Here is a 115,343-nt window from a genome sequence, read left to right as displayed (position 1 = left end):
GAAGGCTGACAATCGTCGTACTTCGCACGAGAGCATCGAGCGCACTATTGAATGAGTTCCACGAGTTAACAATATCGTCAGTCTCTGGCAGCGATGAAGTGAGAGGCATATCGGCGTCTACAAACGTAAGACCAAGCTGACCATTCTGAAAGCCATCTACTTCGATTGAAAAGTCACCGTAAGACGACGTCACAGAAATTGATAGATGGGACTCCAATCGATACCAGTCATACTCAACTTCAACGAATCCGAGATCCGGACGGATAGCATCCAGCACGGTGGATCGAAGCGTCGAAAAATCACCTTGACTCACGATCTCGTCTGGACGCACCAAAATTGATGAGTATTTTGCAACCAGCAGATCTGGATCATTATAATTGGGCGAGACGGCATGAACGCCTCCATTGAGCACAATGCCCGCCGTCAAATTCCCTAACCCAACAGGAGAACGCGCGTCGCTTAGCCGAAGAACAAGACGATCATCATCTCCGGCGTTCGATATTGAATAACTACCCCACAGCCGGTAAGCGGCGGCGATACCATTGCCAATAACAAATGTATCGGCTCCAGCACCTCCCGTGTACTGATTTTGGCCCGCCGAACCGTCAAGAACATCCCCATATTGCCCGGCAACAAAATTATCGTCAGCAGCACTTCCGATCAAGGTAATCGATCCATTGTCGTCAGTTGTCTTGATCAACAACACATTGCCGTCCGAATCCGATTGCGTAAACTTCTTCGACCAGGAATATTTTTCAAAGCTATCCAACACTGACGTCAGCACGTCGCCTGTGTCAGAGACGATCGACGCACTAACGAGGCCAGTCTCCAAATCGAAGCTGACAGTGAGCGATCCCGTGTCGCTCGAGGAGACCTTTTCACAAGCCTCATTGTCGTTTGCCCACCCCTGAATTGCGTTCGCGGCATTTAAGATTGAGGCAGCATTAGCGTCGATAAAGTCCTGTGAGTACCCGGCGTCTTTGAATGTCTGCTGCAACAACTGGTTTGTCCAAACCAACATTGCCTCTCTCACCTGGTCCGCAGGTCCGCCTTGAGACGTATCGTTCAATATGCCGCATGGCTGTATGCTTATTCCTGGATTTCCAATGATTGTCCCACCCGTGTTATCTTGGTTCCGCGCATCCGGATCGGAGTATGCCGTATAGGTCGCCTCCATCGTTTGAGCATTTCCGTTCTTATCTACGTAAGAGAATGCTCGAGTATCCGTTGTAATCTTTTTCGACATCTCTACTCTCCTTCTTGAGTTGATACTTGCGACTTTGCCGTACTTGTTGCCTCCACAATCTGGCTAGTCCGGCCATTGACCTACTGACAAATTTCGCACCGGCGCATCGACTTGGCACGTCATAGACGGAATGACCCGCGCTACTTTATCGATTGGACACCATCTACCCTGCTCTTTCACCCACGCTACGCCACGACTAAATGGCATAGCTGCATCATATTTTGCGTCTATCACAATGCTCCCGATCGCATCCGCGAAACCCCATCGGCCCGAAACGCTGACAGGAACGAGCCCGGCATCACGATTCGCATCAATAGTCTTAAAGATAGTCTCCGCAATCCATCCACCATCAGGACCGATTAATCCTCGTATACCTCCTCGAACTACAACTGCGGCGCCAGCGTAGAACGAAGACGCCTCTTCAAACTGAAACCCCGTTACAAGGCGTCCATCAGATCGCAAGTAGCCATATTTCCCGCCCTTTTTTACAACAGCAAACCCGTTGCGAAACTGCTGAGCCTCCTCAAACTGAGGCTCCACAACCCAGCTACCCTTGTCGTCTATGTAGCCGAAACTATCCCCCACTCTCACCGCCGCACGATGCTCTGAGAACAGCAGAGCTGCGTCAAATTCATCAGAAAGCCACTCCAATCTCCGGCTTAAGAAGGCGACTTTCGGTCCCCGCTTCGTCATAAACGGGTCTTCGCAATTAGTGGCAGCTAACTCGATGTCTCCGGATCTATCCAAGGGCTTACGCTCATCCCTGACAATTCGTTGTCTTCTTTCTGAAAACCCCATAACCCAACCATCGTCGCAAATCGTTGGCGCCTGGTCGAACTGCGGGAGTACAATCCACTCTCGTTTTGAAAGCTCAAACGCGCCAGTTTTTCGTCCCTGATCTTCAACCAACACAGTACTATTTCTGCTGCGAAGAATTCGCGCCCAGGAAGGCTCTAGGACCCATTGCCCGCCCCGATCAATGATCCCCCACTTATTGGCAAAGGAGACTATTGCGAATCCGTCGTCGCCAAACCGTTCAGCACCATCATAGTAGCGATCAAGAATTTTAGTTCCCGAGCCATCGATGTAGGTCCATCCTGCCGTTGACCTTACTGCCGCTATCCCGCTCGTTGAAAAGGATCGTGCTTCTAGAAATTGTGGACGTATTACGGGATCGCCGTCCCTATCGACATAGCCCCACCGTTCGCCATCGTTTACCACTGCGAAGCCGTTATTGATCTCTTCGACGCTTCGATATCGCGCAGCGGTCTGCCAGTGACCATCTGACCTCAGCAACCCCCAACCACCCTCAACTAGCGCCCACATCACACTCGTATTATTCTTATCAAAATATTTGATCGATACGATGCCTTCAGGTCCGTTGATTTCCCCACTCTTCCTTATGAGATTCCAGCCTCCATCGATGAACACATCAGTAAAAAGAAAGCTTCCGCGGTTTATCACGAGCGCGTCATCGCCGTAAGCGTTGCTTTTCTTCTGGCTTCCTACCTTTACCCACGAGACCTCGTGATCAAAGGGCATGCTCCGAGCAAATGGCACCTCCAACGCTAGTTGGCCTTCGCGATCTATTAGTGCCGAGTTTCCACCCACACTAACCTCAGCGTATCCCTTCCAAAAATCTCCAGCTCGGCTGAATTGCGCCCCACTAACTATTTTTCCCTGAGCGTCGACGTAGCCATAACGGCCATTGAGCCGAAAGGCCGCAACTCCCTCATGGAAGTTTCCAATCCAATCAAACGCAGGCTTGATGATCTGGTCGCCCTCTTTTGTCACAGCACCGCACAAACCTCCGCTAAAATAGCAAGATGGGAAGGCAGGGGAGTTCATTTGGACCGAATCTTGATTTGCTAATCGTTGCAAGGCAGATTGCCTCAATCTCGCCATGAGTTCCGCCGAGCCATTGGGCATGGTAGTGCTGGAGCGAGCACCCGCATTTGACGGCGATTGCAACTGAGATACGAAGTTAGTTCGCTCCTGAGCCCGACCGGAGCTCGCCCATATCGCAGACGCAACTAAAAGGAGGACATTCACAAATTTTGCGCCCGAAGGTCGAGCTGTAGCGGCGCTTTTCATACGTACTCCCGTCCGACACCAATGGAGATAAAATACCGGATCACATACCAGCAGATCGGGCTATCTCTCCCTTAGACTTTCTTGCCTGTACCGCAACAACGGCGACATCACGTATTCGATGATTCGTCGCGTCCCTGTCTTGATCTCCACAGTCACAGCCATGCCCGGTGCCAGCGCGACCATCTTGTCCTCGACCTGCATCTGCTTCTCGTCGAGCGACACCCGCGCCGAATAGATGAACTCCTGCCCCGCCGGCTCGCTGGTCTCGGCGAGCGCACCTGCCCCCTTGCCACCGTTCTGCTTGTCGGCCGGCTTCTCTCGCACGATCGAGTCCCGCGAGACGCTCAGCACTTTGCCGTGGCCGAGGCCGTAGCGGGTGAAGTTGAAGGTGTCGATCTTGATCTCGGCGGGTTGGCCGACATTGACGAATCCGATGTCACGGTTGGAGATCATGGCTTCGGCCTCGAGCTGGCTGTCGGCGGGCACGATGAGCATCAGTTGTTGCGCCGGTGTGACGACGCCGCCGACGGTGTGAAGTGCGAGCTGCTGCACCGTGCCGTCAATCGGGGCGCGCAGCACCTGCTCGGCGATCTTGCGCTCGGCCTTGACGAGGTCCTGCGTCAGCTCCTCCGCCTTCTTCTCGGCATCGGCGAGATCCGACAGCACCTGGCGCTCGAAACCGGAGCGGGTCTGCGCCAGTTGCTGCTCCAGTGCCAGCCGCGCGGCCTCGATCTCGACCAGGCGACGGGTCTGCACGATGCGCTCGTTCTGCTGGTCGATCAGCCGCGACTGCGCATCGATAAAGGCAATCTGGTTGCCATACTGGATCTCCTTGGCATTGCGGCGGATCTCGGCGGTCTCCTGCAGGAACGGCAGGGTGGCGTCGATCTTCGCAATCGCAGCCTCGATGGACTGCGCCTCAGCACGCTTCTGCGCGATCTGCTGCAGGTTGAAGGCGAGCTTCGACTGCTGCTCGGCGGCCTGGGCCTGCAATGCGGCGCGGGTACGTGCGACGTCGGTGGGCGCGGCGCCTTGCGGCACCTCCAGCGGCCGCAGCGCGGCGAGATCGGCAAAGCTGTCCCTGAGCACGCTCAGCCTGGCGACATCGAGCCGCGCCTGCATCAGACCCTGCGCAACGCGGCGGCGCTCGGCCTCGGTAACGGTGCGGTCGAGCTCGACCAGCACGTCGCCGGTATGGACCTTGTCGCCGTCCTGAATATGGATTGCGGCGACGACGCCGGCCTCCAGCGGCTGGATCGTCTTGGTGCGCCCGGTCGGCACGATCTTGCCCTGCGCCGAGGCGATGATGTCGACGTGGCCCATGATCGACCAGGCGATCGCGATTGCGAAGAACAGCATGATGCTGCCGGCAATCGCGCGGCCCGCAGGCGAGGCCGGCGTCTCGACGATCTCCAACGCGGCGGGAAGAAATTCCCGAGCATCATTGCGGCGCTTGCGGTGCGCATCCAGCGAGATCGGCGCGTTGTCCTGCTTGTGCGCCTCAGCCGACGACATGGAGGCCCGCCTGGATCTGGTGCAGGGTCGCGTAGCGGCCGGCGCGCTTGATCAGCTCGTCATGGGTGCCGTCCTCGACCAGGCGGCCACTCTCGATGGTGATGATGCGGTCGGCGTTGCGCACCGCCGACAGCCGGTGCGCGATAATGAAGACAGTGCGCCCGGCGCAGATCTTGCGCATGTTGCGCTGGATGATGTTCTCGCTCTCATAGTCGAGCGCCGAGGTCGCCTCGTCGAAGATCAGAATGCGCGGATTGGTGACCAGCGCACGTGCGATCGCGATCCGCTGGCGCTGGCCGCCGGACAGGCTGGCGCCGCGCTCGCCGACCACAGTGTCATAGCCGTCGGGCAGGCCGAGGATGAACTCATGGGCGCCAGCGAGTTCGGCAGCCTGGATCACCCGCTCCATCGCCATGCCGGGATCGGCCAGCGCGATGTTGTCGCGGATCGTGCGGTTGAACAGCACGTTCTCCTGCAGCACCGCGCCGATCTGCCGCCGCAGCCAGGTGACGTCGGCAACCGTGAGGTCGACGCCGTCGATCAGGATGCGGCCGCTCTCCGGCACGTAGAGCCGCTGGATCAGCTTGGTCAGCGTCGACTTGCCGGAGCCGGAGGGACCGACGATGCCGACCACCTGCCCGACCGGCACCTTCAGGCTGACGTCGTGCAGCGCCTGCGGACCATCGACGCGGTAGCGGAAATGGACGTGATCGAACACCACCTCGCCACGAACTGGCGGCAGCGCCGCGCGGCCGGGATTGAAAGCCGGCTCCGGCGTGGTGTTGAGGATGTCGCCGAGCCGCGCCACCGACAGCCGCGCCTGATGGAAATCCTGCCACAGCTGCGCCAGACGCAGCACCGGCTGTGCAACGCGGCCAGCCAGCATGTTGAAGGCAATGAGCTCGCCGACGCTCAAGCTCCCCTCGATCACCAGATGCGCGCCGAAATACAAGGTCAGCGCGGTGACGATCTTGCTGATGAACTGCACCGACTGGCTGGCCCAATTGCCGAGCGACAGCACGTCGAAGCTGGCGCCGACATAGCCTGCGAGCTGCTCCTCCCAGCGTCGCTGCATCTGCGGCTCGATCGCCATCGCCTTCAGCGTCTGGATCGCGGTGACGGTCTCGACCAGGAACGCCTGATTCTCGGCGCCGCGATTGAACTTGACATCGAGACGCTTGCGGAACAGCGGCGTCACACCGGCCGACAGCGCGATGTAGAACGGGAACGAGCCGACCACGATCCAGGAGAGGAACGGCGAGTAGTAGAACATCACCCCTAAGAAGACGAAGGTGAAGGCGAGATCGATCACCAGCGTGAGCGCCGAGCTGGTGATGAAGTTCCTGATATTCTCGAGCTCGCGTACCCGCGCCACCGAATCGCCGGCGCGCCGCGCTTCGAAATAGGCGATCGGGAGCGCCACCAGATGCCGGAACAGCCGCGCGCCGAGCTCGACGTCGATGCGATTGGTGGTGTGGGAGAACACGTAGGTGCGCAAGCCGCCGAGCACGGTCTCGAAGATCGTCACCGTGATGAGCCCGAACACCAGCACGTCGAGCGTGGTGTAGCCGCGATGGGTCAGCACCTTGTCGGTGACGACCTGGAAGAACAGCGGCATGACGAGCCCGAACAGCTGCAGGAAAAACGAGGCCAGCAGCACCTCGCCGAGCAGCCGGCGATATTTGTGCATCGCCTGCAGGAACCAGGTGATGTCGAAGCGCCGCGCGAGATCGGTGAGCGAAGCGCGGCGCGCCATCAGCACCACCGTGCCGGTCCAGTTGGCTTCGAACTCGGCGCGTTTGAGGCTCTGCGGGCGATTGACAAGGGGATCCTGGATCAGAGCCGCGTCGGCCGTGACTTGGCCGAGGATGACAAACGAGCCGTCCGGCCGCGACGCGATCGCCGGCAGCGGCAGCTTGGCCAAGCCGCCCCAATTCTCCCTGACCGCCCGTGCTTTCAGCTTCAGCTGCCTCGCGCAGCGAAGCATCTGGGTCACACCGACTGGCTCTCCCGCGAGTTGATGCGCGATCTGCGCCGGATCAACAGCAACTTGATGGAAACGCAGTAGCAATATCAGGCAGTCAAGCCCCGTATCCCTCTGCCCCGCGTGCATTGCCCCACCACCACCTTAAGTCGCGGATGCATATTGTACCACCGGGAACAATTCGACAATATCGGACATCGCTTTCGCCAACATATTTTTCCTTCGGCGTACTCCTGGCTCTCGTGTCGGTTGTACACCCCGCGAAGCGATCACGACGAACGTGCAGCGAGAGTGAGCCGATCATCGATAGATCAGCGCCGGCCGGACGAATGTCCTAGAGCGCTCACTCACCAAACATGAGTCCGAATTCAACGCCCCCCCTGCGTTCTCTAATTTGGCGATGACCTGGACGAGCCGTGATGCCGGCCGGACGTCAGCCAACGCGCAGCGGGGCGGCTCGCGGTGGCGGAAGACCTGCCTTCAGCTCGTACACACCGCGTCTTCATAAGGTCGGAGCCGCTCGCTTGTTTGGGGACCCCGATTGGCCAAAATGCATTGTTGGGCGGGAAACATCTGGAGACCCATCCGCAGCGTCTGCTGATCGCTTCTGCTCGCTTCAAATCGACATTCCATAGCTCCGCGCCATTCCAGCCGATGAGCAGCAGAAGCAAGTACTCCCGAAATCTGCAAACCTGGCGCAACTGTTCGCTAGCCTACGATTAGTTCCGCTCGGCATGTTGATCTTTGTGCTCTTTTTGCATTGGATGGCCCCAAACGATCTTGCACAGTGGCCCCTCTTCCTCACGTGATCGTTCAATCCAGTCAACTGCTCCGGTCATTGCACTCCAACCACCAATGATTTGCAACTAACATGCAGCGGCTCGCACGTCAGCATGGGCGCCCAGCGCCACCAGGCTGGGGGGCAGCGACGCCGTTGATGAGCACTTTTCGCCTTCTGGCTTGCACCGCCGGTGGGTAGGGTGTGAGAAAACCCTAATTTCGTTCTTCTTGCCTTCGGTATACGTTGCGCGGAAGAAGGTTTGCTGCTCACCGATTTGGTCAAGACTCGTATCGCACGAAGAGCTTGCTCCGAGACGAAGCGGCAACGGTCAGAATGAACCCGCGCGCCTAGCGTGAACTCCGGCAGCGAGCAACAGCGCCACTGCCATCGGATCAAGGACGGCGACGAGCGCCAGCGTGAGCAGCCGGACCGCTCGCTCGAAGTCAGTGGCGGGTATACCAATCAGCTCGGCGAGATATCGTATCGGTCCGACCTCAGCCTCGGCACGCCTGCGTTGCGCGTCAATCTTGGCTTTTTCGATCTGTAGATTGGTGAGAGCCCGAGACTCACGCTGGCGTTCCGCAGCGATGTCGGCACGTTCGCGGCGCCTCTGGTCAGCAATCGTCATCGCTCCGACCGGCCGGCCAAGGTGCGTCGCCTCGTCGATGGCCGCGTCGATCTGGGCAATACGCCGGTCAATGTCGATGACCACTCGGCTCTGCATCCCGAGGCGGGCCTCGACGTCTGCGGTTCTGTCGGCAAGGGCGAGATCTATAGATGCCATATGGTCAATGTGAGCGCGGGTCAGGAAGCCGAATACGCCAACGGCGTTCAGGCCCATCAACACGCCAATCATCATGACAAGGACGAGCCTCAGGAGGGACGGCGCAGACGTCCAATGCTCAGTCAGCCAGGCCGCCGCCACGAGCTTTCCGGCCTCCAGTACGGCTCCCATGATGATGACAGGCCAGAAGGCCCCGGCAAAGATCGCGGTCAGGCCGTCGATGGAAAAGGCAGCCGATACACAAGCCAGCGCCAGAGCCACCATCAAAGCAGCGAGCTCGACGCGTGTCGGGGAACGGTGAGCTTTCTCCGCTCCGGACATCCCCGTGACGCCGGCGGCGTCCGTAACGACGGCGGTACCATCTGTAACAGTCGACGTCACGGTCCCCGTTACAATGATCGCTTCAGCGTTACGACTGATCAGGCCCGCGCGCTCCCAGGCTTTCAGGCGACGACTGGTCCGCATCCTATTCCAGCCCCATTGGCGTCCGAGCTCAGCGGCGCTGAACGTCACGTGTCCCTTGGGCTGGGAGCGCAGCCAGGCCAGCGCCTCCATGTCATCGAATGGATGGGGCGGAACGGACTCGGTCATGATCAGATGCTGCTCCTTGCGTCTCGGCCCGCTAGATCGGAGGCGCGCGAAAAGCCGGCTGCTCCAAAACGATGAGGCTGACCTCAGTGGCCGGAACGGGGAGCCGCCTGCCCAGACCGGGACCGGTCATCTCTCCTGCTCGCCCCGTGGGGAGAATACGGAGAGGCTTGGGCGTAGTGGTGCCGGATGGCGGACGATTCTGCCCGCCGCTTGGCGAAAGCGGATCAAGCCTCGCGAGCCCCGCCCTGTGCGCAGGCGTCCCGCAAAGGTGGCACGTCCGAAGCCAGAGCGGAACGGCCGAATTGCGCGACGCCGCACGCTACAGCCCTCCCCTTAACGGCCACGATGCACGCCGTTGCTGCCGACCTGCTGCGATCGACGCTCGGTCTCAGCCATCCAGATCAGCGATTTGCGTGCGGCTTAAACACCAGTTCTCCTCGATGCAGGACCGGTCCGTGTTGAATCGACGCTAGCGGGCGGTCCGACATTCCATCTCGGATCTGCGTTCGAATAGCATCGCCGATGCAGTTCGACCGCTCTGGCTTCTGTCGATAGATCGCCAAGAACCTGCGACGGGATGCCAATGGTCCGACCGAAGCCGCAGCAAAGATTCTGCCCGAGACTCATTACTCGTGTAGCTACCGCGCGGTGTCTGAGCGCAGTTCAGCCTGGGATTGGAGAGGAGCGAGCGGATGGCGGGTTCGACGGCAAGATAAAAGCGCCTCTCCGCGGCGAAGAATCGGCGGTCGTATGTCTTTGCGTTCACTCAGAGCAGTATGGCACCAAAGCAGACCTCGTAGAGTTGCTCGACGATGAAAAGCGAGGAAAATCAGCGTCCCGAACGGCACCGTTCGTAGCCTGGCGAACTGGTTCGCAGATTGGGACAGTCCTAGCCATGAGCGCTCGGAAGGCCGCTGCCGGACCAACGGAGCTCCGTCCAGGCTCGCGCTGCGCGCGGCCCTCGGAGCCGGCTCACGGCCTTGACTGGGCTTCTGTGGCCCGGCTCTTGGCCTCCATGCGCTTATTGATTCTTGTGAGCACAGGCGCTCGACTGACGAAGAGGTGGAGCCCCCTTGGAGTCAGCTTTCTAGTTGATGACCGGAAATGATCCGAGGTACCGAACGTAACGCGAGTGCCCCATTGCGAACCGTCGCGATCATGTGACCGACGTCCGCAATCAGCCCATTACGGACGTGGAGGGCTGCTGGTATTCACGATCGAACCGGGCTGGATCACTATGTCCGGGTTACCTCCGGTCGCGACCGTCAGCGCGGACATCGAAGGTCGGCAGCCATGGGCCACAAGCCGACATGCCTATGATATGAATGAGGCCGCCAACTGAGGCGGCCTAACGGGGACGGCAATGGCTTGGAAGAAAATCGTTCAGCGTCTTGGATCATCTCACCCTTGCTGCCCGAAATGCTGCAACTTGCAGATCAAGTATCTGGAAACAATCGATGAGGTGTCGCAGGTCGAGTGCCCCCAGTGCGGTTGGACGGGCGTCTTCCGCGAGTTGCACGGCGTACCGGTGCGAGAAGCAGACTAACATGACTGAGAAAAGCAAGACCAATTTGGAGCCTTTCAAGAACTACCACAGTAAAGCTTACGTCTGCATTCACGTAGCTTCATGTCAAAGACCAATACTGCTGGTGGATCATACAAACGGAGCTTGGCAGTTCTTGTGTGGATCATCTTCCCACGAGCCGTCTGACTGCCGCGTTGTTGGTGTTGGGCACCTCTTCGACTCTGATTCGTCACTACTTGAGTTGTTGGACCTACCAGAAGGCACAGAGGCAAGTCGCGTTGATGCGAACTCCGCATGGCTTCGCAGACCAAGTCAGTAACACGCCTCAGAAAGCGTATCTCTCGACGAGTAAGGGTCAAAAGGCGATAAGACCGCTCCGGGTCAAAGACTGAAATTCTCATGTCGAGTAGATCTCTTCTGCACAACCTCGAATAACCGACGTGGCATGGCCCTGACGGCTTTTCTCTGCCGAGCCATGGGCTATCCTCCGAAATGGGGTGGCGCTATGGCCGGTGTACTCCAGATAACAGGCGACTTGCCGCAGCGCCGCAAGTCGGCAGCCATGGGCCAATGAGGGACATCAGCCATGCGGCATCGTCGCATTCATCCCTGCGCCACCCTCTTCAGCGTCTCATCGAACCCTGACGCCGCGAGCCCGTCGGTGAAAGCGTTGAGAGACATCTGGCCGAAGGCATAGGCCGTCTCGACGCTGCCGGATGCCAACCTTCCTTCCGCCACTGCCTTGCGGAAAGCTGTGGGCGACGATGCCGCGATGCCGATTTCTGGAGACGATCGAAGCCGGCCGACAAGACTGTCGAGCACGACGCAGCCGTAGAACAGCCGCGTCAGCAGCCTGATCACGTGGAGCCGGGCGCGCAGGTGAGCGTCCGGCGTCACACCGAACGCCGCTTGCAGCAGCGTGTCTTCCAGCTCCGGCGTGTCCGCCTGCTCGGTGGTCAGGATTGCAGCATCAACCAGCGGATCGTTGCGGAACGCCAATTCCCAATCCACCAGCCACAGCCGTTCGCCGTCGAACAGTATGTTGCGCGGATTGGGATCGTTGTGACAGGAGACCAGCGCGGATGCATCCCATGGCAGAGCGGCCCAGACGCGCGCAAACCCTTCCATATGCGGCCGCAACTGTCCGGGCGCGAAGAAGCACGACGTGTTCAGGTGCGCGAGCAGCGGACCAATCACCTCAGAGTACCCAAGGGTCGCGGGAAACGGTGGCGTCGTTTGCACGTTGGCTATTAACACACCAAGTGCGCGCACTGCGCCGACAGCACCGCCTGGATGGTGCGACAACGGCCGGGCGGCTACGAAATCCATGATCGCGATGCCGGCTGCAGGATCGCAAAAGTGGACGGCCGGAGCGACGCCCGCGTTAGCCGCGGCTACCATACAGGCGTAGCCACGCTCGCGATCATGCAGCGCGACGCGCTCCGGCTCGATCCGCAGCACGTAGCTTCGCTCGAACACCTCGAAGCGCAAAATGAGTGCACCGGACACACCGCCCCTGATGGGCTGGAAATCGCCCGCCACATCAGCGCCGAACGTGGCTCGTAATGCTGCGCGCACGGCGTCGCGCCGCGGCTCTGGAATAATCTCCGGGATTTGCATAGGCCGTCCAAATAGCTGCGAAAACCCGCGCGAAATCGCGCAGTCCAATGAAATAGGTCAGCGGGCACAAGCCCGAAACCGCGCTCTATTCAGAACGAGATTTTCACTGGCCACGGCCTCCCATGCAGGGGAAGAGCTTATGTGACCGGCGGCAAATCGGTCAAGGCCGCGCGCACCTTCGCTGTCGATCGATAAGCGCGCTTCCGATACGGCTGCCTTGGCAGCATGTCGGGTAGGGGTCTTGGCTGTGTGAAAACGCGAAGACGCTCAATAATGATAGCAGAAGTTATTCGTCCAAGACCGCTTTAGTCGTTCAACGGGCAAGCGCATTCAACTTAGAAATCGAATTGAAGAATATCATTCTTCGTCGCGTTTCGATTTTTGAGTTCTTACACAGCCAGGGTCACGAGCTGCCGTCCCGAACGAGCCAGCGTTACGGCCGGTGTACCTCGGATAGTTACCGACTTGATGCCGCGCCGCAAGTCGGCAGGCTCCAGGCCATTCACGGCCCGGTCGCGCGGCCCTGTCACGTCCGCAATTCGCCCATACCGGACCTTCCCGGTCGGGTGCATCGACGGCAGCTTACGGCCGGTCCCTGACAACACGACTCGTCGGACCGAGTGTCACTGTCGGATGCATAGCCGACGTCACCGGCGCCTACCTAATGGACGCCTATTCGCCGCCGTTCACCGTCCCTCGCACTACCTATGGTTCATCCAGGTTCTATGTCTGACCGGGATCATAAATGCTCGATCGGGCCCATTGTGATCTGGAGTGACAGCATGGGAGATCGAAAGTATCTGACTGCGGAGGAAGTCTCGGAACGCTATCGCGGAGCAGTGAGCGTAGGGACGCTGCGGAATTGGCGAGCGATGCGTGTCGGGCCGGCCTTCGTCAAAATCGGCAAAGCGGTCCTCTATCCGATTGATCAACTCGACGCCTGGGACAAGCGAAACATGGTGGCGTGTCGTGGGTCTAGACGACTGATCGTGACCGAGTCTGATCAAGGATGATGATCAGGTTTCGTCACGCGCTACCGTCCCCACTCCCCGTCCCCACCATGTCGACGATTTTCGAAAATCTACACTACATCAACTAGATAGCTGCGGCGCTACGTTTATGCACAACAACCCCTCCGGCGACCCTCGCCGTCGCAAACGGATGTGCAAGACGGACAAGGCGTTCGTCCACACCGCCAACCACTCGGCATTCCCGTAACACCATGACGGCCAAGAGCAGCATCCCGACAAAGCTTCAATGCAGGACGGGACAGTTTTCGGCGAGCGTCGGCGGCAATGTCGTGAGAACGAAAGCGAAAGAATAGTAGAACATGCGTGCACAGGATTTGCACACGCCCTCCACTTAACTATTTGATTTCAAAAAGCTCTCTGTCCAATCCATCATCGGGGCGACGGAGAAGCGCCAAGATGTTGATTCCACTGTTTTATTCGAGACATCAGCCATTGGAAGTGTACCAGAGCCACCCGATCACCGCGCATTTACACTGGTTTCCACCGATTTCGACCCGTTTTTCGTGCGCAGCACAACAATGCCGGATCGGAGAGGATCGATGGTTTACCGAATTCAACCACAACGTTCCGCAGATCGCGGCTGCGTCTGGTCATCGCTCCCTGACGGGCCTCATGCGATACAACCATCTGCGCCGAACGGCTGCTCCCGCCTTCTGTCAAACCACCGTCACGAAACACGAACACAAGGAAACGATCTCGACCTTGGCGGCCCATGCAGCCGAGCTTGATCCAGCGCTCGGAGCAGTATCCCGCACGGCGCGCTGCATCCGAAGACCGATCACGGGAATTGCAGGTACCAAATCTTGACCGAGGCACGCCACGCAGACCCGCGCGACAATGATCTGGTCGCGGAGAAGCAAGGCGTCCGGTCTTCCGGCGTCGATCTCGTCGCCCGCCAGAGCATGGCTCAGCTGAGAACGCTGAAGCTGCTGATTGCAGCATCCGGCCTCGCCGGGCTGGGCTATGAGATCGTCTGGACGCGCCAGCTCGCCCTCGCCTTGGGCACGGAGATGATGGCCGTGCTCGGCGCCATCGCAGGATTCTTCGCCGGGCTGGCGGTGGGCGCCTTCGTCCTCGATGGCCGGATCCGCCGCGCCGCCAATCCGCACCGGGTGTATGCCGTCCTCGAAACGGTCATCGGCCTGTGGGGGCTGTGTGCGGTCTGGCTGCTTCCCGCGTGCGCGCGCGCCCTCGCGCCGCTGCTCGGCACGGCGCCTTCCCCCGTCTTGTTGTGGAGCGCGAGCTTCCTGCTGCCGACGCTGGTGCTGTTGCCGGCGACGGTGGCGATGGGCGGCACGCTGACCGCGCTGGAACGCATGATGTCCGCGGCGCATGGCACGCGGCCCGTCAGCGCCGGCGTCTACGCCGCGAACACCGCCGGCGCCGTCGCCGGCACGCTGCTGTCCACCTTCGTGCTGATCCCCGCGCTCGGATTTTTGGCGACGCTGCTTTGCCTGGCAGCCGTCAACGCGGCCTGCGCGCTCGCAGCGCTCCGCCTCGACCAAGCCCCGCAGGTCGACGTTCGCGCGCGCGACGATCGCGGGCGTGCTGTCGCCGGCCTCCGCCTGACAGGAACCCTGTTCGTCACCGGCCTGCTCGGCATCGCGTTCGAAGTGCTGGTCGTCCGCCTGGCCGCGCAGATGATGCAGGACACGGTCTACAGCTTCGCCTGTCTGCTGGCGGCCTACCTGCTGGGCACCGCGATGGGCGGCATGATCTGGCAGCGCGTCGGGCCGAGGGTTGCGCTCGGCAGAACCGCATTGATCAGCGGCACCGCGCTCGTCTGCCTTGGCACGGCGCTCGTGACGCCCTTGCTTGGCGACGTCGCTGACAGCGCGGCGAGCCTCGGTGTCGCCGGCGAGCTCGGACTCGCGCTGACGCTGTTCCTGTTACCCGCGATGGCGATGGGCGCCTTGTTCGGCCAGCTCATGCAGGATGTCCGCGACGTCAGAGGATCGGTCGGCTGGGCCGTCGGCATCAACAGCCTCGGCGCAGCCATTGCGCCGCTGGTCGCGGCACAGCTGCTGATTCCCGCTTTCGGCACTTGGAGAGCATTGGTCCTCGTTGCCGTCGGATATCTTCTGCTGCTGCAGCCCCGGCGCGCTGCGCTGCGCTGGGCGGCGGCGCCCGCTCTGCTTGCACTCGCGCTGCTGTGGCTTCCCGCCCCGCTGCTCATCAGGGTCCCGCCGGGCGGCAAGCTTCTGGCCGTGCGCGAGGGACCGATGGCGACCGCGAGCGTCGTCGACGACGCCTCAGGAGCACGCTATCTCGAGGTGAACGGCCACTTTCGCATGGGCGGCACCAGTTCGGTGCGATCCGATTTCCGCCAGGCCATGCTGCCGTTGCTCTTGCACCCAGCGCCGCGCAAGGCCCTCTTCCTCGGTGTCGGCACCGGCGCGACCGTGCTCGGCGCCGCGCAGATGCCGGATCTCGACGTGCGCGCGGTCGAACTCTCTTCCGAAGTCGTCGCGCTGCTGCCCTGGTTCGACAACCCCGGGGCCGAGAAGGAAAGGCCGCCGATCTCCGTTGCCGATGCCCGCCGCTTCATCATCGCCGATGACGGACGCTACGACGTGATCGTGGCCGACCTGTTCCACCCGGCGCTCGATGGCAGCGGCGCGCTGTACACGGTCGAACATTTCGCGGCCGTCAAGCGGCGACTGGCGACCGAGGGCGTGTTCTGCCAGTGGCTGCCGCTCTATCAGCTCGATGCGCCGTCGCTGCGTGCGATCGTCAGGAGCTTTCTCGCAGTCTTTCCACAAGGGTCCGCCTGGCTGAACCATTACAGCGTGCGCACGCCGATGCTGGCTCTGATCGGATCAGGCACCCCGAGCCCGATCGACCCCGAACTCGTCGCCGCACGGTTCTCCGACCGGAAGCTTCACCCGGTCATTCAACCTCTCGGCTTCGATCAGCCGATCGATCTTCTGGGCCAGTATATCGCCGGCGCGAAAGCGCTCACGAGCTTCGCCGGTCCGGGACCGCGCAACACCGACGATTTCCCGTTCGTCACGTTCGACGCGCGCAGCAACGTCCACGCTCTCTCGGCGGCCCCATGGCAATTGCTGCTGACGGTCCTGAGCCAGACAAAGACCGACGCGGCCGATTTGCTGGAAGACTCGAAACGCGGAATGTGGGAGCAACGGCTCGGCGCCTATTGGCGGGCCCGCAACCAATTCATCCAGGTCGGCGCGGCGCTGACCGGCGAACCGCGCGGGCCGGCGCTCATCGCAGCCGCCGCACCCGGTCTCCTCGATTCCATTCGCGCCAGCGCCGAGTTCGAGCCGGCCTATGCGCCGCTGATGAGCATGGCAAAAGCGCTGCTTGCATCGGATCGCGCGGCTGCTGAACGCCTGCTTCGGGCAATCGACTCCGCCGCGCCGTCGCGACGCGAAGCGCGCGACCTGCTGTCGCGCGAGTTCGAACGATAGAGCGTCAGGACGCGAAGCTGACGCGGTAGCCCCAGCAATCCAGATGATCAGGAATCGCGTTGAAAGCGATCGTGATACGTTGGTCGCCCTGATTGCGCGGCACCTCGTGGTAGAGATAGCTTGGGAACAGCACGAGATCGCCGGGCTCCGCCTCGGGCAGCACGTATTTGCCGGCATTGAACGGGCCGACCGCGGCGCTGCGCGTATGATGACGGAACGAGAAGTCGCTGCCGCCGGGCGGCCGAACGAACACGGTGCGGCTGCCGGGGTGAGACGGCGTCAGATAGAAGATGCCGGAGATGAAGCTGTTGGCATGGGCGTGCAGGGTCTGGTTGCCGCCGGTCTCCAGCATGTTCGTCCACATCTCCTTGACCGTCCAGCGCAGCTTCTCGCCGAACAGCAGCTCGCCGAAATCGATCAGCTTGGGCACGGCGAGCTCGGCGATGGTCTGAAACAGATTATTGGCGCGGGGATCGGCGACCTCGGTGTGGAACAGTTGTCCGGACCGCAGGTTGTTCTCGATCTTCGAATTGCGGATGGCTGCCACCGCCGCGTCCTTGAGCTCGGCACTCAGCAGCCTGGGCGAACGCAACAACGGTATCGGAAAAAGAGCTTCGATCTGGTCCATGTCTCAAGGCCTTGCACGCGCCGCAACGGGACCGACAATTTGCCGACTTGCATGACAACCGGATGACGAGAGTGGAGACGCGGCGCGCGCCCGTCAGCGCGTCGGCATTTCGTCGGCACTGAGAATGTTGAGCCGCTCGCCGGGCTTCAGGCTGTGGGGCCGGTCGCGCACTTCCAGCACGGCCCTCTCGGCCTTCTCGACACAATCATCGAACTCGCCATTGCCGGCCTCGGCCAGCGCCTGCTGAATGTCCCGCTCGGCGAAATAGCGCGACACGTCGTCCGCCGGCAGGGTCGCCGCCTGTGCGCGGGCCTCCGCCACTGCGGCGTCGCAGATCTCCTGCGTCGGCTCCTCGTCATGCGCCGATGCGACTGCGATCGTGAGGACTAGAACCGCGAGACTCACGGCGGACAAACGCGACATCACCTCGACGAACCCCAGGGAAAAGCAGGTGTCAAAGACGAAGCGCCGGTTCGCAAACTGGCGCTCGGAGTGAGCAGGATCCGACGGGACGATATGTCCCGCCGGATTGGTGCCGATCAATCAATCGCGGTTGAACGCCCAGCGACCCCAGTGGCCCCAGTGACCCCAGTGGTCCCAATCGTGCCAGTGGTGATGCTCGTGAGCCAGCTTGCGGGCCAGCTCCTGATTCTTTTCGACCAGCAGCTTGGGCGTGCTGTAGGTTCGGACGAAGATCGGGTTCGCGTAGAACCAGACGTTCGACCAGGCCTGCACGTCGTTGGTCACCTTCTTGACGCCGCCGACCGTGCCGAGGTGCGAGGGACATGCCGGATCTGTGCAACTGACGGTGGCGTTGTTGGCATCGAGCAGCGGATTGCCGGCGCTGTCGGACACGTTCGGAGTCGCCGGCGGGATGTTGGTGCCGCGGGCGCGGATGTAGAACGGTGTCTGGCCGGCGATGAAGGTGGTCGTGAAGCTGAGGCGGGTCGAACCGTCGCGCAGCTTGTGGCTCCGCATCTTGGTCGCCTGGATCTGCTTCGCGATCTTGGCCGACGGGTTGTAGACGATGGCCGCACCATCGACACCCTTGGCATTGGCCACCGCATAGCCAGGGGCGCCCGGCGCGATCGGACCGGTGATGTCGCCGGTAATCAGATCGACGTGGTCGAGATAGGGCTTGTTCAACGGCTGCTTGATGCCGACCGGCAGCAGCAGCGGGTTGTTGAAGCCGTACGGGCTGTTGTTGGAGGCCGGAACGGTCATCTCCATCTCGAGCGTGACCTTCTCGCCCGGGCGCACGACGAGCGTCTCGCCCATCGTCTTCCAGTCGTCGTCCCACTCACCCTTCGCACGGAACTCCATGTCGGAGCCGATGATGTCGGCGTTGACCGAGTAGGAATTACCCGAGCGCATGCCGTCGATGATCGACTGCTGGGAGAAGCGCCGCTCGTTCGGCACGTACAGCCTGGTGTACTCGCCGGGGATGAAGTCCGCCGTCGTGCCGGGATCGCGCGCGCCATAGACGCCGCGGCTGTGCCAGTCCGAACTCTGGAACAGGAAGAAGTTGCGGCCTTCGCCGAGCAGACCGTCCCACAGCCCGCCGACCTTGGCGGTGTAGACGCCCTGCATGCCGTAGGTGCCGCCGCCGACTGCGCCCGAGCCATAGGAGCCCGAGCCGCCGTTCACGCCGCCCTCGGCCATATGACCCGGGGCTTCGATGCCGAACGCGACCGTCGGGCCGGCGTTGTTGAAGTCACGGAAGTGCTCGATGTTGTAGCCGGCCGAGCCGTTCGGATTGAACGGTCCCTGCCGCTCGGTATGGGTCGGCACAGCATAGGATTGCAGCGGGTGGTTCGCCTGCAGCCAGGCGATGCCGGCGACGGCCTTCTGGTGACCGGCCGTGCCGGAATTGTTGACATTGTCCTTGCCGGCCCAGACCGGGTTGTTGCTGGCATCGACCGGACCGATGGCGTCGGTGTCGGCGCGGTCGAAGCGATATTCGAACTCGGCCATCTTGTCGGCATTGCCGTAACCGCGCGGGTTCTGGCCGGCGATCACGGCGACGTCGCCATGCTCGTGACCGGGCAGGATCCACTCCAGGCCCTCGACCAGCACCTTGTTGTAGGTCGCGGTGCGATTGACGATGGTTGGGTACTCGATCTCCTTGATCGACTGCCAGCGCCACATCTTGGCGCCGGTATCGGTGCCGTTCGGCGTGCCCTTCAGACTGGTGATCGTAATGCCGTCGATGGTCTTCCCGAGCGTCTGGCTCCAATACGTCGTCGTATTGTCGCCCGGGATGTTGGCGCTCGCATCGCTGAAGCGGCAATCGCGGTTGCCCGAACCGCCGTGGTTGCCGAGCGTGAACCAGTCGAGATCGAAATTGTTGCCGCCAGCCGCCGCGGTGCCCTTGCCGACCGAGCGGTCGATCGCATAGCCGGCAGCAACCGAACCGTCGGTGCAGGTGTTGTGGTTGTGCATGTCGCCCGCGACATACGGATTGTTCTTGGTCGTTTCCCCCCAACGCTCCCCAGCGTCGGCGCTCTGTGACAGGGCCAGCGAGACCGAGGCCGCTGTCAGCAGGATTGTCTTGGTAGATGGAACCATTATCGTCGCCCCTAAAGAATTCGATCGATCTCCAAACCGAGATGACAACGCGACCGATGCGCCGTCGTCATTCGCGGCGCGACCAAACCAAAACTCGGAGACAGTTTGTTGAAGGATTTATTTTTGCTGGCGTCTTCCCCACGAACATCGCGGTCGGCCGTCGTTGCGAAATTTTTGTGACACTGACGTTTGCCCGGTGACAACGGCAAGTGTGCCGTTGCATATACGCGCCGCGCAACGAGCGCGGTCCGAGTTGTAAAGAACGTATGTCAGCCCCTGCCATGTCGAATGCGGCGCAGACCTTCGAGAGCGCCTCTGCACGCTCCAATCAGCAAGATGGCAACAGCTCTTCCCCTGCGCGATCATCATCCGTGACCGCCCTGCGCGGGCTCAGCAGGGAGCCACTCCTGCACTTCCTCGTTCTCGGTGGCCTGATCTTCGCGGCCGATGCCATCATCCACCCGCCGGCGAAGGACGAGAAGGTCATCACCGTGACCAAGGCCCTGCGCCAGTCCTTCATCGACACGTTCGACGAGGACAAGCAGCGGACCCCGAGCGAGGCCGAGCTGCAGAAGATGGTCGAGGCCTGGGTCGCCAGCGAAATCCTCTATCGGGAAGGCAAGACGCTCGGCGTCGACCGCGGCGACGAGATGATCCGCGACCGTGTCGCGTTCAAGCTGCAATATCTGATCTTCGATCAGGTGCGCGTGCCACAGCCGAGCGAGGAGCAGTTGCGCGCCTGGTTCGCCGACAATCATGCCCGGTTCGACGAGCCCGAGCGTGTCAGCTTCTTCATGACGCCACCCAGCGACGAAGCGACGGCGCGGCGCTATCTGGACGACATTCGCGAGCAGCGCGAATCCGAGGAGCTGCGCGATCAGACGCGCGCGATTCTCGACCGACCGGTGCCGAGCCTGGCCGCCGGCTTCGGCGACGGCTTCAGCGACGGCCTGCTCAAGGCGCCCCTCCAGGAATGGACCTTGCTGCAGTCGAAGGACGGGTGGCACGTGGTTCGTCTCGACGCCCGGAAGCCGGGCGCTCCGGCGAAGCTCGAGGACGTCAGCGCCGAGGCGGCCAAGATCTGGCACACCGAAGAGACACGGAAACGGGCCTGGGAGGCGGTGAGCCGGCTCAAGGCCAACTACACGATCAGGTACGAGCCGTGACCTGCGCACGTGCCCTCCTCGCCATCGCGCTGGCGCTCGCCGGACTGCTGCTTGGGCGGCCGGCGGTCGCGCATCAGGCGACGATCGCCGTGCTCGAGTTTCGCGAGATGCGTCCCGGCGCCTATATCGGGCGATGGACGACCTTGCCGAAGGATGGCGTCAACCGCATCGATCTCAAGATGCCCCCGCATTGCTACCTGCGCCTGCCGGAGCTCAATTGCGGCGACAAGGGCCTCGTCGGGCAGATGACGATCGCCAATCTCGGCGAGGACATGTCGGCTGCCATCATCCGCGTGACGTCGCTCGCTGGAGAGACGCGCAGCTATACGATCTCTGCGGCCAATCCGGTCGTGACCGTGCTGGGCACCGATGCGCCGACGCTCGACACCTGGCTCGAGCTGGCCAAGACATACGTCAATCTCGGCATTGACCACATCCTGCTCGGCGCCGACCACCTGCTGTTCGTGCTCGGGCTGATCTGGATCGTCCAGGGCGGCTGGCGCCTGCTCAAGACGATCACGGCTTTCACGATCGGCCATAGCGCCTCGCTGGCCGCAACAGCGTTCGGATGGATCGGTGTCGCCGAAGGGCCGCTCAACGCCTGCATCGCGCTCAGCATCGTGTTTGTCGGCGTCGAGATCGTCAAACAGCAGCGCGGCGAGATCGGGCTGACCGCCCGCTACCCATGGGCCGTCGCTTTCAGCTTCGGTCTGGTGCACGGCATCGGCTTCGCCAGTGCGCTCGCAGGCCTCGGGCTCGAACGACGGATCCTGCCTGCGGCATTGCTCTTCTTCAATGTCGGCGTCGAGATCGGACAGGTCCTGTTCGTGCTGCTGGTGCTGGCGCTGATCTGGGCACATCGCCGCCTCGGCGCGGCGCTGCCGCGCTGGGGCGCCGAGCTGCCGGCCTATGCAATCGGCTCGGTATCGATGTTCTGGTTCCTGGGCCGCCTGGTGCGGGTTCTGGCGGCCGCATGATGACGAATGGGACGAACATGATCGCGCGCAAACTCCTGCACGCCGTGTTGGGTGCGGCGCTGCTCTCGCTGCTGACAGCGAATCCGAGCCTTGCCCACGAGCAGACGGGCGTCGGCGGCGGGCTGGCCAGCGGCCTGCTGCATCCCTTGACGGGGCTGGATCATCTGGTCGCGATGGTTGCAGTCGGCATCTGGGGCGCGCAGCTCGGCGGCGCGGCGATCTGGATCCTGCCGGTCGTCTTCCCGCTGGTGATGGCGTTCGGGGCCATCCTGGGAATCCTCAAGGTCGGATTGCCCGTCCCGGAGCTCATCATCGCGCTGTCGGCGCTGGTGCTCGGGCTCGCGGTCGCGATCCGCATCCGTGTCCCGTTTGCAGTTGCGGCCATCATCGTTGCGATCTTCGCCATCTTTCACGGCCACGCGCACGGCGTCGAGCTTCCGACGGCGGCAAATCCCCTGGCCTATGGCTGCGGCTTCGTGGTCGCGACCGGTCTTCTCCACGCCTGCGGCATCACCATCGGCGCGCTCGCGCGCTGGCCCGGCGGCGAGCGCATCATCCAAGGCGTCGGAGCAGCCATCGCCGCGCTCGGCGGCTACTTCCTGGTCGCGAGCCTCGGAGTCGCGGCATGAGCACGTACCGCCGGACCGCCCTGCTCGCATCGGCGCTGCTGCTGACGCAAGCGCAGCTCGCTGATGCCCATATCGTGTCGGCCCGGCTCGGCGACTTCTACGCCGGCGCCCTGCACCCGCTGCTCGCGCTGCAGGACGTCGTGGTCTGGGTCGCCCTCGGGTTGCTGGCCGGCTCGCTCGGTACGGCGAGCGGACGCTGGCTCGTCGTGGTGTTCCCGCTCAGCTTGTGCACGGGGCTTGCACTCGCCGCCGGCTCTGGCGCAACGGCGGTGTCTCCACTCGGCGATGCCGCGACCATTCTGATTCTCGGGCTGCTGCTGGCGGCGGCCTTGCGCATTCCCGTGGTCCTGCTGAGCATGATTGCATTCGTGCTCGGCGTGATGCGCGGCGCCGCCAATGCCGGCGAGCTCGTGCCGCAGACCGACCGCCTCCTCTACGCCGCCGGTCTCGCCAGTGCGGGCTACGTCACCATCACCCTCGTGATGGCGCTGGCGGTCACCTTCAGGCGTCCTGAGACCGAGCCGGTATCGAGCTGGCGCGGGATCGCGGTGCGCGCAGTCGGTGGCTGGGTCGCCGCAATCGGCCTGATGATGGCGGGACTATCGCTCGCAGCCTGAGCTGGCCTATGCTCGGGCGATCCGACCCCGCGAATTCCAGGGCTGCGTGACCGACGCCATCAACATCGTTACGATCGTCGCGCTGCTCCTGACCTGCGCCGGACTGATCTGGACAGATCTGCGCAGCGGGCTGCTGCCGGACTGGATGAATGCGCTGGTCGCCGCCAGCGGCTTCGCAAGACTGGCGACGCTTGTCGATCTCCCCGAGGCACTGTGGAATTGCGCCGCAGCCCTCGCCCTCGGCTCGGCGCTGCTGCTGCTGCGGCTGCTCTACGCAATGGCCCGCGGCCGCCAAGGATTGGGCCTCGGCGACGTCAAGTTTCTGATGGCTGCGACGCTTTGGGCCGGCCTGCCAAATATGCCGATCCTGCTGCTCATCGCCGCGACGACGGCACTCGCCGCAGCGCTCGTCCTCTTCATCATGGGCCGCCGGCTGACAGGCCAAACGGCGCTGCCGTTCGGCCCGTTCCTCGTCCTCGGCCTGCTTGCCGTACTCGCTCTGCAGGCCACCGCGAGCGAATTGCTCGTGACCTTCTGAATGCGGTAAGCCGTGACCTCAACGCGCCCGCCGCGCCATCCGCTCGCGTCCGCCCGGCGGCGCAGGCGGGGTCATCGGTCCCGCCTGCACGTCGCCGCTGCCGGCTGTGCCGAGCTGCGGCATTTGCAGCGTGACGGTCTCCGGCGCCTTCAGCAGCGAGGCCTCACGCGGTCGCAGCGACTGCAGCACCCATCCCTCATGCGAGGCGCCGACCCGCAAGCGCAGCGACGCCTGCGACGAGGCATCGACGAAGATGCCGAAGCTCTCCTCGTCGCCGATCACCGTGCCGACGAGCTGCAGGTTTGGTCGTTCCGGCTCTTGCTGCGGCGGAGGCGGCGGCGCTCGCATGACCATGACGGGTGCGGCAACCGGTGGCGGCCGGCGCGAGGCCGAGAAGATCGGACGGTCGCGCGTCGCCGAGAGAGCACTGATCGGAACATCCCACAGCGGGTTGGCACTCCTGCGCCCCGGGACTTGCGCGCTGGGCGCCTCGGAAACGGCCGGCGGGTCGGAGGCGCCGGGCGCGGCCTGCGCGGGCGCAGCGGGCTCGAGACCATCCGCCGTCTCACCCCAGGCACGGCCGAGCGAAGCTGCAAGCACGCATACGGTCGCAACGGTGACGAGACCTGAACCGACGAACGATCGCATCACATTTTTCCCTGCCATTGGCCCGACACGGTGACCAGCACCGTCAGCCGCCCCACACCGCCGGCCGCGGCCGCCAGCGGTTGCTGCACGTGCAGCTGATCGACGAAGAGAAACGGCAATCCCGCTTCGAGATCATAGAGCAACTGCTGCAGCGCCGGCTGTTCGAGCTCGCAGCTGGCGACGACGCTGATCAGGTTCTCGTTGCCGCGCGCCGCCGGTAGCTCGACCTGGGTCGACAGCACGCTGCCGCCGGCCTTGCTGATCGCCTCCGTGAGGCGCTGCACCAGCGCCGCGCCCGCGATGGTGACCGTTCGTCCCTCGACGAACACCGATCCGCCCGGAGCCGTCGCGCTGTCCGAGGAGGAACTGCTGGCCGGCCGTTTGCGTCCCGAAAACTGCGCCAGTTGCGCGTTGGTGTCATTGAGCTGGTCGCGCTTGGCGACGAGATCGGCGACCGCTGCAGCACCAAGCCAGAGCAGCGCGACGATGGTCGTCGCATAGAGGATCGCAGAAGCGGCCGGCGAGTTCACGAAGATCCGGCGCAGCGATGTCGACCAGTTCATGCCCGGTCCCCGAAATAGGCGTTGATGCGCGCCTCGATATGGAAACGCTCGCCCGCTTCCCCGGCGGTGCGCGTCGTCGGCGCATAGAAGGTGGCGCGGCTGAACTGCGGCGACTGCTCGATCAGCCGGATCAGCGCGGGGGCGTCCTGGGTCAGGCCGGAGATCTGCAGCCGATCGTTCTCGACATGCATCTCGACGACATACGTCCCGTCGGGCAGAATCTTCGACAGCGTGTCGAGCACGATGACGCTGGCGGGACTGGTCTGCTTGCGCTTGGCGAGCAGCCCGTCGGCGGCGGTGGCGCCCATCGCGGGCCGCAGCGCCGCGCGCAGCCGCGTGACCTGCGCCTGCGCATCTTCGAGCTCGCCATCGAGATATCCGCCGATCAATGTCGTCGCGATCAGCAGCACGGCCGTGGTCGCAGCAACCGACAGCCAGCCGAGCTTGAGCACGCGCCCGAGATCGCGCCCGCCGGCAAGCGACGAGCGCAGCGACGTCTTGAAGATCTGGATCTGGCCGCCATCGGCTGAGCCGACATCGGCGGTGATGACGAGCCTGGCGGCGCCGACCTGATCGGCCAAGGCAAGCAAGGGCTGGACCAGAGCGCGCGGCGTCGCCGCGAGCGTCAGCGCGATCCGATCCCCGACTGCGCGCGGGGCGCTGCAACCGTAGAGGACCTGATCGAGATTCCACGGCGTCAACCTGCCGATCTGCGTCCGGATCATGCCGTCGAGAAACGGCTCGGCCTGCTTCGGAAAGTCGAGCGGGCGGACCAGGACGCTCTCGGCGGCCAGATGGATTTCCAGCGCGGCGCCGCGCAACGTTCGCAGCCACTCCGGCGAGAGCCCGGCCTGCGCAGCGCCGGCCGCCGGATTCACCCTTGCCGGCGCCGGCATCGGCTTCGCCTTCGGTCGCGCCTGAATCGTCAAGACGACGCTTTCTGTTCGGTCATGGCGGACCTGGACCTGCGGACGTCTGAGCTGCCGATCGGCCACGGCTTCGATCGCTGTCGCGACGCTGGCCGTCCATGCCGTCAGTCCGCGCTCGATCGCTTCGGTCAGCTTCATGGCATCCTCCGCGCCTGAAGCGCTCCCCTCGGTTGCGGCCCCTCGTCCTGGCGCGCCAGCAGCCGATAAGGCTCCTCGCCTTCGCCGGGAACGATCACCGCCGTCGCCGCATGACGAAGCCCGCCCGCCGGACTGACGACGATGCGCAGCCGATAGGCCTTGCTCTTGCCCTTGGCGGCATCCTTCGCAACAGGACCGAGCGTCTGGGCCAGCGTATCGGCATCCTGTGACAGCGACGCCCTTGCGTTGAGGAAATCCTTCAAGATCAGCGGCGTCATTCCCGGCAACGCTGCAACGACCTCCGGCGCAGCGATCGTCGGATCGATTCCGGGAGAGCCGTTGAAGACGGTCACCAGCGGAAGGACCCGATCGACGAGCGATGCGGGAATGCCGAGGACGAGCGACAGCTCGCCGACATGTGCGAACGGCGCCAGGCGCGGGACACGCTTGAGACCGGCCGCCGCATAGCGCGCCTCCTCCGCCTGGGCCCTGGCTGCATCGGACGGCTTGGAGCGCCACGCGACCACCCGCTCGGCATGATCCTTGGCAGCATCCCGGTCGACGCCCAGCGTGACGAAGAGGTTTTCGAGCATGTCCTTCGAGGCCGTGTTGAGATCGATCCGCGCCGCTTCGTTGACGAACGAGACTGCGATGTCGTTGCCTGCAAGGGCCAGGCGGAAACCGCCCTGCCGCGGCCGCTCCTCATCCTTGGACAGCAGCAAACGATAGGCCGACAGTTCGATGGCCGCCGAGATCAGCGCATCGGCCTCGACCGCCTCGTCTTCGAGCCGCAGCAACCGCGCCGAGCTGCCCAGCTGCTGCGAGACGACCACGACGAGGGCCGCCAGCGCCGCGAGCATCCACAGCGCAGCGATCAGGATGAAGCCATCCTGCGCGCCGCGCCGGTCGGCAGAGCCATTGCTGAAGAAGCGAACGGGCATCAGTCGACCGGCTCGCTCTTGTTCGGTTGGGCCGGCTCGGCCACGGCTGGCTGGTTCGCGGTGCCGCCCGCTCCCGTATCGGCAAAACCGCCCCCCGGCGCATCGACCTGAATACGGACTGCGCTGACCAGTACGGCCGCGCCGCCACGGCTGTCGTCGTAGATCGTCATGCGGACGGCGGACGGCAGCTTGGTCGCATCGCGCCATTCCGTCGTCCAGGCCATCGTCCTGTCGGCATAGGCGAACGACATCCGGAACGGCGCCGACAGCAGCACCACGGGATCGACGAATTTGAAATGCTCGGTCACGGGCTGGCCGACCGACACGGGCTCGAACGCGGCACGCGATCGCCGCAGAGCGCGCTCGCCCCTGCCCCCTTCCTCGCCGATGCGCACGATATCGAGGCCATGTCCCGCATTCGGACCAAACTCGGCGCGCACGAACATCGCCGAGACCTCGTCGCCCACGAACAGCGGTCCCTTCTGCTCGCGATTGGCCGAAACAAACTGCACGGCAGCGAAATCATCGCCGACCCGCCGCAGCGCGGCGGCCACCATCTCGGCGCGCTGCACGCGATCCAGTCCGCGCTTCCATGCCGGCAGCCATTGCGACGTCACCGCAGCCAGCGCCGACAACACGATTCCGGCAATCGCGAGCGCGCCCAGCGCCTCGATCAGCGCAAAGCCCTGCTGTTTCGGTCGATCGGGTGGGACGCGCATCAGCGCGCTCCTCGCGCGAGGCGAACCGTCTGCACATCGGCGACGGCGCCCGAGCCGGTCTTCACACGCAAGGTCACTGCCTCCGGAATCCACCCGGTCTGCCCGGCCGGCTCATTCCAATCACCACCGAGCGGCCTGACTTGCAGCACCACCGCCCCAGAGCCGGAGCGCTGATCGATCCTGCCCGGCTGCAGCCGGCTGCGATCAGCCAGCACCGTTGCCAATGCCAGCCTCATGTCGGTGACCAGGGTGACATGCTGTTCGAGCTTGCGAACACTGGCCGCGTTGCGCGACACCACGGCGCCGATGGCGATGATCGACACGCTGACGATGGCAAGCGCGACGAGCACCTCGATCAGCGTGAAGCCTGCGTCACTCCGGTCGCCTATATCAACCATTGGCAAGCGCGCGCGAGACAATGTCGATCCTCCCCGTCAGCCAGTTCACCCTGATCTCCAGGCTCAGATCGGCGCGCGACAAGGTAATCGCGCCGCCGCAGGACAGGCCATCAGGAAAGAAGCTGATCGTCGCCAGCACCGGCCGATGCTGGCAGCTGCGCGGCAACGTCGCCAGGAACGCGACGTCGTCGGGCAGCTTCAACGCAGCCGCGCCGCTACCGGAGCGGATCAAGCGGCGCGACGTGTCGATCTCAGTGTCGACGCGCGTACCTGTCCGCATCGACGAGGCACGATCCGACTTCAACAGCGTCGCCGCCTGCAGCGCATAGGCCTGCAGCCGCGGTCGCGACGTCTGTCGCGGCAGATAAGGCAGCGCGACGGACGCCAGCAGCGCGACGATCGCGAGCACGCAGACCATCTCGAGCAGCGTGAAGCCGCGCTGGCCGTCGTCACTCACTGCGCGCGCTCGTCTGCGTCGGCGTTCCCAGGACGATGTCCGCCGCCGTTCCGCTGCCGCCCTCCTGGCCATCGGCACCGTAGGACAGGATGTCATACGGGCCGTGGTCGCCCGGCGCGCGGTAGACATAGGCCGTATTCCACGGATCCTTCGGCACGGCACCGCCCTTGAGATAGGGGCCGTTCCAGGCGCTCAGTCCGGCCGGCCGTTGCGCCAGCGCACCGAGACCTTCCGAGGTCGAGGGGTAGCGGCCGGCATCGAGATAGAACAGATCGAGCGCCGCCGAGAAGCTCTGCAGTTGGATCCGCGCCGCCTTGGTCTTGGATTCACTGAGATAGTTCAGAACGCGCGGACCGATCAGCCCCATGATCAGTCCGATGATCGTGATCACGACCAGCATCTCGACCAGCGTGAAGCCGCGCTCCTGCTCGCGCCCGGCCCTCGTGGCCGGCTCGATCTGCGTATCTGATCTCATATCGTTCTCCTTGATGTCGGTCAGCCGACCAGTTGCGTCACCGAAAGCAGGGCCGTCATGATCGAGACGATCAGGCCACCGACGACCACGCTGATCAGCAGAATGGCGGCGGGACCGACGATGCCGACGACACGGTCGAGTCCCCGCTGCAGCTTGGCTTCGTAGAATTCGGCGATCCGGGTCGACAGCGTCGGCAACTGGCCGGTCTCCTCGCCGAGCCGCAGCATGCGCAGCGCCATCGGCGGCAGCATGTTGTCGGCCGACAGCGCCTGGGACAGCTTGCCACCGTGACGGACGCGATCCGCCGCCGCCGACCATGGCGCGCGCGACGACGTCACCGCCATCACGTCAACGAGGATGCGCAGGGCCGCGCTCAGATTGACGCCGCAGCCGAGCAGCAGGCCGAGATTGCGACAGAACAGGCTGGTCCGATAGAACAGCAGGAGGCTGCCGATGCCGGGCGTCACCGCCAGCACACTGGTCAGGCCGGCGCGAACCGCGGGCTGACGCAACAGCCACCAGCCTGCCGCAAGCAGCGCCGCACAGCCGAGCGTGATCGCAACTGCATTGGCGCGCAGCAGATCCGACATCGTCATGAAGAAGCCGAGCGCGGTATCGGCACGGCCGCCGAAGTCGCGCAGCACGGCAGAGAAGTTCGGCAGCACGGCCACGAGAAAGAACAGCATCACGCCGATCGCCGCGAGGAAGACGAAGGCGGGGTATTGCATCGCGTCGGTCAGTTTGCGTCGCGTCGCCTCGGAACGCTCGCGTTCGCCGGCCAGCGCAGTCAGCACGTGGTCGAGCGTTCCCGACGCTTCGCCGACGCGCATCAGCGCGACATACATCGGCGAGAACAGCCGCGGCTGGGCAGCCGCCGCGTCCGCGAAGCTTTCGCCGGCCATGATCGCCGCGCGCAGCCGCGCCACCACGGGACGGAGGCGGCCGACGTCGGAGTCGCCGGACAGCAGGTCGAGCGCGTCGTCGAGCCGCGCGCCGGCCTTGAGCAGCAGGGCCAGGTCGCGCGTGAACGTGGTCACTTCAGCCGCGGACGGAGCGCCGAACGAGAGCCCGGACGCAGCCCCCGTCCGCTCCTTCTCCTCCACGGTTTCGATCGGCAGCAGTTGCAGATAGGAGATGCGCCGCTCGACCTCGCCGCGCGACGGCGCGACGAGGGAGCCGACGACGATCTCACCGGACTGCGTCAGGGCGCGATAGCGGTAGCTCGGCACGATCCACCTCACCGCGCCACGAGGACACGAAGCAGCTCGGAGGCCGAGGTGACGCCGGCGCGGCACTTGGCAACGCCGTCGTCCAGCATCGTCGTCATGCCTTCCTGGATGGCCAGCCGATCGATCGCGAGCCCGTCGGCACGATCCGCGATCAGCTCGCGCAGACCACTGGTCAGCTCGAGCAGTTCGAACACACCAACCCGGCCTCGATAGCCGCTCTGGCCGCATCGCTCGCATCCCCTCGGGTGCCAGGTGATGTCGCCGGGGACGAGGCCAAGATGACCGAGGCGTGGGTCCTGGCGACACGCCTCGTCATCGAGCGGCTTCGGCGTCTTGCAGTGATCGCAGAGCTGGCGCACCAACCGCTGCGCGATCACCGCGCGCAGGGTCGACCGCAACAAGAAGCCTTCGACGCCGAGGTCGAGCAGGCGCGGCACCGCCGCCGCGGCGGTTTCCGTGTGCAGCGTCGTCAGCACCAGATGGCCGGTCAGCGCAGCATGGACGGCGACATGCGCCGTCTCGCTGTCTCGGATTTCGCCGACCATGATGACGTCGGGATCCTGACGCACGAAGGAGCGCAGCGCGCTCGCAAATGTCAGCCCGATCGCCGGCTTGATCTGTGACTGATTGATGCCGGGGATCTCATATTCCACCGGATCCTCGACAGTGAGGATCTTGCGCTCCGGCGTGTTGAGCATGGACAGGATCGTCGCCAGGGTCGTGGTCTTGCCGCTGCCGGTGGGCCCCGTGATCACGATCATGCCGTGCGGCAGCGTGATCAGGCGCCGGAGTGCAGCGTCGTCGCGGGTCGCGAGGCCGAGGCGGCTCGCAACCAGCTGCGAGCGATCCTTCGGCAGGATGCGCAGCACCGCCGATTCCCCGTGCTGGGTCGGCATGACCGCGACGCGGACGTCGATCTCGGCCCGGCCGGCGCGAATGCGCGCCGCGCCGTCCTGCGGCAGGCGCCGCTCGGCGATGTTCAGACCGGCGACGATCTTGATGCGCGAGATCACTGCCTGCGGCAGCACGCCTGAGGGCGCCGCGATCGGACGCAACAGGCCGTCGACACGCAGCCTGACCACGAGGCCGGTCGAGAACGGCTCGATGTGGATGTCGCTGGCGCGCATCTCCACCGCCTTCTCGATCAGATCGTTCACCGCGCGGACGACCGGCGCGCCGCTGGCGAGATCGCGCAGACTTTCGATGTCGTCGTCACGGATCTCCTGTGCCGGCGAGATCTCGGCGTCGTCGGAATCGCCAAGCCGCTGGTCGAGGACGACGGCGATATCCTCATGCGAGGCGACCTTGAAGAGAGTCTGCGGGCCGAGCACCAGTTCGGCGGCCCGCCGCACCGCCTGATCGGTCGGATCGGCCATCGCGAACACGGCGGCGCCGTCAGAATCTTTGTATGGATAGCCGAGCACCTCGCGGAGGAAGCGGTCGGAGAACTCGCTCACCGCGGGCAGTGCCGCCATCAGTTCGCGCAGCGCGACGCGCTCCAGTCCGGTGAAGCCGGCGACCTCCTCCGCGAAAACGTCAGCGGTCAGGCCGAACCTGTCCCAGAGCGCGATCTGCGTTTCGCCCGCAGCTCCGCCTTCGCCCGCCAGCTGGGGATGGCGCTCGCGAAGATAGGCATGAAATTGGGTCGACAGTGTACCGCTCATGGCGTGATCCGGGTGGCGCCCGTGCCGGGCCCAACGTCTCGGCACGCCGCTACTGGTGACCCACGTTATTGATCGCGAACATGACGGCTGTACGAATGCCGGAGGCGCCGACATTTCCGACACACATGCGGCGCAAAGGTCGGGCGGCAGCCGCCAATTATACATAAGTGTCATATTGGACCGCTATGCAGGCTGCGCGGTCTAAACGAGGCGCTGCTGCGTTTCGGCCGGTCAACACGAGTAGATCGGTAAGTCCATGTTTCGTATCGGCAATCGAAGCCAGTCCGCTGCGGTTGTCAGACCTGCCTCGCTGCTGGCGATTGCGGTGCTGCTCGCCTCCTGCAACATGGCAACGCTCAATTCCCAGGCCAGCGCGCCGGCCGATGTCGACGTCATCGACAAGGTGCGCTCGCTCGATATCCTGCCGCGCGACAGTGGACCGGTCGCATCGATCCAGGGACGCCCCGAGGTCGAGCGCGCGAGCGCGCGGACATATCAGGGGACCACGGTTCAGGAGGTCGCCGAGGTCAGGCCGCTTCCGGCGGCCGATGGCAAGGGCTATGACCTCAATTTCGAGAACACGCCGATCGCAGTGGTTGCGAAGGTCGTGATCGGCGACATCCTCGGCGCGGGCTACTCGATCGATCCCCGCGTGCAGGGCAGCGTCAGCCTGGTGTCGGCGCGGCCGGTGCCGAAATCCGACATCCTGTTCGTGCTGGAGAGCGCGCTGCGCCTGTCCGGCGTCGTGCTAGTCCGCGAAGGCGGCGGCTACAAGCTGACCCCGCTCGGCGACGCCATCGGCGCCGGACGCGTCGACGGCGAGGCCGGCCGCGCCGAGCCCGGCTACGGCGTCTCCGTCGTGCCGCTGCAATATGTCGGTGCGCAGACGATCCTCAAGCTGATGGACAGCTTCGCGACTCGCGCCGGCAGCGTGCGCGCCGACACTACCCGGAACTTGCTTCTGATCCAGGGCACAGGAGCCGAGCGACGCTCCGCGATCGAAACGGTGATGAGCTTCGACGTCGACTGGATGCGCGGCCAGTCCGTCGGCATCTTCCCGGTCAGCAATTCGGCGCCAGAGCCTTTGATGGCGGAGCTGGAGAAGATCATGGACTCCGGTGAGAACGGATTGAGCCAGAATCTCGTCAAGCTGCAGGTCGTCAATCGCCTGAACGCGATCATGGTCGTGACGCGCAAGCCAGCGCTGCTGCAGAGCGCGGCAACCTGGATCCGCCGGCTCGATCAGGCCGACTCCGGGCGCACCAGCGTCCACGTCTACCGGGTCCGCTACGGCGACGCGCGCCAGCTCGCCAAGGTGCTCACCGACATGTTCGGCGGCGCCGGCTCGTCCTCCACCGACGGCGCCGACGGCCAGACCGCGCCGGGGTCCGACGGCACGACGACATCGGTCGCCGATCGGCTCTCCTTCAACACAAATGCAGCGGGATCATCGGGTTCGAGCGCCAATCCGACGAGCCGGTCCCAAGCCGGTGGTCTCTCGAGCATGTCATCTTCGAGCACATCGTCCTCCAGCAGTACGCCGTCCTCGACCGGGCTGGAGCCACGCAGCAGTGGTGCTGGCGGAGGCCAGGCCATCATGCCGAATGTCCGGATCACCCCGGACACGGTGAACAACTCGCTGCTCATCTATGCCGACCGCGAGAACTACCGCATCATCTCCAGCACGCTGCAGCAGCTCGACCAGCCGGTGCTGCAGGTCGGGATCGACGCCACGATTGCCGAAGTGACGCTCACCAACGAGCTGTCCTACGGCGTGCAGGCCTATCTTTCGAGCAAGGTGCTCGGCCTCGGGACCGACAAAGGATCGATCACCAATACGCAAGCCACGTCGGTCGCCACAGCGACGACATCCGCGGCGACGACGGCCTTGATCAACCGCGCTCTGCCCGGCTTCAACTTCCTGATCGGACACGAAGCCTCGCCCAACATGATCCTCGACGCACTCCATACTGTCACCAGCGTCAAGGTGCTCTCCAATCCCTCGCTGGTCGTGATCAACAACCAGACCGCCACCCTGCAGGTCGGCGACGTCGTGCCGGTATCGACCGGCAGCGCGACCGTACTGTCGTCGAGCAATACTGTCGTCAACACCATCGACTATCGCAACACCGGCATCATCCTGCGCGTCGTGCCGCGCATCGCCGCCAACGGCAATGTGCGGCTCGAGGTCGAGCAGGAGATCAGCAACGTCGCGGCCCAGACCGCCACGAGTCTCACGCCGACGGTGTCGCAGCGCAAGGTCAAGAGCGCCATCTCGGTCGCCAACGGCCAGACCGTGCTGCTGGCGGGCCTGATCAGCGAGCAGCAGACCGGCAATCGCAACGGCATTCCGGGCTTCGACGAGATTCCGGTTCTTGGCGATGCGTTCTCGCATCAGGGCAAGAAGGGCACACGCACCGAGCTCATCATCTTCATCCGGCCGCAGATCATTCGCGACGGCAGCGATGCGCATCAGGTGGCAGAAGAACTCCGTTCCAAGCTCCGCGGATCAGTCGGAGCGAGCATCACGGATGATTTGCGTGTCCGCACCACCCGTTGACCCCAGCCACGTGATCCGGCCGACGATGGGGCGCCTCACCATCGCCTGCACCGCAGCCATCCTGCTGCTGGGAGCACTCGCCTCGCCCGTTCGCGCCGATTCGGTTAGCACCGCACGCATCGCCTATGCGCGCGGCGACTTCGTCCGCGCCGTGCGCGTGCTGACCCCGCCTGCCTTGCGCGGCGATCCACGCGCTCAGGCGATGCTCGGCTTCATGTATGAAAACGGCTTTGGAACCCCGCAGGCCTACGAGGTCGCGAGCGATCTCTATTGCCAGGCCGCCGCAGCCGGCAATCCGTTCGGCCAAGCGATGCTCGGCCTGATGTACGACAAGGGTCATGGCGTTCCACAGGACGTCGTGCTCGCCTACAAATGGCTGAACCTTGCTGCCGGACATGCCAAGTCGACCCAGCGCAGCTACTTCCTGCGGCTTCGCAACGCCGTCGCATCCAAGATGTCGGCCAGCCAGATCGCGCAAGGCCAAGCCCTCGCGCTGAGCTGGGTGCCCGGCCAGCTCTGACCAGTATCACCGGTCCATAGCCCGGCGAGCGCTGGCTCCCGACAGCAATGGAGTCAAGCCCCCGGCGGCACACGCGCTGCCAAGCTGGTGCTGTGACGTGCGTGTCCAGTATCCGCGCTGCTCGGCGCATTTCACAAAACCGAAGCAAGACCGACACCACGTTGCAATTTGTTGCCGCGATAGATCGTCGCAGGCAAGCGGCCATCAGCATGCGCGCGCCACCACCCTCCTCCGTCCGGAGATCTCATGACCAGAACAGTCACACGGTCCAAGGCGCTCGCCCTTGCGACCACCGCCGTCTTCACCGCGACCAGCGTCGCGCCAGCCTTCGCCGAACCGGCGACGAGTACGCCGATCGAGCATGTCATCATCATCGTCGGCGAGAACCACACCTTCGACAATCTGTTCGGCACCTACAAGCCGAAGGCGGGTCAGACGATCGACAATCTGCTCAGCAAGGGCATCGTCAACGAAGACGGCACGCCGGGCCGGCATTTCAAGAAGGCGGAGCAGCGGATCGGCCGCGACGAGGTTCGCTACACTGCCGAGACCGCGTCCACCGGCGCCTATGCGACACTACCGCAGCCCTACACCACCTACGGGATCGGCCTGCCGCAGAACGTCCTCGACACCCGCTTCCCGGCCAATCTTCCCAACGGCCCGTACCAGATTTCGAAATACGTCTCCTATGCGGCCTACACCGGAGATCCAGTGCACCGCTTCTTCCAGATGTGGCAGGACATCGACGGCGGCAAGCACGACAAATTCGTATGGGTCGAGCAGACCATCGGCACCGGCTCGAACGGTCAGCCCTATCCGGCCGGCGGGTTCAACCCGATGGAAGGCGCCATCTCGATGGGCTTCTACAATATGAACCCGTTCACCGACGCCGCCGGCAAGGCCCAGCCCGGTGACGCAGCGTTCTTCAAGCAGCTCGCCGACGAGTATGCGATCAGCGACAACTATCATCAGGCGATCATGGGCGGCACCGGAGCCAACTTCCAGGCGCTCGTGACCGGCCACGCCGCGTTCTTCACCAATCCCGAGACGCTGAACGGCGCCCCCGCCGTGCCCTACGCCAACCAGATCGAGAATCCGGATCCGGTTCCCGGCACCAACAACTACTACAAGCAGGACGGTTACAGCGGCGGCTCCTACGTCAATTGCTCGGACCCCAGCGCGCCCGGCGTCGCCGCCGTCAACGAGCAGCTTTTCAAGAACGGCGTCTATAGCAACAACTGCGCGCCGAACCACTATTATCTCGTCAACAACTACAGCATGTTCTGGAACCAGACCAGCGCCAAGCCGAATGCCCTCGGCTCGGACAAATTCGTGCTGCCGCCGCAGAGCGCGCCGACCATCGCCGACGTGATGACCGCAAAAGGCGTGTCCTGGAAATACTACAGCGCCGACCGCGGTGACGATGCCACCACCTTCGCCAAGAGCGTCGACGGCGTGCCGCTGCTGTTCCACTCCTATTGCGGCATCTGCGACCCGCTCACCGGCTTCAACAACATCATGAAGAACCCCGCCGAGGAAGCCAAGCTGCAGAACTACGGCGCCTTCGTGAAGGACGTGCAGAACAACACGCTGCCCGCAGTGTCATTCGTGCGTCCGTTCGAGGCGCTCGCCGGGCATCCCGCCGATTCGACCACCGACCTCTACGAAAAATTCCTCGAGGCCCTGATCAATCGCGTCAAGGCCAACCCGCAGCTCTGGGCCAAGACCGCGATCTTCATCACGACGGACGAGGGCGGTGGCTACTATGACTCCGGCTATGTCCAGCCGGTGGACTTCCTCGGCGACGGCACCCGCATTCCCTTCATCCTGGTCTCGCCGCTGGCCAAGAAGGGTCATGTCGACCACACCTATTACGATCACGTCTCGCTGCTGAAATTCATCGAGCGCAACTGGCGGCTGCCCACGATCTCCGCCGTCAGCCGCGACCGACTCCCCAATCCGATCCATGACCGGGACGGCAACCGCTATGTGCCGAAGAACCGTCCTGCGATCGGCGACCTGATGAATCTGTTCGCCTTCGGCGATAACGATGGCGATCACGATCACGACGGCGGCTGGCATCATCACGACCACGGTGAGCACGGATACGGCGACGACCGCTGATCGACCGGGAGTCTGCCGCTGTCAAGAACAGCCCGCCGCACACGTTGCGGCGGGCCATCTGCGCATTGTGCGCGGCGACGAGATTGATGGTGTACCGATTTGCAACATCGTGACGCCGTCAGCGGATTGTCAGCCGATCGTCACGCCCCCGTTATCGAGCCTCCGCATCGTCCCGCCGCCGCTTGAACGAAGCGGCGCGTTGCAACCGAGGTCTTGGGGGATCTTGCAGAATGTCACTTCGATCATCGTTCAAATCTGCCTTTCATGAATTGCTCACATTGTCCGTCACGGTGTCTTTGCTGGCGTTTTCCTCTGCCGCGCCGAGCCTTGCGCACGACCATGGCTTCGACGACGATGACGACAGCTACGCCATCGGCCTGTGGGGCGACCTGCCCTACTCCACGCTGCAGGCCACCGTCGGCGTCCCCAACCTGATCGCCGACATGAACGCCCATCGGCTGAAATTCACGGCGCACGATGGCGACCTGAAGCAGGGCTCCAATTCCGCCTGCGACGCCGGCCTCTACGCCCAGGCGCTCGCCTTCTTCAACAGCCTCGAGGCGCCCGCGATGTTCACCCCGGGCGACAATGACTGGGTCGATTGCGATCGCCCCTCGAATGGCGGCTTCAACTCGCGCGACCGGCTCGATTACGAGCGCAAGGTGTTCTTCTCGACGCCGTTTTCGCTCGGCCAGCGCAAGCTGCGCCAGGAGGTGCAGACCGATCCGCTGTGTCTGAGCGCCAACGGCACCAAGGTCGGCTGCGTCGAGAATCGCCGCTGGACCGTTGGCCGGGTCACCTACGCGACCCTCAACATCCAGGGATCCTGCAACAATCTCTGCGACACAAATCCCGATCCGGACGAATACAACGCGCGCAACGCGGCCGTGATTCTGTGGATGCAACAGACCTTCGCGGAAGCCAAGAGGCGCAACTCCGCCGCGGTGATGTTCATCACCCAGGGCAACCCGGGCTGGGACCAGGCCGATCCGACGCGCGCGCCGCTGCGCGATCCCAGGACGCTCGCCGAAGCCGACGGGCAGCCCGATGGCTTCGTCAGCTTTCTGACCGCCTTGCGCACCGAAGTCGAGGCGTTCCGCAAGCCGGTCGCCTACGTCCACGGCGATTCCCATTACTTCCGGATCGACCAGCCCTTCCTCAACAGTGCCGGCCAGCGGCTTGAGAACTTCGTTCGCGTCGAAACGTTCGGCGACAATCAGGGCAACGGCAACAACGACGTGCGCTGGCTCAAGGTGACCGTCGATCCGCGCAGTCGCGACGTGTTCTCCTTCCAGCCCGTCACGGTGCCAGCGAACCGCACCGCCGTGCCGGCGCCGACCCGCAACTGAGCCTCATGATGATCGGGTCGTCCAGCTTGGCTGGGCGACCCTTGTCTTTCGCCTCTTTCGCGGAGTTCTGGAGTCGGACTCAACCGAGCGACCGCAGCCAGGCCAGCCGGGCGATCGCCTGCGACGCCAGCCGCTGCATCAGATCGAGCCGGTCCGGTTCGGTCGCTCGCTCCGCATGCTCCAGATACGCGTCCGCGAGCGCCTCCGCCAGCACGGCCGCATCGGCTTGCGCGAGCCCAGCCGGCAGGCGCAACAGGTCCGCAACCTCCGATGCCATTGCCGCGGCTTCCTGCGCAAGCTCGCGCACGCGATCCGCCGGGCGGCCAGCGGCGCGCACAGCCATCGCGTCGAGCAACTCGGCGAGTCGACGCTCCAGCCGGCCGGCGTCGATCGTGCCGGCGTCCGACGCCACCGACGCCGCGCGCCTGGCGTCGGTCTCAAGATGATAGGCACGGCGCCGCTCCTTGCGCAGCGTCGCGACATGACCGAGTTCCTCTCGCGCCATCGCCTCGGACGCCCTCTTGACCTCGGGATCATCGGCAAATGCCGCAAGATAGGACCAGAACGCAAAGGCCCGCTCCTCGTTGCGCACCGCCATCGACAGCGCGCGGTACGGCGTCATCAGCCGCGAGTCCTGGATTTCGCGTGCCACGCCGGGCTCAAAGGTCTCCGGTGGTTGCCAGCGCACCAGCGACGCATCGGGGGCACGCCCCGTTCGCGCTTGCGACCATTGCGCGACACTGTCGACATGCTCGCGCTCGGCCGCGGCCAGCCTCGCGAAGACAGCGGCCAGATCGAGCCGGCCTTGACGCTGCATCTCTCCGGACAGCTCGTCGTAGCGATCGGCCGCCTCCTGCTCCATCGCATTGGCGAGCGCGAACAGCTCGTCGATCGAATGCAGGTTCCCGGCCGGTTCCGACTTGAGCGAGAGCGTGCGTGTCAACAACATATGATGGTCCGCCTGATTGTCCTGGCTTGTTTGATCCAGCGCAACGTCCGTCGGATTGCGACCCACTAGACAACCGGCACGATAAGGAGTCAATTTAACCCGACTCTATTTGCTCAGGGATTGTCAATGGCGACGATCCTTCCTTCCCCGAAACAGTCCTGACTGGAATACGGCCCCTTCGCGGGCCGTCCGTTCCGCTTGAGGTGATCATGGTTGCGAGTGATGTCGCCACCAATCGGTGGCGCATGCCTGCTATCCTGGTAGCAATCCTCATCGGGTTCTGCGCGATCGCGGCCCCGCGCGCAGCACATGCGGCCGGCGATCTCGCAACCTACCTCTCGAAGATCACGCCGGGTGAGCTGTTCCCGGATGCGGATCGTTTCGGCGAGCCGCAAGGCGAGCCGCCGATCATGCCGGTGTATCGCGGCGATCAGCTCAAGGGTTACGTCTATCTCAACTCCGATTTCGCCAATTCCGTCGGCTATTCGGGCAAGCCGATCCACATCCTCGTCGGCATCGATCCCAAGGGCGTCATCACCGGGCTGAAGCTGGTCGATCACAAAGAGCCCATCGTGCTGATCGGCATTCCCCAGCCACGCATCGTTGCCGCACTCAACGGCCTGCTCGGCAAGGACATGATGCCGATTGCGCAAGGCGCGGAACATGCGCCGCAGGCCGACATCGTCTCAGGTGCCACGGTCACCGTGCTGGTGATGCACGACAGCATCGTGCGCGCCGCCACGCGCCTGATCCGCAGCGGCCGCATCGGCGCCGGCTCAGCGGCGACCGCCGCCGCAGCGCAGCCCGGCGTGACCAAGACGGTCGATCCCGACAAGAGCGAGATCCGCGACTGGAGCAGTCTGCTCGGCGACGGCTCGGTGCGGCGCCTGCATCTCAGCATCGGCGACGTCAACGACGCGTTCGCCAAGTCGGGCAATGCGGCGGCCGCGCAGAATCCGGAGCCCGGCGATGCCGGCGACACCTTCATCGATCTCTATGTGGCCATGGCCAGCGTGCCCACGATCGGCCGCAGCCTGCTCGGCGACGAGGGCTATCAGCGACTCAAGCAGCGATTGCAGCCCGGACAGCAGGCGATCGTCGTCGCCGGCGACGGCGTCTACTCGTTCAAGGGCTCCGCTTATGTCCGAGGCGGCATCTTCGACCGTATCGAGGTGCTGCAGGAGGGCGGAAGCACACGGTTCCGCGACAAGAACCACATGCGACTCGGTGCGCTGACCGCCGCCGGCGCCCCTGCCCTGCGCGAGATCGGACTGTTCATCACGCCGCCCGAATTCACGTTCGACCCGACCGAGCCATGGCAGCTCCAGCTCCTGGTGCAACGAAGCACAGGCAGCCACGACAAGGCGTTCCTGACATTCGATGTCGACTACACGGTGCCCGACGCCTACTTGAAGCAGCAGACGCGCCCCGCTGTGTCGGCAGCGAAGGCGACGTCCGCGCGTCCCGCCCCGACCACGGCGCAACCGGTCGCCGACGACACCGAGGAGCCGTTATGGATGCGCATCTGGCGCTCGCAGACGGTCTCCATCGGCATCACCGCGCTGGCGCTGGCCGCGCTCACAGGGATCTTCTTCTTCCAGAACGTTCTGGTGCGCCGTCCCCGGCTCTACACCTGGGTGCGCCGCACCTATCTGCTGTTCGTGCTGGTCTGGCTCGGCTGGTACGCCAACGCCCAGCTCTCGGTCGTCAACGTCGTCACCTTCGTCAACGCGCTGCTGACCGGCTTCCATTGGGAGTTCTTCCTCGCGGCGCCCTTGATCTTCATCCTGTGGGCGGCAACGGCGGCTGGACTGCTGTTCTGGGGCCGCGGGCCGTTCTGCGGCTGGCTCTGTCCGTTCGGCGCGCTGCAGGAGCTGACCAACACAGTGGCAAAATGGCTCAAGGTGCCGCAGATCACGGTGCCCTGGGGGCTGCATGAGCGGCTGTGGCCGATCAAATACATCATCTTCCTCGGCCTGTTCGGGCTGTCGCTGTATTCGGTCGCGCTCGCCGAGCAGGTCGCGGAGGTCGAGCCGTTCAAGACCGCGATCATCCTGAAATTCTCGCGCAGCTGGCCGTTCGTGCTGTATGCCGCGGCGCTGCTCGGCATCGGCCTGTTCATCGAACGCTTCTTCTGCCGCTATCTCTGCCCGCTGGGCGCCGCGCTGGCGATTCCCGGACGCATCCGCACCTTCGAATGGCTGCGTCGCTGGAAGGAGTGCGGCTCGCCCTGCCAGCGCTGCGCCAAGGAATGTCCGGTGCAGTCGATCCATCCCGAGGGACACATCAATGTCAATGAATGCATCTACTGCATGCATTGCCAGGAGCTCTACTACGACGATCAGCGCTGTCCGCACATGATCCAGGTCCGGCTCAAGCGCGAGAAGTTCGAGGCGATGTCATCGCCGTCGATGCGCGCCGCCAAATCCGGTCCAAAGACCGTGATCACCCATGCCGGTCGGCCGACGACGGCGCCGGCTCAATCCAACGATCTCACTCATCCATCATAAGGAGACGACGATGGCGCACGACGACGACCAGACGAAACTCAGCCGCCGACAAATCGTCGGCACCGCCGCGCTCGGCGCGGCCGGCGTTGCCGGCAGCATCGGCCTCGGCAAGAGCGTCGAGACCACGCCGGCCGCCGCACAGTCGCGACCGGCGCAAGGCGCCGGCAAGGCGGAGGTCGCGCCCGGCCAGCTCGACGAGTACTATGTATTCTTCTCCAGCGGCCAGACCGGCGAGTTGCGGATCGTTGGCATGCCCTCGATGCGCGAGCTGATGCGCATTCCGGTCTTCAACCGGTGCAGCGCCACCGGCTGGGGCCAGACCAACGAGAGCCGCAAGATCATGACCGAGGGGCTGCTGCCCGAGACGCGCGAACGGCTCAAGGACCGGCTCGGCATCTGGATGAACGGCGACTGCCACCATCCGCACATGTCGTTCACCAACGGCACATATGACGGCCGCTACATCTTCATCAACGACAAGGCCAACACCCGGCTCGCCCGCATTCGCACCGACGTGATGAAATGCGACAAGATCATCGAGCTGCCGAACCAGTACACCATCCACGGCATGCGTCCGCAGAAGTTCCCGCGCACCGGTTACGTTTTCTGCAACGGCGAATATGAGGTGCCGCTGCCGAACGACGGCAAGGTGCTCGACGACAAGTCGAAATACTGGTCGATGTTCTCGGCCGTCGACGGCGACACCATGAAGGTCGCCTGGCAGGTGATCGTCGACGGCAATCTCGACAACACCGACTGCGACTACCAGGGCAAATATGCGTTCTCGACCTGCTACAACTCGGAGAAGGGCGTCACCCTGGCCGAGATGACGGCAAGCGAACAGGACTGGGTCACGATCTTCAACATCAAGCGCATCGAGGAGGCCGTCAAGAAGGGCGACTTCAAGGAGATGAACGGCGTTCCCGTGATCGACGGCCGCAAAGGATCGCCTTACACGCGCTACGTGCCGGTCTCCAACAGTCCGCATGGCCTCAACACGGCCCCCGATGGCATCCACGTCGTCGCCAATGGCAAGCTGGCGCCGACGGTCACGGTGATCGACGTCCGCCTGATCGACAACCTGTTCGACGACAAGATCAAGCCGCGCGACGTCGTCGTGGCCGAGCCGGAGCTCGGCCTCGGGCCGCTGCACACCGCCTTCGACGGCCGGGGCAACGCCTACACCACGCTGTTCCTTGACAGCCAGGTCTGCAAATGGAGCCTCGATCTCGCCAAGCGCGCCTTCAAGGGCGAGAAGGTCAACCCCATCATCCAGAAGCTCGACGTCCACTATCAGCCGGGCCACAACCACGCCTCGATGGGCGAGACCAAGGAAGCCGACGGCAAATGGCTGCTGTCGCTGAACAAGTTCTCCAAGGATCGCTTCCTGAATGTCGGCCCGCTCAAGCCGGAGAACGACCAGCTGATCGACATCTCCGGCGACAAGATGGAGCTGGTGCATGACGGCCCGAGCTTCGCTGAGCCGCATGACGCCGTGATCGTGCACCGCTCCAAGCTCGAGGGCCGCGTGACCTCGATCTGGAAACGCGACGACCCGTTCTTCGCCGACGCCCGCAAGCAGGCCGCAGCCGACGGCGTCACGCTGGAGAGCGACGCCAAGGTGATCCGCGACGGCAACAAGGTGCGCGTCTACATGTGGTCCAGCGCGCCCGCCTACGCGCTCGAAAAGTTCGAGGTCAAGCAGGGCGACGAGGTGACGGTCTATGTCACCAACATCGACGACGTCGAGGATCTGGTGCACGGCTTCTGCATCGTCAACTACGGCGTCAACATGGAGATCGATCCGCAGCAGACCTCGTCGGTGACGTTCATCGCCGACAAGCCCGGCGTGTACTGGTATTTCTGCACATGGTTCTGCCACGCCATGCACATGGAAATGCGCGGACGCATGCTGGTCTCGCCGCGGAACGCGTGAGCGATGCGGCGCATGCGCCATATCAAGACTCTGGGGCTGGCGGCGCTCGTCGTCGCCAGCCTGCCCTTCCGCGCAACAGCGGCGACACGAGCGGTCGCGGCCGACATTGCCGACTTGCAGGACGTGCTCGATCGCGCGGCCGAGGGCGATGAGATCGCGCTGGCCGCAGGCACCTATCACGGGCCGCTGCGGATCACCCGTCGCCTGACACTGACCGGCGCGCATGGCGCCGTGATCACCGGCGACGGCCGTGGGAGCGTCATCACCGTCATGGCACCGGGTACCGTCATTCGAGGTTTCGTCATCAAAGGCTCCGGCCGCTCGCTTGAGCAGATGGATTCCGGCATCTTCGTCGACCAGGGCGCGCACGACACGCTGATCGAGAACAACCAGATGGAGGGCAATCTGTTCGGCGTCTATCTGCACGGATCAGCCAACGCCATGGTCCGTCACAACAGCATCATCGGCCTGCGCGCGACGCGCGGCGGCGTCACCGGCAACGGCGTCTCCGTCTGGAACGCGCCGGGCGCCAAGGTGATCGACAACCAATTCCGGTACGGCCGCGATGGCGTGTTCGCCATCACCAGCCGCAACAACGTCTTCAGCGGCAATCGCTTCAGCGACCTGCGCTTCGCGGTCCACTTCATGTACACCAACGACAGCGAAATCTCCGGCAACGTCTCGACCCGCAACATCATCGGCTATGCGATGATGTTCTCCAAGGCGCTCGTCGTGAGGGATAACGTCTCGGATCACGACCGCGACCGCGGCTTGCTGTTCAACGCGGCCAACGGCTCGCAGATCGCCGGCAACAGCGTGATCGGTGGGCTGCAGCCGGCAGAGCGCTGGGCCACCGCGGAGAACCGCGGCACCGACGAAGGCGTGCCGCAGGCCGATGCGAGCACGGCCACGCCGACCGCCGGCGCCCGTCCCGGTCCCGAGAAATGCGTGTTCATCTACAACACCAACAACAACCATATCACTGACAACTGGTTCGAAGGGTGCGAGATCGGCGTTCACTTTACCGCCGGCTCCGAGGGCAACGACATCAGGGGCAATGCCTTCGTCAACAATGCCAGCCAGATCAAGTATGTCGGCACCCGCCATCTCGACTGGTCGAAAGACGGCCGCGGCAATTATTGGAGCGACAACCCGGGCTTCGACCTCAACGGCGACGGCGTTGCCGACACCGCCTACCGGCCGAATGATCTGATCGACCGCGTGCTGTGGACCGCGCCGGCCGCCAAGGTCCTGATCAACAGTCCGGCCGTGCAGGTGATCCGCTGGGCACAGGCGCAGTTCCCGGCGATCCTGCCCGGCGGCGTGGTCGACAGCCATCCGCTGATGTCGCCACCGCCGGCGCGCCGCACTGCCGCTAGGAGCAGCGCCCGATGAGCGCGACCGTCCATATCGCCGACGTGATCAAGCACTACGGCAAGGTCGAAGCCGTCAAGGGCGTGTCGTTCGATCTCGCGGCCGGGGAGATGGTGGCCCTGATCGGCCACAACGGCGCCGGCAAGACCACGCTGATGAAGATGATGCTCGGCCTGATCCGACCGACCAAGGGCGCGATCGCGCTGCTCGGCGAAAACCCGGCCGCGGGCGAGTTCTCCTCGCGGCGTCGGCTCGGCTATCTGCCGGAGAACGTCGCCTTCGATGCAGCGCTCACCGGCCGCGAGACGCAGAGCTTCTACGCCCGCCTCAAGCGCGAGCCTGTGAAGGGCGCGCTGGCGCTGCTCGATGTCGTCGGGCTGGGCGACGCTGCCGGACGCCGCGTCAATACCTACTCGAAGGGCATGCGCCAGCGCCTCGGCTTGGCACAGGCGCTGATCGGCCGGCCACGCGTGCTGCTGCTGGACGAGCCGACCACCGGTCTCGATCCCGAGCTGCGCCAGACGTTCTACGAGGTGATCCAGAAGCTCGCCGCCGAGGGCACGACGGTGCTGCTGTCATCGCATGCGCTGACCGAGCTGGAGGAGCGGGCCGGCCGTGTCATCATCATGAACAAGGGACTCAAGGTCGCCGACGGCACGCTCGACGAGTTGCGCCGCCTCGCGCGACTGCCGACCCGGATCCGGGTAAAGGTCGCTGAGCTGCCGCCATCCGGCCGGCCCTCCTGGCTGCCGGAGGCGACCTCCTATCGTCGGGTCAATGGCCACATCGTCGAGATCGACGCAGCGCAGGACGAGAAGATCGCTCTGCTGCGCCGTGCGACGGCCGACGGCACCGCCGTGCAGGATCTCGAGCTCATCCCGCCCAATCTCGACGAGCTCTACGCGCATTTCCTGCGCCACGCGGAGCGTTCGCAATGAATGCCGTGATCACCATCGCCGCGAAGGAAATCCAGCAGGCGATCCGCAATCGCTGGGTGCTGGCGTCGACCCTGCTGCTGGCGGGGCTCGCGCTGTCGCTGACCTTTCTCGGCAGCGCACCGACCGGCACCGTGGGCGCGCGCGCGCTCGACGTCGTCATCGTCAGCCTGTCGAGCCTGACCATCTTCCTGATCCCGCTGATCGCGCTTCTGATCTCGCACGACGCCATCGTCGGAGACATGGAGCGCGGCACCATGCTGCTGCTGCTCAGCTATCCCGTGGCGCGCTGGCAGGTGCTGCTCGGCAAGTTCCTCGGTCATCTCGCGGTGCTCGCCTTCGCGACCTGCCTCGGCTATGGCGCCGCTGCCGTAGCGCTGCTGATCGCCGGCAGTCACTTCGACAGTGACGGGCTCGCGGCCTTCGCCGCGATGATCGGCTCCTCCGTTCTGCTTGGCGCGGTGTTCGTCGCGATCGGCTATCTCGTCAGTGCAGTGGTGCGCGACCGCGGCACCGCAGCGGGGGTCAGCATCGGCCTGTGGCTCGTGCTCGTCCTGATCTACGACATGGCGCTGCTCGGCCTTCTCGTGATCGATCAGGGCCGCAACGTTTCCGGCGGCGTGCTCAGCGCGCTGCTGCTGCTCAACCCGACCGACGCCTACCGGCTGTTCAACCTGACCGGCTTCGCCAATGTCAGCCTGTTCTCCGGCATGGCCGGGCTCGCCGGCAGCAGCACGCTGTCGGTGCAGGTGTTGCTCACAGCGCTGGTGCTTTGGACGTTGGTGCCGCTCGCCGGCGCCGCGCTGGCCTTCTCCCGGAGGGAGCTATGAAACGCCTCGCTTTCGCCGGCTTGCTCATCGCCGCCTTTGCGCTTGCCGCCTGCAACGACAGGCAGGCGGCCGCGCCGCCGCCGCCGATCAAGCTGACGGCGGAGGCGATCGGGCATTATTGCGGCATGAATCTGCTCGAGCATTCTGGCCCCAAGGGACAGATCTTCGCCGCCAGCCTGATCGAACCGGTCTGGTTCTCCTCCGCGCGTGACGCCATCGCCTTCACGATGCTGCCCGACGAGCCCAAGGACATCCAGGCGATCTACGTCTCCGACATGGGCAAAGCCGCGAGCTGGGACAATCCGGGCGCCGACAATTGGGTCGAGGCGCGCAAGGCGGTGTTCGTGATCGGCAGCCGGGTCAGGAGCGGCATGGGCAGCGACGAGGCGGTGCCGTTCTCGGATCGGACCGCGGCCGAGCGGTTCGCTGCCGAGCACGGCGGCCGCATCGTCGGCTTCACCGAGGTGCCCCGCGACTACGTGCTGAGCTCCGCCGACGACAACGCCGGTCTGGCCGAGCCGGGTTCGAAGCAAACCACGGGAGTCCAGCGATGACACTTTACCTCTCGCGCCGGCGCTTCATCCGCATCAGCGCCGCATTGGCGGGTCTCGCGGTTGCTCCTTCCTGGGCGCAGGCGGCCGACAGCACAAGCGGATCGGTCGAATGGCGCGGCACGCTGCTCGGCGCCGTCGCCACGATCAAGCTTCATCACCGCGACCGGCAGGAAGCCGAACGGCTGATCACGGTGTCGATCGGCGAAGCCCGGCGGCTCGAGCGCCTGTTCAGCCTGTATCTGGAGCAATCGGCGCTGGTGACGCTGAACCGCACCGGTGTGCTGGTGGACCCCGCGCCCGAGCTGGTCGACATCCTCACACGCTCGCAGCGCTACGCCGCGATGACCGACGGCCGCTTCGACCCGACGGTGCAACCGCTGTGGACGCTCTATGCCGATCATTTTTCGCGCCCGCATGCCAATCCCGACGGGCCGCCGCAAGCGGCCGTGCAAGAGGCGCTGGCGCGGGTCGGCCATCAGCGGCTCAGCGTCAGCCGCGATCGCATCGTCATGCCGCGCGGCATGGCGCTCACCCTCAATGGCATCGCGCAGGGCTATGTCACGGACCGGATCGTCGAGCTCCTGCGCAGCGAGGGCGTGCAGCACAGCCTGGTCGACATGGGCGAAGCCCGCGCCATCGGCGCACGGCCGGATGCACGGCCCTGGGAGATCGCAATCGCCGATCCGGACATTCCCGACCGGACCGCTGCACTGCTTCCGATCATCGATCGCGCCGTATCGACATCGGGCGCCTATGGCTTCCGCTTCGATCCGCGAGGCCGCTTCAATCATCTGTTCGATCCGCACGACGGCGGCTGTGCGCAGCGCTATCGCAGCGTGACCACGGTCGCCGGCAATGCAACGGCGGCAGACGCGCTCTCGACCGCCTTCAGCCTGATGTCGGAGCCTGAGATTCGTGCCCTGCTGCCCCGCACCGAGGTCGAACGTGTTCACCTGATCGACGCGACCGGAGCGACAGTCGAGCTTGTCGCTTGAATTCGCGGCCGAATCAGTCGAGAGCGCGGCTAGAGGACGACGGTCGCCGGTCGAAGGCCGCACCGCTTGCTGCTAGGACCTGATGCGCGCCGCGCGGCTGCCTCGTCAAAATCGCGCGGCCATCTCGACGAGCCGCCTGTGCGCCCGCTCACGCGCCACGCCGGTGTGCGCCGCCGGCCCGCTGGTCGGCCCGATCGCCACGAAGTGCAGGTCGCGAAGGCCCATGAAGCGCAGCGCCTCGCGCAAATAGGGCGTCGCGAGGTCAGTACGCCCCCGGCTGATGCCGGTGGTGAAGTCGCCGCCGCTGGCGAGGATCACCAGCGTCGGACGATCCTTCAGAAGCGGCAGGTAGCCACGCGACGGATCGAAGCGAAAGGTGAGGCCCGGCTGATTGATGATGTCGAGCCAGTGCTTGAGTTTGTAGGGAACGCCGAAATTCCACATCGGCGTCGAGATCACGACGCGCTCGGCCAGATCGAGCCGCACCGCCATGCGCTCGGCCACAGCGAACGCCCGGCGCTGGCCGTCGGTGAAGGCGCGGCCGCCCATGCGGGCATATTTCGCCTGCAGGATCTCGCCGTCGAACTCGGGCAGACTCTCGCGCCACAGATTCATCTCGTCGACGTCCCAACCCGGCCGCGCCTGCCTGAAGCGGTCCAGGAAGGCGCGCGCGCCGGCGCTGGATTCCGAATCTGCCCGCGGCGAGGCGACGAGATGCAGCAGCTTTGGCATGCCTCACCCCAGCGCCCTGATCACCGCGTCGGCCGTGGTCACGACAGCAACATTCTGCATGGCGAAGTTGATCGACGCATTGTGCCAGTCCGCGTTCATGGTCGAGCAGCAATCCTCCGGCACCACGATGAAATAGCCCTTGTCGGCCCCGGTGCGCGCGGTGTGCTCCACCGACATGTTCGTCCAGGCGCCGGTATTGATGAGGACGTCGCGCCCGGTGGCCTTGAGAATCGTCTCGAGCCGCGTGCCTTCCCACGCGCTCATGCGCATCTTCTCGACCACGAAGTCGCCGCTGCGCGGCTCCAGGCCGGCGACAGGCGCCGCGCCCCAGCTGCCGCGCACCATCGCCTTGCTGTCGACCAGCCCCTCGAACAGCGGTGCGTTCAAGGTCACGCCGGGCGCGCCCGGCTCGACCACGAACCAGACATGAATGATGACGACGCCGCGCGCACGCGCGACCTCGGCGAGCCGCCGGACATTGTCGACCACGCGCTGCTGCTTGGCATGACCGGGCGCGCCGGAATCCGCGAAGGCGCCACCGTCCATGATGACGTCGTTCTGCAGATCCTGGATGATCATCGCGCAGCGGCGCGGATCGAGCTGCATGTCACCAGATGCCAGCTGCGGCGCCGATGGCGCGGACGTCGCGCTGGACATCGCCAGACCTGCCGTTGACGCCCCTCGACTTCGCGCGCTCATATACGGCTCGTGGCGCGGACCGACCTTGGTCGCGATCGCATAGACCGAATGGGTCGCGGTGAGATAGAGCGTGCGAAACTCGGGACCGCCCCAGGCGAGATTGGCGACGAGCTCCGGCACGCGCACCTTGCCGAGCAGTTCGCCCGTAGGCGCATAGACCCAGACGCCACCGGGTGCGGTGACCCAGACATTGCCGCGCTGGTCGCATTTCATGCCGTCGGGCACGCCTGGCTCGAGCTCGGAGCGGATGCCGCTGGCAAAGACGCGCCCGTTCGCCAGCGCACCATCGCCGCCGACGTCGAACACGCGGATCACCGCCTGCACCGTATCGTTGACGTAAAGCAGCTTCTCGTCCGGGGAAAAGCACAGCCCGTTGGGCTGGTCGAACAGATGGCGGTCAACCAGCAGCCGCGGCGGACCGCCGCCCGGCGGCACCCGGTACACGCCCTGGAAGCCGAGCTGGCGCGGCCGCTCCACGCCGTAGACCGGCATGCGGCCATACCACGGGTCGGAGAAGTAGATCGTCCCGCTGGAATGGACGCACACGTCGTTGGGGCTGTTCAGCTCCTGGTTCTCGAAATGCGATGCCAGGATCTCGCGGCGGCCGTCGGGACGCTCGCGCACCAGCGACGACGTCGCGTGTTCGCAGACGATCAGATTGAGCTCGGCATCATAGGTCATGCCGTTGCACTTGTTCGACGGCCGCCGCATCTCCACCACGCCGCGCTTCGCGTCCCAGCGGCGGCGGACATCAGCCGGCATGTCGGAGAACAGCAGGAACTGCTCGACGGGATGCCAGATCGGCCCCTCGGTGAACTCGAAGCCGGTCGCGACCTGCGCCACCGGCGCATACGGATCGATCAGAGTTTCGAACTCACTGCGCAACGTCACGTGGGTCATGGGGGCACCTTGTGCTGCTCACGCCGGAAACCAGTGCCGCTGCGGCAGCGACTGCACCAGCGGCCCCGGCACTTGGTCGTGCAGCCGTCCCACCACCACACCGCCTTCGATCTTGGCGGGACGATCGTGCACCGGCAGCAGATAGCGCGAACTTGACAGCAGCTTCTTGATCGCTGCCTTCTCGGCGCGTTTTGTCGTGCCGTGATTGCCGGTGGTGCGCGGCTCGCCATCCTGGATCTCGTTGAACGGCGTCACGATCTGGTCGTTGAAGTCGTAGATGACGTCGCCGCAGATGGTAGCGATGCCATCGGCAGTGTGGACGTGGATGTTCATCGAGCCTTCGGTATGGGCATTCGCAGCGTCGCAATAGACGCCCGGCATCAGCTCGACCGGGCCGGTGAGCTCGAGGTCGAGGAAACGCAGCGCACTCTTGGTGTGCAGCCGGTCGATCAGATGCTTGATGTCGGGCGCCGGATATTGCGGATGCATCAGCCCGGAAACCGAGTATTCGAGCTCGCGGCGGTTGAGCACGACCGTCGTGTTCATCGGGAACAGATCGTCCTTCCCGGCGTGATCGATGTGCAGATGGGTGTGGCAGACGTAGCGGACATCGCCCATGCGCACGCCGTGCCGCGCCAATTGGTTCTCGATCATGTTCTCATGGTACTGCAGCCCGCGCATGCCCAGCGTCTCCATGATCTGGTTGGAGCGGTAGCCGGTATCGACCACGACCGGATACGGCCCGCCCAGGATCAGGAAGCCGAGCGTCAGCACCCGGCGGGTGCGGCCGCAATCACGGCCGAGCACAAGGAAGCTCGATTCCAATTCGATATCACCATAGTCGAGAACCTTGATTTCCAGCGCCATGAGCGTTCCCTGTTGCTTTTGTTGTCGTTGCAGGCGGTATCATCCCAGCCGATAGACGCGCTGCGCCGTCCCTCCCATGACCTGCGCGCGCGCATGCTCGTCGAGGTCCCGGATGGCAGCCTCATAGGCCCCCACCAGTACGCGGTAGTCGGTCCAGAGCTTCTCGATCGGAAAGTTCGAGCCGAACAGGCAGCGCTCGGGGCCGAACATTCCGACCGTCTCCCGCACCACGTCGGCGACATGCGCCGGATCGTTGCGGCGAATGAAGGTGCCGAGGCCCGAGAGCTTGCTGACGACATTGCTGCAGCTCGCCAGCCGCTGCATGCCGGCTCGCCATCGATCGCGACCGCGCGTGGACAGATCCTCCAGCATGCCGGCATGCTGGAGGATGAAGGTCACGGACGGACAGCTCTCGGCGAGCGCTGCGGCGCCCGCCATCTGCGGCCCGAAGACCTGCAGGTCGAAGGACCAGCCGTAGTCGGCGAGCCGCGCGATGTTGGCGCGGATATGGGTATCTCTGCAAAGGTCTGGGGACGAAGCGAAACGATAGAGCGGGTTCTCATGCCAGTGCAGCTGCATCCGGACCCCGCGCAGCAGGGGATAGCGCGCCAGCCGGTTGAACTGCGGCCGCGCATCTTCGACGCTCAGATCGGCATAGGCGACGATCCCGTGCGGAAAGCCGTGCTGCTCAGAAGTTCGCTGCACCCAGGCGGCTTCGTCCTCGAAGCCGTCCTTGGCCCAGTTGGTCTGGACGTAGACCGATTGCGTGACGCCGCTGCCGGCGATGTCGTCGAGATACTCCTCGATCGTGTAGTCGCGCCTGATCGGCTCATAGGGGCCGAAAATCCGCGGCTGCATCGGCCCGACCAGCCAGGGCAGATCGGCCTGACGCCAGATGTGGTGATGCGCATCGACATAACCGGTCATGCCGCCCTCCTCTGTGCCAGCGACAGAACATGCGCGACGATGGTCTCGTCCGACCCGCCGGCTGCGATGTCGTCGACGAATGGCGCGATCGCCTGCAACGCCTCGGTCTGCGGCTTGAAGCCGGGCCCCGTCGCGAGCGGCGTCAGCCAGCTCAGGCGCCAGGCGCGCAGCGACAGCCTCCACACGGCGTCACGGAGCACATGATGGTCACCACGCTCGAGCCCATCCGAGATGACCAGCACGACGGCGCCCCGCGCGTAGGTCGAGAACCGCGGCACCGCGAGGAAGGCCTGCAGCGCCTCGCCGATGCGCGTGCCACCGTCCCAGTCGCTGACGAGATGCGAGGCAGCGAGCAGCGCCTGTTCGCGCCGCTTCAGCCGCAAGGGCCGCGTCACGCGTGTCAGCCGTGTGCCAAGCGTGAACACCTCGGCCTGGGGTACGGCCTGCACCAGCACGTGGGCGAGCCGCATGTTATCCTCGGTCCGCGCCTTCATCGAGCCGGAGACGTCGATCAGCAGCAGCAATCGTCGCAATCGAGGTCGCCGCTTCAGCCGCCGCAGCGACAGCACCTCACCGTCGCGCCTTATGCTCTCGCGCAGGGTCCGGCGCAGGTCCACGAAGCTGCCGCGCCGCGCGCGCATGCGCCGGTGGCCACGCCGTTTCGGCAGTTTTGCACGCGCCTGACGCGCGAGGCGCTGCAGGGCATGGCCGCCCGTCGTCGCAGCCAAGCGGCGGGCGACCAGCGCTTCAACGCGCGTCGCAGCCAGACCTGACTCGTTCTGCTCCTCGGCGAGATCGGGACCGACAGCGCCGTCCCCTTCCTCCTGGAGACGCACGACATCGTCCTGCCTGTCGCTCTCGCTGAAGGCCGTTGCCTCGGCGACACCAAAATGGACGTCGAACAGCAGATTGTAGGTCGCGAGCCGCTCCGGAGGCGGCGCGAGGGTCGCCGTCCCGGCACGACGGATATCCTCGATGCTGACAGGCCCCAGCAGTTCGATCGCAGCGAGGAAGGCGGTGGTCTGCTCCGGCGCAATTGCGAAGCCGTTTCGCCGCAACAGCGCAGCGAATGTCACGAAGATCTCGGTCGCCTGCGGCAGGCGGGGCTCGCTCATGTCATCGCCTCCGCGAGCAGCGCGTCGAGCCGCGGCGCGATGAAGGACAGATCCTCCTCATCCTTCAGCGCGACGCCAATCGCGCGCTTGAACGCATCGGGCCAGCGCGCGCCGGTCTGGTTGAGCAGCGTCGCCGCCTCCGCCCAATCGACCGCCTCGGCAATCCCGGGCGCCTTGCTCAGCGGCTCGCGCCGCAGCTTCGCCACTGCAGCCACCACGGCCCGCGCGGTCGCTTCGGCAACACTGGAGGCCCGCATCATCACGATGCGCGCCTCGCGCTCCGCATCGGGATAGTCGATCCAATGATAGACACAGCGTCGGCGCAGCGCTTCGTGCAGGTCACGGGTCCGATTCGAGGTCAGCACCACGATCGGCCGCTCCGCGGCGCGCACCGTGCCGCGCTCGGGGATCGATATCTGGAAATCGGAGAGAAATTCGAGCAGGAACGCCTCGAACTCCTGGTCGGCCCGATCGATCTCGTCGATCAGCAGCACGGTCGCATCGGGCGCGCGCAGGCAGGCCAGCATCGGCCGCTCGATCAGAAAGCTCTCGCCATAGATGTCGATGCTCTCCTCGCCGGCTTGGCGGATCGCGAGCATCTGGCGCGGATAGTTCCACTCGTAGAGCGCCGCAGCAGCGTCGATACCTTCGTAGCATTGCAGGCGGATCAGCTTGCGGCCGAGCACCGCGGCGATTGCCTTCGCCGCCTCGGTTTTTCCGACGCCGGGCGCGCCTTCCAAGAGCAATGGCTTGCCCAGCGCGAGCGCGAGATAGGCCGCGGTGGAGAGCCCGTCATCGGCGAGATAGTACGCCGCGCGCAGTGCCTTTTCCAGCGCCTGCGGCGAGTCGATGCCGACGATGTTGCTGCGGACCACCATGCTGCGTCACCGCCGCGTCTGCGGCCGGGCGCCGCCCTGGGCCTTGATCGCGCGCAGCACTTTCTCTGGCGTGATCGGCAGTTCGTCGAGGCGCACGCCGACGGCGTTGAAAATCGCATTCGCGATGGCAGGAAGCACAGGATTGGCGCACATCTCGCCAGGGCCCTTGCCGCCGAACGGTCCGTCGGGCGCCGGCCGCTCCAGCACGGCGATGTCGTGCGGACAGATGTCGCCAGGTCCCGGCATCAGGTATTCCACGAAGTCGCGCGGTCCTTGCTTCGGGTCCGGGTAGTACGGCTCCGTCGTCTCGTAGAGCGCGTGGCTCATGCCCATCCAGGCGCCGCCGACCAGCTGCTGCTCGACGAGGCGGGGATTGAGCGCGCGTCCCAGCTCATAGGCGCTGTCCATCCTGACCACGCCGACCTCGCCGGTCTCGTCATCGACCTCGACCTCGGCGACGAGACAGGCATGCGCGTAGCAGGTCGCCGGGGACATTTCGCCAGTCTCGGGATCCACCTCCGACAGCGGCACCAGGAAGATGCCACGGCCGGAGATGGTCTTGCCCTGGCGGAACTGCGCGGCGATGGCGACGTCCTTCACCGAGATCGAGCGATGCGGCGCGCCCTTGACGTGGATGTTGCCGCGACCATCCGTTTCGAGATCGCTGGCGTTGACCTCGAGCTCCTCGGCCGCGGCCTCCATCATGACGCCACGCGCCTCCTTGGCCGCCGCCATCACGGCATTGCCGACGCGATGGGTGCCGCGCGAAGCGAACGAGCCCATGCAATGCGGGCCGGTGTCGGAATCGGCGGTGTCGACATAGACGTCCTCGACCGGCACGCCGAGCGTCTCGGCACAGATCTGCCGCGTCACCGACTTCATGCCCTGCCCGAGATCGATCGACGACAGCGCCACCGTGAACTTGCCGCTGGGGTTGGAATGCACCAGCGCCTGGCTCGGATCGCCGCCGAGATTCATGCCGATGGGATAGTTGATCGCCGCCATGCCGCGGCCGCGGTGCCTCGTCATGTCAGCGCCTCCTCGTGCCGAACACCGACGAGAACCGCGTCGCGCCGTGCCCCGGCGAAGGCGCCGGGCTCGTTGGCGGAGGTGGTGGCGGCTCGGGTTGTGGCGGCGCCGAGAGACCACGATCGTAGCTGGTGCGTTGCTGCGCCGGCGCAGGCCGCGCGCTCACCGGCTCTCGTGGCGTGGAGGGAACAGCCGCCCGCGCCCCGCCGCCATCCTTGCGCGAGGACATGCGCCGGAACTCCTCGCGGATCGGCCATTTGGCCTTCTCGGCCGCGACCTGGACGCATTCGATCAGCGCGGTGTTCTTGGCCTCGCGGCGATGCGCCTTCATGTCGCCGTCGCGATAGGCGTTGAGGATACGAAACTCCATCGGGTCCATGCCGATCAGATGCGCGAGCTTGTCCATCTGGCATTCGAGCGCGAAGTCCATGCCGGTGATGCCGAAGCCGCGCATCGCGGTGGCCGGCGTGCGGTTGGTGAAGATGCAGTAGATGTCGCCATGGACGTTCGGGATCGTGTAGGGCCCCGGCAGGTGCGCGGCGCATTTGACCACCGCGTAGCTCGACAGCCGCGTATAAGCGCCAGAGTCGAAATAGCCGCGGATCTGGCGCGCCACGATGCGGCCGTCACGCATGACTCCGTCCTTGATGTAGATGCGCTCGGCACCGCGGGGCGGCCCGAACTGCATCTCCTCCTCTCGTCCGAGCACGTAGCGCACCGGGCGCCCCGTCAACATCGCAGCGAGAATGGCGAGCGGCTCGGTCAGCGTGTCGACCTTGCCGCCGAAGCCGCCGCCGACCGTGCCGCCGATGAAGTGGAATGTGTTCGACGGCAGATCGAGGATCTTGGCGCAGGTGTCGAGCGAGAAGAACAGCGCCTGGGTCGAGGTATAGACCACGTAGCGGCCGTTGGTGTCGGGCGCGGCGATCGAGCCGTTGGTTTCGACCGGCGCGTGCTCGATCGGCGACATCTGGTAGCGCTGTTCCAAGACATGATCGGCGCCGGCAAAGCCGCGCTCGACGTCGCCAAAGCGCAACTTCTGGTGGTCGTAGCGGTCGTGATAGGTGAACGTATTCTTCGGATAGGTCTCGTTGACGGTGGGCGCGCCCGGCTTCAGCGCCTCCTCGACGTCGAACACCGCCGGCAAGATCTCATAGTCGACGCGTACCCTGGCCGCCGCCTCGGCCGCCGCGCGCGGCGTCTCGGCGACGACGGCGACGATCGGCTCGCCGCGGTAGCGTACCTTGTCGACGGCAAGCGTCGGCTCATCGTCCTTGCCAAAATTGATCAGGCTGAGCAGCGTGTTGAGATTGCGCGGCACGTCGCTGCCGCGGATGATCCGCCGCACGCCCTCGCTCCGTTCGGCCTCGCTGGTCTCGATGCGGCGCAGCCGGGCATGCGGCTGCGTCGACCTCACGACCTTCAGATGCAGCATGCCCTGCAGCTTGTGATCGTTGAAATAGGTCGAGGTCCCCGTGACATGGCCGAGCATGTCCTGGCGTTGGGTGCCCTTGCCGACCTCGTTGAGATTGTCGTCGCGCTCGTCGGCGAAGATGTCCTTGCGCAGTTCCAGCATGGCGATCTCTCCTCACGCACTCGCGCGCAGCGACGCGGCCGCCGCCAGCACCGCATTGATGATCGGCTCGTAGCCGGTACACCGGCAGATGTTGCCCGAAATCGCCTCTACCACCTGCTCGCGGCTTGGCTGCGGGATCTTGTCGAGCAGCGCCTTCGCCGCCATCAGCATGCCCGGCGTGCAATAGCCGCATTGCGCGGCAAAACCCTCGGCGAAGGCGCGCTGCAGCGGATGCAAATTCGGACCGCTCTTGATGCCGTCGAGCGTCTCGACCGCGCGGCCCTCGACGGCTTCGGCGAGCGTCAGACAAGACAGGTGCGCGTCGCCATCGATGAGGACCGTGCACGCGCCGCAGCCGCCCTGGCCGCAACCGAATTTCGGCGTGAGGTCGCCGATCATCTCGCGCAGCACGACCAGCAGATTGGTGCCGCCGTCGACGAACAGCGCGACATCGCGACCATTGTGCCGGAACTGAAGTGGGGTCTTGGCCATGCTCTAGCTCTCCTGTCCCGACAACAGCCGCCGCAGATGGACGCCGACCACTTCGCGGCGATACCACGCGCTGGCCAGCGAATTGTCGGTGGGTGCCGTTCCCTCGGCCGCCGCAGCAGCGGCGGCACTGATCGCGCCGGCGTCGAACGGCCGCCCTTCGAGCGCGCGCTCGGCCGCCTTGGCGCGGATGGCGGTCGGGGCCATCGATCCCAGCGCGATCCGCGCGCCGGTCACGCGGCCGCCACTCTGTGGAAGATGCGCCGCAAGCGTGATCACCGATCCGCCCTTCGGCTTGATCCGGGCGATCTTGCGATAGCGGAACGCATCCGCCGACGCAGGACGGATGCACGACACGCCGACCACCAGCGCACCGGCCTGGCGGTCGCGCGATTGCAGGAACTCCTCGATCGGCATGTCCCTGACGCCGAAGCTGCCCTGCAGCGAGACGATGCCGTCGAGCGCCAGCAGCGCCACCGTGAAGTCGCCGAACGGCGCCGGAGCGAACAGATTGCCACCGACGGTCCCCATGTTGCGCACCGCCGGGCCGCCGATCGAGCGCGCCGCCGGATGCAGGAAGGCGAGATCGCGCTCGGCCAGCACGCGGGCGAAGGTGACGCCGGCGCCGATCCTGATGCGCGCGCCTGCCGCATCGATGCCCTGCAAGGTCCGGTCGGTGGCGCGGATGACCGTCGCAATCGAGACGTCGCCCTCATTGAGATCGCGCATGACCAGCGTGCCGCCGCCCAGGTAGCGCGCCGCGCGGTCCGACGACAGCGCAGACGCAGCTTCGCTCGCGGCCTGAAACGTCTTCACCGTGACTGGCATCGATTCACCTCGTCCTCATGCCGCCTGCTTCAGATGCGATCGGATCGCCTCAAAGCCGGCCTGGTAGATGTCTTCTGCCACCATGCGCGACAGCGCCTCGGCCAGCTCGGGCCGCGTCGTGAAGCGGCTCTCCCAGTGCCAGAAGGTGCGATCACCATCGGTGACCGGCAGCAGCCGGACATGGGCGACGTAGTTGAACAGCTGGACCGGCGTATCGAGCAGACAGTAGCTGAAGCTCTGCTCGAGATCGGACAGCGCCAGCAACTGCTCGCGCAGCTCGGAGCCGTCCTTCAGACGAAAGCGCCTGACACAACCGATCTTGTCGGACGTCTGCGAACGCTCGATCGCAGAGGTCGCCACCGCCGGGTGCCAGCGATCATGACCGTTGAAGTCGCGCAGCACCTCCCACACGGCCTCGGTCGGCGCATCGATGATGGTGCTCTTGACCACGTGCGGCACGGCGTCAGCCCCCAAACGCGCGCTTGAGCGCATCGAAGCCGCCCTGGAACACGCCGCCGCCGATCGAAGCCACCAGATCAGCCTCGCGCTCCGGCGCGCAGTCGAACTCGGCGGTCCACTCCAGAAACGTCTTGTCGCCGTCCGTGACCGGTGTCAGCCTGAGGGTCGCGACGTAGTTCGATACGCCCATCGGCGATTCCAGGATCGAGTAGGTGCAGAACATGTCGTAGTCCGACAGGCCGAGCAGCTTCTCGCGAATGCGGTCGCCGTTGCGAAGCCGGAAATCCCTGACGCAGCCGATCTTGTCGGCGGGCTCGCCGCCCTCGATCCGGCTTTCGGCGATCGCCGGATGCCAGTTCGGCAGGCCGTTGAAGTCGCGGACGCGCGCCCACACCCGATCGTTGCGGGCACTCACGACGGTGGAGACGTAAACCCTCGCCATCTCGCATCAACCCTTCTTGCGCGGACCGCGATCGGTCGGCGGCTCGGACGGGCTGCCCTCGCCCGATCCGGCGCCGCCGCCTGTCTCCTTGCGCGCCGAGGTTTCTTTCCGGATTCCCTGCATGTCCCTGGCCTCGCGGATCAGGCCCGGCATCTTGGCAAGGCTGCCGCCCTCGACGCCGATATCGGAGAGAATGGAGTCGATCAGCGGCGCCTGGACGCGGTAGCGCAGCGCGGAGTCGATCACCTCGTCGGTCGCGCTGCGGCCGCCATTGCCGTTGCCGCCATTTCCGTTCAAGCCGTCGACCTGCAGGATGCGGATGCCCTCGATCTTCTCCATCGGCTTGACGCTCTCGCGCACGATGCCCTCGATGCGGTCGAGCAGCTTGCGCCGGAACAGCGAGTAGCGTGCCTGGTCGGTCAGGACGTTCTCGGCCTCGTTGAGCAGCTTCTGCGCCTCCGCTTCGACCGCGGCACGAACCCGCTCGGCCTCTGCGGCGATCCGCGTCTCCTCGGCCTGCTTCTCGGCCAGCAGCACCTCGACCGTCTTACGGCGGCGGGCAATCTCGCTCTCGCGCGCCGTGACGACTTTCTCCGCCGCTTCCGTTGCACGCGAGCGCGCCTCTTCGGCCGCGACCTTGGCCGCGGATTCCTCCAGCGATTTTTGATACAGCGCGATGGCCTTCTCCATCAGCGCAGTCTCGACGTCCTTCTCGCGGTTCACTTCGAGCTTACGCAGCTCGCGCTCGCGGCCGATGCGGGCCTCGTCGAGACCACGATCCGAGGCGATGCGGGCGCGTTCGACCTCCTCACGGGCCGCGATCTCGGCCTCCTGCAGCGACTGGACGCGCGCGACCTCGAGCTGCTCGATCGCCCGGCGACGCTCCAACCGGACGGCCTCCAGCGCCTGCTCGCGCGAGACATCGGCGGTCTCGACCTGCCTGCGCGCGACGATCTCGGCTTCCTTGACCTGACGATCCGCATCGATGCGCTCGGCTCGCTTGGCGGCGAGCTCGATGACGCGGGTTTCGTCGGCGAGCTCGATCGCCTTCTTGTGGTCGATGTTGAGCACCTCGCGCGTCCGCGACGAAGCAATGCGCTCGGCCTCCAGCGCCAGCTCGACCTCGATGCGGCGCCGCTCGACCGCCTCCCGACGCTTCAGATCGGCGGCCTCGACGGCCTCCGTGCGCTCGATCTCCAGGCTACGCGTCTCCTTCTCCGACTGGATCCGCTTGGCTGCTACAGCCAGCTCCTGGGCGATGCGGGCCGCTTCGATCGCCTCGCGCGAGGCGATATCGGCCTCCTCGATGGTCCTGACGCGCGCGATCTCCAGTGCACGCACGCGTTCCTCCTGGGCGATGCGGCTGGCCTCGGTGGCCTCGCGCGCGGCGATGCCGGCGATCTCGATGCCCTGGTTGCGCTCAATCTCCAGCCTGCGCGTGGCGTGCTCGGCGGCGATCCGTTCCGCCGACAATGCCTGCTCGCGCGCGATCCGGGCGGCCTCGACCGCTTTCTGCGCCTCGATCTCAGCCTCCTGGATGTTGCGCACTTGGGCAATCTCGGTGGCGCGGGTGCGCTCGTCGGAGCTGATGCGCTCCAGATTGACGATCATGGTCTGCGCGATGCGCGCCTTCTCTGTCGCCTCGCGCGCGGCGATCTCCGCCTGCTCGATCGCGCGGGTGCGTTCGATCTCGCGGCGGCGTGTCTCCTCGTCATTGGCGATGCGCGCATCGGAGACGACGCGGTCCTGCTGAATCCTGGCCTTCTCCACCGCCTCGCGCGCGGCGATCTCGGCTTCCTCGATGGTGCGGGTCCGCTCGATATCGCGTTGGCGCACCTCGCGCTCAGATTCGATGCGCGCGGCGTCGATCGCGCGCTGGTTGGCGATCCGCGCCTTCTCGATGTCCTCGCGCGCCAGCAGCTCCCTCTCTTCGACGGCACGCGTCCGCTCGATCTCGCGCTGCCGCGTGTCGCGCTCGGCAGCGATTCGGGCCTCGGCAATCGTCAGTTCGTTCGCGATCCGCGCCTTCTCGATCGCCTCGCGCGCCATGATCTGTGCCTGCTCGGCCTCGGTCTCGCGCAGCGCCCGCTCGCGCGCCACCTCCGTCCGCTGCAGGGCGCGGCGCATCTCGATGTCGCGCTCCTGCTCCAGCCGCGCCGTCTCGCTCTCGCGCTCGATATCGAGCGCCTCGCGCTCGGCTTCGAGGTTGCGGGTCCGAATCTTGATCATCGAGTCCTGCTCGATATCGTTGCGCAGCTTGCGCTTGCTCTCGATGTCCTCCATCAGCCGCGTCAGGCCCTCGGCATCGAACCGGTTCGAGGGGTTGAAAAATTCGAGATCTGTCTGGTCCAAATCGGTGATCGCCACCGATTCCAGCTCCAGGCCGTTCTGGGCCAGCGCCTCGGCCGCGGCCGCCTTGAGACGGGACACGTAGTCACCGCGCTGCTCGTGCATCTGCTCCATGGTCATTTCAGCGGCAACCGAGCGCATGGCCGAGATGAACTTGCCGGACAGCAGCGCATGCAGCCGCTCCGGCTCGAGGGTGCGACGGCCGAGCGTCGCCGCCGCGATCGACACCGCCTCGCGCGTCGGCTGGACACGAACGTAGAAGTCGGCCTCGACGTCGACCCGCATGCGGTCGCGCGTGATGACGGCGTCCTGCCGCGCGCGCGTGATACCCATCGGCAGCACGTTCATGTTCACCGGCGTATAGTCGTGAATGAAGGGCAGCACGAAGGCGCCGCCATTGATCACGACGCGCTCCCCGAGGAAGCCCGTGCGGACGAAGGACACCTCCTTCGAGGAGCGGTGATACAGCCAGTTGACGATGTAGACCGCGACCACGATGACGATGATCGCAATGATCAGCCAAAGAATCAGCTCACCGATCAGAGCCCCGGACATCTCATTTCTCCCTCAGTCTCTCGTCCGGCGAATGCGGCGCCTCAGCGCCGCTGCTGCCGGATCTCGTGTTGTCGCCTCAGACGCGGCGTGGCCGCGCGCTGATTGCCTTGAAATGTCGTACCTGCTCCGTCAGTGCGCGCTCCACCGGTAGCCGCTCCATCGAGGAGGCGCCGTAGAAGCCATGGCAGTTCTTGGTGTGCTTCATGATGAAGTCGGCGTCGGACGGCTCCGCGATCGGGCCGCCATGCGCCAGAACTAGAATCTCGGGGTTGACACTGAGCGCGGCCGAGGCCCAGCTGTCGATCAGGCCGGGACAGTCTTCGAGCTTGGGCGCGGTCTGCGCGCCGATCGAGCCGCCGGTTGTCAGACCGAGATGGCAGACGATGATGTCCGCACCCGCGATCGCCATGCCCGCGGCCTGGGCTTCATTGAAGACGTAAGGCGTCGTCAGCAGGTCCTTGTCATGCGCGCGCCCGATCATGTCGATCTCCAGCGCGTAGGAAATGCCCGTCTCCTCGAGATTGGCGCGGAAAGTGCCGTCGATCAGGCCGACGGTCGGGAAGTTCTGCACACCGGAGAAGCCGAGCGCCTTCAGCTCATCGAGGAACACATCCATGTCGCGGAACGGGTCGGTGCCGTTGACGCCCGCGAGCACCGGGGTCGACTTCACCACCGGCAGCACCTCGCTGGCCATCTCGACCACGATGGCATTGGCGTCGCCATAGGCCATCAGTCCGGCGAGCGAGCCGCGGCCGGCCATGCGATAACGGCCGGAATTGTAGATCACGATCAGGTCGATGCCGCCGGCCTCCTCGCATTTGGCCGACAGGCCGGTGCCGGCGCCGCCGCCGATGATCGGCACGCCACGGCGCACCATGTCGCGAAACTTCTTCAGCAGCGGTGCGCGCTCATATCTCGGCATGACCATCACCTCGCCTGTCTGCGCCGCGCCGGCAGCCGCCCAAGCATCGGCCGGATGGCGCCGACGACCACTGCTGCGAACTCATTGTCGTTGATGTGATGCGGCACGCGGATCAGGCGCCGGCTCGAGGTCTGCCGTACGGTCTGCTCGAGACTGCGGAACAGCGCCTCATCCGCCTCGCGATCGAAGAACGGCTGCCCGGGCGCATCGAGCGCGGAGACGCCCTTTTCCGGCAGGAGAAACCGGACCGATCCATCCATGCGATTGAGCCGCTCGCCGATCCAGCGCCCCATCTGCGCGTTCTCCGCGGCCGTCGTCCGCATCAGCGTGACCTGCGGATTGTGCACGTGGAATTTGCGGCCGCGGTAGCGCTCGGGAATGGTCTCGGGCGCGCCGAAATTCACCATGTCGAGCGCGCCGACCGAGCCGACATAGGGCACGCGGCTGCGGATGATCGCGCCGAAGCGATCCTCGGTTGCCGGAAACACACCGCCCATCAGCAGGTCGCAGACCTCGGTCGTGGTGAGATCGATCACGCCGGCGAGCATGCCGGAATCGACCAGCTTCTCCATCGAGCGGCCGCCGACGCCGGTGGCGTGGAAGACGAGGCACTCGTAGTCGTCGCGCAGCTCGGCCGTGAGCTTCTGCACCGCCGGCGTGGTCACGCCGAACATGGTGATGCCGATCGCGGGACGTTGCGGTCGGGTGCTGTCAGCGATAGCGGGCTTCCGCTGGCGGGCCATCACCATGCCGGCAAGCGCATGCGCGCCATTGCTCAGCACCGCGCGCGAAATCGAATTGAGTCCTTGGACGTCGGTGACCGAGTACATCATCGCGATGTCGGCCGGCCCGACATAGGCGCCGACGTCGCCGGATGCGACAGAGGAGATGATCAGCTTGGGCACGCCGACGGGGAGCTCGCGCATGCCCGGCGCGACCAGCGACGTTCCGCCGGAGCCGCCCGCCGAGATGATACCTGCGACATTGTCCTGCCGGCGCAGCCAGCGCCCGAACGCCTCCGCCATCGCGGTGACGGATGCGCCGCGATCGGCACCGAACACGGCGGGACCGCCGCGCGGATGATTGAGCGCGATCTCCTGGGCCGAGACGTCGCAGCTCGTATGGCGTCCGCTGGTGGAGAGGTCGACCAGCCGGGTGCGCAGCCCGTGGCTCGCGACGAGATCGCGGATGAAGCGCAGTTCGTCACCCTTGGTGTCGAGCGTGCCGGCGACGATCACCGCGGGCGGACCTGACGTGATCGGCGCGGCGCGCTCGCGGCCCTGGCGCGCGGCCTCGTCAAGTCGGCTGACGCTGGTGGAGAGCGTGCGCGCCTTGGCCTCGATCTGCGCGATCGGCACCGGCTGCGACCAGCGCGTCGGCAGCACGGGATTAGAGACGTAAACCTTGACGGGCGCAGCTTTCGGCGTCGTTGACACCGCCGCACGTGCGGCGGGCCTCTCCTGAACTTCGCCCGTCCCGAGATCGGTCTCGTCGCCGGCATGCTGGCCGACACCGAGCAGGCGCTGCTGCAGTTCGCGGTCGGCGGCGAGCCGGGCCGAGTCGATGATACGGTTGATGCGGCCATTGACCATGATCGCGACGCGGGACGAGATCGCGGTCGCAACGCCGATGTTCTGCTCGATCACGAGCACCGCCATGTCGCCGTCCTGGCTGAGCCGGATCAGCATCTCCTCGACCTGGGCGACGATGACCGGCGCCAAGCCCTCTGTCGGCTCATCCATGATCAGGAGCTGCGGATTGGTCAGCAGCGCGCGCGAGATCGCCAGCATCTGCTGCTCGCCGCCCGACAACTGGCCGCCGCCATTGTTGCGGCGCTCGGCGAGCCGCGGAAATGTTTCGTAGACGCGCTCGACGGTCCAGGCGCCGCGGCGCAGGCCGGCGGCGAGTCGCAGATGCTCGTCGACGCTGAGCGAGCGCCACAGACGCCGCCCCTGCGGCACATAGCCGACGCCGAGCCGCGCGATGCGCGCCGGATTGAGCCCGGTGATATCATTGCCGCGCAGACGCACCGTGCCGGCGGACGGCCGCAGCAGGCCCATGATGGCCTTGCACAGCGTCGTCTTGCCCATGCCGTTGCGGCCGACCAGCGAGAAGACGCCGCTGTCGAGCCGGAGATCGACGCCCTGCAGCGCATGCGAATGGCCGTAGTACACGTCGAGGCCGCGGACCTCGAGCGCAGGCGCGGAGCGGCGGACGTCATTCATGGCCGCCTCCGAGATAGAGCTCCTGCACCTCCGGATCGGATTCGATCTCCTGCGGTGCGCCTTCCTTGAAGATGCGGCCGTTGTGCATCATCGTCACGCTCTCGACGACGCGCAGCGCCACGTCCATGTCGTGCTCGATGATGATGTAACCGATGTGCGGCGGCAGCGACGTCAGGATCTCGACCAGCTCGCGCCGCTCGGTCGGCGACAGACCCGCCGCCGGCTCGTCGAACAGGATGAATCGGGGCGCGCCGGCCAGCGCCAGCGCGATCTCGAGCTGCCGCTGCTGGCCATGGGCGAGCTCCGAAACCAGTTGATCACGCACGGACGTCAGATGCACGGCCTCGATCAGGCGCTCGGCCGCCTGCATCAGGGCGTCATTGGCGCTGGGACGCAGCATCGAGAAGCGCGCTCGCGAGACGCCACGGCATGCCAGATAGACATTGTCGCGCACCGACAGGCCGAGGAACAGCGCCGAGATCTGGTAGGTGCGGCGCAGCCCGCGGCGGATCCGCTCGTAGGGCGGAAAGGCGGTGATGTCCTCGCCGAAGAAGCGGATCGTGCCTGAGGTCGGCAGGAAGTCGCCGGTCACGCAGTTGAACAGGGTGGTCTTGCCGGCGCCGTTCGAGCCGAGCACCGCGCGCCGCTCGCCGGGCCGCACCGTGATCGTGATGTCGGTCAGCGCGGCGAGCGCACCGAACATCCGCGTGACACCGCGCAATTCGAGGGCTGCAGTCGAGCCGAGCGCCGAGAGCCGGTCAGCGACCCTATCCATGGCCGTGACCTCCGGGGCGCGACCGCGGCTCCGAAGCCTCGCTGCGACGGCGCCACCGCTCATAGAGGCCGATGACTCCGTCGGAGGACCAGAACACGATAGCGAGAAAGCCGAGCCCGATCAGCAGCCGGAACCGGTTGCCGTCGAGCCCGACCTTCACCAGGAAGTCGAGCGCGAAAGTGCGCAGGATGACGAAGATGAAGGCGCCGATATAGGGCCCAACCGGCCGGGTGATGCCGCCGACGACGGCGACGATGAGAATGTCGATGCAGCGCTCGACCGCGACAGATCCGGGCGAGATCTGCCGATAGTTCCAGACCTGGAGCACACCGCCCATGCCGGCGATCAGGGCCGCGAACGCATAGGCGGCGATGCGATGTGCATTGACGTTGAAGCCGAGCGCGGCCATGCGCCTGGGATTGTCGCGCACGCCCTGCAGCGCCAGGCCGAACGGCGCGCGCGACAGATAGAGCACAGCGAAATAGCACAGTGCGGCCACCGCCAGCGTCAGGTAATAGAACGCGACGTCCATGCGCCAATCGACGCCGAGAAAATGTGGCGTGGCGATCGTGTTGATGCCGGTGTGGCCGTTGAATATCGCCCAGTTCTGATTGGTGAAATAATAGAACGCCGCGCCGATCGCGAGCGTGATCATGATGGTGTAGATGCCCTCGGTGCGTACCGCCAGCGCGCCGCCCAGCGTGCCGAACAGCACCGCGAGCACCAGGGCCATCGGCGGCGCCAACCACCACGGCCATCCGAGGCTGATATTGGCGTTGCCGCTGACGCCGAACACGGCGACCATGTAGCCGGCAAAGCCCGCGATCGTCAGCTGCATCAGGCTGACCATGCCGCCATAGCCGGCGAGGAACATCAGGCTCAACGCGATGGTTCCGAGGATCAGGGTCGTGCCGAAGATCTCGATCAGGAAGAAGCCGTTGGCGATCAGCGGCATGATCAGCAGCAGCGCGGAGACCGCCCAGGCCCAGGGCTGCTCGGTGGCCGACCATGCGGCCGGCTGCCGTGCGGCGCCGCCTGCCAGCATGCTCTCCCGCGCACGTGCCTCCTGGATCAGCGACATCTCATCGCCTCGCCAGGAGGCCCTGGGGCCGCAGCGCGAGCACCAGCACCATGATCAGGAAGGTCACGACGATCGCATAGGTCGGGATGTAGACCGAGCCGAGCTGCTCGGCAAGCCCAATGATCAGCGCGCCGAGCGCGGCTCCCGGGATCGATCCCATGCCGCCGACGATGACGACGACCAGCGAGGCCAGCAAAAAGCGCGTGTCCTCGCCGGGTGAGATCGACTGGAAGGTTCCGCCGACCACGCCGGCAATGCCGGCCAGCCCCGCGCCCAGTGCGAACACCAGCACGAAGACGAGCTGAATCTGCACACCGGTCGCCGCCAGGATCTCGCGATCATCCACGCCGGCGCGCACGATCATGCCGACGCGGGTGCGGTTGAGCGCGAGCCACATCGCGACGCCGATCACGACGGAGCCGCAGAAGATCACCAGCCGCACCAGCGGATACTGCAGGAACACAGCCTCGCCCGACGATTTCATCGCCGTCATCAGCGGCAGCTGTACCGGCCCGATCAGCCAGGCTGGCGTCTGGATCTGATAGAAGTCGCCGCCGAACGCCCACAGCATCAGATCGGCGAACACGATCGAGAGGCCGATCGTCACCATGGTCTGGCGCAGGTCCTGGCCCTCCATGCGGCGAAAGACGAGCAGCTGCAGGAGAACGCCGATGGCCGCGACGACAATGAAGGCGGCGACGAAGGCGAGGATCCATGACCCGGTCGCGGCGGACACGCCGTAGCCCACATAGCCGCCGAGCAGATAGAGCGAGCCGTGCGCAAGGTTGACGTTTCGCATCAGGCCGAAGATCAACGTGAACCCGCTCGCGACCAGGAAATACAGTCCGCCCAGCGTGATGCCATTGAACACCGCACTCAGGAACACCTTCTTGCGGCCGATCGCCTCCTCGAGCCCCGGCGGCCAGATGGCGAAGATCAGCCACGCCAGCAGCGCCAAGGCGAGAAGAAGAATGAGGGACCAGATCGGGTGACGCTCGACGAAGCGGCTCATCAGCCCGCCCTCACGACAAGAGGGACGGATCCGTCATCACAGCGGAAAGGCGCATTCAGCCGAAGATCGCCGGGTCTGCCGGCCATCGCTCGTCCTCCCTCGTCGGATCCTTTTGCGGATCACGTTGCCCAGAGTGTAGCGGCAGACGAGAGTGCGCACTTGATCGACAGTCTCTTTTCGCGCGACGCGCAGCAGCACGTCAGGCGCGCAGCACCTTTGCAGCGCGGCGATAGTCGGTCGGAGCCATGCCGACATTGCCGGCGAAGAAGCGCGTGAAGCCGCTCTGGGAGGTGAATCCAAGATCGAAGCCGATGTCGGCGATCGGCGACTCCGTCGCCACCACCGCATCGAGCGCCCGCTCCATCAGCAGCGTATTCAGATAGAGATTGGGCGTCACTCCGGTCTGGCTGCGGAACAGCCGATAGAAATGAGGCCGCGACAGTCCGGATTCGCGGGCGATGTGATCGAGCTCGATCTCGGCGCACGGACTGTCGGACATCAGCTTGATGCACTTGCGAACACGAAAATCCGTCACTTCCGCGCATGGCCGTTCGGGCATCTGCTCCGAAACGCGCCAGCTTTCCTCGTAGCAACTGTCGATCAGCTGCCGCAGCTCGCCGTCGAGGCAACCGAGCGATGGCGCGCCACATACCAACGCTGCGGCGCGGCGAATGCAGCGGTCGAGCGCGGCGGTCCGCCGGAAGCAGGTACGACCAAACCGCAGGCCCTGCTCGCGCGCGGCCGACGGCGTGAACCACTCCGCATTGACGTAGAGCACGAAGAAGATGGCGCCGTTGCCGACATCGTTCGGCAGGAAGTTGTGCGGTTCCCACGGATTGACCGCGACGATCCAGTTCTCGCCGATCTGATAATGCTGATCGCAGACGTCAATATCGGCCGGCGTGCCGCCAACGTGAAAGATCAGATGTCCCTCTCGATGGGCATGCACATTGAATGGCCGATTGAGCTGATAAACCGTCGCACGGCCGAAGCGAGCATGAAAGACGGCGAGCGCCCTACTCATCACTTCCTCACCGAAATGGTTCTTATTGTTCGTCAGCGTCGATCATTGCTTGGCAGAACGCAAGGGACGCGACGACGCGGCCCGAGCCCGCTCGAGCCGCGTCGCCCTCTGCAGAAAGGTCAGTACTTCTTACATTCAGGCACGGTGCGGCTCGGCAGGCCGATCTTGGCGAAGGTGGCGGCATCATATCCCAGCGTCTGGTTGACGTCGGGAATCACCTTCACCACCTTGCTGAACAGCGCGCCCTTGCCGTCGTCGACGACCTCGGTGACGAAGTTGGTGCCGATGGCTTGGCGGTTGGCGTCGAGCTTGATCTTGCCGTTGGGGGCATCGATCTCGATCTTCGCCAGCGCCGCCTTGAGCTTGGCCTGGTTGTTCGACAGATCGCCATCGACCTCGCGCAGCGCCAGGATCAACGCCATGGTCGAGCCATAGTAGTTGGTGGCGAGCAGCGACGGGCTCGGGAAGCGCTTCTCCGGCGGGAACGAGTCCTGATAGGCCTTCACGAACTTCTGCCAGCGCGGATCCTCCCAGGTATCGGCCTGACCCGACGCCGCAATCGTACCGATCAGGGCGTTCTTGGCATTTCCCTTGGACGACAGGATGGTCTGGTCGATCATGATCGAGCCGCCCATCAGGTGCGCCTTGCCGCCGGCCTGCTGATACTGGTTGAGGAAGTTGACGGCATCGGCGCCGCCGAGACCGAGATAGATCGCATCGACATCATCGGGCAGCGCCGCAATCACCGACGCGAAATCCTTGGTGCCGAGCGGGACCCATTGCCGGCTGGTGATCTTGCCGCCCAGGCCGCAGAACTCCAGCGCCAGGCCGAACACCTGGGTGTAGATGAAGGAATAGTCTTCGCCGACGGTCGCGATCTTGCGATAGCCCTTGGTCTCGTAGGCATATTTGCCGAGGCCGACCTGCCATTGGGCGCCGTCCATGTTGAAGCGGAAGAAGTTCGGCGCGGGATCGACATAGGTCGTCTCCTGTGCGCCGGACGCGGCGTTCACGAAGGTCAGCTCAGGGTGCGTCTTGGCGAAGTTCTTGACGGCGATGCCCTCGTCGCCCGACAGCGGCGACAGCAGGATCTGTACCTTGTCCTGCTCGATCAGCTTGCGCACGGCACGGACGGCCGAGTCCGGCGTGGCGTCGGTCGACGCGACGACGAACTCCAGCTCCTTGTCGCCGACCTTCTTGCCGAGCACGTTCAGCGCGGTGACATGTCCGCGCATCCCGTCCTCACCGAGCACGGTATAGGTGCCCTCCAGCGTCGCCGTGACGCCGACCTTGATCTTTTCCTGCGCGAATGCCGTGCCGGACAGCAAAAGCGCCGTGAACACGGCGATACCTACACTTCGCATGTGCATCGAACTCCTCCCTTGTCGCCCATTGCGGGGGCACACGAGCGTGTGCCGGCCACTGTTTTTCTGGCCATGTTGGCAGCGGACCCTCCCGGCGCCTCGCGTCATTTCTGACGAGCGACGGTCAGTCCCCATCGACCGCGGAGGCTACCGGATGAGCCGAGCGCGCGTGCAACACGCCTGGCCTCGACCTTGACGACGAGTCTCATTTTCCATGATGCGACGCGATAAGGGCGTGATGCATTCCGCGTGCGTCGCGGTCCCGTCAGTCCCCGGCAGGCGCGGTCGGCGACCTCGCCGCGCTGCAGAGCCCGAGCAACTCAACTGCCTCGGCCCGGCTCCCTCGGGATCGTCTTGGCGTTCAGTCGTCGCGATCGTACCGTCACCCGGGAGCGACGGATGCGACGCTTCCGGAATTCCAACCCGCACATCACGATATCGATGCTTTCATTCGGGCGCCGCACGCGGCGCCCGTGGAACGCGAGCCATTTCTCGACCTGCCGCACGACCACGCGGCCGAGGTCCAGCCGCCGCACCAGCTCTTCACGCGTATGCAGCGAGGCGATGTCGACGACGTAGTCGAGCCGCTCCGACATGGTCCGGCCGACGAGCCGCGCGTATTCACTCGATACCAGCAAGGTTACGACCCGCTCAGGCAGATGCGGCTCACCCATCTCCAATCCTGCACTCCACCGTGCCCGCCGGCCGACCCGGAAGGTCGGCAATCCGACGAATGCAGGCACGGCGCCCCCCGATGACAATTCGACCGTGACACGCCAGGGGCGGCCCGGTCCGCGCGACGATATCCTTTCGCCTCATTCCACGACGCCGCGCGCGGCGCGCTCATCGTGGCTCTGCACTCGACTTTCCATCACGAGTACACGCGCTCCGCCCGGTCGTGAGACGGCGCTGCATCCTGGTCTCTCGCCGTTGTCGACACGAGCGACTTCGTGATCTCCTGAGCCCGCATCGGCAGCACCGAGAGCAGCGTGTCGCTCAGGCCGTGCGAGGTTTCGGCGCAGCCTTGGACATAGACTTGTGGACAAAACGCCGGGCTTGTCTGCAGACGATAGTCGCGATCGAGCGACGCCGACTCGATGTAGCGGCTGATCGGATCGAGACACGCCGGGACCGGAGATCGCTCGTAGCCGGTGGCGAGCACGACGGCATCGTACACTGCCCGGCGGCGGACCTCCTCGTCCTTGTTGACGAACTCGAGCTCCATCCCCCCCGGGACGGCATGAGCTGCGACGATCTCGCTGCGCGGATGGAGCGTCAGCCTCCGAGCCCCGGCGACACGCTGTTGGTACGTCACCCGGTAGAGCTGATCGAGCAGGTCAGGGTCGACCACCGCATAATTGGTATTTCGGAAGCTGCGGACGATCTTCTCGCGCTGCCTGTCGGACCGCGAATGGAAATAATCGGTGTAGTCCGGGTTGAAGATCTCGTTCACGAACGGGCTGCTATCGGCCGGCTTGAGAGCGTGCCCGCGGAAGACCAGATCGATGTGGGCGTCGGGAACCCGTTCGCTGAGATCGAGCGTGACTTCAGCCGCACTTTGCCCGCCGCCGACGACCGCCACCCGCGGCGACCGGCCGTTCGATCCTGCCGCGAGCGACGAGCCGAGATAGCCGCTGGTGTGCACGACGCGCGGATCCATCGCGACCGCTCGGAATACCGACGGGATGTGCGGCACGCCGCCGACGGCGGCCACGAGGTGCCGCGTGACGCGTGACCGTTCTTTCCCGTCAGCCATGCGCGTGAGCACGCGAAGCGCGGTGACGGACTGGCCGGCGTGCACGGGCTCGACAGCCTCGACCGTCTCTCCATACGCAACCATGGCGCTGAACTGACCGGCGACCCAACGGAGGTAGTCGTTGAACTCGATCCGGCTCGGATAGAACGTCTTGCAGTTGGTGAAGTCGAGCAGCCGCCCGGACTTGTGCAGGTAGTTGACGAAGGTGAACGGACTGGTCGGATCGCGAAGCGATACGAGGTCCTTGAGGAAGGAGATCTGCATGTTGCTGCCGGGCAGCAGCATGCCGCCATGCCACTTGAAGTCCTGCTGCTTCTCCAGGAACAGGGACCGGCATTTCAAGCGCTGCTGTCTCGCGCAATCGTCGATCGCGATCGCCAGTGCGAGGTTCGATGGCCCGAAGCCAATGCCGACGACATCATAGTCAGGGGCAGGATGATACGACATGGTGATGCTCCGTCCGCGCTAGGCTTCTGTGGGTGCTTCCTTGGTCGCCGGCTGCCACAGCCGGTCGCCGAAGAAGCGCTCGCGCAGCAACATGACCAGGGTTGCCCGCTTGTGTGGGAAATCGAAGTTCTTGAGCCGGGCAAACCCAGCCAGATCCAGGTTGCGCAGCTGCTGCGAATGCGCCGCCGCCGGCTCGCCGACGATGCGCTCGGTGCGGCAATCGTCGAGGAACATGTAGTGCATGAGCGAGGGAAGCCAGGCCGTGATGAAGCGGCGGCCCCGGAAGCCGTCCTCGCCAACGATCACGTGCCAGCCGCGATCATAGTCCGCCGCATCGTAGAACGGCGCGATGCGATTTTCCTTCGCCCAATAGAGCTCAAAATATCCGAACGGCTGATCACCGAAGGAGCCGATTAGCGGCACCATGTGCGGGTCCGACATGATCCGCGACAGATACTGTTGGTGCTTGTCGATGTCCCCCGCTTCGTTCCAGAACGAGTCCACCCGCGGATCGTTGAGCCAGCGGTGGACCAGCAGGAGATCGTGAGCGATGTCGACGACGCGAAAACTGACGACGTCGGACAGCCAGGGAATGAAGCGGGCGTAGACGGTGCCGACCGGCTTGGGCGGCCGCCGCGGATGGCGCCTGCCGTCGGTCATCGCGTAGGTCAGCGGAAACGCCGGGCGCGCGGCGTCCGTCAGCCAGTTCTCGCGAAGCTGCATCACCATGTCCGGATACAGCGTCAGCCTGCCGTCGGTCGCGACCGCAACGCCGTCTTTCGCCAACGCCGATGCTGCTGCCGGGTTGTCGTCAGGCGTGATGACGAGCCTCTCGAGCGACGGCGCCCAGCCGAAGACCGCTTCGGCCATTGCCGCCACTCCGCGTGACACCCGGCGCCAATCATCGATCCCGTCGTGCACGATCAGACGCGTCAGTTCGCCATCCGGCCGAAGCGACAGCAATGGCGCGCCGTCCGCGATCACCCGGAGCCCGTCATCGTCGCGAACGACCGACATTGTCGCATCGGTTGCAACAGGGAATGTCCGGACACTACCCCTAGCGCTCGCAGTCGCGCTCATGCGAACTCCTTCCCTCTCATTGATCTGCACGGGCGCCATCTCTGTCCACTCCCGCTCAGGATGTAGATCGGCCGGCATGACGAAGACAACAAAGCCTGTAGCGCTGCCTTTAGATTAACTACAAAGATGCGGCTCACGGATTCGATGCTCCAAGCGACGGAGCGGGCTCCTGCATAACGGTCGTGAGCGTGCGTTGCCTTTGTGCCGGCTCGCGGCGTTCAGCGGCGTCGCTGGCGTCAATCCGACCGTCGCGCAGGCGCACGATCCGATCGGCGCAGTGGAAGTAGCGATCGTCGTGTGAGATCACGACGATCGTCTTGCCCAGACGTTTGAGGTCGGCGAGCAGCTCGGTGTAGAAGATTTGACGGAACGCCGGGTCCTGGTCGGCCGCCCATTCGTCGAACACCAGCACCGGCCGTCCCTCGATCCAGGCATTGATCAGGGCGAGCCGCTTGCGCTGGCCCGTCGACAGGTCGGTGGTGGAGAATGCGCCGCCATCGATCGAGACCTTGTGGGCGAGCTCGAGACGGTCGAGATAGCGCTGCGCGAGCTCCGGCCGCTGACTGCTCTGCTGCGCCAAGGTGTCGAACAGGAAATAGTCCGAGAATATTGTGGTGAAGAGCTGCCGATAATCGTCGCGGGTCTCGTTGACGACCGGGCTGCCGTCGCGCAGCAGCACACCGCGGTCGGGCACATAGAGTCCGAGCAGCAGCTTGATCAGCGTCGTCTTGCCGCTGCCGTTTTCACCGACGATGAAGACGATCTCGCCGCGGCGAATGCGAAGGTCGATCGGTCCGATGGTGAAGGGGCGTTCGGACGACGACGCCGGGAAGGCGTAGGAGACGCCGCGCAGTTCGATCGATTCGATCTGGTCGGCGGTTCGATCCTGCGGATCATCGAGCAGTTCCGCCTCTGCGGCGGTGAAACGGTCCGACAGCTCGGCGATCCGGCGCATCGCGACCTGCGCGCGGCCGAGCGACGGCAGCATGCCAATCAACTGGTCGATCGGTCCGCGCATGAACAGCAGCACCAGAACGAAGCCGCTGGACACCGAGGCCGGGCTGTCGGGCCACAGCAGTGGACGCAGCACCAGAGCGGTCCCGATCACCAGGAACAGGAGAACCGTCCCGAGCGCACGCGCCGTCACGAGCAGATTGATGGCCTTGATCTGCACGTTGCCGATCCGGTCGACCGTCCGCCCGATCAGATCGACATGGACGTGGCGCCGGCGCGGGCGATGCAGGCGCAACTCCTTGGCGCCTTCGGAGATCGCGCGGTAATGCTTCTGCAGGTCGTCTTCGTATTGGCGCGCGAGAGTGAAGCCCATCATTCCGCGCTTGCGGGCGAGATAATGGACGAACGACCCGAGCGCGATCAAGGCTGCCGTGACCAGGAACAGCGGCCACGATAGCACCGCCAAGTAGATCAGGCAGCCGGCGACGATGACGCCCGACACCAGGAAGGCCGGAAAGAAGAACGCGAAATCGCTGATGGCGTCGACATCCTTGGTCAGGACCGGGATGAGGCGGTGCGACCGATAGGATTCGAGCTGGTCGATCGGCGCCATCAGGATCTTGGCGGCCAGTGACTTGCGCAACGAGGCCACGATCCGCTGGCCGACGACATTCGCGCTGATGTCGGAGCCGACCGACCCGATCACGATCAGAATGCAGAGACCCGCGAACGAGGCGACGAGGCCACCGACGTCGCCTGCCCCTGCGTAGAGGCCGCGGTTCACCACGGCGAGCAGGCCCGCAACGCTGGCGCCGCCGAGGAGACCGAGCAGAATGGCTGCGGCGAGCAGCAGCCAATAGGGCCGCAGCAGGCTTCCGACGCTGGCAACGCCTGGATTGGATGACGTCATCATGGATTGCCGGCTCCCATTCGCGTGGCGAAGACAGCGGCGAGCTTGGCGCCGATGTCGGCGCGGGCGTGCAAAGCGTCCGGAACGACGTTGCCCATGCGCAGGAACTCGTGGATCATGCCGGGATAGACCTTCAGATCCACGGCGGCGCCGGCCGCGCGCAAGCGTGCGGCATAGGCCCTTCCCTCGTCCGCCAGCGGATCGAACTCGGGGAGCACGATCAGCGCGGGCGCGACGCGCGTGAGATCGGACGCGGCCAGCGGCGCAAATCGCCAGTCGTGGCGATCGGCGTCATGGCGGAGATAGTGGTCGAAGAACCAGTCCACGGTCTCGCGCTCGAGCAGATAACCCGAACCGTATTTCTCGTAGGAGTCCGAGACCTGCTGCGGGCTGAGCCCGGGATAGGCGAGGACCTGAAGGACGGGCTGCGGTAAGGCCCGGTCGTCGCGCGCGGCGATCGCCAGCGCCGCGGCCAGCGTGCCCCCCGCACTGTCGCCGCCGATCGCGACCCGCCGCGGGTCGAGGCCAAGTGCAGGCCCCTCGCGCCCGATCCAGGCGAGGGCATCGACGCAGTCCTCGAATGCCGTCGGAAACCGGTGCTCCGGCGCCAGCCGGTAGGCGATCGACAGCACTGCCGCGCCGCTGTCATCGGCAAGGCCCCGGCACAACGGCTGGTGCGAGTCGAGGCTGCCGACGACGAAGCCGCCGCCATGCATGTAGAGCAGCACGGGCATCGGATCGGCGACGTCCAACGGCCGCGCTGCATAGAGGCGCCCGGCGATCTCCGTCGCGTCGCGCATCGGCAGCGCAAGCTGCCTCTCGAAGGCGAGCGGCGGCGGATCGACATCCAGCAGCGGCGAGGAGGCGTCGAAATCGGCACGCGCCTGCGCTGGCGTCAGTTGCGGAAACGGAATGCGCGCGCCCGATTCCGTTCCGAACTGGATCATCTCGAGCAGTGCCGCGATATCAGGATGAAGGCCCATGGTCACCTCATTCAGCCGGTTCCGGCTGCAGAGCCGGTGATGTCTGCGCCGCCTGGTCCGGCTCCAGCCACGCGCCGAGCGCCGCCAGGAAGGATTCGTTGCTGAGGATCGAGAAATGGTCGTCGCCGACCACGCCCAAATCTGCCGCCCGCGGCAGTCCCGCCGTGAGCCGATCGCGCTGTCGAAGCCGGCCCGAGGTCCACCAGCAGCCGGGCGCTGCAACGAGATCGGCCGGCCATTCGGCCGCCCGAGCCAGTTGCGCGAGGTGGCGCCCGACTCTGAAGGCTGAGACGATGTCGTCGACGCCGAGAAGACCGTCGCGCGGCTGCAGCGGCGCCGTGCCGATTGCATCGGCGACTAGGCGCCGGATCACCTCGTCCGTCACCGGCGCATCGCCGGAACGAATCGCCGTCACCTGCGACGCGATGGCTGAAGGCTGCACGCCCGACGCCGCGACCGACAGCAGCGCCAGCAAGTCGTCGGTCCAATGCCGCCCGGGCGACGGCTGCTCGTCACCATGCGGAACGAAGCTGTCGATCAGCGCCAAGCGCTCGACCCGCTCGCCGCGCCGCTCGAGTTCGGCAGCAACCAGGCACGCGACCAGTCCGCCGAGCGACCAGCCAATCAGATGATAGGGTCCCTTGCTTTGCTTCCGCGCGATCTCATCGACATAGTCCACGGCCATTGCCGTCAGCGACTCGTCGGTGAAGGACGGTTCGATCAGCGTCCGGCACTGCAGTCCGATCAGTTGCCTCCGTCCCTCCAGACGCCGAGCCAGCGGCGCGTAGTCGAACACCGTGCCGAAGCCGCCGTGAAGACAGAACACCGGCGGCGTGCCATCGATCGGCGAACTCAGGGGCAGCAGCGCCGACGGCCGCATGGATGATGCTGCGGGCGTGCCGAGCAAGGCGCGAATGGTCGGCTTCTGGAGAAGATCCCGCAGCTTGATCTCGCCATCGAGGATCGGGGCACGGCGAAGGCGCGCGATCACATTGAGGCTCAGGATCGAGTTGCCGCCGAGCTCGAAGAAGTTGTCGGTGACGCCGACTTGCGCAACACCGAGGATCTCCGCCCACAGCTTCGCCATCGCGACCTCGGCGGGACTTTCCGGGGCGATGAACGCGCGCCCGGCTGCGATATCAGGCGCGGGCAACGCCTTGCGATCGACCTTGCCGCTCGACAGCGTCGGCAGGCGCTCGAGCACGATGATGCGGGATGGAATCATGTAGGCCGGCAAAGTCCGGCGCAGCGTGGCAGTCAGCGTCGCAGACAGCCGCTCGGCCGCAGCCGCGGCGGCGTCGCCTGGCGCCCGTGGCGCCACATAGGCCACGAGCTGATTTCCTCCCGCACCCACCACGGCGAGCACGGCGGCCTGCGCGACTGCCGGGTCGCTCAGCAGAGCCGATTGGATTTCGCCAAGCTCGATCCGGAAGCCGCTGACCTTGACCTGATCGTCGCTGCGTCCGAGATATTCGATCGTGCCGCTCGCATCCCATCGCGCAAGGTCGCCAGTGCGGTAGAGACGTGCGCCCTCGTCCGCCGAAAATGGATCCGGCACGAAGCGTTCCGCCGTCATGCCTGGCTTGGCGTGGTACCCGCGCGCGAGCCCGAACCCGCCGATGTAGAGCTCGCCGGCTGCGCCTGCCGGAACGAGATTCAGCGAGCCATCGAGGATGTAGGCGGTGCGGCGGCCAACGGGAATGCCGATCGGCGCATAGGCCTTGTCGCACGCCGTGTTGCCGTCGACCTTCCACACGAGCGGTGTCACGACGGTCTCGGTCGGACCATAGCCGTTGATCAGGATCTGCGGCTTCAACGTCCGCCTGACCTTGTCGAAGCCGGCCTTGGGCATCGCCTCGCCGCCGAACGAATACAGCCTGACGGGCGGCGGATTGCCGGCCTGCTCCACCCACTCTGCGACCTGCTGCAGATAGGCCGGCGGCAGGCCGATATGCGTGATCCGCTGCGCATGAAGTTCGGCGACGGTCCGTTCGGGCGTCCACAGCTCCGCATCGCGCATGACCAGCCGAGCGCCCTGCGACAGCACCGTGAGCCACCGCTCATGCGCGCCGTCGAAGGCCAGCGACAGGAAATGCAGCTCGCTTGCGTGCTCGTCGAGCTCGTAGAGCGCAGCGGTCGCTCGGCAATGCATCGCCAGCGGTCCATGCGCGACGGCGACGCCTTTCGGCCGCCCGGTCGAACCGGACGTGTAGATCACATAAGCGAGACTCTCCGGATGCAGGCGTGGATCCGGCGCATGGTTCGGACCGCTGGCGAAATCGAACGAGGCCAGATCGATCGCCTGGACGCCTTCGATAACGGAGATGTCACACGCGCCGGACAGCAGCATCCTCATCCCGGAATCGCGCATCACATGAGCGATGCGGTCCGGCGGCAGCTCGGGATCGAGCGGGACATAGGCTCCTCCGGCCTTCAGCACGGCAAGCAACGCGGCCATCGTCGCTTCGTTGCGCTCGACGACGACGCCGACGCGCTGGTCGGGCTCGAGCCCGGCCTCGACGAGGTGGTGCGCGATCCGGTTGGCGCGACGATCGAGCTCACCGTAGGACACGTTCCGGCCGCCGATCGTCAGGGCGACACGTTCCGGATCGCGCTGTGCATGATCGCGGATCATCTCGTGGACGAGTGGACGCATCGCGGCAGACGCCGCCCGGCCATTGCAGGCGTCTGCGCGCTGCACATCCTGAGCGGTGGACGCATCGATCGCGCCAAGCCTGGCTTCCGGACCTCGTAGCATGGCCGCGAGCAGATGTTCGAATTGCGCCCTCACCTGCTCCGCCTGTTCCGGCGTGAAGTGGCTCGGCATATAGGTGAATTCGACCTGTAGCGTATCCTCGACCATGACGGACAGGTCCATCGGATAGTTCGTGACGTCGACGTTGCGCAGCTCGCCGAATTGAAGCGAGCCGTCGCCCTGCAGCAGGCCTCGGTCGACGGGATAGTTCTCGAACACGATGATGCTGTCGAACATGGTCTCGCCGGCACGCCCGGCCCAGCTCTGGATGTCGTAGAGCGGCGTCTGCTCGAAGTTGCGCATCGCCGCGTTGCGGTCCTGCATGGCGCGCAGCCAGTCACCGATCGTTGCGGCCGGCGAAGGCGTCTCGATCACGGGCAGCGTATTGATGAACAGGCCGATCATCTGCTCGGCCCCGTCGAGACCAGCCGGACGGCCGGCGACGGTGACTCCAAATGTAACGGTCTGCTGGCCGGTGTAGCGTTGCAGCAGCAGCGCCCAGACGCCCTGGATGAGCGTGTTCAGGGTGATGCGCTCGTGCCGGGCGAACGCCTTCAATGCCGCGGTCGCATCCTTGTCGAGCCGGGTGTAGCAGCGCCGGTGTCCGTGCGCGTCGTAGCGTCGCGCGCCGAAGGCATCGGCCAGTTGCGTCGGCTGGTCGAAGGCCGTGAGTTGTCCTCGCCAGAAGCGCTCGGCGGCCTGCGCGTCCTGGGCCAGCAGCCAGGCAACATAATCGCGATAGTGCGCCGATTGAGAGACGAGCGCACGCCCGGCATAGCGCTGCAGGATTTCACCGATGAAGCGGGCCGAGCTCCAGCCATCCATCAGGATATGATGGTAGGTCCAGATCAGGCGATGACGATCGTGGTCGAGCTGCAACAAGCGGACACGCTGCAGTGGCGGCACCGCGAGATCGAACTCGGCGCCGCGCTCCGCGGCCAGCGCCGACGACAGCCGCGCCTCATCGACGGCCTGCCCACGCCAGTCTTCCGTTGCGAACGGCACACTCGCCGCGCGATGGACGGCCTGCAGCGGTGCGCCGGACAGCTCGCGCCACAGAAATCCAGTACGCAGCATCGGATGACAGGCAGAGACCTCCTGCCACGCGGTGCGCAGCCGCTCGACGTCCAGCCAGCGGATCTCGACGCTGACTTGGTTGACATAGACGCCACTTCCGGCATCGCGCAGGCTATGGAACAGCATGCCCTGCTGCATCGGCGAGAGCGGGTAGACGTCCTCGATGCGGTCCCAGTCGACACCGAGCTGCGCGAGCTCCTCGCTCGTCAGCCCCGACAATGCGCCGCGCGCGCGAGTGATTGCGGGCTGGTCGTTCCGCGCCGCCACGCAGGCCGGCGCGAGCAGCTCGACCGTCTGCAGCCGGAACACGTCTCTCGGCTCCAGCTCGAGACCAGCCCGGCGTGCGCGACTGACCATCTGCAGCGAGATGATCGAGTCGCCGCCGAGCTCGAAGAAATTGTCGGTGACGCCGACGTCCGGCTGGTGCAGCAGCTCGGCCCAGATCGCAGCGAGTGCGGCCTCGGTCGGATTGCGTGGCACGACGCGCTGTCCCTGCCCAAGCCGCGTATCGGGCAACGGCAACGCCTTGCGATCGATCTTGCCGTTCGGTGTCAGCGGCAGCCGCGGCAGCACCATCACGCGCGACGGCACCATGTAGTCCGGCAACGCTGACGCGAGAGTCGCGCGCAGCTCGGCTCCGTCGAGCGCATCGTCGCCGCTGACATAGCCGACGAGCTGCCGGCCGCCGCCGAGCTCTTGCGCCACCACGACGCTGTCGCGCACGCCGGGCTGCGTGCGCAGCCGCGCCTCGATCTCGCCGAGCTCGATGCGGTGGCCGCGGATCTTCACCTGATGGTCGGCACGGCCGACATAGTCGAGCAAACCGTCGGCGCGCCACCGCGCCAGATCGCCGGTGCGGTACAGCCGCGCACCGGGATCGCCGAATGGATCGGGAATGAAGCGCTCGGCGCTGAGCGCCGCTCGGCGCCAATAGCCGCGGGCCAGGCCCTCGCCGCCGATGAAGAGCTCGCCTGTCACGCCGACGGGGGCGGGGTTGAGATCGCCGTCGAGCACATGCAGCGTGGTGCTGCCGATCGGGCCGCCGAGGACCGGTGCGGGATCGCGTGCGTCGAGCCGATGGCGCGCCGACCACACCGTGGTTTCGGTCGGCCCGAACAGGTTCCAGGCCTCGCCTCCGAGCGCGAGCAGCCGAAGGGCCAGGTCGGGCGCCAGCGCCTCGCCGCCGCTCAGCAAGCGGCAGCCTTGAGGCAGCCAGCCGCGCGCACCATCGTCATGATCGAGCAGCATGCGCCAGCTCGACGGCGTGGCCTGGATCATGGTCACGCCATGACGGGCGACGATCGCCTTCAACCTCGCCGGATCATGGGCCGAGGCGCGATCCGCCAGCACGATCCGCGCGCCATGAACGAGCGGCAGCCAGAGCTCGAGCACCGCGATGTCGAATGACAGCGAGGTCAAAGCGAGCACGCGGTCATCGCGCGCGATGCCCGGTTGCTCAGCCATCGTCGCCAGGAAATTCGTCACGGCGCCATGGCGCACCATCACGCCCTTGGGCAGGCCGGTCGAACCGGAGGTGTAGATGACGTAAGCCAGGTTGTCAGGATGGACGGCAACGCCGGGATTGCCGACGTCGACCGAATCTTCTCCAGCCGCCTCGTCCAGCAGCCAGGCCTGGGCGTGGCCGTCCGCCAGCACTGGCGCGAGCTGGTCGTGGAGCGTCGCCTGCGTCAGCAGCAGCTTCGCGCCGCTGTCGGACAGCATGTGCGCGAGACGCTCGGCCGGATAGTCGGGATCGAGCGGCAGATAGGCTCCGCCCGCCTTGAGCACCGCGAGCAGCGCCACCATCATCGTGACACTGCGCTCCAGCGCCAGTCCCACCACCACATCGGGACCGACGCCGTGCTCCCTGAGCCTATGGCCCAGCCGGTTCGCGCGCGCATTCAGCGCGCCGTAACTGATCGTCTCCTCATTGTGCACGAGCGCAATCGCATCGGGCGCGCGCCCTGCCTGGGCCTCGAACTGAGCGACGACATCCGGCGCTATCACGGCCCCGGCCGTTGCGTTGACCCGCGCCAGCAGCGCGATGTCCGCGGGATCATCAGCCGCAAGACAGCCGACCGCCTGCTCGGCATCGCCAGTGATGGCCGCGAGCAGTTGCACGAACGCCCTCTGCAGCCGCCGAATCTGGGCTTCGTCGAAATGTTGCTGCTGGAAATTGAATACCAGCCGCAGCTCTGCTTCGAGGCCGACGCTCACGAACAGCGGGTAGTTGCTCGTTTCGAGGATCCTCGTCCGGCTGACGCTCACGCGGCCGTCTCGGGTCTTCAAGGCCTCGTCCGCCGGATAGTTCTCGAACACCAGGATGCTGTCGAACAGCGGACGCCCTGCCTGGCCCGCGATCCGCTGAATCTCGGCCAGCGGCATCCAGCCATGATTCCGCAAGGCGAGATTGCGATCCTGCAGGTCGCGCAGCCACGCACCAACCCGCCGCTGCGGATCCTCGGCATCGACCACGGGCAAGGTGTTGATGAACAGGCCGACCATCTCCTCGGCGCCGGCGAGCCCAGCGGGCCGGTCCGAGACCGTCACGCCGAAGCAGACCGTATCCTGGCCGGTGAACCGACGCAGCAATTGCGCCCATGCCGCCTGCACCACCGTATTCAGCGTTACCCGTTCGCGGGTCGCGAAGCGTTGCAGCCGCTCGCTGAGATCGGCGTCCACCGCCATGGTGAGCGAGCCATGGCCGACGCGAGCGTCGACCGCAGGCCGCGACAGCAGGCTCGGCTCGTCGAGGCGGGCCAACGCCGCTCGCCAGAACTCGGCCGCAGCACCGTGGTCCTGCGCCTGCAGCCATGCGATGTAGTCGCGGTAGCGCGGCGGCTGTCCTTGCAGCGCCCCCTGCCCCTCGTGCTGCATCACCTCGGCGATGAATCGGGCCGAGCTCCAGCCGTCCATCAGAATGTGATGATGAGTCCAGATCAGCCAATGCCGGTCGTCGGCGATCCGGATCAGCCTTACGCGCTGCAGCGGCGGCCGCGAGAGATCGAAGCCGTCGGCGCGCTCGCGGTCTGCCGCCGCCATGAGCGCAGCATCCAAAGCGGCCGGAGCGAGCTGCGCCGCACGTTCCCGCCAATCTTCCGCGACGAAGGGAACGTCGGCACTGCGATGGACGACCTGCTGCGGTGGTCCCGGCAATTCACGCCACAGGAAACCGGTGCGAAGCACGGTATGGCGATTGCTGACCGCCTGCCACGCGGCTTGCAGCTTGCCGGCGTCGAGACCGCGGGTCTCGGCGGCAACCTGGTTGACGTAGACCCCGGTGCCGTCGTCGTGCAACGCGTGGAACAGCATGCCCTGCTGCATCGGCGACAGCGGATAGATGTCCTCGACCTCGCGCCAATCCAGCGCCAGCGCATCGAGCTCGGCCTGGCTCAGCTTCGACAACGGCACATCGGACGGCGTCACGCCATGGACGCCGCTCGTGCAGTGATCGACCAGCTCACGCAGCGCCGCCTCAAAACAGTCCGCCAGGCGCGCAATCGTTTCGCGGCGTTGACGCTTCCCGCTGAAGCCGAACGACAGCTCCAGACGACCGTCGAGCACCCTCGCATTGATCGCGATATGGTGGCGCAACGGGCTCGATGCGGCGCGCGACGGGCCGGCGCTCTCGGGCGCGATCGAGAACAGCGCCGTCTCGTCCGCGCTGCCATCGACCTGTCCGAGATAATTGAACCCGATGCGCGGCTGCACGCCCGTCGTCAGCGCCGCGCGCTGGGCATCAGAACCCAGGTAGCGCAGGACACCGTAGCCAAGTCCCCGGCTGGGGACGGACCGCAGCATCTCCTTGGTCGCCTTGATCAGCACCGCGGGCGGCTGCGATCCAGCCGCCAGTCGTACCGGGAACGCGGTCGTGAACCAGCCGATGGTTCGCGACAGGTCGAGCCCGCCGCCGAGATCCTCGCGGCCGTGACCCTCGAGTTCGATCGCCATGATCTCCCGGCCCGACCACAGCCACAGCGCACGCGCGAGCGCCGACAGCAGCAGATCATTGACCTGGGTTCTGTACGCCCCGTGCGCCGTGCCCAGCAGACGCGCGGTCAGCTCAGCGTCGATCGCGAGCGGCACGTCGTCGGCGTCTGCAATCGTATCCCGATCCGCATGATCGAAATCGCACGGCACGTCCTCCGTCTGCCGGAGACCGGACCAATGATCCCACTCTGCAGCCGGCACATCCGAGGCCGCGTGCGCGCGCAGCGCTGCGCCCCATTGGGCATAGGCGTGCGTCTTGGGCGGCAGCGTCGCCTCTTGTCTACGCATGAGCTGCTCATAGGCAGCCGCGAGATCCTCCAGCAGCACACGCCACGACACGCCGTCGGTCACGAGGTGATGAATCACGATCAGGAGGCGCTGCCCGCCCTCCGGCAGATCGATGCCGACCAGCCGCACCAGACGTCCCTCCGCGAGCGAAAGGCTCGCCTGGACCTCAGCGGCGAGCGCGGTGACCGCCTCGCCATCGGCCAGCTCGCACGACCGAAACAGGTCGGAGACCGCCGGCGCCGGCCCGTGCTCGGCGCGCCAGATGCCGTCGATGCGTTCGAAGCGCAGTCTCAGCGCATCGTGATGAGTGACGACGGCCACTGCCGCGCGCTGCAGCACGTCCCAGTCGAGCCGCTGCTGCGGCCGCAGCAGCAAGGCCTGGTTCCAGTGATCGGGCGCCTCCAGCTCCTGCTCGAAGAAACGGAGCTGAATCGGCAGCAACGGGAGTGGCCCGGAGACGAGACCCTGCTCCGCCGTCGTCTCCAACCGGACGACCTGCCGCGCGTCGCGCGCCAGGGCTTCCAGCGTCTGATGCTTGAAGACGTCTCGTGGCTCGATCAGAAGGCCGGCCCGCCGCGCACGACTGACCATCTGCAGCGAGATGATCGAATCGCCGCCGAGCTCGAAGAAATTGTCGGTCATGCCGACATCGGGCTGATGCAGCAGCTCGGCCCAGATGGTTGCCAACGCAGCCTCGGCCGTCGTCCGCGGCGCAATCCGCATCGTTGCAGCGGGCGCCTCCGGCGCGGGCAGCGCGTTGCGATCGACCTTGCCATTCACCATCAGCGGCAGGCGGTCGAGGACCACGATCCGCGCCGGCACCATGTAGTCCGGCAACGTCGCGGACAACGCGTCGCGCAGCACCTCGCCATCGAGCGTGCCGTCACCGCAGACATAGCCGACCAGTTGCCGGCCAGCCCCGAACTCCCTCGCGATGACGACGGCCGCAGTGACCGATGGCTGCTGCAGCAGCCGCGCCTCGATCTCGCCGAGCTCGATGCGGAAGCCGCGAACCTTCACCTGGTGATCGGCCCGGCCGACATAGTCGATGGCGCCGTCGCTGCGCCAGCGCGCCAGATCGCCGCTTCGATAGAGCCGCGCGCCGGGAGGTCCGAAAGGATCGGGAATGAAGCGCTCGGCCGTCAGCGCCGCGCGCCCGAGATAGCCGCGCGCCAGCCCGTCTCCGCCGATATGGAGCTCGCCCGTCGTGCCCTCGGCGACCGGATTGAGGTCGGTGTCGAGAATGCGCAGGATCGTGCCTGGAATCGGAAAGCCGATCGGCACGCGCGCCCCGCTCGCCGCGCGGCAGTTCCAGAAGCTGGCATTGATCAGCGCTTCGGTGGGCCCATAGCGGTTGTCGAACCGGATTGCTGGGAATACCGCGTAGACTTGGTCCTTCAGCGGGACCGGCAGGGCCTCGCCACCGGAGAACAGCCGCTTCAAGCTCACGCATCGGCGAGCCTCCGGCTCAGCCACGAATTGCGCGAGCATCTGCGGCACGAAATGCAGCGTGGTCACACCATGCGCAGTGACCGCATCGACCAGCCGCTTCGGCTCGCGATGGGCCCCCGGCGCCGCGATCGCAAGCCGCGCACCGACCGTCAACGGCCACAGGATTTCCCACACCGCGACGTCGAAGCTGAACGGCGTCTTCTGCAACAGGGTTTCGCCGGGATCGAGCCCGTACTCCCGCTGCATCCAGGCGAGCCGCGCTGCCAGCGCGCCACGCGTGCAGGCCACGCCCTTCGGCACGCCGGTCGAGCCGGACGTGTAGATCACAAAGGCGAGGCTCTCGGCGTGGGTCGGACTCTGGAGATCCGAGCTGCCGGTGTCCGTGTCCTGCGAGGCGCGTCTGTCGCCGACGGCGATCAACTCGGCGCCCGCCCCTGCCGTGATCTCCATCAGCCGATCACGCAACTGCGGCTGCGTCAGCACCAGCCGCGCGCCGCTGTCGCCCAGCATCGCCGCGAGCCGCTGGCTGGGATAATCCGGATCGAGCGGCAGGTAGCCGGCCCCGGCCTTCAGAACGGCCAACACAGCCACGACCAGGTCGGCGCTGCGCTCGAATGCCAAGCCGACCGGAGCATCCAGAGCGACGCCGGCCTGCATGATCTGTCGCGCCAGGCGGTTCGCCTGCGCATTCAGTTCCGCGTAGCTGATCCCCTCCTGATCGGAGATCACGGCCATGGCCGCAGGCGCCCGTGCGACCTGCTGTTCGATCTGCGTCACGACGTCGACGAAGCCGTCTTTCACCGTCGGCGCGGTGGGTCCCGAGCTCCAGCCGAGCACCCGTTGCAAAGCGGCGGCGTCCAAGCCATGCAGCTCCGCGACCGGGCGGCTGCTGTCGTCGGCGATGCGCCCGAGCAGACAGGCGAACGCCGCCTGTATCCGCTCGATCTGCACCTGGTCGAACCGGCTGCGATCGTAACGGAAGCCGAGCCGGATGCCGGCGTCGGTCACGAACACCGCGACCGTCAGCGCATAGTTGGTGATCGAGATCTGCTCGGCGCGGCTGGCGCGCGGCCCCCCGCCGGCCTGATCGCGCAGCGCCGCGTCGACCGGATAGTTCTCGAACACGAAGATGGTGTCGAACAGCGGCCGGCCGGCGCGGCCGGCAAGGCGCTGGATCTCGTGGAGCGGCATCCAGCCCTGCTCGCGCAGGTCGACGTTGCGATCCTGCAGGCTGCGCAGCCACTCGCCGACCGGCGTTTGAGGTCTCGCGTCCTCGAGCGCGGGCACGGTGTTGATGAACAGGCCGACCGCCTCTTCCACGCCTGCGATCTCGGGCGGCCGGCCGGAGATCGTGGCGCCGAAGCAGACGACATCCTGGCCGGTCAGGCGTCGCAGCAGCTGGCCCCACGCCCCCTGCAGAAGCGTGTTCAACGTCACCCGCTCGCGCCGTGCCACGACCTGCAGCCGCTCGGTCTTCACCGCATCGATCACGAGATCGATCGCGGCATGGCCGTCGGCAGGTGCGGCCGGCCCGCCCAGCGCATCGGCCAGCAGGCTCGGCTCGCCGACCGTCGAGAGCGAGCGCGACCAGAACATGCTCGACGCCTCTCGATCCTGCCGCTGCAGCCAGGCAATGTAATCGCGATAGCGGCCGCGCGGTGCGCCCAGCGATGCGCCGCCGACATGCTGCATGATCTCGCCGATGAGCCTTGCTGCGCTCCAGCCGTCGAGCAGGATGTGATGATGGGTCCAGATCAGGCGGAAAACGCCGCCGTCGAGATCGATGAGACGGACCCGCTGCAGCGGCAGCCGTGACAGGTCGAAACCGGCGCGCCATTCGGCTGCCGCCACCTCGGCCAGCGCCGCGTCACGCGCGGCCTGATCCATCGAGTCCACACGGTCGCGCCAATCCTCTTCGACGAAGGGGACAGGAGCCTGCCGATGGACGATCTGCTGCGGTGCGCCCGATAATTCTTTCCACACGAACGCGGTCCGCAGCACCGCGTGTCTAGCCGTCACCGCCTGCCACGCCGCGCGCAAGCGCGCCGCATCGGCGCCGCTGACGTCGACGGCGATCTGACTGACATAGTTGCCGCTGTCGCCGTCGCGCAGCGCGTGGAACAGCATGCCCTGCTGCATCGGTGACAGCGGATAGATATCCTCGATATCGCGCCAATCGCGCGAGGCTCCGAGCAGGTCGAGCTCCGGCTGGCTGAGGCCTGACAGCGGAACGTCCGACGGCGTGAGGCCGTATACGCCGCTCGTGCAATGCGCGAGGAGTTCGCGCAGCGCCGCGGAATAGCACGCGGCCAGCCGCTCGATCGTCGCGCGGCGATAGCGTCGGCGGCCGAAGCTGAATGTCAGCCTCAGCTGGCCGTCGAGCACCTGGCCGTTGATGCTGAGCCAGCGGCCAAGCGGTGCGCCGGCGCTGCGTGACGGACCCGCGCCTTCCGGCGCGAGCGCGAAGGCAGGGTCAGGGCCGGCGCCGAACTGGCCGAGATAGTTGAACACGATCCGCGGCTCGGCGCCGCCCGCCAGGGCGGCGCGCTGCTCAGGGCTGCCGCAGTAGCGCAGCACGCCATAGCCGAGCCCACGCGCCGGGATGGCCCTTAGTTCCTCCTTGATCGACTTGATGAGCGTGGCATCGTCGCTCGCGCCACCGGAGAGGCGAAGCGGAAATGCGGTCGTGAACCAGCCGACCGTGCGCGACAGGTCGATGCCTTCGAACAGATCCTCACGGCCATGGCCTTCGAGCTCGACCAGGCATTCATCGAGTCCGCACCAGCGGTTGACGGCGCGGGCCAGCGCCGCCAACAGCAGATCATTGACCTGGGTCCTGTAGGCAGCGGGTGCCTGCTTGAGCAGCTGCCCGGTCATGTCGGCATCGAACGACACGGCGACGTCTTCGCCATCGGCGACGCGGTCGGTCTCATCGTGATCGTCGTCGCATGGCAGGCCGCCGGCGGCACTGCGCTGTCTCCAATAGTCGAGCTGATCGGCCAGCTCCTCGCTCGCCGCGTAGTCTTCAAGCCTCCTGCTCCACGACGCCATGGACTGGCTCTTGGGGGGCAACGCAATCGCAACCGCGCCCTGCGCCGCCTGTCGATGCGCCGACATGATGTCTTCGAGCAGCACACGCCAGGATACGCCGTCGACGACGAGGTGATGCACGACGATGAGAAGCCTCTGGCTGCCGTCCGCGACGTCCATGCCGACGAAGCGCAGCAACGGCCCCTGCAGGGACAGGCTTGCCTGCGCGGCGGCGGCAACCGAGGTGATCTCCGCCGCATCCTGAACAGCGCGGGTCCAGAGCAGATCGGCGCTCGCCGGCATCGCGCCATATCTCGCGTGCCACGCGCCGTCGCTCTGGAGGAATTGCAGTCGCAGGGACTCGTGATGCGCCACCACGGCCTCGACCGCCGGCGCCAACACCCGCCAGTCGAGCCGTGCCGACGGCACCAGCATCAACGCCTGATTCCAGTGATGCCGTTCGCCGGCGTCCTCGGCAAAGAAGCGGCGCTGGATCGGCAACAGCGGCACCGGATCGCCATCGCGCGCGAGCGGCTCGGCGGAGACGACCGCCGCCCGATCGCGGCGCGCGACCCGCGCCAGCCCTTGCAGCGTCTGATGCCGGAACAGGTCGCGCGGCTCGATGGCAAGCCCGCGCTGGCGCGCACGTCCGACCACCTGCAATGAAATGATGGAATCGCCGCCGAGCTCGAAGAAGTTGTCGGTCAGCCCGACCCGCGAATGGCCGAGCAATTCAGCCCAGATCGCCGCCAGCTCCAGTTCAGCCGGGGATTGCGGTGCGACGTAGTCGGCCTCAGCAGACAACTGCTCGGGCGCCGGCAAGGCGTCGCGATCGACCTTGCCATGCGCCGTGAGCGGCATCCGCGACATCAGTACGATGCGCGCCGGAACCATGTAGTCCGGCAGTTCCTCGGACAACGCCGCGCGCAGCCCGGTCTCGTCGAGGCCATCCTCGCCGCAGGCGTAGCCGATGAGCTGCTGGCGTCCGCCGATCTCGCGTGCCACCACCACCGCCGACTGAACACCCGCCTGCCGCGTCAGCCGCGCCTCGACCTCGCCCGGCTCGATGCGGAAGCCGCGGATCTTGAGCTGGTGGTCGGACCGGCCGACATAGTCGATGACGCCATCGGCGCGCCAGCGCGCCAGATCGCCGGTGCGATACAGCCGCGTGCCCGGTGCGCCGAACGGATCGGGGATGAAGCGCTCCGCCGTCAACGCCGGCCGATTCCAATAGCCGGCCGCGAGCCCCTCGCCGCCGATATGAAGCTCGCCGGTGACGCCGACCGGAACGATGTTGAGATCGCCGTCGAGAACATAGGCCGAGCGCCGGCCGACCGGGCGGCCGATCGGCGCATAGGCGCAGTCGATCTCGGCATCGACGTCGACCTTCCAGACCAGCGGCGTGACCACTGTCTCCGTCGGACCATAGCCGTTGATCAGCTTGCGCGGCCGCAGCGCCTGCCTGACCTTGTCGAAGCCCGATTTGGGCATGGCCTCGCCGCCGAACGAATACAACGACACGGGCGGCGGATCGCCGCGCCACGCCGCGAAGTCGGCGAGTTGCTGCAGATAGGCCGGCGGAAAGCCGGCATTGGTCACGCGCTCCGCGCCCATCACGTCGAGCGTCTTCTCCGCCGACCAGAGATCGGCGTCACGCATCACCAAGGTCGCGCCGCAGCTCAGCGCGGTCCACAACCGCTCATGCGCGCCGTCGAAGGTGAAGGAGAGGAAGTGCAGCTCGCGCGACTGCCGGTCCATCTCGTAGAGACCGGCGGTGGCGTCGCAATGCATCGCGAACGGTCCATGCGCGACCGCGACGCCCTTCGGCACGCCGGTGGAGCCGGACGTATAGATCACGTAGGCGAGGCTCGAGGGATGGACATCGACCGCCGGGTCGCTCTCCGTCGTCTCAGCCGCCATCGCGCCGAGATCGACGACCGCGATGCCCGGCATCGGCGGCCATTGCGATCGTCCCGCCGCATCGACCAGCACGACGCGCGCGCCGGCATCCCGAACGGTGGCGGCGAGCCGCGCCGGCGGATGATCGGGATCGAGCGGCAGATAGGCCGCGCCGGCCTTCAGGACGGCAACAAGACTTGCGACGAGATCGGGCGAGCGCTGCATCGAGAGCCCGACGAGCTCGCCGGGTCGCACGTCGAGCGCCAACAGATGCTGCGCGATGGCATTGGCGCGGCGATCGAGCGCCTGATAGCTGATCGTCTCGGCCCCGAACACCAGGGCTGTCACGCCCGGCCTCTCCTTTGCGTGCCGCGCGAGCATCCGGTGCACCGGCTGGAACCCCGCGAGTGCGGGCGCGCAGGCATTCCACTGCCTGACGTCGTCGCGCTGCCGGTCCGACAACAGCTCCAGCGCCGCGATCCGCTGCATGGGATCCGCGACCGTTTCCCGCAGGATCGTCAGCCAATGCCCGGCGAGCCGTGCGATGGTCGATCGGTCGAACAGCGCGGTGGCAAAGGAGAACAGCGCCGAGACGTCTCCCGACGGCGCTTCCTCGCTATCGAGCGCGAGGTCGAATTTCACCGTCTCGATCTCTGCCGCGATCGTCTCGATCTGCAGTTCGGACGCAGCCGGCGCATGTGCCGCCTCGCGCCGATGCTGATGGTTGTAGAGCACCTGGAACAGGGGCGTCTGGCTCTGGCTGCGCTGCGGCTGCAGCACGTCCAGCAGCCGCTCGAACGGAAGATCCCGGTGATCCTGGGCCTCGAGCGAGGCCTCGCGCAGGGCGTGAATGACGTCGGCGATCGTGCTCCGGCTGTCGATGCGCGTGCGCAGCACCTGGGTGTTGACCAGCAGCCCGATCAGCCGCCGCGTTTCCGACCGGTCGCGATTGGCGAGCGGAACGCCGACGCAGATGTCGCCCTGCCCACTGTAACGATAGAGCACCAGCTTCAGCGCCGCGAGCAGCACGACGAACAGCGTCGTGTGATGCTGTCGGGCGAGCCCGCGCAGACGATCGGAAAGCTCGGCGCCGAGCGACTGGCGTATGGCATCGCCGGATTGGTCGGTCTGGGCCGATCGGGGGCGATCGAACGGCAGTTGTAGCATGGCCGTGTCGTGCAGCCGGTCGGTCCAGTACCGGAGTTGCCGCTCCTCCTCGACGGCACCGAGCCGCAGTCGCTGCCAGGCGGCGAAATCGGCGTAGTCGATCTCGAGCGCCGGCAGTGAGGCGGTCTCGCCGCGGACGGCAGCGCGATAGAGCTGCCAGAACTCCTCGGTGAGAACCTGCATCGACCAGCCATCGGCGACGATGTGGTGCAGCGTGACCGAGAGGATATGCTCGTGCTCGCCGAGCCCGAGCAGCGCCGCGCGCAGCAGCGGTCCGGATTCGAGATCGAACGGCAGCGCCGCTTCCTCACGCAGCAGCCGGCGCGCCTGCTGCTCGCGATCGTCGCCCGCAATCTCGATACGGCGAAGCGCGACCGGCGCCGGCTTGCCTACGATCTGCTCCGGCTCGCCGCCGTCCTGCCGGAACGTGGTGCGGAGCGCGGCATGGCGCATGACGAGTCCGTCGAGCGCCTTGTGGAGCGCAGCGGCGTCGAGACGACCCCGCAGGCGGATCGCGACCGGCATGTTGTAGGCGGAGCCGCCCGGATCCATCCGCCACAGGAACCAGAGGCGGGCCTGCGCGAACGACAACGGCGCGCGCTGCAGATGCTGGCGCGCGATCGGCAAAATCGACAGATCGATGCCCTTGGCCGCCAACTGCGTGAGGAAGGCGCGCTGCTTCGGCGCATCGAGACGCGCCAACCGGCGCGCGATCTCGCTGAGCTGCTGGGTCTGAAGTCCCGACTGATCATTCATTGGCGAACTCGACTTCCTCAAGCAGATCGAACATGGCGGCGATGTCGTCGCTGCGCCTGCTCGTCGGCGGTTCCGCGGCGAGCGCGGACGCCATGGCCTCGACCGTGGTCAGCTCGAACAACCGCTTCAGCGGCAGCTCCCGCGCAAGATCGCGCTTGATGCGGCCGACGAGCTGGACGGCCACCAGCGAGTCGCCGCCCAGCTCGAAGAAGTTGTCGGTGACGCCGACCTCCGGCCTGTGCAGCAGCTCGGCCCAGATCGTCGCGAGCGCCGCCTCGGTCGGATTGCGCGGGCCGACTCTGTGCGCCCCCGGCGGCTTCGCGTCCGGCCGCGGCAGCGCCTTGCGGTCGATCTTGCCGTTCGGGGTCAGCGGCAGTTCCGGCAGCACGATCACGCGCGACGGCACCATGTAGTCCGGCAGCGCCGTTGCTAGCGCGGCGCGGAGGTCACTGCCATCGAGCGATGCCTCGCCGCTGACATAACCGACCAACTGACGGCCGCCGCCGAGCTCCTGCGCGACGACGACGCTGTCGCGCACGCCCGGCAGCTCCCGCAGCCGCACCTCGATCTCGCCGAGCTCGATCCGATGTCCGCGGATCTTCACCTGATGATCGGCGCGGCCGACATAGTCGAGCACACCGTCGGCTCGCCAGCGCGCGAGGTCGCCGGTCCGGTACAGCCGCGCGCCGTCGCCACCGAACGGATCCGGAATGAAGCGCTCGGCACTCAGCGCAGCGCGTTTCCAATAGCCGCGCGCGAGTCCGTCGCCGCCGATGAAGAGCTCGCCGGTGACGCCCACCGGCGCAAGGTTGAGTTCGCCGTCGAGCACGTACAGCCGGGTGTTGCCGATCGGGCTGCCGAGCAACGGCACCGGATTCGTCGCATCGAGGCGGTGACGCGCCGACCATACCGTGGTCTCGGTCGGCCCATACAGGTTCCAGACCTCGCTGCTCAGCGCGCTGAGCCGCCGCGCCAGATCCGAGGCCAGCGCCTCCCCGCCGCTCAGCAGGCGGCAGCCTTTCGGCAGCCACGGAGCGGTTTCGCTGGTATTGGCCGCATCGTGCTCGAGCAGCATGCGCCAGCTCGACGGCGTCGCCTGGATCATGGTCACGCCGTGCCGTGCGACCAGCGCCTTGAGCGCCGCCGGATCATGGGCCGCGGCGCGGTCGGCGAGCACGATCCGGGCGCCATGGGCCAGCGGCAGCCACAGCTCCAGCACGGCGATGTCGAAGGACAACGAGGTCAGCGCCAGTACGCGGTCGTCGGCCGCGATGCCCGGCTGTTCGGCCATCGTCGCCAGGAAGTTCGTCACCGCAGCGTGGCGCACCATCACGCCCTTGGGCAGCCCGGTCGAGCCGGAAGTGTAGATGACGTAGGCGAGGCTCTCCGCATGCCCATCGACGGAAAGATCATCGGTCTGGCCGAGGCCATCGCCGGCCGCCACGTCGAGCAGCCAGGCCTCGGCATCGCTCCGGGCCAGCACCGGCGCGAACCGGTCATGCAGCGTGGCCTGTGTCAGCAGCAGTTTGGCGCCGCTGTCGTTCAGCATGTGCGTGAGACGCTCGGACGGATAGTCCGGATCGAGCGGCAGATAGGCCGCGCCCGCCTTGAGCACCGCGAGCAGCGCCACCATCATCGTGACGCCGCGCTCCAGCGCCAGCCCGACCACCATATCCGGCCCGACGCCGCGATCCCGGAGCCGCCGCGCCAGCCGGTTCGCCCGCGCATTGAGCGCGCCGTAGCTGATCATCTCCTGCCCATGCACCAGTGCGACCGCATCGGGAGTTCGCGCCGCATGGGCCTCGAACTGCCGGTGCACGCAGAGCGCATTTGCATCGTTGGTCGCCATCGCGTTCCAGGCCAGCAGCAGCCGCGCGCGATCTTCGTCCGGAACGACGTCGATCCTGCGCACCGGCGTGTGCGGCGCCGCTTCCAGCGCCAGCGCCAGCTGGTCGAGCGAGTGCTGCATCATCGCGCCGACCCGCTCGGGCGCGACCGGCGCCACGGCCTGGACCGTCAGGTGAAGCCCATGGCCGTCGTCGTCTACCGCCAGCATCAGCGGATAGTTGGTGCGCTCCTCGCCACCGAGCCATTCGACGCCTTGCAGGGACTCTGCATCTGTCCGCGCATCCTGCCTCCGGCCGTGCCGATAGTTCAGGATCGCGGAGAACAGCGGCGTCGGCGGCGCGACGCCGCTGCAGCGCTGGGCCATTGTCAGCGAGGCATGCTCATGCGCCATCAGCTCCGCCAGCCGCCCATGCGCTGCGCGAACGCTGTCCTCAACCGACGTGCCGTCGAGATCGAGCCGCAACGGCAGCGTGTTGATGAACAGGCCCAGGCTGCGGCCGGTATCGTGGCCGGCCTGCATGCGGCCGAGCAGCACGGTGCCGAACACGACCTGATCACGTCCGCTGCTGCGCGCCAGCACCTGGCCCCAGGCGACATGACAGAGGCTGGCGAGGCTCGCGCCAAGGCGCCGCGCCTGCGCGCGCAGCCGCGCGTCGAGCGTAGCCGGCACGGGCAGCCTTGCCTCGCGCGCGCCGTCGCCGTTGCTGCGGACCTCCATCAATCCGAATGGTGCCGTCGGCGCATCGATGTCGGCGAGCATGCTCCGGAAGAAGCGCTGCTGCGCATCCTGCCCGCCGGCCTTGCGGATCTCGGCCACGAGGTTACGGAACGGAATCGGTGGAGGGAGAGCGCTGCGGCGGCCCGCCAGGATCAGTTGCACTTCCTCGTGCAGCGCCTGCAGAGTGGTATGGTCGCCGACCATGTGATGCAGCATGACCAGCAGCAGCAGGCGATCATTTCGTGGGTCGCGGGCGACAACGAGACGCAGCAATGGCGCCTGGGTCAGGTCGAGCCGGCAGGACCTCGGATCGAAGCGGCGCGCCAGCTCGACCTGGGCCGGCTCGTTGCCTTCGAGCTCAACTTCGGTGACGCTTAGCGGTGCCTGGCGCCAGACCACCTGCGCCGGCACCGACAGCCCATCCCAGAGGAACGACGTCCGCAGGACGTCATGCCGGTCGATCACGTCCTGAACGGCCGCAAGATAGCGATCCAGCAGATCACGGCCCGCAAACGCCATCTGCGCGACCAGCACGTAGGGGTCGCCCTCGGTCGCGAGCAGATGATGGAACAGGATTCCCTCCTGCAACGGCGACAGCGCGTATATGTCCTGGACGTTGGCGACGTCGCCCGGCACACGGCCCACCACGCGGTCGATCTCGCCCTGGCTCAGCGCGATCAGCGGCAGCATGTCCGGCGTGATGACCGGGCTCTGCGCCGTGATCGGGTTGTCAGGAATTGCGGTCTCCTCGCCTCGCCGCAGGCTGGCCGCGAGATCGCGCAGCACCGGCTTGGCGAACACCATCTGCGCATCGATCGTCAGCGCATGGCGCTTCAGCCGGTCCAGCATGCGGACGACGAGCAGCGAATGGCCGCCGAGCTCGAAGAAATGATCGTTGCGACCGACACGCTCGATGCCCAGCAGCTCGCGCCAGATAGCAGCGAGGGCCTGCTCGATTTCGCCGTGGGGCGGATCATAGGCGCCACGGCCGAACGCCTCGTCGTCCGGCGCCGGCAGTGCCTGCCGGTCGACCTTGCCGTTGGGTGTCAGCGGAAACGCATCGAGGCGAACGATCGCCGAGGGAACCATGTAGTCCGGAAGACACGCCTGCAAATGCGTGCGCAGGCGCGCAGCCCATGCGCTGGGATCACCTGCATCGTCCGCCGGCACCACATAGGCGACGAGCGTGAGATCGCCCTGCGCATCGCGCCGCGCCAGCACCGCCGAGTCCCGCACTCCGGCCTGCGCATTCAGCCGATGCTCGATCTCGCCGAGCTCGATGCGGAAGCCGCGGATCTTCACCTGATGGTCGTTGCGGCCCAGGAACTCGATGTTGCCGTCGGCGAGATGGCGGCCGAGGTCACCGGTTCGATACATCCGCGCGTCGGACGACAGCCCGAACGGATCCACGGCAAAACGCTGCGCCGACAAATCGGGACGGTTGAGATAGCCGCGGGCAACCCCTGCCCCGCCGATCCAGATCTCGCCGACGGCACCGCGCGGCACCGGCATGCCCTGGGCGTCGAGCAGATAGATCCGCGCGTTGGCGATCGGGCGACCGATTGGGACGACACCGCCGGCGAAGCCGGGCGGACGGCGCCATGCGGTGGCGCAGACGGTTGTTTCCGTCGGGCCGTAGGCGTTGAAGACCGCGATCTCCGACGGCAGGGCCTCGAACAGCTCCGGCTTTGGCAACTCGCCAGCGAGAACGAGCACGTCGAGCCCGGAGAGCCGCGCGAGGTCCGAGCGGCCCTGCAGCATCGCCGGCGGCAACGTGGCATGGGTGATGCGATGTTCGACGAGATAGTTCACCAGCTCCGCCGCATCGCGGTGCTCGCGGCTTCCGAGCAGATGCAGTTCGGCGCCGGCGCAAAGCGCCATGACGATGTCCCACACGCTCGCGTCGAAGCTGAAGGAGGCGAATTGCGCGATCCGGCTGTGCGGACCGGTGTCGAACAGCCCGATCTGGGCCTGCGCGAGATTGACCAGGCCGTGGTGCTCGATCATCACGCCCTTCGGCTGTCCGGTCGAGCCCGAGGTATAGATGACATAGGCGAGGCTGCGCGGCGTCAGGCCACGGGCAACAACATCCGGTGCGCCCTCCGGCAGCCCGCTCCAGGCCGGCGCATCGCTCTTCACATCCACGACCGGACATGCCACGCTGCCGAGCGTACTGGCGCTCGCGCCGTCACAGAGCAGCAGCGTCGGCCGGGCATCGGTCACGGTCTCGCGCAGCCGCTGCGGCGGATAGGTGGGGTCCAGCGGCAGATAGGCCGCTCCCGCTTTGAGGACCGCGAGCACGCTGACGATCGCATCGATGCCGCGCTGCTGGCAGATCGCGATCAGCCGGTCCGGACCAGCGCCCAGCGCGACGAGATGATGCGCGAGGCGATTAGCGCGCAACTCGAGCTGGCGATAGGTCAGGTTGACCTCGTCGTGGACCAACGCCACCGCCGGGGGCCGGCGGCGCGCCTGCTCGGCAACGAGATCCTGAATGCAGCAGTCAGGCGGCGTGAACGAGCGCGTGCGGTTCCAGACATCCAGCAGCAGCGCACGTTCCTCGGCTGGCAGCAGCTCGATGCGATCGACCGGCTGGCTGGTGTCGGCGACCATGGCGCGCAGCGCAGCCAGCAGATAGGTGCGATAGCGTTGCACGGTCTCGGCGTCGAACAGCGCCGTCGCGTAGTTGATCTTGCCGGAGATGCGTCCACCGCTCTCACTGAGATCGAGCTCGAGATCGAACTTGATCTTGTGCTGCTCGGTCGCAAGGCGCTCGACCGCCAGGCCGGGCAGCGCCAATGAGCCGATATCATTGCTCTGCCATGCGAACACCACCTGGAACACGGGCGTGTATTCCGGATGCCGCGGGGGTTGGAGCGCCTCGACAAGATGCTCGAACGGCAGGTCCTGATGATCCTGCGCCGCAAGAACGGCCGTCTTCACCCGCTCGATCAGCTCCGCCACAGCAGGACCGCGCGAGAGGTCGAGCCGCAGCGCCAGCATGTTGACGAAGAAGCCGGCCAGGCCTTCGAGCTCCGAACGCATCCGATTTGCCGTCGGCGTGCCGATGACGAGATCCTGCTGGCCGGCCAGCCGCGACAGCACGAGGGCCCAGGCGGCCAGCACGATGACGAACGGGGTGGCGCCGAGCGCGATGCTCAATTGCCTGATATCGGCCGAAAGACCGTCGTCGATCTCGACGGGCACCGCGGCGCCGGCGTTGGATCGCGGTGCAGATCGCGCCCGGTCCGTCGGCAGTGCCAGCAAGGATGGCGCGTCGCGCAGCACGGCGGTCCAATGATCGAGCTGCCGCCGCAGCCGATCTGCCGTCAGCGAATGGCGCTGCCATGCAGCATAGTCCGGATACTGAATTGCCAGCGGCGGCAACGGATCATTGCCGCCTGCGACGAAGGCGGCATACAGCGCCGACAGCTCGCGGACGATGACGCCCATCGACCATCCGTCGGAGATGATGTGATGCTGGCTGAGCAGAAGGACATGATCATCATCGCCCAGGTCGATCAAATGGCTGCGGATCAATGGACCCCGAGCAAGATCGAACGGCGCGCGCGTACACTCATTCAGCAGATCGGCCAGCCGCCTCTCGCGGTCCGGCCGGCCGCGAAGATCGTGCACCTCCAGTGGCAGGCTGGTGTCCGGCGGCAACAGCGCGACCCGCGGCTCGCCCTGCTCGGCGACGAAGACCGTCCGCAGCGCCTCGTGGCGGGAGAACAGCCGGTCGAGGCTGCGGCGCCATGCGCCGATGTCGAGCCGGCCGCGCAGCCGCAGCGCCACATCGATGTGATAGTTGGTACTTCCATTCTCGAGCTGGGCCAGCAGCCAGAGCTGCTGCTGCGCGAAGGAGAGCGGCAGCGAGCCCCCGCGATCGGCGATCGGGATCGTGTTTGTATCGCGTCTGGGGACATTGCGGCCGCGCTGTCGCGCGCGCGATGCCAACCGGCGCAGAGCCTCCGGATCGAGGTTGTGCAGAAGAGGCTGTCCTGATTGTCCGCTCATGATAGCTCCGCCGTCATCAGATACTCGAGTTCACCTTCCGCGAACTGCTGCTCGATCAGGCTGATCGAGAGGACGCGCGCGAACTCCGCCAATTCCGGATGAACGAACAGCTCGGACAATCGCATCGATGTGCCGAACTCCTGCGCGACACGGCTGAGCAGCCGTACTGCCAGCAGGGAGTGGCCGCCGAGATTGAAGAAGTGATCGCCCCGCCCGACCCGGTCGAGGCCGAGCAGCTCCGCCCAGATGCCGGCCAGCGTGATCTCGATCTCGCCGACCGGAGCTTGATAGTGGGCCCCCGCGTCGCCTTGTGAGGCCAGCGGCAGCGCCTTGCGGTCGACCTTGCCGTTCGGCGTCAGCGGCAGCCGCGGCAGCACGATGACGCGCAACGGCACCATGTAGTCCGGCAGCGCCGTCGCGAGCGCCGCGCGCAGCTCGCCGCCATCGAGCGCGCTCTCACTGCCGACATAGCCGATCAGGTTGCTACCGCCACCGACATCCTGCGCGACCACGACGCTGTCGCGGACGCCGGGCAGCGCGCGCAGCCGCGCCTCGATCTCGCCGAGCTCGATGCGATGCCCGCGTATCTTGACCTGCTGATCGGCGCGGCCGACATAGTCGAGCGCGCCATCGGCACGCCAGCGCGCCAGGTCGCCGGTCCGGTACAGCCGCGCACCGGGGCCGCCGAACGGATCCGGAATGAACCGCTCCGCGCTGAGCCCGGCGCGCTTCCAATAGCCGCGCGCCAACCCCTCGCCGCCGATGAACAGCTCGCCGGCCGCGCCGGGCGGCAGCAGATTGAGATTGGCGTCGAGCACGTAGAGCGTGGTATTGCCGATCGGACCACCGAGCACCGGCATGGGATCATTGCAATCGAGCCGGTGGCGCGCAGACCACACCGTGGTCTCGGTCGGCCCATACATGTTCCAGACCTCGCCGCTCAGCGCGACGAGCCGCCGCGCCAGATCGGGAGCCAGCGCCTCGCCGCCGCTGAGCACGCGACAGCGACGAGGCAGCGCGGCGGCCCCGTCATGATCTAGCAGCATGCGCCAGCTCGACGGCGTCGCCTGGATCAACGTCACGCCGTGCCTGGCCACGATCGCCTTCAGCGCCGTCGGATCCTGCGCGGAGGCGCGGTCGGCCAGCACGATACGGGCCCCCCGGGTCAGCGGCAGCCACAGCTCCAGCACCGCGATGTCGAACGACAGCGACGTCAATGCCAGCACGCGGTCGTCCGATGCGATCCCCGGCCGCTCGGCCATCGTCGCCAGGAAGTTCGTCACTGCGCCGTGACGCACCATCACGCCCTTGGGCAGGCCGGTCGAGCCCGAGGTATAGATGACGTAGGCGAGGCTCTCCGGATGAATGGCGAGGTCGAGGTTGCCGGCGTCGCCTCCATCGTCGATGCGATCGAGCAGCCAGGCTTCGGCTCCGCTGTCGGCCAGCGCGGGCGTGAACCGATCTTGCAGCTCGGCTTGCGTGAGCAGCAGCCTTGCGCCGCTGTCGCCGAGCATGTGGGCGAGACGCTCGGCCGGATAGTCCGGATCGAGCGGCAGGTAGGCGGCGCCGGCCTTCAGCACGGCGAGCAGCGCCACGATCATCTCGGCGTCGCGCTCCAGCGCCAGTCCAACCACGACATCGGCGCCGATCGCGCGCGCGCGCAGTCGCCGCGCCAGCCGGTTTGCCCGCGCATTCAGTTCGCCGTAGCTGATCCGGCGGTCGCCGCAGACGATCGCAACCGCGTCCGGGACGGCCTTCGCCCGCGCCTCGATCTGCGCCACGAGGCCAGGCGCCGCGCCGATCGACGACGGTCGGGGTGACGTCTCGCCGATCGCAGCTCCGCTCCAGCGCAGGACGCACGCCAGCGCCTCTCCGTCGACCATGCGAAGGCTGCCGGTCGGACGGGTGGCATCCGCCGAAATCCGCGTCAGCCAGTCTCGCAACGACGCGCTCACCCGGCGAACCGCATGTTCGTCCAGTTGCGCGCGATCGTAGTTGAAGTCGAGGCGCAGGCCCTCGGGTCCATCGAACACGATGACCGCGATCGGATAGTTGGTCGGCGTCACGTGTTCGACCCGCCCGATCTGCGGCCCGGCACCGTCGCGCGCGGTGAGCGACTGATCGATCGGATAGTTCTCGAATACCATCAGGCTGTCGAACAGCGGCTGCCCGGCCCTGCCGGCCAGGCGCTGGATCTCGTGCAGCGGCAGCCACTCATAGTCGCGCGCCGCGACGCTCTGCGCCTGAAGGGCGCGCAGCCAGTCGCCGGCGGCGGTCTGCGGATGCGCGCGATCGATCAGCGGCAGCGTGTTGATGAAGAGGCCGACCATGTTCTCGGCGCCGGCAAGCTCGGCCGGACGGCCCGAGACCGTGACGCCAAAGCAGACCGCGCTTTGCCCGGTATATTGCCGCAGCAATTGGGCCCAGGTCCCCTGCAGCAGCGTATTCATCGTGATGCGCTGCTGCGTCGCGAACCGCCGCAGGCGAGCCGCGAGATCACCGTCCACGCGCAGCGTCAGCCGGCCATGGCCGCTCGCAGCGTCGATCGCGCGGCTCGCACGCAAGGCGTCGGCGAGCAGCGTGGGCTCGAAATCGCGCAGCGTCTCGCGCCAGAAATCAGCGGCTGCCGCCTGGTCGCGCGTCTGCAGCCAGGCGATGTAGTCGCGGTAGCCGCCCTGCGCCGCCGACGGCGCGGCGCCGCCGATCTGCTGCAGCACGTCGGCGAGCAGCCGCGCCGAACTCCAGCCGTCGATCACGATGTGATGATGCGTCCAGATCAGCCACAGCCTGTCTTCGCCGAGCCGGATCAGCCGCAGCCGCTGCAGCGGCGGCCGGGTAATGTCGAAGCCGAGTTCGCGCTCGCGCCGTGCCGCCTCCGCAAGCGCCGCATCGATCTCCGCCGCCGCAGCCCCGCCCGTGATACGGCTGCGCCAATCCTCGTCGACGACGGGCACGTCGAGCTGCCGGTAGACGATCTGCTGGGCTGTTCCGGACAATTGCTGCCAGGCGAACCCGGTCCGCAGCACCGCATGCCGCGCACTCGCCGTCTGCCATGCCGCACGCAACCGCGCCGGCGTCACACCCCGAAGCTCGATCGAGAGCTGGTTGACATAGACGTCATCAGCGCCGTCGCGCAGCGCATGGAACAGCAAGCCCTGCTGCATCGGCGACAGCGGGTAGATGTCCTCGACGGAGCGACAGTCGATGGTCGCGCAGAGCCGGTCGAGCGCCGCCTGATCGAGCCCCGCGAGCGGAACGTCGGACGGCGTGAGACCGCCGGCGCCGCGGAGGCAATGATCGACGAGACCATGCAGCGCCGCGCGATAGAGTTCGGCGAGCCGTTCCACGGTCGCGCGCCGATACCGCCGGCTTCCATAGCGGAAGCCGAGCCGCAGCCGCCCGTCACGCACCTCGCCGTTGATGTTGAGCCAGGCCCGCAACGGCGTGTCGGCGGCCCGCATCGGTCCCGGATTCTCCGCCGCGATCCGGTACGGCGCGGCCGCACCGAGCTGGCCGTCGAAGCGGCCGAGATAGTTGAAGACGATACGCGGGTTCGGCGTCGCCGCCAGCGCGTCGCGATGCTCTTTCGCGCCGAGATAACGCAGGACGCCATAGCCGAGCCCGCGATCGGGCATGGCGCGCAGCGTTTCCTTGACGCGGGTGATGAGCGCGCGGTCGGTCTCGCTGCCGCCGTCGAGACGCACCGGGAATGCGCTCGTGAACCAGCCCACCGTCCGCGTGAGATCGACGTCCGCGAAGACATCCTCGCGGCCGTGGCCCTCCAGCTCGATCACGACGCCTTCGATCCCGCTCCAGCTCCAGAGCGCGCGTGCCAGCGCGGCCAGCAGCAGGTCGTTGACCTGCGTGCGATAGGCCGCAGGCGCGGCGTCGAGCAGCCGTTCGGTCAGCTCCGTTTCGAGGTTCAGCACGACCTCCTCGGCGTCGGCCTCGACTTCGGTGCCTCCATGATCGTCGTCACAGGGCAACTCGCTGCCGCGGGAGGACGCGAGCCAGAACGGCAGTTCGCCTGCGAGCCGATCGGAGGCCGCATGCGCGCGCAGTCGCTGCGCCCAGGAAGACGGCGCGGAGCTCGTGGGCGGCAGGCTGACGGCGGCCTCCTGCCCCGCCGCCTGTTCGTAGGCCGACGCGATGTCCTCGAGCAGGATCCGCCATGACACGCCATCGACGGCGAGATGATGGATGGCGACCAGCAGCCGCTGGCTGCCGTCGCGCATGTCGAATCCGACGGCGCGCAGCAGAGATCCCGATGCCAATGACAGGCTCGCCTGCGCCGCCGACGCGATCGCGCCGACGTCGGCCGGCTCGACTGCCGTGCGGAGCCAAAGCAGCTCAGGCGCAGCAGGCAGGTCGGACGGCAACGCCTGCCATTCACCCGCGATCCGCCGATACGTCATGCGAAGCGCATCGTGATGCCTCACGACGGCAGCGAGCGCCCGCTGCAGCACGCTCCAGTCGATCCGGTCCCGCGGGATCAGCAGCACCGCCTGGTTGAAGTGATCGCGGTTGGAGATTGCCTCGGCAAAGAAGCGCAATTGGATCGGCAGCAGCTCCGCAGCGCAGGCGTTCATTGCGTTGCGTGCTGCTGCCGGCGGCGTCATGGCCGGCGCGGAGGTGGTCGCAACCACGCCGGCCAGCGCCGCTATCGTCTGCTGCGCGAACATCTGCTTCGGCGTCAGCATGACGCCGCGCTTGCGCAGCCGTGCAATGATCTGCAGGCTGAGGATGGAGTCGCCGCCGAGCTCGAAGAAATTGTCATTGCGGCCGATCCGCTCGCGGCCCAGCACGTCCTGCCAGACAGCGGCGATGGCCTGCTCCACCGCGCCGACCGGGGCGACATACGACAGCACGGCGTCATCGTCCGGCTGCGGCAGCGCCGCGCGGTCGAGCTTGCCATTGGCGGTCAGCGGCAGCCGCTCGAGCACGACGATGCGCGACGGCACCATGTAGTCCGGCAGCATCGCCGAGAGTTGCTGCCGCAGCGCCTCCGGCTGCAACACGACGCCGGCCGCGGCGACGCAATAGGCCACGAGCTCCTGGCGTTCCTGCTCGGCGTCGACGGCGCGCGCCACGACGGCGGCATCGGCGACGCCGTTCAACGAGGAGACGGCGCGGCTGATCTCGGCCGGTTCGACGCGGTAGCCGCGCAGCTTCACCTGATCATCGCGTCGGCCCAGGAACACGATCCGGCCCGCTCGATCACAGCGCACCGAATCGCCGGTCCGGTAGAGGCGTTCGCCTGCAGGTCCGAACGGATCGGGAATGAAGCGCTCGGCCGTCTGTCCAGGCGCACCGCGATAGCCGCGCGCCAGCCCGGCGCCGCCCACATAGAGTTCACCGGCGACCCCGGCCGGGACGATATTCAACGCATCGTCGAGAACGTAGGCGCGCAGGTTCGCAAGCGGCAATCCGACCGGCAGCACACCTTTGGCTTCGGCGTCCGTCCACTCATGGGTCGTCACGCCGACCGTCGTCTCGGTCGGGCCGTAGTGATTGACGATCCGGCAGTGCGGCCGCAGCCGGCGGACCTCTTCGATCAAGCCGGGATCGCAGGCCTCGCCGCCAAGGATCAGCACGTCGCGCGGCAGAACGTCGGCCGAGCGCCGTGCCCGCAACAGGCCGCGCAGATGGCTCGGCACGATCTTGAGGACGCCGACCTCGCCGTCGCGCATCGCTTGCGCAAACGCATCCGCATCGAAGGCGGCATCGGCCGGCAGCAGATTCAAGGTCACGCCGCTCGCAAGCGCGCCGAACAGCACGGTATGGCCGAGGTCGGCGGCGACCGTCGAGACCATCGCCATGCCGGCGCCGGCGCGCGGCCGCAGGCGGGACAACAGCGCCTGAACGTAGTTGGCGAGCGCGCCGTGCGACACGGCGACGCCCTTGGGCGCGCCCGTCGAGCCCGACGTGTAGATGATGTAGGCGGTCTGCGCCGGATGCGGCCGCGGGGCATCGAACGCGCCGGAGGACGCATCGCCGCGCAGTTCACCGTCGAGCGTATGACACTCCAGCGCCCTCGCCGCAGCCAAGTGCTCGCCGGTTGCGACCAGCGTGCCGATGCCGCCGCCGCGAAGGATGCGATCGACGCGCGCCACCGGCCATGCCGGATCGAGCGGCACTGCGGAGCCGCCCGCCTTGAGGACGCCGAGCAGCGCCGCGACGAAGGCCGGCGACCGCTCGATCCACAGCGCCACCGGCGTCTCGCGCGTGATGCCGGCCGCGACGAGCATACCCGCGATGTGGTCCGACCAGCGCACGAGCTCGGCTGCGCTGACGGTGTCCCGTCCCTGGCGCAGCGCGATCCGATCATCGCGGCGCGCGAGCGCAACACCGATCAGATCGAGGATGTCGGTCGCGGGGAAGCTCGTCACCTCCGCCACGACGGTCTGCTCGACGTCGCGCGCGATCGCGAAGTCGCGCAGCGGCCGGTCGGTGGCGGCCGCGATCTGCCGCAGGAAATCGACGAGCTGGCTCCCGATCCGCTCGACCGTCGTTACGTCGAACAGATCGGTTGCGAAATTCAGGCTCGCATTCATGCCCGTCGGGCCGTCGACAATGTCGAGCGCGAGATCGAAATGCGAGCCGGCGAGATCGACGATGCGCGGCTGGGCGTGCAGGCCGTCGCCGAGCGCAAGTCCGGCAGGCGCGGCCATGTAGTTGAACTTGACCTGGAACAGCGGATTGTGGCCGCCGGAGCGGGTCGGCTTCAGCGCGTCGACGAGACGGTCGAACGGCAGATCCTGATGCGCCAGCCCGGAAATGACCTCCTCCTTCGCCCGCGCCAGCAGCTCGGCGAAGCTCATGCCGTCGGTCACGTCGGCCCGCAGCACCAGCGTATTGACGAAGCAGCCGATCAGCGACGCCAGCTCGGCCTGGCGGCGCCCGGCGACGGGCACACCGACGCGCAGGTCGGAGCGGCCGGAGTAGCGGAACAGCAGCAGCTGATAGGCGGCGAGCAGCAGCATGAACATGCTGACGCGATGCTCCCTGGCGAGCGCGCGGAGCCTCAGCACCAGGTCTGGCGCGATCTCCACGTGGATGGTGTCGCCGCGATAGCTCTGTACGGGCGGCCGCGGCCGGTCGAACGGCAATGCAAGCGGCGTATCCGCATCACCGAGCCGCTCGCGCCAGTAGGAGAGCTGCTGCGCGGCCTCGGGGCCGGAGAGCCAATCCCGCTGCCATGCGGCGTAGTCGGCATATTTGATCGCGGACGGCGGCGGCAGCGCCCCTGCCCCGCGCCGGAGCCCGTCATAGAGCGCGGCGATCTCGGCCAGCAGCACGTCGAGCGAGAGCCCGTCGGCGACGATGTGATGCGCCGACAGCAGCAGTTCGTGGCGGTCGTCCGCGAGCTGCATCAGCACGGCGCGCAGCAGCGGGCCATTGACGAGATCGAACGGCCGCGCCAGCTCCTCGCGTGTCCGCGCCGCGACGCGCGACGCGCGCTCCGCCGCCGGGCTGCGCCGCAGATCCTCGACCGCGACGGGAATGTCCGGCGACGCATGGATGACCTGCACGACGCGGCCATCCGGGGCGGAGAAGGTGGTGCGCAGCGTCTCGTGGCGGGCGACGATTTCGGTCAGCGCCTGCACCAGCCGTGCTTGATCGAGCGGGCCGTCGAAATGAACCGTGCAAGCGATGGTGTAGGCCGTGCCGGCCGGATCCATGCTCCAGAGAAACCACAGCCGCTCCTGCGCGGGTGACAGCAGCTCGCGCAGCCCCGCCGGTGCGGGCTGCAGCGGCGGGAGCACTTTCGCATCCGCGCCGGCCGCATCGATGAGCGCTGCGAGCGCGACGAGCGTCGGCGCATCGAAGAAGCCGCGCAGCGCGAGCTCGACCCCGAACTGCTCGCGCACCATCGCCGCGATCTGGGCGGCCGCGACCGAATTGCCGCCGAGCATGAAAAAGTCGTCGTCACGGTCGACGGTCGCGCGCCGCAGCACATTCCGCCAGATCAGCGCAAGACGGCGTTCGGTCGCCGTCGCAAGCTCCGGTGACGGCGAGGGGTCCGCCGCCTCACGTCGCCGTTCGAACACCATGAAGCTGTCGAGCGTGCCCTGCGCCCACCTGGCGCGACAGGCGGACCGCTGCAGCTTGCCGCTGGTGGTCAGCGGCATGCCTTGCGGGTTCAGCAGCACGACCACTGCCGGATATTCCTGCGTCTGCCGCATGACCGAATCGCCGATCGCCTTGATCAGCACGTCGGCCGGCGTTCGCCGCAGTACCGCCCTGCTGAACTCGGCAGCGACGCCGATGCCTTCGACGCCATCGATCTCGACCGGGAAGGCCGCGACACGTCCCTTCCGCACCGAGGCCACCTCGGTCTCGACGGCCCGCTCCAGATCGAACGGATAGATGTTCTGGCCGCGGACGATCAGCAGATCCTTGAGCCTGCCGGTGACGACGAGATCGCCTTCGCGGACGAAGCCGAGATCGCCCGTCCGCAGCCAGCGCGCGCCATCGCGAAGGACGAACGTCTGCTGAGTCGCCTCGGGATTGTTCCAATAGCTCTGCGCGACGCTCGGACCTGCGACCCAGATTTCGCCGACCTCGTTCATCCCGGCGTCGGCGGACGCATCGACCCTCATGATGCGCACGGCATGGCCGTCAGCCACGGCGCCGCACGCCATCAGGTCCGTGCCCTCGCCGGCCTCCGCAACGCGGCCACCCGCGAGCGCCGCGGGATCGAGCGTGTGACAAACCGCCCGGCTCGCGCGGTCGCCTGCCGTCACCAGCAAGGTCGCCTCGGCAAGGCCGTAGCACGGCGTCAGTGCGCGAGGATCGAGGCCCGCCGGCCGGAAGCGCGCGGCAAATCGATCCAGCGTCGCGCGGCGCACGAACTCCGAGCCGGAGAACGCGAACCGCCATCGGCTGAGGTCCAGGCGCGCGATCGCTTCGTCCGAGATCCGGTCCGCACAGAGCGCGAACGCGAAGTCCGGCCCGCCGCTGCAGGTGCCGCCGTGGCGATCGATGGCGTCGAGCCAGCGTCGCGGCTGCTCGAGGAAATTGCGCGGCGACATCAGCACCGCCGTGAAGCCCGTGAACAGCGGATTCAGCAATCCGCCCATCAATCCCATGTCGTGATAGAGCGGCAGCCAGCTGACGAAGACGTCGTCCCTGGTCCCGCCGAGCGCCGCTTCGATTGCGATCTCATTGGCGACCAGGTTCCGGTGAGTGACGCAGACCCCCTTCGGCTGCGACGTCGAACCCGACGTATACTGGAGGAAGGCGATCGCATCGCCGTGCAAGTCCGTCTCGCGCCAGGATGCGGCGGCATCGACCGGCACCTCGTCGACGGCAACAACATGAGCATCGGTCTCGCCGACCGAAGCGACGACGGCGTCGCGAAGCCGCGCCTGGGTGAGAATGAGTCGTGGCGCCGCATCGCGCAGGATGCCATCGAGGCGGCTGGCGTAGCGCTCCTTGCCGGTCTCCGGCGGATAGGCCGGCACGGCAATGACCCCGGCATAGAGGCAGGCGTAGAACGCAACCGCATAATCGGGCCCGTTCGGCAGCAGGATCACGGCACGCTCGCCGGCACGCGCGAGCTCCTGCAGATGCGCCGCAAGCGCGCGGATGCGCCGGTCCAGCGCAGCGAATGTCAGTTCGTCGACGACATCGTCGCCTTCGATGAAGCGCAGTGCCGGATGGCCGGCGCGCGAGGCGGCATGTTCACGGAGTTGTTCGACGAGGGTCTGTGTCGGCATCTTGCGAAGGGTCCGATAGCGGCTGCTGGTCGACTGCGCGGATTCAATTGACGCGATGGGCTTGCGCCATCGCGACGATCACCCTGCGCGGCCCCTTGAACGGCTCGCGCGCGTGCGCCGTCAGCATGTTGTCGAGCATGACGACGTCGCCGGTCTGCCAGGGAAAGACGATCTTGTGCCGGTCGAGCACGGCTCTGACCGTGGCCAGCGTCTCGTCCTCGATCGGCGCGCCGTCGCCGTAGAACGCATTGCGCGGCAGCTCGAGCGGATCGCCGACGATGTCGAGAAGACTTTCCCGAACCTCGGGCGCGAGGCTGGAGACGTGGAACAGATGCGCCTGATTGAACCACACCATGTCCCCGGTCACGGGATGCACCGCCGTCCCCTGGCAGACCTGCCGCGTCCGTAGCTCGTCGCCATCCTTCCATTCGCAGGCGATTGCATGGGAGGCGCAATAGGCCTCGACCTCGGCCTTCGACTCCGTGCCGAACACCTGTCGCCAGTCGACATCGAGTCCACTGCCGTAGTTGCGGACATACATGACGCCCCGCTCGGCGAAGCGGTTACGGATCGCGGCCGGCATGTCGCGATGGATCGACCGGCTGTCGGCGACCGGCGTCTCACCGCCCTGCTGTGCCGCCTGCTGGCAATAGAACCAGATCTTCATCGGCCAGTCGCGCGTATAGGCCTGCTCGTTGTGCAGCGGGATGCTCTGGTGCGGCGGATATTCGGTCGAGGTGTAGACGCCGGCGCTGACCTGCGATCGGGGCGTCGAGCCGAATTCATAGGACAGCAGCGGATGGCCGAAGCTCGCGGCGAAGCTCCTGAACGCCTCGGCGCCGTCGAGATGGAAGCCACGGAAGAGAATTCCGCCGCACGCATAGAGCTGGCGCTCGATCATGTCGCGGACCTCGCTCACGGCCTCCATCAGCGGCTGCTGCGTGCGGCTGGCCCGCAGAAGGAACGGCAGCGATTCCTGTTCTATTTTAGATTGCGTCGCGAACATGACTCCTCCCCCTCTTCCGTCGATTTCAGCATCGAAGTCTCTTCACCAGCCGGCTTCCCGGCTGGGTCCTGCTTTCGGCACGCCGCTCAAGGCCCCGCGCGAGCAACGGCGAGTCCCGGCCATGCCCCACGTGCCAGCAATGCGGCAACGAGCTTCAGCAGATCCGCCTGTCGGCTATGGATGAAGAAGTGGTCGCCCGGCAGCATGTCGCGACCGAACGCGCCGGAGGTCTCGGCCCGCCACGCCTCCAGTGCCTCGGCACGCGTCTCGTCGAGATCTCCGCCGAACACGTGCAGCGGACACGGCAAGGGCCGGCGCCGCCGATAGACGTAGTTTCCGCACATCAGGAAATCGGCTCGCAGGATCGGCAGCGTGCCGCGCATGATCTCCATGCTCTGCAACGCCTCCGGCGGCGTGCCGTTCAGCCTGAGAAGCTCCTCGCGCAATGCGTCGTCACCGAGCGGCTCGCGCCAGCGGCTGCCGTCGCGCACGGCCGGCGCCTCCGTTCCGGACACGAGCAGCATCTGCGGCTTTGGCGCGCCGAGCGCGAGCAGCCTGTGCGCCAGCTCGAAGGCGAGCAAGCCGCCGAGGCTGTGCCCGAACAGGACGTAAGGCTCCGCCAACGGCGTCCCGATCAGTTCGGACGCGAGCTGATCGGCCAATGCTGCCGCGTCCGTTTGCAGCGGCTCGTCCATCCGCGCGCCCCGTCCGGGCAGCTCCAGCGGCACGATTTCGATCCAGGACGGAAGAGCTCTCCTCCAGCGCGCATAGACCATGGCGCTGCCGCCGGCATATGGCAAACAGATCAGCCGCATGGCAGCCAGCCTCCTTCGCTTCAGGATTCGGCAGAGGCCTGGGCGTTCTCCTGCATGAATTTCCGCAGCGAGAGCGGCCGCATGTCGGTCCACACCTGTTCGATATGGTCCAGACACTCCTTCTTGCTCCCGGTCACGCCGACGGCCGTCCACCCGTTCGGGATGTCCTTGAACGTCGGCCAGATCGAATATTGTTCTTCGTGATTCACGACGACGGTGAAGGTGACGTCATCTCTATCGAAGACCATCATGCCCGGCTACTCCTACTAACAAACGACGTTGATGAACTACGAGTAATGCAGTTGATAATGACAGTCAAAAGGATACCGCCGATCGAAGTTTTTAATCTCTCCAAGGTGACACGTAGGTGACGATTCAACATCAGGATGCATCGGCTCCAACGAGATGATTTGCTGACCCGATCGCGTTGTCACCGCGGAGATGATCACGCCTCAACGCGATCGATGAGCTACGCAAATTTTTATCAGATTGGAATTGAACGCCGTCCGCATCGCTCAGACTAACAAGGCCGCCGCACAATGGCCGTGCGGCGGCCTCATCATCGCCAACGCGTATCGACGTCCTAAAAATTGAACGTCGTGGAAACGAGATAGGTGCGCGGCGCCCCCAGGGTGATCACACCGCTATAGGCCGACGCCCAATACGCCTTGTCGAATACATTCTCGACGCTCGCCCGCAGCACGATCGGCTTGCCGTTCCAGGGCGAGGTGAAGGTGTAGCGGGCGCCCAGGTCGACGCGTGTCCAATCCGGCAGCGAGAGTTTGTTGGCCGCGTCGACATATTGTGCACCGGTGTAGACGACCCGCCCCGTGAGCGTCAGATCCCGCACAAACGGTGTATCCCACTCGGCGCCGAGATTCACGGTGAGCTCGGGCACGCCGATCGCCCGCTTGCCGTCCGTCAGGCCGCCCGAAGTCTTCTCCTGCACGCCGTGAATATACGCCACGCCCCCCAACAGCCGCAGCGTCGGCGTGACCTCACCGAATACGTTGAACTCGGCGCCCGTATTTCGCTGCCGGCCATTCAGCTCTTGAGTCAGCACTCCCCCTGAACTCGTGGTAATCACGCTCGGGCGTGAGATATCGAATGCGCTGACCGTGGTCGTGATTCGGCCGAAGTCGACCTTGATGCCGGTCTCGACCTGCTTGGTCTGCCCTGGCGGGAAGACCGTGCCGCTGTTGGCATAGCCGGCGGCAACGACGGTCGGGGTCTGCAGGCCCTCGATGTAATTGGCATACAGCGACACAAACTCGACGGGCTTGACCACGAGCGCATAGGCTGGCGTCCACACCGAGGTGTCCTCGAACGGGCGGCTCGATGCTGGAGTAACGAGATTCGTGACTTCCGTTCCCGCCGTTTGTCTGCGCACACCGACGGTCAGTTGAATCCGCTTGTTCAGCAGCGACATCGTGTCGGAGACGCCGATGCTCCAGAGATTTGCGCCGACGGTCTGATTGGCCTGGAGCGTCGGAAAGCTTGGCAACGCGATGTTGGTCGGCTCGCTGTAAAGGCTCCAGTTGGGCATCTTGCCGGAGACCACCTGCTGGGTATAGGTGCGGTCGGTGATGGAGTAGCCGACATTGACGGCATGGTTGATCGGGCCGGTATCGGCGGTCATGCGCAGGCCAGCCTCCCCGGCGTACGTCTTGTACGTCTCGCTTCCCGTTCCAGGAGTCCCGGACAACAGGCCAGCGTTGCTCGAGAGCACCGGCGACGGATAACGGTAGTTGATGTTGCTGTCGTGATAGCCGAATCCGGCATAGGCGGTGATACGATCGTTGAGATCGACCTCGCCTTTCACCGTCGAGAAGAAATCGGTCGGCGCATAATACGCCCACGGCACCTGGAAATTGGTGCCGGACGACGGTGGCGACGGAATGCTGGTGACAGCAGTACCCACGCCGAAGAATCGCAGCGGCGGATTCAGCTTGTCCGCCTGATAGCCGACATCGGCATCGATTCGGACATTCTCGCCATGATAGTCGACGGCGAGGTGGGCGTTGCCGAACTCGTCGGTCTGCCGGTTCCAGGGGGTATCGCCGTTCGAATACTTGCTGTTCAGCCGTACGCCCCACTCCTTGTGCTCGCCATAGCGGCGGCCGACGTCGATCTGCTCGCCGAATTGCGTCTTGGACGCATAGGTCGCCGTTAGCTGCGTGATGTCGGTGTCGAGCGCGTGCTTGGTGACGAGATTGACGCTACCGCCGACCGCGCCGCCGCTTGAGGCGCCAGTGCCGCCGACCGTCATGCCGTTGAGCAGAGCCGCCGGCCCCTTCAGCAATTCGACCCGCTCGATGAAATTGGCGCCCGTCGAATAATATGGCGCGATGCCGGCGAGGCCATTCAGGGCGTAGTCGCCGCTGTCGTAGTAGAAGCCGCGGATGAACAGGCTGTCGGCGCCGCCGCCGGCGGCTTGGATCGTGCGCACCGAGGGATCATTGATCAGCACGTCGCGGATCGTGCGCGCCTGCTGGTTCTGGATCAGCTGCGAGGTGAAGCTCGTCTGGTTGAAGGGCGTGTTCATGACGCCGCGGTTGCCCAGCAGCCCGAGGCCGCCGCCGCTCGCGACCTGGCCGCCGGCATAGGGCGACGGCGGCGCGCCGACCGTTCCTGTCGACGGCGTCACATAGGCCACCGGGGCGGTCGGCGGCAGGTTGCGCGGAGCGACGCGGCGCTGCTGAGCGGTCCGCGTCGCGGTCGTCTGCGGTCTCGAGGCGGTCTGCCGGACTTTCGGCTTCGGCGCGTCGACGGTCACATCGGGGAGCTTGGTCTGCGCAAAGGCCGATTGAACGCCTCCGACATTCAGCGTGAGCGCCAATGAGCTCACAAGTCCCAACGACATCGTCAATCCAATGTCTTTATCCCAAATGCGACAGACCATCCTGACACCCCGATCATTCCAAGTTCCAACTCGGCTCGTCGGTGGTCCTAACACACAGGTATTTGAGGATGGCGTCGCGCGACGTAGAACTCGTCTAACGAGCGACAGCTTCGCCGAATCGATCAGCTCAATAGGTTGTCGCTACTACGAGATTCTTTTCCCTCCGCTTCTTTGAAGCCTTCAAAAGAAGCGCATGTCGCGGGGAAGAGCGATGCGATCGCGTCGGCTGATACAACTCACGACACCGATCGTCTCGAACTCATCGAAACAATTTCGATCAATCGTACGATGATAACTAATCACATTGCCACTTTTGAATCAATCTTTGCTTTCAAATGCGCCACATCTCCGCCGCGCCACGCGCAGATCGGAGAAGGCATCGAGACATTTGTATCTGCTTGTTTCCAGGCCGGAGCGACACCGCTCGCGTCGGCGCTCGCTGCGCGAGATCGATCGCGCGCAGCCGACGCAGCGTGCTGCCATCGCGATGACGCGTCGCGCGAGAGAAGACACGTAAGACAAGAGATGCGTGGGATCGTTGGCTGGCCGAGCGCGTCGTTGCCATCGAGCCGCGCGCATAGTCCCGCGGCGCGGATCGAGATCAATGATGCGGGCTATCTTCCGCCGGCCGGCGGCGGACGTCAGCGCTCAGAGCGGCCTATCCTGCGTCCCGGCCCGAGCGCCTTGCGCTTCGGCCTTCGCGCCGCGGCTCCGTCTCGTGCCGTAGGCGAGCGACAGCAGAATCGGAATCGACAGTCCGAGCCAGCACAGCGCGTCCCAGAGCCCGTCGCCGAACAGTCCGAAGGCGAGCCCGGCTGCGGCAACCAGACCGATCAGCAGCGGCGCACGAAACACCTGCCAGGTCGAGAGTTGCGCGGCGCGGGCAGATGGCGTCGCCGATGCGGCCGAGGAGCTCATGGCGACACCACCGCAGGCGCTGCCGATGTCACGACGCCAGACACCTTCCTGCGGAAGCCCCAGCGCTTGGCGGCCCACAGATA

Annotated in this window: 74 protein-coding genes (2 of these 74 cut by a window edge); 20 read left to right on the top strand and 54 right to left on the bottom strand. The window is 65.9% G+C overall.

Annotated elements, in window-relative coordinates:
* From QW863_RS25285 to QW863_RS25260, 6 genes are all read right to left on the bottom strand, one after another.
* Window positions 1–1,246, bottom strand: partial view of a calcium-binding protein gene (locus QW863_RS25285; protein WP_315718627.1) — the 5' portion only. The gene continues 260 nt to the left of window position 1, outside the view; 1,246 of the gene's 1,506 nt are visible here — the first part of the coding sequence; the start codon lies at window positions 1,244–1,246; its stop codon lies beyond the left edge, outside the window.
* Window positions 1,247–1,309: 63 nt separating this feature from the next.
* Window positions 1,310–3,094, bottom strand: coding sequence for a WG repeat-containing protein (locus QW863_RS25280; protein ID WP_315768983.1), 1,785 nt, complete (start codon window positions 3,092–3,094; stop codon window positions 1,310–1,312).
* Between the two features lie 306 nt (window positions 3,095–3,400).
* Window positions 3,401–4,855 (bottom strand): HlyD family type I secretion periplasmic adaptor subunit, encoded by a 1,455-nt coding sequence (locus QW863_RS25275; protein ID WP_315718629.1) that lies wholly within the window; start codon window positions 4,853–4,855, stop codon window positions 3,401–3,403.
* Window positions 4,842–6,968, bottom strand: a complete 2,127-nt coding sequence (locus QW863_RS25270) for a type I secretion system permease/ATPase (protein WP_315718630.1) — start codon at window positions 6,966–6,968, stop codon at window positions 4,842–4,844. Before QW863_RS25270 ends, QW863_RS25275 begins: the two co-directional genes overlap by 14 nt.
* A 980-nt stretch (window positions 6,969–7,948) precedes the next feature.
* Window positions 7,949–8,995, bottom strand: coding sequence for a hypothetical protein (locus QW863_RS25265; RefSeq protein ID WP_315768980.1), 1,047 nt, complete (start codon window positions 8,993–8,995; stop codon window positions 7,949–7,951).
* 2,128 nt (window positions 8,996–11,123) lie between these two features.
* Complete coding sequence (locus QW863_RS25260) at window positions 11,124–12,140, bottom strand: phosphotransferase (protein WP_315768979.1); 1,017 nt, start codon at window positions 12,138–12,140, stop codon at window positions 11,124–11,126.
* Window positions 12,141–12,922: 782 nt separating this feature from the next.
* Between QW863_RS25260 and QW863_RS25255 the strand changes: the two genes are divergently transcribed.
* From QW863_RS25255 to QW863_RS25245, 3 genes are all read left to right on the top strand, one after another.
* Window positions 12,923–13,153: a helix-turn-helix domain-containing protein gene (locus tag QW863_RS25255; protein ID WP_315768978.1), complete on the top strand. Its 231-nt coding sequence runs from the start codon at window positions 12,923–12,925 to the stop codon at window positions 13,151–13,153.
* Between the two features lie 414 nt (window positions 13,154–13,567).
* Complete coding sequence (locus QW863_RS25250; protein ID WP_315768977.1) at window positions 13,568–13,978, top strand: hypothetical protein; 411 nt, start codon at window positions 13,568–13,570, stop codon at window positions 13,976–13,978.
* Window positions 13,975–16,602, top strand: a complete 2,628-nt coding sequence (locus QW863_RS25245; RefSeq protein ID WP_315768975.1) for a spermidine synthase — start codon at window positions 13,975–13,977, stop codon at window positions 16,600–16,602. Before QW863_RS25250 ends, QW863_RS25245 begins: the two co-directional genes overlap by 4 nt.
* Before the next feature lie 4 nt (window positions 16,603–16,606).
* On the opposite strand, the gene QW863_RS25240 is transcribed toward QW863_RS25245, so the two are convergent.
* The 3 genes from QW863_RS25240 to QW863_RS25230 form a co-directional block, all read right to left on the bottom strand.
* Window positions 16,607–17,194 carry a 2OG-Fe(II) oxygenase family protein gene (locus tag QW863_RS25240; protein WP_315768973.1) on the bottom strand — a complete coding sequence of 196 codons (588 nt, stop codon included), beginning with the start codon at window positions 17,192–17,194 and terminating at the stop codon, window positions 16,607–16,609.
* Window positions 17,195–17,323: 129 nt separating this feature from the next.
* Window positions 17,324–17,653, bottom strand: a complete 330-nt coding sequence (locus tag QW863_RS25235; RefSeq protein WP_315768971.1) for a hypothetical protein — start codon at window positions 17,651–17,653, stop codon at window positions 17,324–17,326.
* A 120-nt stretch (window positions 17,654–17,773) separates the two neighbouring features.
* Window positions 17,774–19,798, bottom strand: a complete 2,025-nt coding sequence (locus QW863_RS25230) for a hypothetical protein (RefSeq protein ID WP_315717480.1) — start codon at window positions 19,796–19,798, stop codon at window positions 17,774–17,776.
* A gap of 281 nt (window positions 19,799–20,079) precedes the next feature.
* On the opposite strand from QW863_RS25230, the gene QW863_RS25225 reads away from it, so the two are divergent.
* From QW863_RS25225 to QW863_RS25205, 5 genes are read left to right on the top strand one after another with little or no spacing between them, the layout of a single operon-like run.
* A complete protein-coding gene (locus tag QW863_RS25225; RefSeq protein ID WP_315769033.1) occupies window positions 20,080–20,964 on the top strand; it encodes a peptidylprolyl isomerase in 885 nt (294 codons plus the stop codon).
* The gene (locus tag QW863_RS25220) at window positions 20,961–21,941 is read left to right on the top strand and encodes a HupE/UreJ family protein (protein ID WP_315768969.1); all 981 of its coding nucleotides are present in this window, start codon (window positions 20,961–20,963) and stop codon (window positions 21,939–21,941) included. Before QW863_RS25225 ends, QW863_RS25220 begins: the two co-directional genes overlap by 4 nt.
* A 17-nt stretch (window positions 21,942–21,958) precedes the next feature.
* Entirely contained in the window at window positions 21,959–22,570 is a 612-nt protein-coding gene (locus QW863_RS25215; RefSeq protein ID WP_315752557.1) for a HupE/UreJ family protein, read from the top strand.
* A complete protein-coding gene (locus tag QW863_RS25210) occupies window positions 22,567–23,187 on the top strand; it encodes a HupE/UreJ family protein (protein ID WP_315768967.1) in 621 nt (206 codons plus the stop codon). The genes QW863_RS25215 and QW863_RS25210 overlap by 4 nt, the downstream gene beginning before the upstream one ends.
* A gap of 46 nt (window positions 23,188–23,233) precedes the next feature.
* Complete coding sequence (locus QW863_RS25205) at window positions 23,234–23,725, top strand: prepilin peptidase (RefSeq protein WP_315768965.1); 492 nt, start codon at window positions 23,234–23,236, stop codon at window positions 23,723–23,725.
* 18 nt (window positions 23,726–23,743) lie between these two features.
* Here the strand turns inward: QW863_RS25205 and QW863_RS25200 are convergent, their stop codons facing one another.
* From QW863_RS25200 to QW863_RS25155, 10 genes are read right to left on the bottom strand one after another with little or no spacing between them, the layout of a single operon-like run.
* A complete protein-coding gene (locus tag QW863_RS25200; protein ID WP_315717475.1) occupies window positions 23,744–24,373 on the bottom strand; it encodes a hypothetical protein in 630 nt (209 codons plus the stop codon).
* Complete coding sequence (gene gspM / locus QW863_RS25195) at window positions 24,373–24,936, bottom strand: type II secretion system protein GspM (RefSeq protein WP_315717474.1); 564 nt, start codon at window positions 24,934–24,936, stop codon at window positions 24,373–24,375. Before gspM ends, QW863_RS25200 begins: the two co-directional genes overlap by 1 nt.
* Complete coding sequence (locus QW863_RS25190) at window positions 24,933–26,003, bottom strand: PilN domain-containing protein (protein WP_315717473.1); 1,071 nt, start codon at window positions 26,001–26,003, stop codon at window positions 24,933–24,935. The genes gspM and QW863_RS25190 overlap by 4 nt, the downstream gene beginning before the upstream one ends.
* Window positions 26,000–26,944 (bottom strand): type II secretion system protein GspK, encoded by a 945-nt coding sequence (locus QW863_RS25185; RefSeq protein ID WP_315717472.1) that lies wholly within the window; start codon window positions 26,942–26,944, stop codon window positions 26,000–26,002. The genes QW863_RS25190 and QW863_RS25185 overlap by 4 nt, the downstream gene beginning before the upstream one ends.
* Window positions 26,944–27,663: a type II secretion system protein gene (locus QW863_RS25180; protein ID WP_315717471.1), complete on the bottom strand. Its 720-nt coding sequence runs from the start codon at window positions 27,661–27,663 to the stop codon at window positions 26,944–26,946. Before QW863_RS25180 ends, QW863_RS25185 begins: the two co-directional genes overlap by 1 nt.
* A complete protein-coding gene (locus QW863_RS25175; protein WP_315717470.1) occupies window positions 27,663–28,061 on the bottom strand; it encodes a type II secretion system protein J in 399 nt (132 codons plus the stop codon). The genes QW863_RS25180 and QW863_RS25175 overlap by 1 nt, the downstream gene beginning before the upstream one ends.
* A complete protein-coding gene (locus tag QW863_RS25170; RefSeq protein WP_315717469.1) occupies window positions 28,054–28,518 on the bottom strand; it encodes a prepilin-type N-terminal cleavage/methylation domain-containing protein in 465 nt (154 codons plus the stop codon). The genes QW863_RS25175 and QW863_RS25170 overlap by 8 nt, the downstream gene beginning before the upstream one ends.
* The gene (gene gspG / locus QW863_RS25165) at window positions 28,511–28,993 is read right to left on the bottom strand and encodes a type II secretion system major pseudopilin GspG (RefSeq protein ID WP_315717468.1); all 483 of its coding nucleotides are present in this window, start codon (window positions 28,991–28,993) and stop codon (window positions 28,511–28,513) included. The genes QW863_RS25170 and gspG overlap by 8 nt, the downstream gene beginning before the upstream one ends.
* A 20-nt stretch (window positions 28,994–29,013) precedes the next feature.
* On the bottom strand, window positions 29,014–30,222 hold the full coding sequence (locus QW863_RS25160; RefSeq protein ID WP_315717467.1) for a type II secretion system F family protein: 1,209 nt from the start codon (window positions 30,220–30,222) through the stop codon (window positions 29,014–29,016).
* Window positions 30,223–30,230: 8 nt separating this feature from the next.
* Window positions 30,231–31,886 carry a GspE/PulE family protein gene (locus QW863_RS25155; RefSeq protein ID WP_315717466.1) on the bottom strand — a complete coding sequence of 552 codons (1,656 nt, stop codon included), beginning with the start codon at window positions 31,884–31,886 and terminating at the stop codon, window positions 30,231–30,233.
* Window positions 31,887–32,142: 256 nt separating this feature from the next.
* Here QW863_RS25155 and gspD point away from each other — a divergent pair, with 256 nt between their 5' ends.
* From gspD to QW863_RS25130, 5 genes are all read left to right on the top strand, one after another.
* Entirely contained in the window at window positions 32,143–34,446 is a 2,304-nt protein-coding gene (gene gspD / locus QW863_RS25150) for a type II secretion system secretin GspD (RefSeq protein ID WP_315717465.1), read from the top strand.
* Window positions 34,418–34,966: a tetratricopeptide repeat protein gene (locus QW863_RS25145; RefSeq protein ID WP_315717464.1), complete on the top strand. Its 549-nt coding sequence runs from the start codon at window positions 34,418–34,420 to the stop codon at window positions 34,964–34,966. The genes gspD and QW863_RS25145 overlap by 29 nt, the downstream gene beginning before the upstream one ends.
* Window positions 34,967–35,212: 246 nt before the next feature.
* Window positions 35,213–37,090, top strand: a complete 1,878-nt coding sequence (locus QW863_RS25140) for an alkaline phosphatase family protein (RefSeq protein ID WP_315717463.1) — start codon at window positions 35,213–35,215, stop codon at window positions 37,088–37,090.
* Window positions 37,017–37,358, top strand: coding sequence for a hypothetical protein (locus QW863_RS25135; protein ID WP_315717489.1), 342 nt, complete (start codon window positions 37,017–37,019; stop codon window positions 37,356–37,358). Before QW863_RS25140 ends, QW863_RS25135 begins: the two co-directional genes overlap by 74 nt.
* Window positions 37,321–38,439, top strand: coding sequence for a hypothetical protein (locus QW863_RS25130; protein ID WP_315717462.1), 1,119 nt, complete (start codon window positions 37,321–37,323; stop codon window positions 38,437–38,439). Before QW863_RS25135 ends, QW863_RS25130 begins: the two co-directional genes overlap by 38 nt.
* Window positions 38,440–38,518: 79 nt before the next feature.
* On the opposite strand, the gene QW863_RS25125 is transcribed toward QW863_RS25130, so the two are convergent.
* Entirely contained in the window at window positions 38,519–39,388 is an 870-nt protein-coding gene (locus tag QW863_RS25125) for a ferritin family protein (RefSeq protein ID WP_315717461.1), read from the bottom strand.
* A gap of 209 nt (window positions 39,389–39,597) precedes the next feature.
* Here QW863_RS25125 and QW863_RS25120 point away from each other — a divergent pair, with 209 nt between their 5' ends.
* Genes QW863_RS25120 through QW863_RS25090 form a run of 7 tightly spaced genes read left to right on the top strand, consistent with a single transcriptional unit; the run spans window position 39,598 to window position 48,522 of the window.
* A complete protein-coding gene (locus QW863_RS25120; protein ID WP_409977964.1) occupies window positions 39,598–41,898 on the top strand; it encodes a 4Fe-4S binding protein in 2,301 nt (766 codons plus the stop codon).
* 10 nt (window positions 41,899–41,908) lie between these two features.
* Window positions 41,909–43,834 (top strand): TAT-dependent nitrous-oxide reductase, encoded by a 1,926-nt coding sequence (gene nosZ, locus QW863_RS25115; protein WP_315717460.1) that lies wholly within the window; start codon window positions 41,909–41,911, stop codon window positions 43,832–43,834.
* 3 nt (window positions 43,835–43,837) lie between these two features.
* A complete protein-coding gene (locus QW863_RS25110) occupies window positions 43,838–45,229 on the top strand; it encodes a nitrous oxide reductase family maturation protein NosD (RefSeq protein WP_315717459.1) in 1,392 nt (463 codons plus the stop codon).
* Window positions 45,226–46,146, top strand: a complete 921-nt coding sequence (locus tag QW863_RS25105) for an ABC transporter ATP-binding protein (RefSeq protein ID WP_315717456.1) — start codon at window positions 45,226–45,228, stop codon at window positions 46,144–46,146. Before QW863_RS25110 ends, QW863_RS25105 begins: the two co-directional genes overlap by 4 nt.
* Window positions 46,143–46,973: an ABC transporter permease gene (locus QW863_RS25100; RefSeq protein ID WP_315717455.1), complete on the top strand. Its 831-nt coding sequence runs from the start codon at window positions 46,143–46,145 to the stop codon at window positions 46,971–46,973. The genes QW863_RS25105 and QW863_RS25100 overlap by 4 nt, the downstream gene beginning before the upstream one ends.
* Window positions 46,970–47,527, top strand: coding sequence for a nitrous oxide reductase accessory protein NosL (locus tag QW863_RS25095; RefSeq protein ID WP_315717454.1), 558 nt, complete (start codon window positions 46,970–46,972; stop codon window positions 47,525–47,527). Before QW863_RS25100 ends, QW863_RS25095 begins: the two co-directional genes overlap by 4 nt.
* On the top strand, window positions 47,524–48,522 hold the full coding sequence (locus tag QW863_RS25090) for an FAD:protein FMN transferase (RefSeq protein WP_315717453.1): 999 nt from the start codon (window positions 47,524–47,526) through the stop codon (window positions 48,520–48,522). Before QW863_RS25095 ends, QW863_RS25090 begins: the two co-directional genes overlap by 4 nt.
* Before the next feature lie 105 nt (window positions 48,523–48,627).
* Here the strand turns inward: QW863_RS25090 and QW863_RS25085 are convergent, their stop codons facing one another.
* From QW863_RS25085 to QW863_RS24920, 34 genes are all read right to left on the bottom strand, one after another.
* Complete coding sequence (locus tag QW863_RS25085; RefSeq protein ID WP_315717452.1) at window positions 48,628–49,254, bottom strand: NAD(P)H-dependent oxidoreductase; 627 nt, start codon at window positions 49,252–49,254, stop codon at window positions 48,628–48,630.
* 3 nt (window positions 49,255–49,257) lie between these two features.
* On the bottom strand, window positions 49,258–50,853 hold the full coding sequence (locus QW863_RS25080) for an isochorismatase family protein (RefSeq protein WP_315717451.1): 1,596 nt from the start codon (window positions 50,851–50,853) through the stop codon (window positions 49,258–49,260).
* Window positions 50,854–50,871: 18 nt separating this feature from the next.
* Window positions 50,872–51,720 carry an MBL fold metallo-hydrolase gene (locus tag QW863_RS25075; RefSeq protein ID WP_315717450.1) on the bottom strand — a complete coding sequence of 283 codons (849 nt, stop codon included), beginning with the start codon at window positions 51,718–51,720 and terminating at the stop codon, window positions 50,872–50,874.
* 39 nt (window positions 51,721–51,759) lie between these two features.
* Window positions 51,760–52,647 (bottom strand): amidohydrolase family protein, encoded by an 888-nt coding sequence (locus QW863_RS25070; protein ID WP_315717449.1) that lies wholly within the window; start codon window positions 52,645–52,647, stop codon window positions 51,760–51,762.
* Window positions 52,644–53,762, bottom strand: a complete 1,119-nt coding sequence (locus QW863_RS25065; protein WP_315717448.1) for a VWA domain-containing protein — start codon at window positions 53,760–53,762, stop codon at window positions 52,644–52,646. Before QW863_RS25065 ends, QW863_RS25070 begins: the two co-directional genes overlap by 4 nt.
* The gene (locus QW863_RS25060) at window positions 53,759–54,640 is read right to left on the bottom strand and encodes a MoxR family ATPase (RefSeq protein ID WP_315717447.1); all 882 of its coding nucleotides are present in this window, start codon (window positions 54,638–54,640) and stop codon (window positions 53,759–53,761) included. The genes QW863_RS25065 and QW863_RS25060 overlap by 4 nt, the downstream gene beginning before the upstream one ends.
* Before the next feature lie 6 nt (window positions 54,641–54,646).
* Complete coding sequence (locus QW863_RS25055; protein WP_315717446.1) at window positions 54,647–55,669, bottom strand: xanthine dehydrogenase family protein molybdopterin-binding subunit; 1,023 nt, start codon at window positions 55,667–55,669, stop codon at window positions 54,647–54,649.
* 1 nt (window position 55,670) lies between these two features.
* Window positions 55,671–57,245, bottom strand: a complete 1,575-nt coding sequence (locus tag QW863_RS25050) for a xanthine dehydrogenase family protein molybdopterin-binding subunit (RefSeq protein WP_315717445.1) — start codon at window positions 57,243–57,245, stop codon at window positions 55,671–55,673.
* Window positions 57,246–57,257: 12 nt separating this feature from the next.
* Window positions 57,258–57,737, bottom strand: a complete 480-nt coding sequence (locus QW863_RS25045) for a (2Fe-2S)-binding protein (protein WP_315717444.1) — start codon at window positions 57,735–57,737, stop codon at window positions 57,258–57,260.
* Between the two features lie 3 nt (window positions 57,738–57,740).
* Window positions 57,741–58,562 (bottom strand): FAD binding domain-containing protein, encoded by an 822-nt coding sequence (locus QW863_RS25040; protein ID WP_315717443.1) that lies wholly within the window; start codon window positions 58,560–58,562, stop codon window positions 57,741–57,743.
* Window positions 58,563–58,577: 15 nt separating this feature from the next.
* Complete coding sequence (locus QW863_RS25035; protein ID WP_315717442.1) at window positions 58,578–59,021, bottom strand: SRPBCC family protein; 444 nt, start codon at window positions 59,019–59,021, stop codon at window positions 58,578–58,580.
* A 4-nt stretch (window positions 59,022–59,025) separates the two neighbouring features.
* Window positions 59,026–59,463 (bottom strand): SRPBCC family protein, encoded by a 438-nt coding sequence (locus QW863_RS25030; protein WP_315717441.1) that lies wholly within the window; start codon window positions 59,461–59,463, stop codon window positions 59,026–59,028.
* 6 nt (window positions 59,464–59,469) lie between these two features.
* Entirely contained in the window at window positions 59,470–62,367 is a 2,898-nt protein-coding gene (locus QW863_RS25025; RefSeq protein WP_315717440.1) for a flotillin family protein, read from the bottom strand.
* Between the two features lie 76 nt (window positions 62,368–62,443).
* On the bottom strand, window positions 62,444–63,289 hold the full coding sequence (locus tag QW863_RS25020; protein ID WP_315717439.1) for a phosphoenolpyruvate hydrolase family protein: 846 nt from the start codon (window positions 63,287–63,289) through the stop codon (window positions 62,444–62,446).
* 5 nt (window positions 63,290–63,294) lie between these two features.
* Window positions 63,295–65,514: an ABC transporter permease gene (locus tag QW863_RS25015; protein WP_315717438.1), complete on the bottom strand. Its 2,220-nt coding sequence runs from the start codon at window positions 65,512–65,514 to the stop codon at window positions 63,295–63,297.
* On the bottom strand, window positions 65,507–66,289 hold the full coding sequence (locus tag QW863_RS25010; RefSeq protein ID WP_315717437.1) for an ABC transporter ATP-binding protein: 783 nt from the start codon (window positions 66,287–66,289) through the stop codon (window positions 65,507–65,509). The genes QW863_RS25015 and QW863_RS25010 overlap by 8 nt, the downstream gene beginning before the upstream one ends.
* Window positions 66,282–67,370, bottom strand: coding sequence for a branched-chain amino acid ABC transporter permease (locus QW863_RS25005; RefSeq protein WP_315717436.1), 1,089 nt, complete (start codon window positions 67,368–67,370; stop codon window positions 66,282–66,284). Before QW863_RS25005 ends, QW863_RS25010 begins: the two co-directional genes overlap by 8 nt.
* 1 nt (window position 67,371) lies before the next feature.
* Window positions 67,372–68,382 carry a branched-chain amino acid ABC transporter permease gene (locus tag QW863_RS25000; RefSeq protein ID WP_315717435.1) on the bottom strand — a complete coding sequence of 337 codons (1,011 nt, stop codon included), beginning with the start codon at window positions 68,380–68,382 and terminating at the stop codon, window positions 67,372–67,374.
* A gap of 199 nt (window positions 68,383–68,581) precedes the next feature.
* Window positions 68,582–69,406 (bottom strand): AraC family transcriptional regulator, encoded by an 825-nt coding sequence (locus QW863_RS24995; protein WP_315717434.1) that lies wholly within the window; start codon window positions 69,404–69,406, stop codon window positions 68,582–68,584.
* 119 nt (window positions 69,407–69,525) lie between these two features.
* A complete protein-coding gene (locus tag QW863_RS24990) occupies window positions 69,526–70,776 on the bottom strand; it encodes an ABC transporter substrate-binding protein (RefSeq protein ID WP_315717433.1) in 1,251 nt (416 codons plus the stop codon).
* A gap of 314 nt (window positions 70,777–71,090) precedes the next feature.
* Window positions 71,091–71,444, bottom strand: a complete 354-nt coding sequence (locus tag QW863_RS24985; RefSeq protein WP_315717432.1) for a hypothetical protein — start codon at window positions 71,442–71,444, stop codon at window positions 71,091–71,093.
* Window positions 71,445–71,641: 197 nt separating this feature from the next.
* Window positions 71,642–72,973 (bottom strand): lysine N(6)-hydroxylase/L-ornithine N(5)-oxygenase family protein, encoded by a 1,332-nt coding sequence (locus QW863_RS24980; RefSeq protein WP_315717431.1) that lies wholly within the window; start codon window positions 72,971–72,973, stop codon window positions 71,642–71,644.
* Window positions 72,974–72,991: 18 nt separating this feature from the next.
* Window positions 72,992–74,053, bottom strand: coding sequence for a GNAT family N-acetyltransferase (locus QW863_RS24975; protein WP_409977963.1), 1,062 nt, complete (start codon window positions 74,051–74,053; stop codon window positions 72,992–72,994).
* A 133-nt stretch (window positions 74,054–74,186) separates the two neighbouring features.
* Complete coding sequence (locus tag QW863_RS24970) at window positions 74,187–75,920, bottom strand: cyclic peptide export ABC transporter (RefSeq protein ID WP_315717429.1); 1,734 nt, start codon at window positions 75,918–75,920, stop codon at window positions 74,187–74,189.
* Window positions 75,917–76,900, bottom strand: coding sequence for an alpha/beta hydrolase (locus QW863_RS24965; protein ID WP_315717428.1), 984 nt, complete (start codon window positions 76,898–76,900; stop codon window positions 75,917–75,919). Before QW863_RS24965 ends, QW863_RS24970 begins: the two co-directional genes overlap by 4 nt.
* 7 nt (window positions 76,901–76,907) lie before the next feature.
* Entirely contained in the window at window positions 76,908–93,314 is a 16,407-nt protein-coding gene (locus QW863_RS24960) for a non-ribosomal peptide synthase/polyketide synthase (RefSeq protein WP_315717427.1), read from the bottom strand.
* A complete protein-coding gene (locus QW863_RS24955) occupies window positions 93,307–99,897 on the bottom strand; it encodes a non-ribosomal peptide synthetase (RefSeq protein ID WP_315717426.1) in 6,591 nt (2,196 codons plus the stop codon). Before QW863_RS24955 ends, QW863_RS24960 begins: the two co-directional genes overlap by 8 nt.
* A complete protein-coding gene (locus QW863_RS24950) occupies window positions 99,894–109,619 on the bottom strand; it encodes a non-ribosomal peptide synthetase (RefSeq protein WP_315717425.1) in 9,726 nt (3,241 codons plus the stop codon). The genes QW863_RS24955 and QW863_RS24950 overlap by 4 nt, the downstream gene beginning before the upstream one ends.
* 43 nt (window positions 109,620–109,662) lie before the next feature.
* Window positions 109,663–110,625, bottom strand: a complete 963-nt coding sequence (locus tag QW863_RS24945) for a TauD/TfdA family dioxygenase (protein ID WP_315717424.1) — start codon at window positions 110,623–110,625, stop codon at window positions 109,663–109,665.
* 86 nt (window positions 110,626–110,711) lie between these two features.
* Window positions 110,712–111,440, bottom strand: a complete 729-nt coding sequence (locus tag QW863_RS24940; protein WP_315717423.1) for a thioesterase II family protein — start codon at window positions 111,438–111,440, stop codon at window positions 110,712–110,714.
* 20 nt (window positions 111,441–111,460) lie between these two features.
* A complete protein-coding gene (locus QW863_RS24935) occupies window positions 111,461–111,691 on the bottom strand; it encodes an MbtH family protein (protein WP_315717422.1) in 231 nt (76 codons plus the stop codon).
* A gap of 332 nt (window positions 111,692–112,023) precedes the next feature.
* Window positions 112,024–114,303 carry a TonB-dependent receptor gene (locus QW863_RS24930; RefSeq protein WP_315717421.1) on the bottom strand — a complete coding sequence of 760 codons (2,280 nt, stop codon included), beginning with the start codon at window positions 114,301–114,303 and terminating at the stop codon, window positions 112,024–112,026.
* A gap of 687 nt (window positions 114,304–114,990) precedes the next feature.
* The gene (locus tag QW863_RS24925) at window positions 114,991–115,260 is read right to left on the bottom strand and encodes a hypothetical protein (protein ID WP_315717420.1); all 270 of its coding nucleotides are present in this window, start codon (window positions 115,258–115,260) and stop codon (window positions 114,991–114,993) included.
* Window positions 115,257–115,343: the end of a PepSY-associated TM helix domain-containing protein gene (locus QW863_RS24920; RefSeq protein WP_315717484.1), read on the bottom strand. 1,044 nt of this gene lie beyond the right edge of the window; 87 of the gene's 1,131 nt are visible here — the last part of the coding sequence; its start codon lies beyond the right edge, outside the window — the gene reads right to left on this strand; its stop codon occupies window positions 115,257–115,259. Before QW863_RS24920 ends, QW863_RS24925 begins: the two co-directional genes overlap by 4 nt.

Source organism: Bradyrhizobium sp. SZCCHNR1017 (assembly GCF_032381375.1).
GTDB lineage: Bacteria > Pseudomonadota > Alphaproteobacteria > Rhizobiales > Xanthobacteraceae > Bradyrhizobium.
The sequence above is the reverse complement of the archived record's forward strand: the minus strand, read 5'-3'. Positions and strand labels throughout refer to the sequence as shown.

Bases quoted from the DNA above. Each gene is read 5' to 3' on its own strand.
- QW863_RS25280 (WP_315768983.1), bottom strand. From the start codon at position 3,094: ATGAACTCCCCTGCCTTCCCATCTTGCTATTTTAGCGGAGGTTTGTGC.
- QW863_RS25275 (WP_315718629.1), bottom strand. From the start codon at position 4,855: ATGTCGTCGGCTGAGGCGCACAAGCAGGACAACGCGCCGATCTCGCTG.
- QW863_RS25270 (WP_315718630.1), bottom strand. From the start codon at position 6,968: ATGCACGCGGGGCAGAGGGATACGGGGCTTGACTGCCTGATATTGCTA.
- QW863_RS25265 (WP_315768980.1), bottom strand. From the start codon at position 8,995: ATGACCGAGTCCGTTCCGCCCCATCCATTCGATGACATGGAGGCGCTG.
- QW863_RS25260 (WP_315768979.1), bottom strand. From the start codon at position 12,140: ATGCAAATCCCGGAGATTATTCCAGAGCCGCGGCGCGACGCCGTGCGC.
- QW863_RS25255 (WP_315768978.1), top strand. From the start codon at position 12,923: ATGGGAGATCGAAAGTATCTGACTGCGGAGGAAGTCTCGGAACGCTAT.
- QW863_RS25250 (WP_315768977.1), top strand. From the start codon at position 13,568: ATGTTGATTCCACTGTTTTATTCGAGACATCAGCCATTGGAAGTGTAC.
- QW863_RS25235 (WP_315768971.1), bottom strand. From the start codon at position 17,653: ATGTCGCGTTTGTCCGCCGTGAGTCTCGCGGTTCTAGTCCTCACGATC.
- QW863_RS25230 (WP_315717480.1), bottom strand. From the start codon at position 19,798: ATGGTTCCATCTACCAAGACAATCCTGCTGACAGCGGCCTCGGTCTCG.
- QW863_RS25225 (WP_315769033.1), top strand. From the start codon at position 20,080: ATGTCGAATGCGGCGCAGACCTTCGAGAGCGCCTCTGCACGCTCCAAT.
- QW863_RS25215 (WP_315752557.1), top strand. From the start codon at position 21,959: ATGATCGCGCGCAAACTCCTGCACGCCGTGTTGGGTGCGGCGCTGCTC.
- QW863_RS25210 (WP_315768967.1), top strand. From the start codon at position 22,567: ATGAGCACGTACCGCCGGACCGCCCTGCTCGCATCGGCGCTGCTGCTG.
- QW863_RS25200 (WP_315717475.1), bottom strand. From the start codon at position 24,373: ATGCGATCGTTCGTCGGTTCAGGTCTCGTCACCGTTGCGACCGTATGC.
- gspM (WP_315717474.1), bottom strand. From the start codon at position 24,936: ATGAACTGGTCGACATCGCTGCGCCGGATCTTCGTGAACTCGCCGGCC.
- QW863_RS25190 (WP_315717473.1), bottom strand. From the start codon at position 26,003: ATGAAGCTGACCGAAGCGATCGAGCGCGGACTGACGGCATGGACGGCC.
- QW863_RS25185 (WP_315717472.1), bottom strand. From the start codon at position 26,944: ATGCCCGTTCGCTTCTTCAGCAATGGCTCTGCCGACCGGCGCGGCGCG.
- QW863_RS25180 (WP_315717471.1), bottom strand. From the start codon at position 27,663: ATGCGCGTCCCACCCGATCGACCGAAACAGCAGGGCTTTGCGCTGATC.
- QW863_RS25175 (WP_315717470.1), bottom strand. From the start codon at position 28,061: ATGGTTGATATAGGCGACCGGAGTGACGCAGGCTTCACGCTGATCGAG.
- gspG (WP_315717468.1), bottom strand. From the start codon at position 28,993: ATGAGATCAGATACGCAGATCGAGCCGGCCACGAGGGCCGGGCGCGAG.
- QW863_RS25155 (WP_315717466.1), bottom strand. From the start codon at position 31,886: ATGAGCGGTACACTGTCGACCCAATTTCATGCCTATCTTCGCGAGCGC.
- gspD (WP_315717465.1), top strand. From the start codon at position 32,143: ATGTTTCGTATCGGCAATCGAAGCCAGTCCGCTGCGGTTGTCAGACCT.
- QW863_RS25145 (WP_315717464.1), top strand. From the start codon at position 34,418: ATGATTTGCGTGTCCGCACCACCCGTTGACCCCAGCCACGTGATCCGG.
- QW863_RS25140 (WP_315717463.1), top strand. From the start codon at position 35,213: ATGACCAGAACAGTCACACGGTCCAAGGCGCTCGCCCTTGCGACCACC.
- QW863_RS25135 (WP_315717489.1), top strand. From the start codon at position 37,017: ATGGCGATCACGATCACGACGGCGGCTGGCATCATCACGACCACGGTG.
- QW863_RS25130 (WP_315717462.1), top strand. From the start codon at position 37,321: ATGTCACTTCGATCATCGTTCAAATCTGCCTTTCATGAATTGCTCACA.
- QW863_RS25125 (WP_315717461.1), bottom strand. From the start codon at position 39,388: ATGTTGTTGACACGCACGCTCTCGCTCAAGTCGGAACCGGCCGGGAAC.
- QW863_RS25120 (WP_409977964.1), top strand. From the start codon at position 39,598: ATGGTTGCGAGTGATGTCGCCACCAATCGGTGGCGCATGCCTGCTATC.
- nosZ (WP_315717460.1), top strand. From the start codon at position 41,909: ATGGCGCACGACGACGACCAGACGAAACTCAGCCGCCGACAAATCGTC.
- QW863_RS25110 (WP_315717459.1), top strand. From the start codon at position 43,838: ATGCGGCGCATGCGCCATATCAAGACTCTGGGGCTGGCGGCGCTCGTC.
- QW863_RS25105 (WP_315717456.1), top strand. From the start codon at position 45,226: ATGAGCGCGACCGTCCATATCGCCGACGTGATCAAGCACTACGGCAAG.
- QW863_RS25100 (WP_315717455.1), top strand. From the start codon at position 46,143: ATGAATGCCGTGATCACCATCGCCGCGAAGGAAATCCAGCAGGCGATC.
- QW863_RS25095 (WP_315717454.1), top strand. From the start codon at position 46,970: ATGAAACGCCTCGCTTTCGCCGGCTTGCTCATCGCCGCCTTTGCGCTT.
- QW863_RS25090 (WP_315717453.1), top strand. From the start codon at position 47,524: ATGACACTTTACCTCTCGCGCCGGCGCTTCATCCGCATCAGCGCCGCA.
- QW863_RS25085 (WP_315717452.1), bottom strand. From the start codon at position 49,254: ATGCCAAAGCTGCTGCATCTCGTCGCCTCGCCGCGGGCAGATTCGGAA.
- QW863_RS25080 (WP_315717451.1), bottom strand. From the start codon at position 50,853: ATGACCCACGTGACGTTGCGCAGTGAGTTCGAAACTCTGATCGATCCG.
- QW863_RS25075 (WP_315717450.1), bottom strand. From the start codon at position 51,720: ATGGCGCTGGAAATCAAGGTTCTCGACTATGGTGATATCGAATTGGAA.
- QW863_RS25070 (WP_315717449.1), bottom strand. From the start codon at position 52,647: ATGACCGGTTATGTCGATGCGCATCACCACATCTGGCGTCAGGCCGAT.
- QW863_RS25065 (WP_315717448.1), bottom strand. From the start codon at position 53,762: ATGAGCGAGCCCCGCCTGCCGCAGGCGACCGAGATCTTCGTGACATTC.
- QW863_RS25060 (WP_315717447.1), bottom strand. From the start codon at position 54,640: ATGGTGGTCCGCAGCAACATCGTCGGCATCGACTCGCCGCAGGCGCTG.
- QW863_RS25055 (WP_315717446.1), bottom strand. From the start codon at position 55,669: ATGACGAGGCACCGCGGCCGCGGCATGGCGGCGATCAACTATCCCATC.
- QW863_RS25050 (WP_315717445.1), bottom strand. From the start codon at position 57,245: ATGCTGGAACTGCGCAAGGACATCTTCGCCGACGAGCGCGACGACAAT.
- QW863_RS25045 (WP_315717444.1), bottom strand. From the start codon at position 57,737: ATGGCCAAGACCCCACTTCAGTTCCGGCACAATGGTCGCGATGTCGCG.
- QW863_RS25040 (WP_315717443.1), bottom strand. From the start codon at position 58,562: ATGCCAGTCACGGTGAAGACGTTTCAGGCCGCGAGCGAAGCTGCGTCT.
- QW863_RS25030 (WP_315717441.1), bottom strand. From the start codon at position 59,463: ATGGCGAGGGTTTACGTCTCCACCGTCGTGAGTGCCCGCAACGATCGG.
- QW863_RS25025 (WP_315717440.1), bottom strand. From the start codon at position 62,367: ATGTCCGGGGCTCTGATCGGTGAGCTGATTCTTTGGCTGATCATTGCG.
- QW863_RS25020 (WP_315717439.1), bottom strand. From the start codon at position 63,289: ATGCCGAGATATGAGCGCGCACCGCTGCTGAAGAAGTTTCGCGACATG.
- QW863_RS25015 (WP_315717438.1), bottom strand. From the start codon at position 65,514: ATGAATGACGTCCGCCGCTCCGCGCCTGCGCTCGAGGTCCGCGGCCTC.
- QW863_RS25010 (WP_315717437.1), bottom strand. From the start codon at position 66,289: ATGGATAGGGTCGCTGACCGGCTCTCGGCGCTCGGCTCGACTGCAGCC.
- QW863_RS25005 (WP_315717436.1), bottom strand. From the start codon at position 67,370: ATGTCGCTGATCCAGGAGGCACGTGCGCGGGAGAGCATGCTGGCAGGC.
- QW863_RS25000 (WP_315717435.1), bottom strand. From the start codon at position 68,382: ATGAGCCGCTTCGTCGAGCGTCACCCGATCTGGTCCCTCATTCTTCTT.
- QW863_RS24995 (WP_315717434.1), bottom strand. From the start codon at position 69,406: ATGAGTAGGGCGCTCGCCGTCTTTCATGCTCGCTTCGGCCGTGCGACG.
- QW863_RS24990 (WP_315717433.1), bottom strand. From the start codon at position 70,776: ATGCACATGCGAAGTGTAGGTATCGCCGTGTTCACGGCGCTTTTGCTG.
- QW863_RS24985 (WP_315717432.1), bottom strand. From the start codon at position 71,444: ATGGGTGAGCCGCATCTGCCTGAGCGGGTCGTAACCTTGCTGGTATCG.
- QW863_RS24980 (WP_315717431.1), bottom strand. From the start codon at position 72,973: ATGTCGTATCATCCTGCCCCTGACTATGATGTCGTCGGCATTGGCTTC.
- QW863_RS24975 (WP_409977963.1), bottom strand. From the start codon at position 74,053: ATGAGCGCGACTGCGAGCGCTAGGGGTAGTGTCCGGACATTCCCTGTT.
- QW863_RS24970 (WP_315717429.1), bottom strand. From the start codon at position 75,920: ATGATGACGTCATCCAATCCAGGCGTTGCCAGCGTCGGAAGCCTGCTG.
- QW863_RS24965 (WP_315717428.1), bottom strand. From the start codon at position 76,900: ATGGGCCTTCATCCTGATATCGCGGCACTGCTCGAGATGATCCAGTTC.
- QW863_RS24960 (WP_315717427.1), bottom strand. From the start codon at position 93,314: ATGAATGATCAGTCGGGACTTCAGACCCAGCAGCTCAGCGAGATCGCG.
- QW863_RS24955 (WP_315717426.1), bottom strand. From the start codon at position 99,897: ATGAGCGGACAATCAGGACAGCCTCTTCTGCACAACCTCGATCCGGAG.
- QW863_RS24950 (WP_315717425.1), bottom strand. From the start codon at position 109,619: ATGCCGACACAGACCCTCGTCGAACAACTCCGTGAACATGCCGCCTCG.
- QW863_RS24945 (WP_315717424.1), bottom strand. From the start codon at position 110,625: ATGTTCGCGACGCAATCTAAAATAGAACAGGAATCGCTGCCGTTCCTT.
- QW863_RS24940 (WP_315717423.1), bottom strand. From the start codon at position 111,440: ATGCGGCTGATCTGTTTGCCATATGCCGGCGGCAGCGCCATGGTCTAT.
- QW863_RS24935 (WP_315717422.1), bottom strand. From the start codon at position 111,691: ATGATGGTCTTCGATAGAGATGACGTCACCTTCACCGTCGTCGTGAAT.
- QW863_RS24930 (WP_315717421.1), bottom strand. From the start codon at position 114,303: ATGTCGTTGGGACTTGTGAGCTCATTGGCGCTCACGCTGAATGTCGGA.
- QW863_RS24925 (WP_315717420.1), bottom strand. From the start codon at position 115,260: ATGAGCTCCTCGGCCGCATCGGCGACGCCATCTGCCCGCGCCGCGCAA.